We start from the raw sequence: 113,887 nt of genomic DNA, 5'->3' as shown, positions 1-113,887 counted from the left end.
GGTGCACGCCCACCCGCGTTCGGTCAGCGTAATGAGCTTGGCCCGCGCATCGGAGGGGTGCGGATTGCGTTGGGCGTAACCCTTTTTCACCAGTTCCTCGACCAACTGGCTGGCGGCCTGCTTGGTCACGCCCAGATGGTCGGCGATCTCGACGACCGTCGCGCCCGCGGGGGCCATGCGCACGAAGGCGAATCCGTGGCTGGGCCGGATATCGGTGAATCCGGCCGCCACGCAGCCCCGATGGATGGCGTCGGTCACCTCCGCGGCGGCCGCGAGGAGGAGCAGCGGCAAGTCCTGTGCGTATCCGGGCATGCCAGGAATCTTGGCACTTGACAGAAAAGTCAACAAGCTTGACCATATAGTCAAGCTGCTTGACCAAAGGAGAAGGCAATGCCAGTAATCCACGCCGCCGACACTCAGGCCCACGACATGCACGGCGCCCGTTTCATCCCGCTGGTCCGGCCCAGCGTGGGCAGCGTCGACCTGTGCGTGTGGCGGGTCGAGGTCGCGCCCGGCACCGAGGGTGTCGCGCACCGCATTCACCGGGAGGAGGCCTTCGTCGTGCTCGAGGGCGGGATCACCCTGACCATCGAGGGCGAGACCGCGGAGCTGGCCGCCGGTGACGCGGCCCTGGCTCCGGCCGGATCCATCATCCGGCTGGACAATCCGGCCGCGAGCCGAGCCGTCGTGCTCGTCAACGCGCCCGTCGGGTTCACCGGCGAGCTGCTCGACGGGACCGTGGTCAACCCGCCCTGGGTGAACTGACCGATTCTGCAACTTGTTCTAATCTAGGAAGATCATCATCCTGGCAGGGGAGGCAGTATGGCCGCGTTCTTCACCCACGAGGACGGTCGCTACCACGCGACCCCGATGGCCGTCAGTGCCTGGTCGCAAGGCCAATTGGCGGGGACGGCCGTCTGCGGCCTGCTGGCTCACCGGCTCGAAACCCACAGTCCCGGGCCCGTTTTCCTCCCCGCGCGATTCACCGCCGACCTGTTCCGCCCGGTGCTCGACGAACCCATCGAACTGCGCAGCTCGATTGTCCGCGACGGCAATCGGATTCGCGCCGTCGACGCCTCGATCGTCCAGCGCGACGAGGTCCGCGCCCGCGCCACCGTGCTGTTCCTGGCCATGGCCGACGAACCGCCGGGTGAGGTCTGGCAGCCCGCCCAGGACCTTCCGGTCCCCGAGCGGCGTCTCGACGGACCGGAAGGTGCTCCGCCGCTGTTCAAGTCCGGGGCGGGGGACTGGACCCACGATTTCGCCTCGGGTGTCAATTCGTTCCGGAAGTCGGCGTGGAACAACGTCCCGGCCATTGTCGAGGGGCGGGCCGTGACGCCGTTCGAGCGCGCCGCGTTCGTCAGCGATACCGCCAATCTGGTCTGCAATTGGGGCACGCAGGGGGTCGGCCACATCAATACCGATGTCGCCCTCGCCCTCGTGCGCCTGCCCGAAGGCCCCGAACTCGGCATCGTGGCCCAGAACCGGGTCGCCGCGAACGGTATCGCCGTCGCCACCACCACCCTCTACGACCGCATCGGTCCGGTGGGCACCTGCACCATCACCGCCCTGTCCAATGCGATGCGGCAGGTCGACATGGCCGAATTCGCGGCCGCCCGGGGCATTCCGGTACCGCGCTGACCTGGGCGGTCGACATCCCCCGGGGAAGCGGGTATGCGGGAGGCATGGACACCGCATCATCGATCGACTGGAAGGGCTTGTGGCGGAACGAGTACGGTTCCCGCCTCACCATTACCGACGACACCGGCGGCAAGCTGGCCGGTACCTTCGAAACCGCATTGGGCGACAGCGCTTTCGCGGGCAACGAGGTGCCGATCATCGGCCTGCACACCGGCCCGTGCGCGCAATTCTCGTTCGTCGCACCCGGATCCATTCCCAGCATCTGCTCGTTCACCGGTCTGCTGCGCGACGGCGATCTGCACGCGGCCTGGCATGTCGTCTCGGACCGGGCGATCAAGCCGCCGCGGCCGGGCGCACCGCCGGAGCTGATCGAGCTGCCGTGGGCGCACGCGGTGCTGGCCAATAGCGACACGTTCACTCGCGTGCGGTAACGATTTGATCATTCGACCTACTGGTCGGGAGGTCATCTCGTACCGTCGGTGGCTATTCGTCAGAGCCCCACCGCGAGGAACCCCTATCGTGAAACTGAAGCACTGCCTGTCCACTATTGCGATCGTGGCCGCCGGATCACTGGTCGGCCTCGCTCCCGCCCACGCCGACGGCCCGAAGTACGTGGCCATGGGCGATTCGTACGCGGCGGGCGTCAAGATCTCGAACATTGTCGACCAGGCCTGCTCCCGCTCCGATCGCAACTACGCCCACTTGTTCGCGGCCGCACGCGGGTACACCCTCACCGACGTCACCTGCGGCGGCGCGACCACCGATTCGGTGACCAGCACCCAGCTCTCCGCGGTCACCTCCGACACCGCCCTGGTCACTTTGGGCGTGGGCGGCAATGACATCGGCTTCACCGACATCGTCACGGACTGCGTGAAGGCGGGAACGCTCGGCACCGGCTCGGGGACCGGCAGCGCGGTACTCCAGAACCTCGGGACGGGAATTGCCAGCGGCAGTGCGGAACTGCTGCTGGGCTGCAAGAACAAATACGACGCCTCGATGCCGACCCGGCTCTCGCAGACCACGGCCAAGCTCGCGAAACTGATCTCCGACATCAAGACTCGCGCCCCGCAGGCCCGCGTCGTCCTGGTCGGCTACCCGCACATCCTGCCCGACAACGCGGCCCTGTGCGCGGGCCGTCAGCCGCTGCTGCCCGGCGACGTGGACTGGGCGCGCGACACCGTCATCGGCGGCCTGAACGCCATGCTGCGCACCCAGCCCGGCACCGAGTACTTCAGCACCTACGAGATCTACAACGGCCACGACGTCTGCGAGGCCATCCCGGACCGCTGGGTCAACGGCACCTCGGTCGACAATGGCGAAGGCGCGCAATTCCATCCGAACCAGTACGGCCACGCCGCCACCGCACAAAAGATGATCGCCACCCTCTGACGGCACATCCGGCCGGACGTTCTGCCGAGCTCGATCGCGCGATCGCGCCCTCGGCATTCCGGCATGCTCCGGGCCGGGATCCATACGATGCGGCAGCACAACCGGTTTCGGTGGATTCCGGCCAAAGCATGTCGGAATGGCAGGGTGGAGAAGACATTTCGCCCGGTGGATCAGGAATCCGGCCGGGCGCTCTCGCGGTGGGCGAGGCAGCTGCGGACGAAATCCTGGATGACCGGGTCGGTGTCCTGGGCGGGGCGCCAGGCGACGCCGACTCGGGTGGGGGTGACGCCGGTGACCGGGCGGTGGACGATGCCGGGGCGGGCGAAGTAGCGTGCCGCGGATTCGGGTGCGAGGGCGATGCCGTAGCCGTTGGCGATGGCGACCAGCCAGTCGTCGGGCCGGTCGGTGACCGCGCCGATGCGGATCGGGTGCCCCTCGCGTTCGTCGGCCGCGAGCCAATAGTCCCGCCACGCACCGGTTTCCGGCGGTGCGGCGATGAACGGCTCGTCCCAGAGCTCACGGAATTCGATCACCTCGCGGGCTGCCAAGGGATGGGCGGCGGGGAGTACGACGCAGCGCGGCTCGGTCAACAGCCACTCCACCCGCAACTCGCGCTGACCCTGGAACGGCAATCGCAGCAACGCCACATCGACATCGCCCTCGACCAGCCCGGCCGTCTGATTCGACCAGGTCGGGGCCTGCCGCATCTCCACCCGCCATTCGGGCCTGCGCCGCCCGAACTCGGCGATGATCAACTGCGTGGCCTCGTTCGCCGCGCTGGCCACGAACCCGACCCGCAGCACCCGCGCCGCCCGGCTGGCCACGCTCTTGGTTTCGGTCAGCGCCTCGTCCCAGCTGCCCAGCACCGCGGGCACCCGCTCGGCGAGAGCCCGCCCCGGTTCGGTCAGAGCCATACCGGCTCTTGACCGCGTGAACAAGGCCACGCCCAGCAGACTCTCCAGCTGCTTGATCTGCTTGGTCAGCGCGGGCTGTGAGACGAACAGCCGCTCGGCGGCGCGACTGAGATTCCCCTCCTCCGCCACCGCGGCGAAATAGCGCAGCAACCGGGTGTCCACATCCATGCCATCAGGTTATAGACGCAGGTATTGGACGCGCGAACCTCGTTGCACCAGGCTCGAATTCGTCCCCGATTCCGTCTGGAGAAGGCAATGTTCATCGCCTACCTGGTCATTACCGCGATCACCATCGTCATCAATGGCGGCATGGCCGTCGCCGACCTGGCCCGTGCGGAATTCGTCCGCGCCAACTCGGCCGCGGTGCGATTCCCCGAATCCCTCATCCCCACGGCCGGTGTCCTCAAGGCCGCGGGCGCGATCGGCCTGCTCCTGGGCCTCTTCGGGTTCCGCATCATCGGCATTGCCGCCGCCATCGGCCTGCTGGTCTACTTCGTCCTCGCCCTGGCCGTTCACGTGCGCGAGCGCGTGTTCGGCAATATCGCCTTCCCGGGTGCCTACTTCGCCTTCGCCGCCGCGTCCCTGGCCATGGCTCTCGCCCAGTAACCGCAGGTCGAAAATGCTTGGCGACGGCCGGGCCGGAGCTGTTAGTGTCATCGCCGCGACGCGGGGAAGCTCCTGGATCTATAGCTGGGGGCCGAGTTGAGTTCCCCGGCGTCGTCCAAACTCCCAGCGGTGCGCGGCTATTTGTAGCCCGCCTGCACCACCGTGCCAGCTTGATCATGGCTCGTCGACAAGTCGCCGGGGCAGGGCATGGTTTTGGGGGTGATCGCGCCCATTTCTCCGGTGAGTTTGCCCTCGTTGGCGGAGGGGTTTCCGAATGTCACGCGGTAGAAGGGGTAGTACTGCGCATCGCAGGTGCTCTTGTCCCGATAGGCCGCGTTGTTCATGAGGTAGTTCTCCACCCAGCTCAATTCGGAGGGAGCCAGGGTGCCCGCGTCCGCACCGACCGTCCATTCGCCAATGGTCTCGGTATGGCCGCTTTTGGTATCGGTGACCGTACCGGTCACCGATCCGCCGCTTTCGACGACCCGGAGTTGGAAGTCCACGCCGAGCTCACCAGGAATGATGGTTTTGCATGAGACGCCCTTGCCGCCGTCCGCGCCGCTGTGGCAATTCGGGTTACTCGGCGTCGAATCCGCGCGAAAGCTACTGAATATCGCACGGAACCGGCGGGATCCATCGCTGGCGTTGTCGGTCGGTTGCAACCCGATATAGCCGATGCCGTTTCCGCCCGTGAAGGCGAACTGATTGGCGAAGTAATAGTGATCGACGGTGGGCGCCTCTTCCACGGTGATATGAAATGTCAACTCGTTGATCGCGTCCGAGTGATTGTCGATCCGCCACGTCGTCGAGATCGGTGATGCCGACGCGTTGGGCAAGGCCAGCGCCATCAGCGCGAGGGTACAGACGGTCGTGGCGGCGAGGGCGAGAGAACGCGGAACCATACGAACCACACTCCTTACCTTCTGCGAACAACGAGTTGTCGAGCCAGGTCAGTGCAGTACGAGCCGGGTTCACGGTATCGCCCGCAGGCGACCAGCAATTCTCGGGCATCGACAAGTCAACCGAACCGCAGGGATTTCGCGTCTAATCCGCGGGTTGGCCGGGGTGGTTGGGAAATCCGCTGCGGAATCGAGGGGCGTCGGCTCGAAGTGATCGGGGCCACTCGCTGGCACTTCGGTCGGCCGCTGCGGAATTCTCGGCGGCGGCTTGCGAGCTGCGGCGAGGCCCGAGTTCGGCCGAAGTGGCGTTGATCGTCCCGATTGCCGATCCGCACCCTGATGTGCGCCGGATCGGCAAGCCCGAAATGGGCCGAGGGAAGGAAGAACCCATGAGCATCACCAAGTTGAAGCTGGCCACTCTCGTCATGTTCGCCGCGGCCATCCCGGTGGCGGTCGGTGCCGCCACCGCCCCGGCGGCGAGTGCCGCACCGATTGCGGCCCTGGTGCAACCGGCCGCCGCGGCCGTCCCGGATCCGACCCAGGATCTGCGGAACGACGCCAAGACCAAGCCGCCGACCATGTCGAACGCCGCCAATGCCGGTGCGGCCCGCGGCGCCGCTGTCGGCGGCACCGTCGGCGCGGTGGTGGGCGGCGCGGCGGGCACGCTGCCCGGTGCCATTGTCGGCAGCGGTGCGGTCGGCCTGGTGGGTATGGCCGCCGGTGGCCTGGCCGGAGCCGCGATCGGCGCGGGCGTCGGCTGTCTGGTTGGTCTGCCCTTCTTCCTGGTGGGCTGCCCGGTCGGCGTGGTCATCGGTGCCACGCTCGGATTCCCGGTGGGTCTGGCCATCGGCGGCACCACGGGCGCGGTGCTCGGTGCGGCGACCGGTGCGGCCGCGAGTGCTCCCGTGGCCTTCCCGCTCGGTGCGCTCGTCGGTGCCGCGGTGGGAGCCGGGGTGGGCGCGCTCGCCGGTTCGGCGCTGGGCGCCGCCGACTTCTTCGGCAACGAGGAGATGACCCCGAAGGATGACGCCGTACCGGCGTCCGCCCCGGTGAACCAGGTCGCGGCCCCGATGTCGGCCGATCCGATCGCGGCCGGTGTCCAGCAGATCACCGAGGCGGGCAACCAGCTCGCCGCCGCCTTCGGCATCGAACTGCCCGCGCTCTGACGCCACCGGGAGGCGGGTTCGGTCCGCCCGGGCCGAACCCGCCCTTCGCTGTCCGCCGCAGGGCGATCCGATCGTTGTCTGAAAATTAGCTGGAGGTGCGGTCGTGGCTGCTAGCGTCGGTGGCGAACCAGAATTGCCCCTACTGTTCGACACTGAGCCGCCGTTCGACACTGAGTCGCCGGACTTCGGAGGAGCCCCCGGGTTGGGAGCAGTTGGTGCGCGCAAGCGCTTCGCCGATCGCCTCGGCGCGCTGTTCGACGCCGCGGGCGCGCCGACCATCAAATCGATTGTGCGGCGGGCGAATGCGCGCGGCGTCCCGGGCAGCACGCCGGTCACGGTCCAACGCGTGAGCGACTGGCGTCGAGGCAACCGGGTGCCCGCCACCTGGGAGTCGGTCCTGCCGGTGGTGGCCGTGCTCATCGGCGACGCCAAGGCGCGGGAGCTGCCCGAGGACTTCGACGGCGGGCTGCTGGAACTCCAGCGCTGGCGGGTCGCCTGGCAGCAGGCCAGGAATGATCAGGGCGATCTGGCCCTGCGCGTGCGCGAGCCCGGCCATCCGCCCTATCGCGGCCTGTCGCCGTACCGTGCCGCCGACGCGGATCTGTTCTTCGGCCGGGAGAGCGTCCGCGAGGCCGTGCTCGACGCGATCGCGGCCCTCGAGGAGGACGACTACGCACCCCGGCTGGTGCTGCTGGTCGGCGTCTCCGGTGCGGGCAAGTCGTCCCTGCTGGCGGCGGGCCTGCAGGCGCGGCCGGAAGGCCATGCGCCCGTGCTGTTCACGCCCGGCCCGCACCCGGCCGCCGCCCTGCGCGCGGCGCTGTCGGGGCTGTCCGGGGCGTCGGCGGACGCTGAGGTGCTGCTGCTCATCGACCAGGCCGAGGAGCTGTTCACCCTGTGCGGCAACGACTTCGAGCGCCGGGAGTTCGTCGACGAGCTGATGCGACTGACCGACGCCTCGGCCACCCGCCGGGTCACCGCCGTCATGGCGCTGCGCTCCGACTTCTTCAACGACATCATCCAGTTCCCGGCCCTGGCGCAGGCGATGCACGAGAGCTCGGTGATCGTCGGCGCGATGAGCGAGGCGGAACTGCGCGAAGCCATCACCGGACCCGCGGTGGCCTGCGGCCTCAAGGTCGAGCCCGCGCTCGTGGACGTCATCCTGAGCGATCTCGACGCCGCCACCTCCGAGGACGGCAAAGCCGCACTGCTGCCGCTGCTTTCGCACGTGCTCGAGGCGACGTGGGCCGGTCGCGGCGGCCGTACCCTCACCCTGGACGCCTATCGCGCGGCGGGCGGCATGGCGGGCTCGGTCGCGCGGGCCGCCGAACGGATGTGGTCCGAACTCGCCCCGGAGGAACAGCGCACCGCCCGGTCGGTGCTGCTGGCCCTGACCATTATCGGCCCGCGGTCGGTCTCGCGGAATCGACTGTCGCGCAAGGTGCTCGTGACCGAATCCGAGGATCCCGCCGCGACCGAGGCGGTGATCGGCAGGCTGGTCGATGCCCGGCTGGCGATCGTGCACGACGACGAGATCGAACTGCTGCACGACGCGGTGCCCAGGGTCTGGCCGCGCATGGCCGAATGGGTCGCGGAGGAAAAGGAATTCGCGCCCGCCCGCCATCGGATCGAGGAGGACGCCCGCGTCTGGTACGCGCAGGGACGGCCGGATGCGCAGCTGTACGGGTCCAAGCGGCTGGAGCAGGCGCACCTGGCGCTCGAGGGCGGCGGCACGGTCAATCGGGTCGCGCAGGACTTCATCGCCCGCTCGCGCCGACGGCGGCACGAGACCGTCCGGCGGCGCAGGATGGTGCGTGCCGGGGCGGTGCTGCTGGTGGTCGGCGCGCTGGTCGCCGCGGTGCTCGCGGGCGCGCAGCGCCGCGCCCTGGTCCGGGAGCAGAGCGATGCCCGGATCGCCGCGCTGGTGGCCGAATCACGGCGCGCGGTGGACTTCGATCCGGCGGAGTCGACGCGAATGGCCTTGGCGGCCTACCGGCTTCGGCCCGACGATGCCGAGGCCCGGGCGCGACTGCTGGCCACGCAGTCCACCTCGATCATCAATGCCTCGTCCGAGCGTCATGCCGGACGGGTGAACGCGATCGCCTACCAGCCCGGTGCCCGGCTGATCGCCAGCGCGGGTGACGATACCCGGATTCGCCTGTGGGCCACCGACGGTGGCCGTCGGCCCATCGCGCAGGGAATCGAGCTGCCGGGGCATTCCCGGGCGGCGGCCGCGGTGGCCTTCGCCCCGGCCGGTGGTGTGCTGGCCAGCGGCGGATATGACGGCACCATGCGGTTGTGGGACGTTCGAGATCCGAAAAAGGCACGGGCACTGGGTGTTTTGGATCTCGGATCGCCCGTGCTGGCACTGGTGTTCACTGCGGACGGCCGGTCGGTGGTGGCCTCGGACGAGAAGGGCGGGCTGTCCTTTGTCGATGTCACCGATCCATCGGTACCGAGGCTGCGCAAAACCATTGCCGCACATGATGGTTCGATACTTGCGCTGGCGTTGAGCACGGACGGGAGGCTGCTCGTGAGCGGCGGCGACGACCGGACGATCCGGCTGTGGGAAATCACCGATCCCGCCGATCCGGTGCCGCTCGGCGCGCCTCTCGCCACCCCGAACAGCGGCGTGCGCGCGCTCGCCGTCGATCCGGACGGGTTGCTGGCCGCCGGGCTGGAGGACGGATCGGTGCGGCTGTGGTCGCTCGCCGACCGGAATGCGCCGCGCGAGTTCGGCATTCCGCAGACCCTGCACGACGGACCCGTGGACGCACTCGTGTTCGGCCCGGGCCAGTTGAGTTCGGGCGGCTCCGACGGGGCCGTCGTGCTGTGGCAGCTCACCCCGACCGGGTTCCAGCCCGTGGGTCACCCGGTTCGCGGCAATCGCGGTCCGATCTCGGCCCTGGGGCTGACCGCGGACAACAATCTGATCTCCGCCGGGGGCGACGGCCGGATTCGAGTGTGGTCGCTGCCGCCCGCCGATATTCCGGTCCTCACCGATTCGCCGTTCACCTCCTTCGATATGGACGCCACGGGCGCTCACCTGGTGACCGGCGGCGACGACGGACAGTTCCAGCTGTGGTCCGTCGACCACGAGGACCGGGTGTCGTTCGCCGGTGCCGCCCGCGCCGAGGTCGGTCGCTTCCACGGTGTGTGGGTGAGCCTGCGGCCGGACGGAAAGGCCGTCGTGGCCTCGGATTCCGGCGGCGGCGGGTTCCAGCTCTGGGATGTGGCCGATCCGGCCCGGCCCACCGCGCTGGGATCCGTGCAGCCCCTGCGCACGCGATACTTCACCGATGCCGTGTTCGGCCCGGACGGCAGGTTCCTGGTCACCGGGGACGATGACACGTCGCTGCGCGTCTGGGATGTCAGCGATCCGGCGCGCCCGATTCCGCTCGGCACCGCGCAGGCGGACACCACGAGATCGTTTCGGTCCCTGGCGATTTCGCCGGACGGTCAACTGGCCGCGACGGGGTCGGGTGATGCGGTCATCTATCTGTGGGACATCGGCGATCGCCGCCATCCCGTCTTGCGCGCCCGCCTGACCGGCCATGAGGGCCCGGTCGCCACCCTCGTGTTCGCCAAGGACGGCCGTCACCTGTTCAGCGGCGGGGACGACGAGTCGATCCGATCCTGGGACATCAGCGATCCCGCCTCGCCCCGCGAGGCCGGAAGGACGCCCGCCCACACCGCTCCGGTCGCGGGGCTGTCGCTCGACAACACCGGAAAGCGCCTGGTGTCGTCGGGCACCGACCAAACCGTTCGCCTGTGGGATATCGCCGACCCGTCCGAGATCCGCCCGCTGGGAAGTTCGCTGTCCGCCGAGTTCGGCTGGCGCTGGTTCGTCGGCTTCGACCGCAAGCACGACAACCGCGTGTTCGGCATCGGCGATTCGGTCTCGGAACTGTGGCGGACCGATCCCGCCGAGGTGGCCGCGAATCTCTGTGCCCTAGGCGTCGGCGATATCGGCGACGACGGCGGCCAAAGCGAGCGCCTGGACGGAATCACCCTGTGCCCCGGTAACTCCTAGACTCGAACGCCACCTGGAGCTGTGGCGTGATCGCTATGACGGGTGGGCGGCCAGCCAGGTGGAGTAGGGGGTGTGGAAGTCGTCGGTGTTCTGGCGGGCGTATTCGTAGAAGGACGGGATGAAGGGTTGGGCCGCCTGGTCGGTGGCGAGATCGGCTCCGCCGATGAGGTGTTGGCGGGCGATGATGTCGTCCAGGCTCACCTGCTTCGCGTTCCGCATCATGTCGTACATCGCCATGAAGGTGGTTGTGCGGCCGTGGCCCTCGCGGCAGTGGAAGTGCAACCAGGCGTCGGCGGGCAGTGAGCGGGTGAAGGCGAGGAATTCGTCGACGGTCTGCGGGGATGGCATGTGGCCGTCGGGAACCGGCAGATATTCGTAGGTGAAGCCGAGCGGCGTGACGACCTGCTGCTCGGTGTCGACGGTCCGTGGGCCGGTCAGCGGGTTCATGGGCGGTGTCGCCGATTTGCCCGGGAGGATGCCGAAGGTGATGTCGCGGGCATCGGTCAGCTCCTTGACCCGTCGCGCTTGCAGATCGAGAACCTGCTGGGTGGTCATGCCCATATTCGCGTCGTCGCGCTCGCCGTACCAGCTCACCACCATGCCGTCGACGTAGAGGTGGGTCTCCTGGCGCAGGTCGATGTCGTAGCGGGTCCCCGGCGGCAGAGCATCGGCAATGGACTGCCAGCCGTCGCGCGACGGATCGGTGCTGCCCGACTCGCGCAGGGAATCGAATCCGACCAGGCTCGGCGGGGTCGCGGCCGTGGGCGCGAGCGGCGAGGCGGTGGTGCGGAAGTGCTCGGGCAGACCGGGCGTGTTCAGAAAGTCCACGATCAGTGTCGCGGGAGCGGGAGTCGTTGGGCCGGAAGCGGATTCGTGCTCGCTCCCGCAACCGCCGACACCGACCGCCGCGATGGCAGCGCACAGGCACGCCGTCAGCCGGTAGCCACCACGCACCATCATGGCCTCTCCTGTTCTCGGGTGAGCGGTGTCATTTGGTGAGTTCAGCGAACAACGTCTTGGTGGGTGATCCCAAACCGGTTGCCGTGCTGTACTTTTGGCCGGGTTTGACACCGGCCGCAGCGTATTGGCCCGAGAGCACCAGCACCGCCGGGCCCGCCGGGTCCAGCGTGGCGAACGCCGGAGGGTGATCGGTGCCGGGCATCGATTCCGAGATCCGGTGGTAGGCATCGCCGCCCGCCAATCGGTACAGCGCGGGGTTGGCGAACCCGAGCGGACGGCCCCGCTGTTGGAGGACATCGGCGATCATCCCCGCGAACAGGGGTGAGGCGAGACTGGTTCCGCCGACCGGGGCGATGCGATAGTTCCCGTCGACGGTGAGCCCCACCGGAATACCGGTGTGCTCGTCCGCGTCGGCGGCGACGTCGGGGTAGGTCCGCATCGGGGTGCCCGAACCCGTCCTCGACAGCGCGGAATCCACGACATCGCGCTGGTACCAGGGCTGCGGTGTGTTCGCGATGCCGCCGCCCCCGCCGCCGACGAATTGCCCCGGCGGCGATTCCCAGCCGGTCTTCTGGGGATCGAGCACCGTTTGCGTGTTCTCCCAACCGGTTTCGCCGCGGTAGCCGCCGTCGGCGGTCACCGCGAGCGTGGTGCCGCCGACCGCGGTCACCCAGGGATCGGCGTCGGGGAAATTGGCGTCGCCGTTGTTACTCCCGAAGTCACTGGAGGCCTTGAGAATGGTGATGCCCTCGATCGCGGCCTGCTGGAAGATGTTCTCGTACGCGGCGACCACCCCCGGTGACTGGAAGCTCTCCGGTCCGGAAGCGATGGAGCTGGTGATGATGTCGGCGAGCCCAAAGTCGACGACTGTCGTATATCCCGCCAGGGTCGAATCCTGTTGTGCCCCCGTGCTGTCACCTTGGACATAGAGGAGATTGGCCGCAGGGGCCATGAAGTGCACGGCCTCGATGTCCATCGCACCTTCGACGGATGGTTCGGCGGGTGCGTTCTCTGTAGCCATGATTCGCAACTGGTCCGGAGCGAGGGACGCCACGCCGGTCGAGGCGAAAACCCCGTCGACGTCCGACTCCAGCGACGGCCAGACTCCCGACCCGATAATGGCGACGGTCTGGCCCTGGCCGGTCAGCTCGGCGGGCACACCGTACGCGCCACGCAACTGCGCCGAGGAGTAACCGCACCCGTGAACCATTGGGGGCGAACCGTTTACGGGAGGAAGGTCATTCATTGTTCGCTCGCCGTAGTACCGCGAGCAGGGAGTCGGTGCGGCCGGTTTCTGTGCCGGGTTCGAATTGCGTTTCTGTGGCACCTTGATCTGAAGTTGCTCTTCGTGGGACGCGCCGGTGAGGTCGACCGATTGCACCGCGCCGGTCAGGGAGCTCGGAATGGTGAGCGGGCTCGAGGGTGCGGGCGCGGTGCCCGTGTAGGTCCGCGCCACCGCGGTGATCGGCGCCACCGTGTACTGATGCAGCGTCGTCCGGAATGCCCGATTCACCGTCTCGGCTGTTCCGGTGAAGTCGATGAGGTGGGAGTCGCTCGCGCCGACGGTCAGTCCCGCATTCCGCAGCCACGCCTCGATGTTCGCAGTCTGTTCGGGCGTCGGCCCGAATCGGGACCGGTAGTCCGGAGGGCTCAGATACTTGCCGTACGTGTCGGAGTCCGGTGTCGAGACCTCGCGCGCGTAGGCGGCCCGACCGGGTGCGTCCTTGCCCGCCAAGACAATTCGGCCGTGGATCGGCTCCGTGGGCGCGGTGGGGCCGCCGTCGGTGGCATGGCCGATCCAACTCGGCACGGGCACGGTGGACTCGGTCTTCCCGGCATCGGCCGCGCATCCGACGCAGGTCGCGGCGATCGCCAGGATCGCCGATCCCACCAGCCCGGATCGGCGGCCGCGCGGCCGCGGCGACGCGGCAGCCGGGCGCTGGTTGTGAAGGACCCACACGACCGGCGATGTTAGCTACAAAGTTGCCTGATTACGCGGATTGGACCGGGTGTCGGGGCTCGGGTCACCGAGTGATGTTGGATTGCTGCTCGGTCCAGTTCGGGTTCGGTGCGAACAGTTCACCGGTTCCCGAGACGAAGGCGTCGTGGGCGCGTCGATCACCGCGCAGGCGATCCATGAGCCAGGCGGTCGGGAATCCGAGGAACCCGTCGACGCCGTTGACGCAGGCGCTGGCCACGGAGTCGCAATCGGGCTGGCCCTGGATGTCGTTGTGGTTCGGGCCGATCAGGGTGGCGCGGGCCTTGTCGAGGGTGTCGGGAGTCGCGTCGTAGTAGGACCGCGCCGATTGCAGCCCCGCGATCTCTGCCGAAATCGGTTGTGTGGACGGCGAGATCGGGCTGTTGGAACCATTCACGTAGAAGATCGAACCGGAGGTCAGCTGGCGCGGGTCCGCGCACGAGAACGGTGCCTCGCCCTCGGTGGCAACCGGGATGGCCGGGCAGATCAACTGGGCGACCAGTTCGATGGTCACCGCCGTCTTGATCCGCCCACCCGACTGCGCCAAGGCATTGACCGCACCGATGGCACCCTGCGAATGCCCCATCGCGCCAATGGAATCGGTATCGAGCTTGCCGTGGAAAGGGCTGGCCGGATCATCGTTCTGGCCGATCAGGTAATCGACCGCGTCGAGCATCTCCCGCCCCGATCCGGTATTGCTGTTGTCGGGCGCGATCACCACGAAACCCCACGAGGCCAGATGCGACAGCAGATACGCGTATTGCCCGGGATGCGCCCACGTGCCGTCCCCCCACGTGATGATCGGATGCTTGAACCCACCCTTGCCGAGGTCGGCCGGATACCAAATGTCGAACGCATGCCCGGAACTGTCGCAGCATCCGAAACCTTGCTGCGACACCACAGCCCACGGACCCGGCTGAAAATACGCCGTCTCGACCGGCCCAACCGGCCGATTGTCCGGCGCCGCACCCGCCGTCGCCACCCCACCACCCACGACGAGTGCCATCGCCAACCCGGCCACAGCCCTCGCGCAACCTCTCCTCATGCGGCGAATGCTAACGACTGTACCGAGCGGTCGGTAAGGTAAGTTACCTTCTTGTTATATTTGAGGCCTGTCGATTCAGCGCTCAGTGGCCGAGTTCGGCACGTCGCCAACGGAGTTCGCGCTCCATTTTGCGCATCGGCGATCCTGAGAACGGCAGGGTGGCGTAATCGACCGCCGCGGCCGCTCGGAGTGCGACAGTGCGCGCCGAGACCGCGGCCCGCTCGGTGAGTCCGATTTCCGCTGCGAACGCGGCCCAGTCGCGGGAGCGCAACTTGCGAGTCCGGCCCGAGATCGGCAGCGCCATCGAATCGTCTCCGTAGACCAAGGTGCACGGTATGTCGAATATCGGTGCGATATCCCATTCCCACCGGGCCCCTCGACCACGCCGACGTTCTTCGCGTGTAGGTCACCGTTTCCGGTGAGCCAGGCAAAGAGAAACTGCAAGTAAAGGTTTCGACGGGCCACCGTCGGAGCCTCGGCTATCTGCGCCAGTGCGTTGACCACGGTGACGGCATCGGGCTGATACTTCGACGCAGGGGGTAGACCCAGCACCTGTGTCGCATCCTCGAACGCCAAACGTCGCCACGTCCGTCCCTCGTGCACGCGATCGAACCGCCGCACCAGCAGACCGGTCTCGCCAATGCGGTCGGTAACCAGATTCGCCTCGGCTACAGGGATTTTCATCAACCTCGCGGCTTTCAGGTGCGCCGCTTCGTTCTCCACCACGTGGGGGTACTCCGGTTGCGAGAGCTCGAGAATGAACCGGCCATACCGAGCCGAGAACGGCACACTGATCAGCAGAATATTGCCGATTTTGCGAAAATCTCTCACGCCTCAGCGTCGCAGGGGAAGAAACCGGCAGGATATTGCCGACGAAGGTGTTCCGGCGCTCAATGGCCGAGTTCGGCACGTCGCCAGCGCGGTTCGCGCTCCATTGTGCGCATGGGCGATCCTGAGACGGCAGGCTGGCGTAATCGACGCTCGAGGACGAGGAGCAACGCTTGGAACGGCTGCGGCGCTGGCACCGCGACATCAAGGCCCGTGACGTGTTCGGCGCCTCCGCCGCGGCTGAGACCGGGCAGCAACTCGAGCATTGCGCCGACCGCGTTCTGATCGGCAACTTGGGCGCTGAACCCGATGTCGCGCAGGAGGACTCACGATGACCAGCGGGGCGGGCGTCGGAACAGGGCTGGGGCGTCGACCGTTGTTTCCGCTGTATGCGGCCGGGTTCGTGACCGCGTTCGGTGCGCACAGCATTGCGGCCAGTCTCGCGGGATTCACCGGGCAGGAGCATGCGAGTCTGCTCACCCTGGGCTTGCTGCTGGCCGTGTACGACGGCGCGGAGGTGCTGCTCAAACCCGTGTTCGGGACGCTGTCCGACCGCATTGGCGCCCGGCCGGTGCTGCTCGGCGGATTGGCGGCGTTCACGCTCGCGTCCGCGTTGTTCGTACTCGTCGACAACCCCGGACTGCTCGGGATCGCGCGCTTCGGTCAGGGCGCTGCCGCTGCCGCGTTCTCCCCGGCCGCCGCGGCGATGGTCGCGCGGCTCACCCCTGCCACCGGACACGGGCGCGCGTTCGGTAGCTACGGCGCGTGGAAAGGCTTGGGCTACACCCTCGGTCCGCTGCTGGGCGGTGTCCTCGTCGCCATCGGCGGCTACCCGGTGTTGTTCACCGCCCTCGCGGTGCTCGCCGCGGGCGTCGCGGTGTGGGCGGCGATCGTGGTGCCCACGGTCGAGGTGTTGCCGAAAACCCGTCAGACAGTGGTGGATCTGGCGCGCCGTCTCACCAGCGCGGCGTTCCTGCGCCCGACCGCGGCCCTGGCCGGGGCGACGGCCGCCCTCGCGGTCGGGGTCGGATTCCTTCCCGCGCTCGGGTCCCGTCACGGGCTGGGACCCCTGGCCACCGGCGCGATCGTGTCGCTGCTCGCCGCCACCGCCGCACTGGTGCAGCCGCGCGCCGGACGCGCCCGCGACGCCGGTCGACTGCGTGATCACTCCGGTATGGGTGCCGGGCTCCTGCTCACCGCGCTCGGGATCGCCGTCGCGACGATCCTGCCCGGGATCGCGGGCCTAGTGTGCGCGGCCGTGATTATCGGTGCCGGTACCGGACTGATCACGCCCCTGGGATTCGCGCACTTGGCAGCCACCAGCCCACCCGACCGCCTCGGCCAGACCATGGGCGCCGCCGAACTCGGCCGCGAACTCGGCGACGCGGGCGGCCCACTCCTCGTCGGCATCACCGCCACCGCCGCAACCCTCGACACCGGATTGCTCACCCTAGCCGCACTTCTCACGGCTCTCGCGCTGACAACCACTCTCACCCAACGACGAACGACCACCCCCACCGTCGGCACCTAGCCGTTACGAGGGTTGGAGTAGGCCCAGGGCATAGAGGTTGGAGCCGATGATCTGGTGTGCGCGGCTGAGGATTGTGGTGCGCCATCAGGGACTCGAACCCCGAACCCGCTGATTAAGAGTCAGCTGCTCTGCCAATTGAGCTAATGGCGCGTGGCACCTCGTGGGTGCGGAGAAGAAGATAGCAGGGGTGGGGGTGGGAAACCGAATCGGTGGACTCACCAGGTGTGCCAGGGGTGCGGACCGTGCGTGCCGAAGTCGGGAGCGGTGGGGGCGGGGGGTTCGTGGGTGTAGCAGAATGGTTGCCGCCGGTGCGGATTCGTTGCCGGACTGTTCTGTTCGACGCAGCGCACCGCACGCGCACCACGATGCGCCACGGTGTCGCGGGTGGGTCTGCTGCGACCAATCCATGCGGAAGGTTGATACGTGCGCAAGCACCTGATCACGGTGGCGACCATTGCACTCCTGGCGGGAACGGTTGCCGCCTGCGGCGATCATCGCAGTGCCCCTTTGACTCCGCCCGCGCCGACGTCGTCGGTGCCGTTCCTCGGCGGCGGTCAGATCCCCGAAACGATCGACGTACCGACCACGACCCCCGCCACCACCTCCACGACCAAATCCCGCTAGCGGCCACCGAATTCGCCGACGGGCTGGCGCTTCAGCAGGGCCAGGGCGCGGGCGGTGTGCCGGTGGACGCGCAGGACCGGGATGCCCAGGGCCACAGCGGTTTCGGTGGGGGACAGGCCGACCGCCACGCGCAGGGTGAGAAGGTCGCGCTGACCGTCGGACAGCTGGGCGAAGAGGGAGGGGCGGGAGTGCTCGTAGCGGCACAGGCGGACCGCACGGCGGATCGTGGTGTGCGCGAATTCGAGGAAGTCTCGGCGCGCGGTGCGGGCGGTGGGCCAGCCGGTGATGATCGCGGTCGTCACCTGGTCGGCCAGGCGGTCGGAGACGACGTTCGCGCCCAACTCCGCGCGGCAGCACGCGGTGGCGAAATAATGCGTGTAGGTGAGCAATTCGGCGAGCGCGACGCGGCGACCCGAGGCCGCGGCGGCCAGGGTGGCGGAACTGGGAACCGCTGCCCGCGACGGCGTCGCAGCGGTCATCGATGTCACGGCGGTCGTGGGCGTCGCCGCGCGGGCGACGGGCTGGGTCGCGTGGACGGCGGGTGAGGCCACGCGGGGCAGGGAGGCGGTATCGACGGTCATGGGAGGTCCTCGAGTCAGCCGGGCATCCGCCCGGTTATCGGATCTCCCCCTCTGTCATGGGACCTGAGAGCTTCGCCGCATGCGCGACTTGCACCGTAGGTGAGGCGCTCCATACGCCTGACTTTCCAGAGTGGCCTGGTCGAAACGGTATCTGTGCCTGAGAGATTCCGGGGAGGTTGCTCCTTCGGCACCCCGGATCCGGGGTTTCTCCCGCCACGACTCATAGCGGCCGGGTATTCGATTGTTCGAGCCAGCCTAGCCGATGCACGGGGTCGCCCACACCGGCTGGCAACCCCATGGCATCCGAATTGTGGCCGATCTCACCGGGGATCGCTGAGCAGCCACTGCTCGCGCGGGGTGCGGCGGCGCTCGCGGCGACTGCCGACGCGCGCCCGCGCGGCATACGCGAGCGTGCTCTCCTCCGCGGTCAGCTGATGCCAGCCGCTGCCGCCGCTGATGTCGAACGCGCCGATATAGCCGCCGGGCAACAACTGGAACGGCTCGGTGATGTGCTTGCCGTAATCGAACTGGGTGCTCCCGGGCTTGCGGAAGTTCTCGAACCAGGCCGGAAACACGAAGTCCGACACCAGCACACCGTCGATCTGATAGCCGTACTGATCGGCCTCGCACGCGTCGGCGACCTCGTAGGCGTAGAGGCGTCCGGTGGTCCCCGTGGTGAACACGTAGGCGGCCAGGTTGATGTCGGGATCGCCGAGCATCTCGAGCAGTTCGTGGCTCGCGGTCACCGTCCACTGCAGTCCGGCATTGGTGTCGCTGCGCGCGAACACCTTGCCCAGCGGCAGACCCTCGTTGGTGAGGTCGTGGTAGCCGAGCGCCCCGGCCTGATCCGAATCGTCGGCGATCACCACCCACCACGCGCCCGGCTCCGGCTGCTGACCGCTGCCCACGAAGCTCAGCTCGGCGTCACTTCCCCAGACCGGCGCCCAATCCCGGTGCACCTGCGTCTGCAGCGCCGGGACGACGGCGGAAACCTGGGCGTCGGTCAGTACGGTACTGCGGTTCAACACGGCAATATGTATGGCAGACATGGCGATTCTCTCGTCGTTGTGGCTGAAGCGTGGTAAGCGCGGCGTCATTCGATCTTGCTGGCCGTCATCATCTCGCGAAAACCCTAGGGAGGCAGGCCAAAAGTGCGCATTATCGATCTTTCGGTCCCGATTCGGTCCGGTATGCCGGTGTATCCCGGCGATCCGGAGGTCACCATCCGGCCCGCGTTGACCGTAGCCGCCGACGGGGTCAATGTGCTGCATCTGGACCTGGGCTCGCAGACCGGCACGCATGTGGACGCGCCGAGCCATATCGACGACTCGTTGCCCACCCTGGACGAATTGCCGCTGGAACGATTCACCGGCCCCGGTGTCGTGATCGATGCCCGCGGGGTCGGTGCCGGTGGCGCGATCGGGCGGGAATTGTTCGAGGGTCGCGTCGCCCCGGGGCAGATCGTGCTGATCGCGACCGGTTGGTCCGAGCATTGGGGCACACACGCCTACCTGAACCATCCGCATCTGACGGTCGAGGCGGCCGAGTACCTCGTCGCCACCGGGGTGCGCACCCTCGGCATCGACGCGCTGTCGGTCGATCCGACTCCCGCCGAGGAGATTCCGGTGCACCGGATCCTGTGCGGCGCGCACGCCGTCATCGCCGAGAACCTGACCGGACTGGCCCAGCTGCTCACCCCCGAAAACGCTGGTCAGCCCATGGAAGTATCGCTGTTCCCGCTGAGTCTGCCCGGCGCTGACGGGGCTCCGGTGCGCGCCGTCGCCCGCCTCGGGGCATGACGGTGACCCCGGGAAACCGTGACAGAAACACCAGTGTGTCGCATTTTGCGGCGCGGCTCACTCGATCTTCGTAGACTGCTCTGGATTACCGGGGGCGTCGGGGCCCCCGACCCACGCCCGATCCGAAGGAATCCGCAGTGAACCGTTGTGCCGTAACCACTTTGCTAGCCGTTGCGGCTATCCTCCCCGTCGCGCCCATCGCCTCGGCGGAGATCGTCCTCACCGACGCCTCCTCGACAACGGCCACCGCGCCCGGCGCCACCGCGACCACGCCGGGCACCGCGGCCCCCAGCCCCGGCACCGGCGTCCCCGGTGAGAAGGACGACCCGAACAACCCCATCGAGTCCGATGTCGAACTCGGATCCTCGGCCTTCAAGCTCGGTGGCGCGCTCGGCTCGGCGACCACGGGCTCCTCGGGTCAGAAGGGCCTGTGCACGGTCCTCGGCACCGCCTCCTCGCTCGGCGGCCTCGCGGCCCTGGGCTGCGGCAACCTCAATGGCGGCGGCGGCATCGGCCCCGGCACCATCAAGTAGTCATTCAGCCGCGGTCGGCGCGGCGTTCAGCCGCGGTCGGCGTTACCCGCCTTCCACTGCTCCCACGGAATGTTCCAGTCGCCCAGCCCGTCCACGCCCGACAGCGTCCCGCCGACCGTGTTCTTCACAATGGTGATGTCACCGCGCTTGACGTTGTCGTAGACCCACTTCGCGTCGGACGGGCTCAGATTGAGGCAGCCGTGGCTGGTGTTGACCGAGCCCTGCGCGCCCACCGACCACGGGGCCGAGTGGAAGAAGATGCCGGAGTAGGAGATTCGCGTCGCCCAGTCGATCGGCGTCTTGTAGCCGTTGGGCGAGTTCACCGGGACGCCGTAGGTGGAGGAGTCCATGATGATGCGGTCGAACTTGTCGCCGACGATGTAGACGCCATTGTCGGTCGGGGTGGAGTCCTTGCCCATCGAGGTCGGCATGGTCTTGATGACCTGGCCGTTGCGCTCGACGGTCACGATCTTGGTGTTGTCGTCGGCGGTGAAGATGGTGGCGTCGCCGACGGTGAAGCTGGAGTGGATGTCGCTGTCGCCGACCAGGCCATTGCCCAGGTCGTGTCCATAGGCGTTGACCGCGATGTCGACCTTGGTGCCCGGGGCCCAGAAGTTCTGCGGCCGCCAGCGCACCTCACGGTTGTTGACCCAGTAGAACGCGCCCTCGACCGCCGGGGTGGTGGTGATCTTGATCGCGTCCTGGGCGGCCTTGCGGTCCGGAATGTTCTCGTCGAACTGCACGGCCACCGGCTGCCCGATGCCGACCACCTCGTTCTCGGCCGGAAGCAGGTACGGGTGGGTGCGGTTGTTCGGGGAGATCGTGGTGAAACTCATAGTCGTGGTGGCCGCCCCGCCCAGGCCGATGGCATCCACGCTCAGCTTGTAGGTGCGCCCGAATCCCAACTGCTCGGCCAGCTTCCACGAGCGGCCGTCCTGCGCCAGCTCACCCGGCACCGCCTTGCCGTCCGGGCTGGTGAGCACCACATTGGTGAGCGTGCCGTCCTCGACCTTCAGCGTCAGCTCCCCGGGCGACACGCCCTTGTCGCCGTCCTTGATCGGGGCGATCAGCTTCGGCTTCATCAGCTCGCCGATCGGGTTGGAATCGATTGCCACCGTGGCGGATTGGTGCTTCCCGGACGAACAGCCGACCAGCGCCAAGGTCAGTACGGACAGCACCGCCCCGACTCCCAGCAGCTTCCCGGTACGTCGTCGACCCTTCGCATCAGTCATCGCAACCCCACTCCCACGTCTCGGCGCACCCGGTCCCACAGCGCTCGCTCCAAACATCCGTGATCACCCCCTGCGCGTTAACAACTCTCGACATGCTCGCAAACGCGCAGCTCAGGGGGGCGATTTCACTTTCGGAGCCGAAGCCTGTTAATGTTCTTTCCGCACCGCAGAGCGGCCGGAGCGAAAGCCAAGGCCCCCGGCGGAGTAATCCGCGCCATTAGCTCAATTGGCAGAGCAGCTGACTCTTAATCAGCGGGTTCGGGGTTCGAGTCCCTGATGGCGCACCACAAGAAGCTCCCGACCGGATATTTCGGTCGGGGGCTTCTTGCGTTCCAGGGGTTCCACCCCGTCGCCGTCGGTGATGACAAAGGTATTGCCGCCCAGATGTTTTGCGCGATACATGGCGGAGTCGGCCCGGTGCAGCAGGCGGCGGAGGCTGGACTCGGTCCATTCCGCGTCCGGTTGCGAGGCATCGATGAGGGCGACGCCGACACTGGCCGTGATGGTGACCGGCAGGCCCGGTGTGGTCTCGACGGCGGCCCGCAGTCCCTCCGCCACGGCCGCGGGGTTCTCGCGCAGATAGCCGACGACGACGAATTCCTCACCGCCGGTCCGGGCGACCAGGGCGTCCGATTCGACGGTGTCGCGCAGACGCTGCGCGGCGAGCACCAGCACCTCGTCGCCGAACGGGTGCCCGAAGGTGTCGTTGATGGTCTTGAACCGGTCCAGATCCACCGAGGCGACATAGAGGGACCGGCGGTCGCAGCGGCCGACGCGGGCGGCCAGATAGGAGTCGAGGCCGCGGCGATTGAGCAGCTTGGTGAGCGGATCCGACAGGGCGTCCACCCGCACGATCCAATGGCACAGCTGCACGAACGGCAGGATGACGCCGACCACGACCACCATCACCAGAATGATGTCGAGGCCCAGGGCCAGATCCTGGAAGCGGCCCCCGGTGTGTGATTCGCCGCGCCCGGTGGCCGGAAGGTAGCCCAAAGCGATCAACGTGGCCAACATCACGGCCACCAGCATCGACCACCCGACATGCAGGGCCAGAATGCGCGGACCGTGGAACACGGTCACGTATCCACCCATCGCCATCAGCAGCACGATGCCCAGGACCGCGATGACCCGGTCGCGCGCCAGCAGATCGTTGGCGGCGGTATCGAGGTCGAAAAGCGCTATCCAGACCAAGGATTCGGCTTCGCGCGGCCACGGCAGCAGCCACCAGCGCAGCGTCCACAGCCCGGCGACCGTGGCCTCCAGCGCCCCCTGCCAACCCAGGGGCCCCGACACATCGCCCTGCGCGAGGGCGGCCAGCACCGCGATCAGGAGCATGACGATCCCACCCGCGCCCAGCATGATCTTGAACCCACGCAGCGCCGAGTGTGATTGGAGGGTGTCGACCAGCCATCGATAATCGACCCGGTCTCGCCACCAGGTTCGATACAGCGATCGAGCGTCGGTCATGGAACCGCCTCGCAGCGTCAGGAGATCCAGTGTTCGGCTGAATTATCGAGACTCTTTGCGCAGGTTATGGCGATTTCGCGGGTTCCGCAATGTTAGTTTGCCGACCGCGACCCCGGTCGGCGTGGAGGATGACTCAGTCGGCACGGAAGATCACGTCGTGCCAGGGCTTGTGCGCGGCGGCGGTGATATCGGACATGACGTGTTTGATATTGGTGTACTCGTCGAAGGCATAGGCGGACATGTCTTTTCCGAATCCGGAGGCCTTGTACCCGCCGTGCGGCATTTCGCTGATGATCGGAATGTGGTCGTTGATCCACACGCACCCGGCCTGGATCTCGCGGCTCGCGCGCTGGGTGCGGAAGACATTGGTGGACCAGGCCGAGGCCGCCAGACCGTAGACGGTGTCGTTCGCGAGCGCGATGGCCTCGTCATCGGTATCGAAGGGCAGCACCACCAGGACGGGGCCGAAGATCTCCTGCTGCACGATCTCGGAATCCTGCGTCGCGCCGGTGATCAGGGTCGGTTCGTAGTACGCGCCGCCGGGATGGGTGTGCTCGGGAATGCGCCCGCCGCGAACGACTTTGGCCCCGGCCGCGCGGGCGCGCTCGACCATGCCGCTCACCTTGTCCCGATGCGCCGGTGAAATGAGCGGCCCCATATCGGTTTCCGCGTCCTCCACCGGACCGAGGCTCACGCGATCCATGAGATCGGCCACGCGCCCGACGAATTCGTCGAACAGCGGCCGCTGCACGTAGGCCCGGGTGGCGGCCGTGCAGTCCTGGCCGACATTGATCAGGGCACCGGCGACCGCACCGCGCGCGGCCGCCTCGAGGTCGGCATCGTCGAACACGACGAAGGGAGCCTTGCCGCCGAGTTCCAGATGCACGCGCTTGACCGATCCGGCGGCGGTCGCGGCCACCCGACGCCCGACCACGGTCGATCCGGTGAACGAGACCATGGCGATATCGGGATGCTCCACCAGCGCCTGCCCCGCCACCGGGCCGACGCCGACGACCACATTGATCACCCCGGCCGGTATCCCGGCCTCGGTCGCCGCCTCGGCGAACAGCAGCGAGCTGAGCGGGGTCAGCTCGGAGGGCTTGAGCACCACCGTGTTTCCGGCCGCCACGGCGGGCAGGATCTTCCACGCCGCCATTTGCAGCGGGTAGTTCCACGGCGCGATGGAACCGATCACGCCGAGCGGTTCGCGACGGATGGACGAGGTGTGGTCGCCGGAGTATTCGGCCGTCGCCTTGCCCTCGAGCTGGCGGGCGGCCCCGGCGAAGAAGGCGGTGTTGTCGATCGTGCCGGGCACATCGAACTCCCGCGCCAGGCGAATCGGCTTACCGGCATTGCGGCTTTCGACGGCGGCCAGTTCTTCCGCGCGCTCGCGCAGGACCCGCACCCAGGCGTGCATGAGGTCGGACCGCTCGCCGGGAGTCCGCCCGGCCCACTCCGGGAACGCGGCCTTGGCCGCGGCCACCGCGGCGTCGACATCGGCCGCGCTCGCACCGGCTCCCGCGGCAATGACCGCACCGGTGGCGGGTGCGGTAATCGACAGTGGCGCACCGGATCCGGTCCGCCGCGCACCGCCGATGAACTGCAATTCCTGCTCAGTCACTGTGCTCCCTGTCGGCTGGCCGCGTGCGCGGGGTGGCGGTGTCCAGACTCACTCTGCACCGTTTTCGCCGGGGAGCAACTCGACGATCTGTCAGCGATTCCGGAATTCGTCTGACGGTTCGTCGCTCTCAGGTCGGATTCGGGGCGTGGCCGGTGAGCATCCAGCAGGCGGCCGTGAAGCGAACCTCGTCGCCGTGGATGTACGGGTCGAAGGCCGGACGGATCGCCGCGATCACCTCGGCGCGGGTGGCGTCGTCGACCTCGACCAGGGCCAGCCCGACCGGGCCCAGCCGGGAGATGTAGGGCGTCAGGTCCCGCTCGGGCATGGTGCACTCGACATCGAGGGGACGGATGTCGACATCGACCCACCCGCTGCGCGTGAGGATCTCGGTCACGTATTCGCGGTCGGCCAGGGCGAATTGGCCCGGCGACCCGGACACCCGGGGCGGCAGGTTCGGCAGCAGCGGGGCGGCCGCGCGCTCGGCGGCGGTGAAGTACGGGTTTTCGTCCGTGCCGCGCCAGACGATGCAGCCGAGGCTGCCGCCGGGGCGGGTGGCGCGGCGCAGATTGGCGAAGGCCGCGACGGGGTCGGCAAAGAACATCACGCCGAAGCGCGACATGACCAGGTCGAAGGTGCCAGGTTCGAAGGGGTGGGTTTGGGCGTCGGCGCGAACGAAATCCACCGGGAGGGAATCGTTTTCGGCATTCGCTCGGGCCGCGGCGATCATCGGCTCGGAGATATCCACACCGACGCACTGCGCGCCGAGCGCACGAGCGACGGCGAATGTGGTGCTGCCCGTACCGCATCCGACATCCAGCACCCGACGGGCGTGGGCCGCGCGGGCCGTGTCTACGAGGATGTCCTCGAACGGCCGCATGATCCGGGTGACGAGGTCCTGGGCCTCGACCCAGGCGATGCCGGAAGCGCCGTTCCAGCGGGCGGATTGGTCATTGTCGGTGGGTGTCGTCATGGGAGCTCTCCCGGGTCGGGTGGACGGGCGGAGAACTACACTGTTTCAATTCAAGTCGACTTGAGGTCAAGGGTCGGAAGCATGCCATGAGCAGCCTGGATATCGCCGAAGTCGTGCGCCGATCCGGTGTGCCCGCCTCGACGCTGCGCTACTACGAGGAGCGCGGACTCATCACCTCGACCGGACGGCGCGGACTGCGTCGCCAGTTCGACGGCTCGGTGCTCGAGCAACTGGCCCTCATCGGGATCGGTCGCCTCGCCGGATTCTCGCTCGACGACATCGTGCGCGTCTTCGGCCCCCAGGGCGAACTGCGCGTGGACCGCGCGCTGCTGACCGACAAGGCCGACGAATTGGACCGCACCATCACGCAATTGGCCGCCGTGCGCGACGGTCTGCGCCACGCCGCCGCCTGCCCGGCCCCGAGTCACGCGGAATGCCCGACCTTCCGGCACCTGCTGCGCGCGGCCATGAACGGCGACATCACCGTGCACGAGGCCTTGACCGCGACGAATTCGGCGGGCCGTCACACCGACTTGTAACCCGGATGCACGCCCGGCATCAGCCCCTGGTCGGCGGCGATCCGGACGAGTAGCTCGGACAGCTGCTTGTGCTCCTCCGCGCTGAGCGACCGGCACAGGTGCTCCTCGGCTTCGCGTGCCACACCGGCCAATTCGACCAGGGTGGTCCGCCCCTTCTCGGTCAGGTACAGGGCGTGCTGGCGGCGGTCGTCCGGATTGCGCTTGCGTTCGATGAGGCCGCGATCCTCGAGCTTGTCGGCGAACTGCACGAATCGGCTGGGCGGCATGCCCAGTTCATCGGCGAGCTCGCGCTGGCTGCGGCCGGGCTGGGCAATGAGCAGGCGCAGCAGTCCGGCCTGCGGCGGGGTCAGGTCCAGGGCGGCCGTGCGCTCGGCGAATCGGTTCGCGGCGTAGGCCCCGACCTGCGCCAACAGGAACCCGACGGCCGTCAGGGCGCGCTGCGGCGCGAACTCGTCTTTCGCATCCATGCGGCAATAGTAGCAGTGGCAAAATAATAGACGATTGACAATCGTTACAGCGTGTAATCATTATTTGAGGTGTACGGATCGCCCCGAGACTGAGGACCACCGCGATGACCGCCACCACCACCGTTCGCACCAGCCCCGCCGTGCTCGCCCCGGTCGCCGCGTTCGCGGCGCTCACCATCGCCTATGTCGCCACCAATGCGCGCACCCCGCACCCGGACGCCAGCGGCCAGGACGTGCTCGCCTACACGACCTCGCACGTCGGGCCCATCAATGCCGGGGCGGTGCTGATCGTGCTGTCGGCCGCACCGCTGGCCATTGCCGCCGGGCTGATGCAGCGCATTCTGCGCGGCCCGTCCCTCACCACCGTCGGCGCGGCGCTGGCCGCGGGCGGGCTCACCTTCAGCGGCCTGTTCGCCTGGGCCGGTGCACGATTGACCGATTCCGCCGATCCGGTGCTGGCGCGGACCCTGGCCGATCTCGGCTACCTGTCGGGTGGTCCGGCCTACGTGGCGGGGTTCGGGCTGCTGGCCGTCGGCATCGTGATGTCGGCTCTGCTGGAACGGAATCTGCCGAACTGGCTGATCTGGTGCGGTGTCGCCCTCGCCGCGGTCGCCGCGCTTTCGACACTGGCGCTGGTGGTCTCCGGGTTCGGATTCCTGCTGCCGGTGGTCCGCTTCGGCGGGCTGCTGTGGCTGATCGGCGTGGCCGTCATGCTGTCCCGGCGCTGATTCACCCCTGGCTCCACACCAATTCACACCTGCTGGGCTGAAGGCCCGGCCATCTCGCTCCATCGATCGAAAGGCTCACTCCCATGCTCAGCACCTACTCCGACCTCGCCGGAAAGACCGCCGTCATCACCGGTGGCTCGCGCGGTATCGGGGCCGAGACCGCCCGCCGCTTCGCCGCCCAGCAGACCAATGTCTGTGTGGTCGGACGGGACAAGCGGGCGCTGGATTCCGTTGTCGCCGAGATCCTCGCGGCGGGCGGCACCGCGGTCGCCGCGGTCGCGGACGTCACCTCGGCCGCCGCGCTGGCCGATGTCCGCACCCTGGTCGAGGGCGAATTCGGCCGGGTGGACATTCTGGGTGTCTTCGCGGGCGGCATGGGTCAGCCGACCCCGAGTTCGGAACTGTCGGAGGAACTCTGGTGGCAGGCTCTGGACGCCAATCTGACCTCGGCCTTCCTGACCGTGCGCACCTTCCTGCCGATGCTGCTGGCGCAGGGGTCGGGCAGCATCATCACCATGTCGTCGTCGGCGGGCCGCCAGCCCAGCCAGGCCAATCTCGCCTACGGGGTGGCCAATGCCGGGGTCATCATGCTGACCCGCCACCTCGCGGCCGAACTGGGGCCACGCGGGATTCGGGTGAATGCCATTGCGCCGTCCTCGATTCGGACCGAGAAGGTGGCCGCGAACATGCCCGAGCCGGTGCAGGAGCAGGTGGCGGCGATGCATCCGCTGCGGCGCATGGGTGTGCCGGGGGATGTCGCGGAGACGGCGTTGTTCCTGGCCTCGGACGCCTCCTCGTATTTGAGCGGCATCACCATCGATGTGGCGGGCGGGCGGATCACCAACTGACGCTGTCTCTTCGGCGGTGGCCCACCGGGTCACCGCCGATTCCCGTGTGCGGGATCGGTAACTTTCCGCGGGCGCGTCTCGTCATATCTATATGAGCACCGAGGAGCGCCCGGACCGATTCGGCGGAGCCTGGCGGCGGCATCGCGCCTATGTGGTGGATCTGGCCTTCCGGCTGTTGGGCGATATCGGCGACGCCGAGGACGCTGCCCAGGAGGCCTTCGCGCGGTTGGCCCGGACGGGGCCCGGGGAGGTGGAGGACGAGCGCGCCTGGCTGACCGTGGTGACCAGCCGGTTGTGTCTGGACGAATTGCGCAGTGCGCGAGCGCGTCGCGAGCGGGCCGACGATCCGGCGGAGTGGCAGAGCGCGGTACCGGTCGCGCACGCCGTGCCCGTGGATCCGGTGGACCGGATCACCCTGGACGAAGAGGTGCAGCTGGCCCTGTATCGCATGCTGCAACGGCTCGCGCCCGCCGAGCGGGTGGTGTTGATCCTGCACGATGTGTTCGCGGTGCCGTTCGAGACGGTGGCGGAAACCGTGGGTCGGCCGACGGGGACGTGTCGGCAGTTGGCGCGGCGGGCGCGAATCAAGATGGCGGAGGCGAGTCGACCGGAAGGTCCGGTCGCACCGGCCGAACATCGGGCCGTGACCGAGAGATTCATAGCCGCCTGCGCCGGTGGGGATTTGGCGGAACTGCTGGCCGTGCTGGATCCGCGGGTGTGGGGTGTGGCCACCTTCCGGCCGGACTCGCCCATTGTCGCGCCGACCAGTCGGGGGCCGGAGAGGGTGGCGGCCAATATGATCGCCTTCTTCGGGCCGAGGGTCACCCTGGTGACGCATTCGGCCTTCGGGCGGCCCGCGCTGCTCGCCTATCGGGAGCGGGAGCTGTTCGGGGTGCTGGTGCTGACGATTTCGGGGGATCGGATCGTCAGTGTCGAGGCCACCGTGGATGCGTAACTTTCCGGCGCGGCATCTCGTCGTAACTGTATGACTCACAACAGCATTCGTGTGCACTACGGAAAACGTGTCGTCGCCGCGCTGTTCGGCCTGGCGGTGGCCTGGGGTACCCCGGTGGCCCTCGCCGAGCCGGTGGACGCCGCGAATCAGTATCTGGGCGTGTGGAATTACGATCAGCCGGATCGCGCGGACGCCACCGATATCGCGACCGTCGGACAGTTCGGCATCAACCCGCTGACGTTCCCCCAGGTCGGGACGATCGAGTTCACCAGGGGCCGTGACGGGGAGATCATCGGACACACCGATCAGGGCTGCACCTGGCATTTTCGGGTTAATGGCGACGCATTGGACCTGACAAGCACCGACCAGTACTGCTTCAACAATGTCATCGGGTCCGGCTACAACACCTACTCCTGGCATGTCACCGTGCGCGACGGTCGAGAACAGGAAGTGGTGCGGGCCAATAGCTATCTCGGCTACGGCACCTTCGACTTCGAGCTCACCAATGGCAAGCGCACCCGTGCCGATGCCGCCGGACCGGGCGACGCGGCGCGCTTGTTCACTGGAACCTGGATGTTCGATCCGACGAATCCGGCGTACCTGAACAACCTCACGTCTCCGGGGTATCAGCCGAAAACCGGTGCGGTACGGATCGATTCGAATGGCACCGGACTGATCGCTCGCACCGACGACGGGTGTACGTGGACCTTGGATGCGCGCGGCAATACCGCCGAACTCGCGCCCGCCGGGCAGACCTGTGCGCGCTCGGACGGCACGGTCACCATGGCGTTCTGGTCGATGTCCAGCGACGGCACGCACGTGTACACCGTGTTGAACAGCACCGACCCGCAACTGGGTTCGTATTTCATCGGCAGCGGCAGCCTGACACGGCAGCCGTGAGGCGGACCGTCAGTGCCGGGCGAAGGCCTCCTGGAGCCACCAGGAACCGCCGTCGCTGGTGATCTTCGCGTCGAGCAGGAGCGGGGTGTTCCGGTGGCCCGCCAGCCATTTCGGGACGATGTCGAGGTCGGCGACGGTTCGGACGACGGCGGCCTCGCAGCCCGCGCCCCGGGCCAGGGCGGCGATATCGGTGTCGGGGAAGGTCACCGCGCCGAGGTCGGCCGGGCCGAAGTGGTGGACCTCGGCACCGTAGGCGTGGTCGTCGTAGATGACGATGAGCATGGGAATGCCCAGGCGCACCACGGTTTCCAGCTCGGCGATGCCCATGAGCGCACCACCGTCGCCCAGCGCGGCGACCGGCAGGCGGTAGGGGTGGGCGAGCGCGGAGCCGATGGCCGTCGCCAGGCCCAGGCCGATCGATTGGAAAGCCTGGGTGAAACAGAAGCCGTACTGGTCGGGGACGTCGAAATAGGCGCTGGGGTAACCCATGAAGTTGCCGGAATCGACGGCGATGATGCGCTCGGGCGGCAGGAGATCATCGAGCGCGATGCTGAGCGTGCGGGGGTCGATGCACTCGGCGGTCGAGCGATCCTCGAACGACACATCGCGCCATCGCGCGGTCGCCAAACGCCGTGCCACCTCGGGCGTCCGATAGCCGACCCGGGGAGCGCTGTCCCCGAGCCGCGAGGAGGCCAGCAGCACGTCACGCGCGGTCTCACCGACATCGCCGTGCACGCCGAGGTCGACCGGACGGTGCGCGCCCAGGGCCGAATGCTCCGAATCCACCTGAACCACCGTGGTATTCGGGCCGATGAGCATGCCGTGACGCATGGTCCACATGTTCAACGCGCAGCCCCAGCCGATGATCAGATCGGCCTCGGTGATCAGTTCGGCCGCCGTGAGCGAGGCGAATCCGCCCGAAATGCCCAGCGACCACCGATCACCGCTGAACAGTCCGTGCGCGACCGCCGACGTGGTGAGCAGCGCCCCGACGGATTCGGCCAAGGCCCGCAGCTCCGAGCCGTAGCCGCGCGCCCCACGTCCGGCCACGAACACCGGTCGGCTCGACTCCGCCAGCAATGTCACCAGTTTCGAAACCGCCTGCTGGCCCGGGCGAACCGCGTCCGGGGCCATCGGCGCGGTAACCGCCTCCGGTGCGGCGATCTCGGCGGCCTGGATGTCCAGCGGGAGGTTGAGCACCACGCAGCGGCGCTGGTCGCGGGCGGTGCGGAAGGCGCGCACGGTGTCGGCCACCGCGCTGTGCGGGGTGTGGATGCGTTCCGCGGCCGCGCCGACGGCGGTGGCGAGGGCATCCTGATCCACCCGGAAGTTCGACAGCACCGAGGCGGCGGGGGTGTCGGCGGCCAGAATGAGCAGGGGCGTCCGGCTTTTCGCGGCCTCGGCAATGCCGGTGAGGGCATTGGTCAGACCGCAGCCCTGATGGAGGGAGACCGCCGCGACGGTGTCGGTCATGCGGGCATAGGCATCGGCCATGACGGTCGCACCGCATTCGTGGCGGGCGGCGACATAGCGAACACCATTGGCGCGCAAGGCATTCGTCAGATCGAAATTGCCGCTGCCCACTACGCCGAACACCTGGGAGACCCCCAGTTCGGCGAGGACGCGGCCCACGACCTCGCTCACCGGTGGCATGGCGCTACCGGTCGACGAGGGCGAGAACCCGTGCGGGACTGCCGGTTCCGCCCTTGATGGGGAGCGGGCTCACGATCAGTCCGGCACCGGTGACCGGCAGTCGCGCCAGATTGCGCAGCTGCGTCAGGCCGCATTTGCCCGCGCCGAGCAGGAAGTGGTGGCAGGGGAACGGCGGTTCGAACCCGTGTGCCGCGCCCGCGTCGGTGCCGACGGTTTCCACGCCGAGGCCGAAGATCGTTTGCTGCGAGAGCCATTCGGCGCAGTCGGCCGACAGCCCGGGGGAGTGCGGGCCGGTCGGGTCGGCATTGAGGAAGCGGTCGGGGTCCTCGGCGTAGGCATCCCAGCCGGTGCGCAGCAGCACCCAGCCGCCGTCGGGCAGCGGGCCGTGCTGCTTCTGCCAGGCCAGCACATCGTCGACCTCGAGCAGGAAGTCCGGGTTGCCCGCCACCCGTTCGGAGACGTCGACGACGACCGCGGGGGCGATCAGACCGCGCAAAGGCATACCCGCCACATCGAATCCGCCCTGCCCGGTGACCCAGTGGATCGGCACATCCAGGTGGGTCCCGGTGTGTTCGCCGGTGTGGATATTGTTCCAGTACCAGCCCGGACCCCGATCGTCGTAGTGACTGATCTCCTCCAGCCCGAACGGGATGGTGTTCGAAAACGGCGGTGGCAGTTGGAGAATCGGGGTGCCGGAATGCAGCGGCGCGGTGAGATCGATGAGCTCGGTGGATCCGTCGGCGAGCGCGGCCAACAGTGCGGTGACAGCCGTCATGGCCATACCTCTGGCTCTCGAGGGGCACGATTCGAGGCTGTCAGCATAACGCTAGCGGAGCTTGCCCACGGCCTCCTTGGCGACCGCGGCCACCAGCGGATTATCGCCCGCCGCAGCCTGATCCGGCTTGGTGGTCAGGACCGCGATCACCAGGGGAGCGCCGCCTCCGGAGGGCCAGGTGACGGCGATGTCATTGGCGGTGCCGTAGTCGCCGGTGCCGGTCTTGTCGCCGGTCTTCCAGTCCTTGGGCAGGCCCGCCCGAATGCGGGTGTCGCCGGTGGTGTTGGCGAGCAGCCAGGCGGTGAGCCGGGCGCGTTCGGGTTCGGCGAGGACGTCTCCGACGACGAGCTTGCGGTAGTCCTCGGCGATGGCCGCCGGGGTGGTGGTGTCGCGTTCATCGCCGGGGATGTTCGTATTGATGTCGGGCTCCCAGCGGTCCATGCGGGTCGTCTGGTCGCCGATCGAACGCAGGAAGTCGGTGACGGCGCTCGGGCCGCCGAGCAGTTTCAGCACCTGATTGCCCGCGGTGTTATCACTGCGGGTGATGGCCGCGTCGCAGAGTTCGGTCACCGTCATGCCGGTGTCGACCTTCGTGCTGGTGACCGGCGAATAGGTCACCAGGTCGGCGGCGGTGAAATGCACGACCTGGTCGAAGAATCCGGTCCCGAGCGGATGCGCGTGCAGCAGCGCACCGCAGGCGAGGGCCTTGAAGGTGGAGTCGAAGGCGAAGCGTTCGTCCTGGCGGTAGCCGAGGGTCTTGCCGCTGCCGGTATCGATCGCCACCACGCCGACACGGGCGCCGTGCTCCTGTTCGAGAGCGCGCAGTGCGGCGTCGGCGGTGGCGATACTGACGGTCGTGGTGCTGCTCTGTGTCACAGCGCTTTTCGCGTCGGTGCCGCACGCCGCCAGCGGTGCGAGGAGGAGCAGTGACGCCAGGGCGCGGTATTTCAGGGTCGACAAAACAAGCCTCTCTGTGGAGTGCGTTGAATGAATTCGGCTCGCGCCGTGTGAAATTGGTCGGTGGGATCAGTGCTGAGCGCGCAGCATGCGGCCCGCGGCCTGCACGGCCGGTTCGGAACTGCCCGCGTCGCTGATGAATACCGCGAACGCCAGATCGCCGTCGATGCCGACGAACCAGCCGTGCGCGTGCTTGTCGTCGATGTACTCGGCGGTGCCGGTCTTGCCGAGCAGGCCCGGAATATCGCGCAGCGCGGTCGCGGTGCCGCCCGTAATCGTTTCGCGCATCATGGATTTCACCTGATCGGCGATACCGGCCGGGAGCGCGGGCGGCTGCTTGTCGGCGGTGCCGGGCTGTCCCTGCACCACCATGGGCGGCTTGACCGCGCCCTGGGCGAGCGCGGCGGCCACCAGCGCCATACCAAACGGTGAGGCGGTCACCTTGCCCTGGCCGATGCCTTCTTCTACGCGCAGCGCGGGGGTGTCGGCGGTCGGCGCCTTGCCGGTCACGGTGGTCAGGCCGGGGGTCACGTAGTCGATGCCGAGCCCGAGCTGGGCGGCGGCGGTGGTCAGTCCGTCCGGTGCGAGCTGGACGGCCAGGCGGCCCATGGTGGTGTTGCAGGACTTGGCGAAGGCGGTGTGCAGCGGCACCTGGCCGAGGTCGAAGTTGTTGTCGTTGGGGATCTCTCGGCCCTCGATGTTCTCCTTGCCGGGGCAGGCGACCATGGAATCGGGGGTGACCTCACCGGCCTGCAGGGCGGCGGACACGGTGACCGTCTTGAAGGTCGAACCCGGCGGGTACAGGCCGGTCAATCCGATCGGGCCCTGCGCGTCACCGGCGGCGTTCTGGGCCATGGCCAGCACGGCACCGGTCGACGGTTGCAGGGCGACAATGGCCGCCGGGGTCGTGATGGGAGTCAGGGCGGCCTCGGCGGCGCGCTGCAAGCCGATATCGAGGGTGGTGCGAATATCGGTGACCGGCTTGGGATTCGGGCCACCGACCCGCTGCGTGCCATCGGTGCCCTGGGCGCGGACCGCCCAACCCGCGGCCGCGTCGGCCTGCTGCTGCCAGAGGTCGGACAGGCCCGAGAAGGTCGGGGAGGCAAGGGATTTGTCGACGGTCAGCAGGCGGGTCTGCTGGGCCAGGGTGACATTCGGCAGGTTGGTGAGCGCTGCCTGGACCGTGGCGTAGTCGGAGTCCCGCAGGGTGACCGCCGTAATCGGTTTACCCTGGGCCGCGGCGAGGTCGGATTGCAGGCTCGCCGCGGTCACATCCGGCGCGACCGGCTGCAGGGCCGCCGCGACGGCCGCGAGATCCGCGCCCGGTGCGACATTCACCAGCGTCACCACCTGTTGGGTGAGCAGCGGGCTGCCCGCGCTGTCGAGGATCTTGGCCGGATCCGGGTAGTCGACGGAATACGACAGGGGTCCGACGTTCAATCCCGGTGCGACGGTGGCGGGATCCCACGCGATCTTCCAGTCACTCCCGGACCGATTCGCCCGGCCCGTTGTCGTGTAGGTCCACTCGTCCTTGCCGTCTTTGCCCAGCTTCCAGGTGGCAGTGAGGGTGAAAGTGCCGCCGCTGTCGTTCTTCTCGACCTTGCTGGCGCTGAAATGCACCTGCTTGCCCAGGTTCTCGTACAGCGTGCCCAGCGTGGTGGCGGCCGTGGCCGGATCGCTGGTGGCCTGTGCGGCGGCGGGCACGTCATCGCGGTTCAGGGCGTCCGCGAAGCCGTCGACGGTCTTGGACAGTCCGGATGTGGAATCCGATGAGCATGCCGTCGCCGTCACGAGCATTGCCGCGGCGCAGACACCGGTGAGTGCCCTCCTGCTGAACTCTGCCATGACTGCCACCCCAACACGGATGAGCGGTGGCTGTCCAAGACCAACACGGCTGGAAACCGATAATCGGATCATTATCGTTCCTGTTCATTACGGTTTTCTCGGTGCCTGTCGCGGGCGGTTGACGACCGGATCCGAGCACCCGGAATGCTGGGGGAGTGGACGAGATCTTCCGAACGGTCGGTGTCGAGGGACGGGTGCATGCCCGCTGCTTCGACTGCGACGGCGAATTCGGCCTGGGTGCCGACGAACCGGTGGTGCTGTCCTCGGTGGTGAAGGTGCCGCTGGTACTGGAGTTCGCGCGGCAGGTGGCGGCGGGCCAGCTCGACGCCACCGATCGGGTGCGGGCGACGGCGGCGGATCGACTCGGCGGCGTGGGGACCGCCGGATGTCTCGACGATGTCGAGTACAGCCTGCGCGACGCCGCCTATTTCGCGCTCACCATGAGCGACAACACCGCCGCGGATCTGCTGTTCGATCGGGTCGGGGTGGAGAACGTGCGCTCGCTGGTGCGCGAGCTCGGGCTCACGCGGACCCGCGTGCTCGGGTCGCTCAAGGACATCCTCTACAGCATGGCCGAGGATATCGGGGCGCGTGACCTGCAGGAATTCGCTCGCAGGTATCCGGAATCGAGTGCGGCGGAGGTGTTCGGGTCGCGGGCCGTGGATCCGCTGCGGACCACCGCGAGTACGCCGCGCGAGATGACTCGGCTGCTGCTGATGATCGGGCGTGACGAGGCCGCGGTGCCGGAGGCCTGCGGGTGGGTGCGAGATCTCATGCGGCAGCAGGTGTTCGGGCATCGGCTGCCCTCGGGCTTCCCGCCGGGCACCGACATCTGGTCCAAGACCGGGACGCTGCCCGGCATTCGCAATGAGATCGGGGTGGTCGGCTATCCCGACGGAAGTCGTTACGCGGTAGCGGTTTTCACGGTGTCACACCGGCTGGCCGGGCGGCAGCCCGCGGTGGATCGGGCCATCGGCGAGGCGGCGCGCGTGGCCGTCGAATCCATCGCTCACGACCGTCCCGCCACCACGTCCCAGGGTCGGCGCTGCGGCATCTGTTGAGGCGGGGCCGGTCGGGACGCGCCATCGCCCTGCATCACGGTGACGATGAGTTCCGCGAGCTCGCGCACCAGCGGATGCGGGGCGGCGGCGGGCCAGGTCAGGGCCAGACGCCAGCTCAGCGTGCCTTCGGGCAGCGGCCGCCACACCACGCGCGGCTCCTTCTGCGCGACCAGTCCCTGGTCGAAGGCGACGCCGCGCCCGGAAAGCACCATGCCGAGCACGAATTCGGGATTGCGGGCGTGCTGCACCGAGGTGGGGCGGAAGCCGTGCTCCCAACAGGTGCGCAGGGTCGCGTCGTAGAGGCCGGGTGCGGCGGCGCGCGGGAAGATCACCAGTCCGTGTCCCGCCAGATCGGCCAGGGTCAGCGTGGCGCGGGCGGCCAAGGGGGAGTCGCGCGGCAGCACCACGCCGAGCGGGGTCTCCACCGCCGGACCGGACTCGAGCCCGACCACATCGACCGGATACTGCAGCAGCCCCGCGTCCAACTGTCGATCCGCCAGCAGCCGCACCTGTTCCGCGGTGGTCAACTCCTGCAGATCCACCCGGACCTCCCGGCTCTCGAACGCGGTCACCAGCGCCGCGAGCACCCGCCCCGCCAACTCGGGCGGCACCCCCACCCGCAGCGCGTCGATCTCCCCCCGATGCGCCTTCCCGACCAACGACGTCGCCCGCTCCCACCGCGCGATCAAATCCCGCGCCTCCACCAGCAGAATCTGCCCCGCCTCGGTCAACTCCACCCGCCGAGAGTCCCGCTCGAGCAGTCGCGCCCCCAGCTCCCCCTCCAACTTCCGAATCCGCTGACTCAACGCAGGCTGCGCAATCCGCAACCGCTCCGCCGCCCGCCCGAAGTGCAACTCTTCGGCCACGGCGATGAAGTAACGCAACTGACGCAGCGGATCCATCCCCCGACGATATAGCTTTCCTTATCGCCGGGCTCAGCGAAGGTTCCGCTACGTCCGTGCCGACTCCTTGGGCGACGCGGGGAGCTCCATTGCCCCCCGCGTTCCCCGCCGCCGGAATCGATTGAACCTCGCTCGATCCCGATTTCTTTTCAGCCCCTTTCGCGGGCGGCAACGGCGGTGGTGCCGGTTGGGTGCCGCCTCGGTGGGCATCACGACGCTAACCGGGAAATCCCGGACATTTCTGGCAAGGTGGTGACTTTTTTTGGCAACAAGAGTGCGTTATCCGAGCAGCCGCTCGCGCATCTGCTGCGGGCTCAGCTCGAACCGACGCTGAAACGCCAAGGTGAATCCGCGGACCGTCGAGTATCCCGCCGCCTCGGCAATCCGGACCATCGAGATGGCCCCGGGGTGGGACAGTCGCTCACGCGCCCGCCCGAGACGGACATCTCGCAGTAGCGCGGCGGGGGTGACACCGTGAGTTTTCGTCAGGGCGTTGTAGAGCGTTTTTCTCGAGACTCCACATATCCGGGCAACCGCGTCCGGGGTCAATTCGAGGTCGTCGGCGAGGCCTTCCATCGCCTCCCTGGCTCGGGCTGCGATCAACGCGTACCCGTGACCGGGAAGGGTCTCGGGGCGATCGAGCAGCCCATCGAGCAGGGTGAGCGTGCTGCGATACGCGACACGGAAGTCGTGCGCGTTCCACAGGGCGTGGTTGGCGTGAAGTTGATGGATCTGGTGCACCAGCATCCGGAGCAATGGGCGGTTGGGATCCAATGCGAGAGGGGCATTGTCGGCAAGGTCGCCATTGACCAAGTGCCTTGGCACGGTCATGATCAACGATTCCAGCGGCTCATCCTGTCGCATGACCAAGGGCAAATCCCAGCGGAAAAAGGCGACGGTCCCGGGTCCGAGAATCTCGGCTTGATCGCCCTGGCCCAGCTTGAACTCGCCGCGGACCGGCACCATGATGCGATAGCCGTCGTCGCCGTCGCTCTTGGTATCGCGGGCCGTGCGGCGGTAATGCACTGAGCCGGAAGAGAACCGCACGAGTTGCAGGTCGCCGACTGCCTGGGCGAGCGTCTTCCAACCGAAGTCGCGACCGGCCTCTCGTGCGCTGAAAGCCAGGCCGACGCTGCCTTGTCGACGCTGCAGATAATCGCGCCAGTGGTCCCTGCGCTCGGCGGGAGTCTCGGACTCCGCCGGTGACTCCTCATCCCACCAATAGTCGGTATCCACGGGTGTTCATTCCTTGTTCCCCACGCCTGCAAAGCCCTCACAACGTAGCAATCGGCTGTGCGCCGCGCACCGCGCAGCGGAATGGTCGTGCGCGGCATCGAATCTCGCGGGGGCCGCCAACCGCGGTTGTGGGTATGATCTGGCGGCATGCAGCCTGGTGGGGATTCCGGTCCCGACATCCTCGATCGAATCCCGGTGCCGCTGTACGCACCGGAATTCGCCGCCAACCCGCACTCCTTCTACGCCGCGATGCGCGAGAAGTTCGGTTCTGTTGTCCCGGTGGAGCTTTCGCCGGGCATCGCGGCCACCCTGGTGATCGGCTACCGGACCGCGGTCGCGATCAACAATGATGCCGAGCGTTTCCGGGCCGATCCCCGCGTTTGGGAGCAGGACATTCCGGCCGACTGCCCGATTCTGCCGATGCTGCAGTACCGGCCGAACGCGTTGCGTAGCGCGGGCGCCGAGCACGCCCGCTATCGCAAGGCCAGTGTCGACAGTATCGACGGGATCAATCTTTACGAGGTCGATCGGGTCATCGAAGAGATCGTGGTCGGTCAGGTCAACACGTTCTGCGGGGATGGCGAGGCCGATCTGATCAGCCAGTACGCCTTCCCGGTCACGTTCGCCTACCTCAACACCATGGTCGGGTGCCCGGCCGATATCGGTCAGCAGGTCGCGCGGGGCATGGCGATGATGTTCGAGGGCAACTCGGCCGAGGAGGGCAACGCGCTGTTCGTGGCCGCGCTCGGCGACCTGGTGAACCTCAAGCGGCAGGAGCCGGGCGCGGACGTCACAACCCGGCTGCTGGAGCACTCGGTGGAACTGACCGATGAGGAGTTGGTGCACCAGCTGGTGACGATCTACGGCGCCGGTATCGAGCCGCTGACCAACCTGATCGCCAACACGCTGTTGCTGATGCTGACCGACGAACGGTACTCCGGCGTGGCCGCGCTGACCACGCGGGATGCGTTGTCGGAGTTGCTGTTCACCGACCCGCCGCTGGCGAACTTCTCCATCACCTACCCGCCCCAGCCGGTCATGGTGGACTCGATGTGGCTGCCCGCGAATCAGCCGGTGGTCACCAGCCTGGCGGCCTGCAACAACGACCCCGAGATCGTGGGCCCCTACACCGGGAACAGCGCGCATCTCGGCTGGGGCACCGGCCCGCACGCCTGCCCGGCCCAAGATGTCGCGTACTTGGTCGCGCAGACCGCCATCGATCAGCTCTTCGACCGGCTGCCCGAACTGCGGCTGGCCTGCCCCGCCGACCAACTCCACTGGCGGCCAGGTCCTTTCCACCGCTCGCTGGCGAGCCTGCCGGTGGTTTTCCCGCCCGTCCGCACCAGGTTCTGACCACGTCTCGGGATGCCGCGCCGACGGCATCCCGAGCATGTTCCCGGTCGTGCGCGGTCGGGTGTCAGCCGACCCGCAGCGCGTTCGCGCACTGCTCGATGTAGCTGTTCGAGTCGTACACGGTGCGCAGCGAACCGGTTTCGAGTTCGAACGCCGCGACCAACTCGGTCAGGAGCGGGGCCAGCATCCGATGCAACTGGACCCGCATGTCCCGCAATGACTCTCGTGTCTTGGGCAGAGGGCCGTCGGGTAGCAGGTCCGCGCTGTGGGCCAGGCACTGCCGCACGGCGAAGAGGGTGAGCACGTTTTCCATCACCCGCCGGGCATCCGATGGCAGGTCGACGGCACGCTCGGCCAGCCGGACCGCGGCCCGATGCGCGGTGTGCGCATCGGCGGCGGCCAGCGCCAGGTCATAGACCGCGTCCCACCGTGTCTGTCGGTCGCCGCTGGTGTTCGCGTAGGCCTCGAGCGTGCGGTGCTGCAGGAAGGCGGCGCGGGCGCCCAACCACCTCACCCAGCTCTCCGGGGTGTCCAGATCGCAGGGCTCGAGCTCGTCCCAATTCTCCTGGGTCCACTCATCGGGACCGAACAATCTGCGGTAGCCCGCCAGGAGGGCTATCACGTAGCTGTCGCCCTCGGCCGTGGCGGCGGCATCGCGCAGGGCCCGATACTCCACGATCTTGTTGTGGGCGAACACGCCCTGGGCGCCGAGCCGGTCGCGGACCTCGCCGCACACGCGCATCGCGGTGGAGGTGGCGAAGTATTTGGTCAGCGACACCAGGTCGGTCAGTTCCGGACTCTGCTCGTCGTCTCCGGCGTCGATGACGGCGGCGAAACCGTCGACGGCGATCTCGACCGCGGAAGTGGCGAGATAGGTGTCGACCACCGCTTCCACCAAGGGCGCATAGTGTGCTGGCACCTGCGACAGCGGCACGCGTCCGCCCGCCATGCTCGCGATATCGCGTTGCGTGGACTGGCGTACGGCGATCGACACCGCGGCCCGCGATACCGCCGCGGCCATCCCCGAAATGCACAGGCGGCCCACCCGCACCCGGCTGATGGCACGCCACACCTGGTTGTCGCGCGGGATCGGCGAAACCAGCTCACCGTCGGCCTCGACGCGGGTTCCGGTGTGCGACAACAAGCATTCGCGCGAGACCCGGACATTGTCGAAGCGGGTCATGGCGTTGTCCATTCCCAGCCCGGGCTTCTCGGGCATACGGCGGATCGTCAGACCGGGGCACAGCTGGCCGTCGGCATCGCACATCCACACCAGGAACGGGTACACACCGTGCGCCGTGTCGCCGATGACCAACCGTGCGAACACGATTCCGAACCGCGCGATGCCCGCTACCGGCGGTGCGGCGGTGGTGGGCATGAACTTGATCGCCGCGTCGGTCGGGGTGTTCAGCACGAAGCCGCCGCCGTCGGCCGGGTCGTACACCGCGGTCGTCTCGAGATTGTTCAGATCGCTACCGTGGCCGACCTCGGTGAGCACATACGCACCGACCGCGCGCCCGGCCAGCAGCTCGGTCAGCGCCCTCTCCACTTCGCCTGTGCGCGAATGCTGTTCGAGCAAGGTGCCCAACACCAGATTCACCTGCACGGTCAGCAGGGCACCCAGGTGCGGATCCACGACGGTGGACTGCTCGTGCAAGGTCAGGCACTCGCGCAGATCCGACACCGTCTCCACCGCCGACAAACTCGGCAACAATCGCAGGTATCGCTCGTAGGCACGGGCGCCCGGGTCTTTGGTCGCCGCCCACCAGTCCTGGTCGAATCCTTCCTCGCTGAACAGCCGGTTGTAGCGCTGCGCGGCGGCACGACGGTCACCGAACAAGAGGTCCGCGAACCTGTCCACATTCTCGTGAGAGACCATGACTTTTGCCTTCTCTTCCACTCGATACAGATTCCAAGCGATTTGTCGTGCGTCGCTTGGCATTACGCATGACCCGGTGGCCGGGGTATCCGGCTACCGAGGGTCAGCGGAAGCTGCCGGTCGATCGGGATCAGCGGCCCGATGAAACGACCTGTCGTGGGTTCAATCCATCGCCCGCCTTCGGGCGCCATCGCCTATCGACCAGTCACCGAGGAAAGTCGTCCGCACCAGCACGCACCGCGTCGACTCCCAAGGAGGCACAGTGCTGCGACAAAACGGACAAGACACGAAACTCAGTGTGACACAGAATCGTTCAAAATGAGTCACGCAAGCGCCGGTTCGCGGCTACGTTCACCGTTTTCGATCGCTCGCAAGGCATTGCCGATCCGTGATGTCGAGGGCTCAGGCGCGCGCTCGCACCTCGAGAATCTGCATGCAGCGGCCGATTGGTCCCTGTTCGTCGTGGAGGACGGTGGAGCACAGGCCGATGCCGTCCGGGCCGATGGTGGTTTCGACCGCGAGGCCGATCCATTCGCCGAGGGGGAGGCGGTACAGGTCGATGGTCAGGTCGGTGTTGAGGAAGGTCCAGTGGGACGGGTCCAGTTGTGCGCCAACACCGTTGGCGACGTCGGCGACCGAGAAGACTCGGACCAGGGGGGAGATGGGCTCGCTCTCGACCACCTCGACCAGGGGGCGGACCCAGACCCGGCGGGTGATCGCGTCGCTCTCGACGGCCCGGATCTCGACCGAGCGGACGTAGCCCACATCCCAGCCGTCCGGTACGCCCCAGCCGATCTCCGCGGATTCGGGCAGGGCGGGTAGGGCCGGATCCGCGTAGTGGGTCACCGACGAGCTGTCGGAGGTGGCGATCCGCCAGGCCGACGCCTTGGCCACCACTCGGCCGCTGCCGTCGGGTTGCGGCGCAACCAATTCCGCGGCCACCAGTTCGACCCGCTTGCCCGGCCGTTCCACCCAGGCCCGCACGCCGATCTCACCCACCGGTACCGGCCCCAGGATCTCCATCGTGAACCGCGCCACCCGCGTCCCCTCGCGCGGTGCGCACCGCTCCACGGCCCGGGCCAGCAGTGCCGACGGAGGCGCGCCGTGCTGCATGGTTGCCGCCCACACGCTCACGGTCGACTCGCTCGCCGAATAGCGCTCGTAGCCGTCCTCTCCCAGGCCCCGCGAAACGTAGTACGCGGGCAGAGCGGCCGCATCGGCCGTCGCGGGCTCATTGGCTGCAGTTACGTCGACTCGGGTCACCAGGGCAACGTATCAGCCCACGTCCGACGCCCTAGACGCCGTACGACACAAGCGGATCCGCAGTGTGCCGTCCATCACAGCCGCTTGAACCTCCACCCGGGTGGAGCTCCTAGCGTGCTGGGCACCAACGAGAAAGGCAGAACCATGGTTGCCACGCAAGACGAAATCGTCGCCGGTATCGCATCGATCATCGAGGAGGTGACCGGCATCGACCCCTCGGAAGTCACCATCGAAAAGTCCTTCGTCACCGACCTCGACATCGACTCCCTGTCCCTGGTCGAAATCGCCGTCCAACTCGAGGACACCTACAAGGTGAAGGTGCCCGACGAGGACCTGGCGAGCCTACGCACCGTAGGCGACGCGGTCGCCTACGTTCAGAAGATGAGCGCCGACAAGCCCGACCTCGCCGCTGAGTTGGAAGCGAAATTCACCGACCCCAACGGCGAGGCCCCCACCGGGACCGAGTAAGTGATAGCCGACGCGGGCAGAGACCCCGCCACCGTCGAACTCGGCACCTTCCTCCCCCAACCTCCCGCCACGGTCTGGCACTTCCTGACCGACCCGGACCTCCTCGCGCGATGGCTGTTGCGCCCGAAGGGATTTGCCGCATCGGTGGGTACGCGATTCACCCGCAAGGCCGCGGCACCCGATTCCTGGTAACCCAAACAGGTTTCGACATCACCCACCGCCGCCACAAAATGGCCCGCAATGCCGTGGAACGCAGCTGGACCCGAGCCCTACCCCGCCTCGACCGAGCTCTTCATCACCTCACCTGACTCCGTCGCGGATGGGCGGTGGGAGGCGGAGGTGTACCAGTAGGTGGCGCCTACGAGGAAGCCGCCGCCGAGGATGTTGCCGGGGATTGTGTAGAGGAGGTTGTGGAGGAGGGCGGGGAAAGTGGTTTGGCCTTCGAGGATTCCGAGGGTGTAGAGGGACATGTTGGCTATGCAGTGTTCGAAGCCGACGGCGACGAAGACCAGGACGGGGAGCCAGAGGAGGGCTAGTTTGGCTCCGGGGGTGCGGACTCGGGTGAACATCCAGACCGCCAGGCAGACGAGCAGGTTGCAGAGGACCGCGCGCCAGAAGAGTTGGCCGCCGTGCAGGGCGTTCTTCGCCGAAAGGAGTTCGGCGAGCATGGATTTGGCGGTGGGGGAGGACATGACGCCGGAGGCGTGGGTCATGGCGGCGAAGAGCAGGGTGCCGAGGAAGTTGCCGATCAGGGTGGCCGCCCAGGCGGCGAGCATGGGTTTCACACCGGTGCGGCCGGACAGGACGCCGACGAGCATGATCATCACCGTCGAGGTGAAAAGTTGGGCTCCGGCGAACATCACCAGGGTCAAGGCGATGGGGAAGACCGCGCCCTCGAGGAGTTTCACGGCGGGGGAGTGCTCGGCCACGAACGGTGAGATGGCGACGAGCAGGAGCACCTCGCCGACGGCGATGTAGACACCGGCGAGCATGGCCGACACCAGAAAACGTCCCGGACTCCGCAACTCCTCGGCCTTGTGCACGGCCTGCTCGACGGTGTCGGCGATGGTGTCGGGAACGGTATTCACCAACTCGACTTTAGAAACCGCTGACCTCGATGGATACGGACGAATGTCCCGACCGCCGAATCGGTGTGCGAGCGGGTGAGCGTCACTTGATCACGACATCGTTCGGGGGTGGGAGGGTGGTGCCGTCGCGTAGGAGGATGGGGCCGACGGGGTTGGGGGTGGTGACCGGTGGGGGCGGTGGCGGTGTGGGGGTTGGGGTGGGGTGGGGCGGGGGTGGTTGGAGGATGGTTGTGCCGAATGCGGGTGGGGCGGGCATCAGGGGGAGCGGGGCATCTGGGCGTTGGTCGACCAGGTCGGCGAGGCCTGGGTCGTTGTCCACGCGGGGTACGCCCAGGGGTGGCAAACCCAGTAGTTGGAGAACGGTTTTGGTGATGCTGGTGTGGCCGCACCAGCGGTGGTCGATGCCGGGGCGCACGCGGCCGCCGAACATGAGTAGCGGTAGGCGGGAGCCGTAGGCGAGCTGATGGCCGGATAGGTCGGATTCGATGTGGGGCGGGACGACGTGATCGTCGTAGCCGCCCCAGTCGTCCCAGGTGAGCAGGAAGACGGTCGAATTCCACAGTCCTGCGGCCACAATCGCGCTGACCGTCTGCCAGATGGCGTTGTGGCCGAGGGTGACGTCGGCGGCCGGATGCTCGTCGCGGGGCGAATCGTGCCAGAGCATCGAGAGCGCCGGAAGCGCGCCCGCGGCGGCGTCGGCGGCGAGTTGATCGCTGCGGACGATATTCGGCGAGCCCTGCAGCTGGCGGTAGAACTCGACGGGGTAACCCGAACTTCCGGTGTAGGCGCGCCAGGAGAACCCGTGATCTCCGGCGTGGCCGGGCAGGCTCGGCATATCCCAAACCGGTTGCGGCCCTTTCCGAGACGGATTCTTCAACGTCGGCGTCTGCCCACCGACGATCAACAGATGGTTCGGCGTGGAATTGGTTCCGAACCCACTGCAGTGGTTTTCCAGCAGCGCCCCGCTCGCCGCCAGCCACGCGTAGAACGGCATCACCGCGGCGGTATCGAATTGCACATGCGCCCCGGTGATCTTCCGCTCCAACCATCGAACCCAGGTGGCGCGATCATGCGGTTGATCCGATGCGGGTGGATTCGCCGCGGTCGGCCAACCCGTGGCAACGTTCGCGCCGTAGGCCGCCGCGGACCGCAAGTAATTGTCGGTGGTGTGATTCTCCTGCACCATCACTACGACGTGCTCGATGGGCCCCGGCGTTCGGCTGTGTGCCATACCCCGCACGCTATCGCTGAGTATTTGCCAAACCGTGGATGGCACGCCGACCCCGCCAACCTATCGGGAATCGCCTGTGGGCCGCTGTGTTCCGACCGACCATTATGTCGGAGGTTGCCATGTATCAGCAGATTCTCGATCCGGTCGCCCATTCCCTCGCGTGGAGTTCGCTCGTCGCGGCCCTGCCCCTACTGACCTTGTTCGTCCTCCTGGGCGTGCTGCGGTGGGCCGCGTGGATCGCCGCCCTGGTGGCGCTCGCGGTCGCCCTGATCGTCGCGGTCTGGGCCTACGGCATGCCGGTCGGGCAGGCCGTGCTGGCCGGATCGGAGGGGGCAGCCTTCGGGTTCTTCCCGATCCTGTGGATCGTCATCAATGCCATCTGGGTCTACAACATGACCGTCGCGACAGGCCATTTCGACGTGCTGCGGCGCTCGTTCGCGAGCGTCAGCGACGACCAGCGCATTCAAGCCATGCTCATCGCCTTCTGCTTCGGCGCGCTGATGGAGGCGCTGGCCGGATTCGGGACACCGGTCGCGGTGACCGCGGTCATGCTCATCGCCCTGGGATTCGCGCCCTTGAAGGCGGCGGTGCTGGCGCTGGCGGCGAATACCGCGCCGGTCGCCTTCGGCGCGATGGCCACGCCCATCATCACGCTGGGCTCGGTCACCGGGCATTCCTCGGACACCCTCGGCGCGATGGTGGGCCGTCAGACTCCCATTCTGGCGCTGTTCGTTCCGCTGGTGCTGGTGCTGATCGTGGACCGCAAGAACGGAATTCGCGAGACCTGGCCCGCGATCGTAGTCTGTGGAGCATCTTTCGCCGTGGCCCAGTACGTGACGTCGAACTTCATCTCGGTGCCGCTGGCCGACGTGGTGGCGGCGCTGGTCTCGGCCGCCGCCGTCATGGCGCTGGTTCGCTTCTGGCGGCCCGCCCGGGTCTACACGGAAGCGGTTGTGACGCCGGTCATGTCGGGTGCACCGGGAGACGAACGGTCCGGTGAGGCTCCGGAGGAGACCCGCGACCTACCTCACGACCCGCCCCGCGAGATCGCCCGCGCCTACGCCCCGTACCTGATCATCATCGCCGTCTTCGTGCTCGGCCAGATCGGCCCCATCAAATCCTGGCTCAACCGCGCCACCCACCAATTCGCCTGGCCCGGACTGCATCTGCTGAACGCCAAGGGCGGCAAGGTCGGCTCGGTGACCTTCACCCTCAATATCGCGACCACGCCCGGCACCCAGATGCTGGTGGCGGGCGTGGTCACGATGGCGGTATTGGGTATCTCGATTCCCAAGGCGCTGAAGGCCTACGGCGCGACGCTGTTCCAATTGCGCTGGGCCATTCTCACCGTGATGACGGTGCTGGCCCTGGCGTATGTCATGAACGCCTCGGGCCAGACCATCACGCTGGGCACCTGGATGGCCGCGGCGGGCGGGTTGTTCGCCCTGCTGTCCCCACTGCTGGGTTGGCTGGGCACCGCCGTCACCGGCTCGGACACCTCGTCGAACTCGCTGTTCGGCGCCCTGCAGGTGACCGCCGCCGGAAAGGCCGGACTCTCGCAGACCCTGATGGCCGCGTCCAACAGTTCCGGCGGCGTGCTGGGCAAGATGATCTCACCGCAGAACTTGGCCATCGCGGCGGCCGCCGTCGGCCTGCACGGCCGTGAGGGCGACATCTTCCGCCGCGTGCTGGGTTGGAGCGTGCTGTTCCTGCTCGGCATGTGCCTGCTGGTGTACCTGCAGTCCACCGTCGTGCTGTCCTGGATGGTTCCGTGACAGCGCGCCCAGCACCGAATGCCGACGGCTGTAACCGAAGTAGATCACGATGCCGATCGCCATCCAGATGACGAACCGCAGCCAGGTTTCGATGGACAGGTTCAGCATGAGCCACAGGCAGGCCAGGGCCGCGAGGATCGGAATCACCGGAACGAACGGGACGCGGAAGCCGCGCTTCAGGTCCGGTCGGGTGCGGCGCAGGATCGGAACGCCCAGGGAGACAAGGACGAACGCCACCAGCGTGCCGATATTGACCATTTCTTCGAGGGTGCCGAAGTCCACGAATCCGGCCAGCAGCGCGCACACGACGCCGACGATGACGGTCAGCCGGACCGGCGTCCCGTGCTTGCCGGTGTGGGCGAGGCCGCGCGGGAGCAGCCCGTCGCGCGCCATGGCGAACAGCACGCGGGTCTGGCCCAGGAACATCACCATGACCACGGTCGAGAGCCCGGCCAGCGCCCCGATGGAGATGATGTTCTTCACCCAGGTCGCCCCGTGCAGCGCGAAAGCCGTTGCCAGGGTGGCGTTTCCGCTGGCGAGCTCGGTGTAGGGCACCATGCCGGTCAGCACCAGCGACACCGCGACATAGAGCACGGTCACAATGGCCAGCGACCCGAAGATGCCGCGCGGCACATCACGCTGCGGATTGCGGGTCTCCTCCGCGGTGGTGGCGACCACGTCGAATCCGACGAAGGCGAAGAACACCAGCGAGGCCGCGGCCAGCAGCCCGTACCACCCGAAATTCGTTCCGCCGGAACCGGTCAGGAAGGAGAACAGCGACTGATGCGCGCCGCCCGCCTGCGCCGAGGGCTGCGACGGCGGAATGTAGGGGCTCAGGTTGGAGGCCTTGAAGTAGGTCGCGCCGACCACCAGCACCAGCGCGATCACGGCCAGCTTGATGGCGACCGCGACCGCCGAGACCCGCGAGGACAGCTTGGTGCCCGTGGCCAGCAGCACGCCGACGATCGCGATGATCAACACCGCGCCCCAGTCGAAGGAGACCGACCCGACGTGCGCGACCGGATTCACCACATGCCCGAGTACCTCGCCGAGATACTGCGACCACCCCTTGGCGACCACTGAGACGGCAAGCGCGAACTCGAGAATCAGGTCCCACCCGATGATCCAGGCGATGACCTCGCCGAAAGTGGCGTACGCGAAGGTGTACGCACTGCCCGCCACCGGCACCGTCGAGGCGAATTCGGCGTAGCACAACGCCGTCAACCCGCAGGCGATGGCCGCGAAGACGAAGGCCAGCGAGACCGAGGGCCCCGCGACCGTGCCCGCGGTCCGGGCGGTGAGCGTGAAGATGCCCGCCCCGATCACCACCGCGACACCGAAGATGGTCAGATCCCGCGCCGTGAGATCCTTGCGTAGCTTGGAATCCGGTTCATCGGTATCCCTGATCGATTGCTCGACCGACTTGGTGCGGAACATTCCGCTCGCGAACGCCACTTGTCGTCTCCTCCTTGAAACCAAGGCGCGGTTCAGAGGGCCCGCGGAATGGCGTCCAGACGCCGCTCCGCGAACCTGTTCGCCGCCGCACCGGTGCCGATTCCCTCGGCCTTACTTTCCGCGATGATGTCGCGGCAACGGTCGAAGATGCCCCTCACCGCGTCTTCGACCTCGGCCGATGCCGCCTTGCGCAGCTCACCGGCCACCTGAATGAGCCCACCGGCATTGGCCACGAAGTCCGGGACCCAGGTGATGCCGCGCTCGTTCAGGGCGTATTCCACCGCGGGCGTGGCCAACTGGTTGTTGGCGGCGCCGCAGACGAGTTTCGCCTCGATGGCCTCGGCGCTGGACGCGGTGAGCGTGCCGCCGAGGGCGCAGGGGGCGTAGACGTCGACCGGAGCGGTGGAGACACTGCTCAACAGTCGAACCGAGGGATGAGTCTTCGAAAGGCGGTCCAGCGCCGCCTGATTCACGTCGGTGGCGCAGACCTCCGCGCCGTCGGCGAGCAGCAGCGCGATGAGTTCGCTGCCGACCTTGCCGACGCCCTCGACACCGACCGTGCGACCGGCCAGGGTCGGTGCGCCCCAGACGGATTCGGCACCCGCGCGCATGGCGTTGAAGACACCCAGCGCGGTCAGCCGGGCGCTGTCACCGGAGCCGCCCGCGGCCTTGCTGCGGCCGGTCACGAAACCGGTGTAGCGGCCGATGGTGTCCAGATCGTCGGTGTTGGTGCCGACATCACCCGCCGTGATGTACCGGCCGCCAAGGGATTCCACGAATCGCGCGTACGCCGCGAAGAGCTCCTCGCTCTTGTCCACCGCCGGATCGCCGATGATGACGGCCTTGCCGCCACCCAGATCGCAGCCCGCGGCCGCCGCCTTGTAGGTCATGCCCCACGACAGGCGCAGCACATCGTCCAGCGCGTCGGACTCCGAGGCGTACGGGTACATCCGCGTCCCGCCCAGCGCCGGACCCAGCGTGGTCGAGTGAATGGCGATGATCGCCTTGAGCCCGCTCTTGTCGTCCTCGCAGAACACCACCTGCTCGTGGCGTCGGCCACTGAGCTCGTGCGAGCGGCCGAAAACCCCTGTGTCGGTGTGCATTGCGGTCACAATCGATTCCTTTCGTGGACGCCGCTTGTGGCGGCTGTGTGGTGGCCGCGTGGTGGGCGGCCGGGGGTGTGCCGATGGCACGGCACGGACCATCGCGGTACGGCGGCGCGGATTCGGTGCCGCCGTGGCGCGTTGGAGTGGTGTGGAATTTGGGGTGGGCGATTACCGCTCAGTCGAGGCCGAGTTCGCGCAGGCGCGCTCGGTAGAGCTCGACATTGCCGAGCTTGACGTCCTCGTAGCCGCGGACCAGGTCGGGCAGACCGGCGGCCTCGGCGGCCGTGGCGTAGGTCTGGTCGGTGAGTCCGGCGGCGAGGCGGTGGACCATTTGGGTGTAGTGGGACAGCAGCTCCCGCTCCACCTTGCGGACGTGCGCGTAGCCGAACGGGTCCAGCTTCGTGCCGCGCAGCGCCTTGCCCTTGGCGAGCACCTTCAGGGCCACATGGGTTTTGGGAGTCAGGCCGATCTTCTTCTTGCGACCCATGGCCCGCAGCATCGGGGGATGCAGCTTGTAGGTGAGCTTCTCGCCGCCGGGGACCTGGGCCCGCACATCGGCCAGGAAGTCGGGATCCACCAGCAGCCGCGCGACCTCGTACTCGTCCTTGTAGGCGGTGAACTTGTACAGCCCGCGCGCGACCGCCTCGCTGAACTCGGTGCGGTCGGTGACCGCCCGCTCGGCCGTCCAGGCGGCCTGCACGGTCTCGATGTAGCGGCGCGCGACCTTCGCGTTCTGGAAGTCGATCAGTTCGGCGGCGCGCAGCTCGACCAACCGGCGAACCTCACCGTCGAAGTCGGTGCCCGCCAACAGTTCCGCGGGTACCGCGCGCTTGGCCCGCCGAGCCGAGGCCGGTTCGGTCGCCACGGCGAAGGCATCCGGATCGGCAATGGCCACCCGGCCCCAGCGGAAGGCCGCGATATTGGCCGCCACCGCGACACCGTTGATGGTGATCGCCTCTTCGATGGCCGCCGCGGGCAGCCGCAGCCCACCGGTCTGGAAGGCCGCGCCGACCATGAGGAAATTGGCGGCGGCGGTATTCCCGAACAGCTGCTGCGCGGCCGCGAGCGCATCGAAGTGGAACAGCGAATCCGACACGCCCGCAAGGCGATCCAGCAGCGGCTGGGTCTCGGGATACTGCACCGACTTGTCGTAGACCATGTCCCCGGTCGGCGTCTGGCTGGTCGAAGCGACCACGACGGTGCTCTCCGGGTTGCCGTACTGCAGATTCTTGGGATCGGCGGCCCCCAGCAGATCGATGGCCATGATGCAGTCCGCGCTGCCCGGTGTGAGCCGGTTGGACGGCTCCAATTCCGTTGCGGAGAACCGCAAGTGCGACAGCACCGGCCCGGCCTTCTGGCTCAGCCCGATCTGGTCGAGGCTCTCGACCGCGTACCCGGCCCGCAGCGCCGCGGTGGCCAGCACCTGGTTCACCGTCACGATGCCGGTACCGCCGATGCCCGCGATGAGCACGTTCTGCGTCCCCAGCGGAGCACTCAGCCCCGGATCGGCCACGGCGGGCGGCTCGACGCTCGTGCGCTTGGTGGCCTTGCGCCCCTTGGCGTCCGGGTTCAGCTCCACGGTCACGAACGACGGGCAATCCCCGTCCAGGCAGCTGTAGTCGGTATTGCACGAGGTCTGATCGATGCGCGTCTTGCGCCCGAACTCCGTCTCCACCGGCTGCACCGACAGACAGTTCGACTTGGTGCCGCAGTCGCCGCACCCCTCGCACACCGCCTCATTGATCACCACGCGGGTATTGCGCACCGGCAGCGTCCCCCGCTTGCGCTGGCGACGCGCGTCGGCGGCGCAGTGCTGGTCGTAGATCAGCACGGTCACGCCCTTGATCTCCCGCAGCATCCGCTGTGCCTCGTCGAGCCGATCGCGATGCCACAGCAGCGTGCCCTTGGCGAGCTGCTTCTTGTTGTGCCGCTTGGGATCATCGGCGCAGATGATGATCTGCTTGACGCCCTCGGTGGTCAGCTTGTGGGTCAGCTTCGCGACCGTGAGCCCGCCCTCGACGTCCTGCGCGCCGGTCATGGCGACGACCTCGTTGTAGAGCAGCTTGTAGGTGATGTTCACCCCGGCCGCCACGCACGCCTGCACCGCCAGCTGCCCGGAGTGGAAGAACGTGCCGTCGCCAATGTTCTGGAACAGGTGCGGCACATCGGTGAACGGCGCCTGCCCGATCCACTGGCTGCCCTCACCACCCATCTGGGTCAGCCCGGTCACCGCGCTGTCCTTGCGGCCCGACAGCGTCACCAGCGTGTGGCAGCCGATACCGCCGCCGCCGATCGATCCCTCCGGAATCGCGGTGGAGCGATTGTGCGGGCAGCCGCTGCAGAAGTACGGGGTGCGTTTGGCCGACAGCACCTCCAGCGAAAGCGCGGGCGGCGGAGCCTTTTTCAGCTCGACGTGATCGCGCAGTACCCGCCGCAGCGGAGCCAGCAGGCGACCCGCGGTGAGCTCACCGTCGAACGGCATGAGCGGCATACCCTGGGCGTCCAGCTTGCCGATGATGCGCGGGGCATCCGCCGTGCCGTACAGGATCTCCCGGATCTGGGTCTCGATGAACGCGGTCTTGTCCTCGACCACGATGATCTGCTCGAGCCCGTGCGCGAACTCCATGACCTTCTGCGCCCCAACGGGATACGGCATGCCGATGCGCAGCAGCCGGATTCCGGCGCGGTGCATGGCCGCCTCGTCCACGCCGAGATCCACCAGCGCCTGCCGGACCGCGTCGAAAGTGGTGCCGGTGGCGGCGATTCCGATGCGCGCGGCGACCGGATCCACCTCGATGACATCGAGATCGTTGGCCGCCCCGAAGGCCCGCACCGTGGCCCAGCGCGGCCCGTACAGGTCCGCCTCGGCGAGCACGCTGTCGGCGGGAGCCGCCATCGGCCGCTGCCGATAGGTGAAAGTCTTGCCCTCCCACTGGATCTCGGGCACCTCGATAGGGAGCTCCGCGACCGAGGAGTCCACGGTCCACGCGCCGTCGGCGACATCGGCCACGATCTTCATGGCCACAATGCAGCCCGAGGCCCGCGACAGTGCCACACCCTGCATGCCCATGGTGATGATCTCGCGGGCATTGCGCGGGAACAGCACCGGCACGCCCATGGCCGCCAGCGACCGTTCGCTCACCGCGGGCACGGTCGAGGACTTGGAGGCCGGATCGTCACCCACCAGCAGCAGCACGCCGCCCCGCGGATTCACCCCGTACATATTGGCGTGCCGAATGGCATCGGTGGCCCGGTCCACGCCCGGCCCCTTGCCGTACCAGACGCCGACCACGCCATCGTGGGTCGCCGTGCCCGCGGGCAGATCGGCCTGACTGCCCCACACCGAGGTGGCCGCCAGCTCCTCGTTGAAACCCGGAACGAAGGTGATGTCGTGCTCGGACAGCACATTCGGCATGCCCAGCAACATCTTGTCGACGCCGCCCAGCGGGCTGCCCTGATAGCCGGAGACGAAGGTCGCGACCCGATGCCCGGCGCGCATATCGCGCACGTGCTGCTCGACCAACAGTCTGGCAATGGCCTGCACACCGGTGAGAAGCACCGGACCCGCACCGGATCGGTAGCGATCGGCGAGGTCGTAGGGGGTAGCTGGTTCGGCCTGCCGGACAGGCGCCCAGGCAACGTCGGTCATTGACAGTCACCACACTCTCCACAGCCTCGTGAGCTGCATAGGAAGGGATCAAGCGATCGGTGCAGCGAAATCTGCCGTGATGTGTGATGTGTGTCAACTTAGGCGCGAAAAGTTGATCAGATTGCTCAAAGGTGATCTGGAACACTGTGACGCGCGCATCATTTTGCTCAGGCGCTCATTCGCTGACCGAATGACGTGTCAAATGCTCGACGAGCGGGAGCGAGCGGTACTCGACCGGAGTCGCCAGGGCGAGCATGGTTTCGGTGTGCTTGACCCCCGGGATGGAGTGCACGCGCTGAATGATCGCCAGCAGATCCGGCTGCGACCGCGCGGCAATCCGCACCAGCAGATCCCCGCGCCCGGTCGTCGCGTGCACCTCGAGCACGTTCGGGAACTCCCGCAGCGCCTCGACGATGTCGTTCATCTTGTTCTGATTCAGCTCGATCCCGAGGAACGCGTGCACCGCGAACCCGATGGCCTCCAGATCCACATCCGGCGGATAGCCCCGTACCACGCCCGACGCCTCGAGCCGTTTCATCCTGGCCTGCACCGTGTTCCGTGCGATCCCCAGCCGCTGCGCCAACTCCAGGATCGGCGCGCGCGGATCGGCCGCCAACTCCGCCAGCAGCGCGGAATCCAGGCCATCGATCTTGATGCTCATAACGCATTCTCGCATTCCGCTACATTTCCAACGCGCACCTCGTCGGGTTCGCAGCGGGGGATAACGCGATTTCCCGCGAGCCCGATCATCATGTCGTGAAGCGAGACCGGAGGGGATTCATGAAGGCCAGGTCAATGGCGGTGGCGGCACTGGCGGCGGGCGTGGTGCTCGCCGTCGGCGGATGTGGGGGCGGGTCAACGTCGGGGGGTTCGACGACGGAACCCGTTGCCGCACAGCAGCCCGCGGCACCGGCGGGCAGTGGGCACGGGCTGTGCTTCGACGTGAATTCCGATCTCGCTAAGCAGGCCATGGCCCGGCTGTCGCCGCCGCCGGGGGGCAAGTGGCAGGTGGGGCAGGCCAGTGATGATCAGCTCTCGGCGGGCTGCGACGGCGTGCTGTCGTGGATGGAGGTGGCCTCGACCTTGAATCACCCGTACACGCACATGCTGTTCTTCACCAATGGGACCTATCTGGGCACGGCGACCTCGGATCCCTACATGTACACGAAGATCACCGGGCATACCCGGACGAGCCTGACGCTGACCTATCACTGGATCAAGGGCGACGAGCCCATGTGCTGCCCGCAGGGTGGGCCGAGCGTGGTGACGTTCACCTTGAATGGCACCAAGGTCACGGCCGACGGGCAGTTTCCGCCGCATTCATAGGCGTTCGATTTATAGACAGTGACACTATCGGATAGTTACGCTATCCAGTATGAGTGTTGTTGCTGTCTCGCCTGTTTCCGTTCGAGAGCGTTGGCATCCGCCGCTGGTGTGGCTGGCGGTCGCGATGTTCGCGCTGGTGCTGTTCGCCGCCGGGGGAATGGTGATCGACCATCGGGTCATCACCGGCCTCCCGGCGTGGGACAAACCCGCCAAATTCGCCCTGTCGGTACTGATTTACGCGATCACCTGGGCCTGGCTCATCCCGCAGCTGTCCAAGGGGCGGCGGCTGGCCGAGCGGGCCGGGACCGTGGCCGCCGCACTGCTGGCCGTGGAGATGGTCGTCATCGTGGTGCAGGTGGCGCGGGGGACGACCAGTCACTTCAACGTGAGTTCGCCGCTGAACAGCGCACTCTGGTACACCATGGGCGCGTCGATCGCGGTCGTCTGGGTGGCCACCGCGGTGATCAGCGCGGTGCTGTTCCGCAATCCCGGGCCGGATCGGGCGCGCAGCCTCGGCATTCGATACGGCAGCCTGCTCTCGCTGCTCGGGATGGCGTTGGGATTCCTCATGGTCGGGCCCAAGACGGGCCAACACGACCTGCCGCGCACCATTTCCGGCGCGCACACCGTGGGCCTACCCGATGGCGGCCCGGGATTGCCGCTGCTCGGGTGGAGCACGGTGGGCGGGGACCTGCGGATTCCGCACTTCGTGGGAATCCATGCGCTGCAGCTGATTCCACTGGTGGTGATCGCGCTCGAGCTGCTCTCGAGCCGGGTCGGGGTGCTGCGGGACGGCTCGACCCGAGCCACCCTGGTCACCATCGCCACCGCGGCCTACACGGCCTTGCTCGGGGTGGTCACCTGGCAGGCGCTGCGCGGTGAATCGGTGGTGCATCCCCAAGCCCTGACGCTGGTGTCCCTCGCGGCGGTCGCCGCGGCGAGCGCCGGTGCGGTCACCTGGGTGGTGGCGCGCCGATGACCACCACCCTGTTCTCCCTCGTCTTCTGGCTCGCCGCCCCGTTCTGGGCCGCCATGATCCTTGCCCCGCACCGGGTGTGGACCCGCCGCCTGGTCGCGTCGCCCTGGATCGTGCTGCCCCCGCTGCTGGTCTATCTGGCGCTCATGCTCCCGCACTTCCCGCAGTTCTTCGCCGCCATGCTCCGCCCCGATCTGGCGACCCTGCGCGAAATCCTCGGCGACGACTGGGGCGCGGCCGCGATCTGGGCCCACCTGATCGCCTTCGACCTGTTCATCGGCCGCTGGATCTACCTCGACAGCCGGGCCCGGTCCGTCTCGCCACTGCTCGTCTCGCCGATCCTGTTCGTCACCATCCTGCTCTCCCCGATCGGCCTGCTCTCCTATTTGGCCGTGCGCGAACTGATGTCGATCACGACGCGCGGTTCAGCGCGGCTGGACGGTGTGGCTGTAGACCTCGGCGGCGACGGCGGTATCGCCGCGCGGAGTCGGATGGAAGGGCAGACCGACCAGGCCCACTTTGGGGTCCAGGACGGCCAGTAGCCAGGGGTCGGCGGCGCAAAGGCCGTGGCCCGCGGTGACGGGGCGCGCGTCGACGAAATCGATCGAGAGCAGCTGTGCCGCTTCTCGTTCGGCATTGTCGACGCGATTCCAGAACTCGTTGATGGCCCGGGCTCGCGGCTGGACGTAGCGGAACACGCCCAGCACGTCGAGGCACCAGACCGACGAATTCTCCGGTGCCAGTTCGGGATAGCCGACGAGTTCGATCCTGGCGTTCGGGGCGTAGTACTTCACGTAGTCCACGACCTTGCGAATGCGGTCGGCGTAGGCGGCCCCGGTGACCGCGTTCAGGTCGGGCCAGCGGCCCTGGGTCACCGCATCGGTGTCGCAGCCGTCGGCGAGGTTGAACGCGCAGGTCAGCTGGGCGGGAGCGTCGGCGGTGGTGGCCGAGTCGCGCGGCCACTCGTCATTGGCGCCCAGCTGGATGGCCACCACCTGCGTGCGTGGGCCGAAGGCGCCGTTCCCGGCGGCCTTGATGGCCAACTGCGCCAGGGTGTATCCGTCGCGGCCGGGGACCTGCTGGCCGGTCGAGGTCACCGGGCCGCTGTCGATGGAGGCGTTGGTGCAGGTGGCGTTCTCGAAGTCGGCGGTGCCCGCGACACCCATGAGCGCGCTCAACTGGACGGGCCAGGAGGTGTCGCGGTGCAGGCATTCGTGCGCGGAGGTGTCGTTGTTGCCGTCGCACTTCACCAGCACCCCGTCGCACGGCGGGTTCGCGGCGAACGAATCACCCAGCACCACAAGCGTTTTGCCCGGGGACGGTGTCGGTTGGTCGGCCGCGGCGGTACCGATCGACCCTGCGGTACCGATCGACCCTGCGGCGGCGAGCACCGCGACCGTGGCGGCCAGCCGGAGCGGCAACACGCGGCCCGTGAAGGCCTTGAAACTCGTCATGCAAATCCTCGACAACCAAGTAGTGATGCCCCGACAGTGTTGCTCACTAAGCCGGTGGAACGATCATGTAGGTCAAACTCGGCCACGCGACCGACAACGGAATCCGCGGTTCGCGACAGATCCAGATGGTCACGTGGTGGTTCTGCCCGCCGATGCCGAGTGGATTGTCCATCCGCAATGCCGGTGTGGTGTGGGCGAATTCGGCCAGGAATGCGCGGACCTGGGGGCCGTCGTTGTAGCCGACGTAGAGCACGGTTCCGGCCGAGTCCGGTGGTGCGCCGAATTCCGCGAAGCCGCGATTGGGGCTGTAGACCGGCGGAATCCATTGGGAGCGACGGTAATGGTCGAGCGCGCCCGCCTGGTTGTAGGCCTCGGTCACGACCACGGTATCGGCTCGGTCCTCGGCGGGCAGGCCGATCGCGACCCGGTGCACGGCGTCGGCCAGATCCGCCCAGTCGTCATTGCCGTAGTGCTGCAGGAAACCCCAGTATCCGTTGTCCGGGACCTTGATCCAGCTGCGCGGGTAGGGGAGGGCAGCCAGGGCGGCGGCCAGCACCGCGGACGCGACGGTCAACACGGTGAACAGCCGTCGCAAATGTGAACGGGCGTCGGGGGGTTCGAGCAACCCGGACAGGATCGCAGCACCGCTGCCGAAGATCGCGGGGACAATTCCGGCCACGTAGTACGACCGGCCGTGTCCGGCGACAACCAGGACGATCATCAGCAGGGCCGCGAGGAGAACGAACCGGTAGGGCCGCAGCCGCGGCGTCCGGGCCAGGCCGTACAGGCCCAGCAAACCCAGTCCGCCGCCGAGGAATCCGGTGGTCACCATGATCGCCACGATCGTGCCCCACTGGCCGCCGTCACTGCCCGCCGTCTCCTGGGCAATGGCCGCATTGGTGGCCAGCTGCGGCCAATCGCGGGCGGCCTGCCACAGCAGGGCCGGGATCATGGCAACCGCGAAGATCAACAGCCCCAACCACAGTGCGGGACGACGCAGAATCTCGCGCGGTCCGACCGCGAGCATGGCGAGACCGACGCAGGCCGCCAGCATCAGCACCAGCCATTTGTCCTGGACATCGATGGCCGCGGCCACGCCGACGCCCAGCAGCAGCCGGTCGTCGCGCACGCGCACCCAGCGCACCAGCAGCCACAGGATCAACGCCTGACAGGCCACGTCGAAGGCGACGCTGTCCAGCACGGTGAAGGCCACGACGAACGGCGACAGCGCGTAGGCCGCCGCCGCGAGCTTTTGATACCGCGGCCGTGCGCCGCATTCGAAGGCCACCGCGGCGGCCAGCACCGATACCGCGAACAGCAGGAGCAGTCCCGGAATACGCAGGGCGAGCACCGATCCGGGCGCGAGCAGATCGCACAGCCTGGCGATCAGCGGAATCACCGGGCCGTTGTCCACGTAGTCGACGGCCAGCCGTCGCCCGCACGCCAGGTAGTACAGCTCGTCGCCCGCGAGTTGGAAGCGCGCCGCGGAGACCGACCAGGCGAGCGTGATCAGGCCGGAGACCAGCACGACGCCTCGCCACGCGAAGCGCGGTGGCGCGACGGACGATTCGGATTCAGAGGTGTAGGTGAGCGTCATTGCTTCTCCGGGGGCTGCCACGCGGTACTCGATCGCGGGGGTGCTGTCAGTTGGGCCGCGTGACGTGGCCGTAGACGGTGGCGGCCACGGCGGCGTCCCCGCGTGCGGAGGGGTGCAGCGGCAGGCCCGAGCGGTCCGGGCGCGGATCCAGGAAGCCGTTGAACCAGGGATCGTTCGAGCACAGGCCGTGGCCCGCGGTCGCGGGCCGCACATCGACGAAGTCGATGCCGAGCAGCTGAGCCGCTTCGCGTTCGGCCGTCTGCAGTCGGTCCCAGAACTCGACCATGGCCCGGGCGCGGGGCTGCACCCAGGTGCCGAGCCCGAAAAGGTCGAAGCACCACACCGAATCGCCTTCCGGCGCGACCTCGGGGTAGCCGACGAGTTCGATCCTCGCGTTCGGGGCGTAGTACTTGATGTAGTCGACGACCTTGCGAATCCGCTCGGCGTAGGCGGGGCCGGTGATGGCGTCGACATCGGGCCAGCGGCCCTGGGCCACCGCGTTTTCGTCGCAGCCCTCGAGAATGTCGAAGACGCAGGTGACGACGCGGGACGCGTCGGCGGTGACCGTGGAGTCCCGGGGCCAGGCGTCGTTGAAGCCCAGTTGGATCGCCACCACCCGGGTGCGCGGGCCGAGGGCTCCGTCCTGCGCGGCGGCGAGGGTCTCCTGTGCCAGTGTGTAGCCGCCCCGGCCCGGCACCTCCTGCCCGGTCGAGGTCACCGGACCGGTGTCGATGGTCGCGCTCGAGCACGAATTGTTCTCGACGTCCTCGGGTTCGAGGGCCATGAGCGTGCCCAATTGGGCTGGCCAGGAGGTCGGTCCGTGCAGGCAGGCCCGGGGGCCGGTGCCATCGGTGTCCACGCATTTCACCAACAGCCCGTCGCAGGGTGGGTTCGCGGTGTATGAATCACCCAGGATGACGAGTGACCGACCGGTCGGTGCGGCCTCGGCGTGGGCGCTGCCCGCCACCGCGGGGCCCACCGAGACCCCCGCGGCGAGCACGCCGACCGCGGCCAGCCGAATCAGGGACACGGCCGGGCCCGTTGTCCCTGTTGTCCAGGAGCTGGTCAATACACAATCCTCATCAAGCCACACACACCATGACGCAGGTCACAGTCATTGACAGTCAAAGCAAAATAGCGTTATTTCACATAGTTGACAAGCAAACGATCGGTACGGACCGCGTGCCGTCGCGATCGGGTCGCCACGCGCGCGTCTCTGGCGGAATTGGATTGCCGCGCAATCGAATTCGCCACCGAAGCCGGGGCGGCCCGGCTACAGTGGGCGTCCGGATTGATAAGAGGTACACGGCCAGTGAAGAGATCGGCTCGGCTGCGGATGCGCGCGGCGTCAGCGGTCTGCGGCACCGTGGCGGTCATTGCCATGGCGGCACCCAACGCGACCGCGGCGGACACACCCGAGGGCAAGGCCCTCGTGGTGATCGGCGATTCCTTCTCCGCGAACGGGCGGATCCTCGACCTGCTGAACTCGGGCGGGGATCCGGATTGCAAGCACGTGCCGACCTCGTGGCCGCTGCAGCTGACCCAGCGTCTCGGCCTGTCCGACAACGATGTCGAGAACACCTCGTGCCAGGGCGGCTCCATCGACACCTCGGGCTGGACGCTGGCGCATCAGGTGAAGCGGGCGATGTCCGACGGTGCGCTCGGCACCCGCACCCGGGCCGTCACGATTCAGCTCGGCATGAATGACGCCTGGGGCACCGACAATCCGGTCGCCCTGTCCCGTGCCTTCTCGTGTCTGACCGATCTGATCAATGGTTGCGGTCCGGAAGCTGCGGCGCAGGGACGCGCCCCCGATCCCGACACCATCACCGGCCGGGCCTACGCGGACCGGGTCCGTCAGGCGGTGGTGTACCTGCGCTACTACGCCCCGAACGCGCGGATCGTTTTCGTGGGTTATCCGGAGATTCACTCACCCGGAGGCGATTCCGCGTGCGCGGGCATCCTCGGCGTCGATGTGGTCCAGCCTCGGGCCGGTGCGATCACCGGGTTCCTGGACCGGATCGACACGGCCCAGCGCGCGGCCGCCGCCCTGCTGAACGCGGATTTTCTCGACGCCCGCGCGGTCACCGCCGGGCACGGCGCGTGCGCCGCGGACGCCTGGGTCGACGGCGCCTTCGACCCGCGCGTCGAGCCGCTGGGCTTCCCCTGGCATCCCACCGCGCGCGGTGACTCCGCGCTCGCAATCGCCTTGCAACAGTTGATCACTCAGGGCTGAAACAGCCCTTCCGCGCGGCTGTTCGCACGACAAAGTTTGTCGGTGGGTCGCCGTAGAGTTGCGGTCATGAGGATTTCGATGTGTCGGCGTGCGGGACGGCATGAATTCAGTTGCGCGGCCGGTGGTTCGGATAACACTCTGTTCGGCGTAAGCGATTCACGAGATGGGTCATGGGGAGTGACCCTCCGGGGGAAGGAATGAATGCCATGAACGGCAACATGATTCGCGGGGCTCATCGCGGCCCCAGGTTCGCCAAGAGCAGTTTCAGCTATGGCGGCGGCGATTGCGTCGAGGTCGCGTACCACGAAGGCCAGATCGCAGTGCGTGATTCCAAGGATCGGCACAGCCCGACCCTATGGTTCACCAAATCCGAGTGGCGAGCGTTCACTTCGGGCGTGCGCGCGGGCGAATTCGATTTCGCCGACTGACGTGCTGGTGGTGTCGCAGCGAATTCGCTGCGACACCACCACCCCCACGTGCGGCCGACCCCTCGACGGCCGCTGGAAAATGGTCATTGGGTTGTGATGCGGTGGATTTCGTCCCGAAGTCCGGTGAGAAACTCATGGGCATCGGTGCCGAACATGGCCATTCGAGTCAAGGCGTCCCAGCGGCGGCGGTGGGCGTCGACGAGATCGGGGCCGCGGGTGACCATGCTGCCCGGGATCGGTTCCGCGGACGCGAGGGCGTGATCCTCGTTCTCGTAGATGACGAAACCGTGCGGGATGGTGGTGCTGGCCTCGATGTCCTGCGCGATCACCCCGATGGTGACCGTATCGAGGGTCTCGATCGAGATGATCCGGTCCAGTTGGGCGAGCAGGACGCGATGCGGTCCGGGCCGAAAGCGCAGGGCCGCTTCGGTAATCAGGAATTCGAAGCGCTTCGTCGGGTCGTACAGGACCCGTTGGCGTTCCAGGCGCGCGGCGAGCGCGGCAGCCGCGGCATCGGGAGTGTAGGGCGGGTCGAAGGTGGCGAACACCCGGCGGGCGTAGTCGGCGGTCTGTAGTAGGCCCGGTATCAGCGAGGGCTGGAAGTTGCGCACCACCTGCGCGTCTTCCTCGAAGGCCCGGACGTCGTCTTGTAGGTGCGGCCGGTCCGCGAGCGAGGAGGCCCAGTCGTGCACCTCGGGTGTGTGGGCCACCTCGGTGAGCGCGCGCAGCGAATGCTGGCAATCCGCGTCCGCCCCAACCGCTTTCGCCCAGTCGAGCACCTGCGGTAGCGGGGGCACCACATGCCCGGCCTCGATCCGGGACAGGGTCGATTGGCTGATTCCGACCCGCTTGGCCAGCTCCCGGCCGGAGATTCCGGCCATGTCCCGCAACCGGCGCAGCTCCACGCCCAACTGCTGGCGTGGGTGCGACTGGCGCGCAACCGCATTCGCGGCGAGTGCTGCCGCCGCGGTCGCGCGCTCTGTCGGTTGATTCGCTGAAACCATGATGATTCAGATCGAATCACCTTGATTCACAAGAGTCAAGACTCGGCCGGTCAGAACCTGAATCATGCGTGAATCACATGGCCGATCGGACCGGTGCGCGCCGCGTTGCCGGGCCGGGCCCGCTGCGCGCGGGATCGACCCTCTGTACGCTGAACCGGCTGGCAGGACGAGTGCGGCTGGGACAGTTGAGCAATGGCGGGGAGGTTGCGTGCCGGAAGAACCGGAGAATCCCGATGTGCGGCCCGAATGGGCGCCGCTGACGGTCGATCTCGACCGACCCAGCGCGGCCCGGGTGTGGGACTACTACCTCGGCGGCTCACACAACTTCCAGGTCGATCGCGCCCTGGCCCGTCAAGTCATGGAGCGGATGCCGGAAGCACCGCTCATCGCGCGCGCCACTCGCGCCTTCCTGCACCGGGCCATGCGCTTCCTGACCGACCAGGGCATCGACCAGTTCATCGATGTCGGCTCCGGCATCCCGACGGTCGCCCCGGTGCACGAGGTGGCGCGGGAGGCCCGCCCCGGCACGCGTGTTGTCTACGCCGACAACGATCCGGTCGCCGTCACGCACAGTCGAGCCCTGTTGTCCGGCGATTCCGAAACTCTGGTCCTGGAAGCCGATCTGCGTCGTCCCGACGAACTCTTCGGCCCGGACGGCGCGGGTGGGCACCTCGACTTCACCCGCCCCGTGGCCGTACTCCTGATCGCGGTCCTGCACTTCATCCCCGACTCCGACGATCCGGCCGCGATCCTCGCGAACATTCGCGCGCGCCTGGCCCCCGGCAGCTACCTGGTCATCGTGCACGGCAGTGTCTCGGCCGAAGTTCACCAGGAAACCGCCGACCTCTACCGGCGCACCCCCAACCCGCTCACCCTGCGCCCCTACGACGAGATCCTCCACTTCTTCGACGGATTCGACCTGGTCCCACCGGGATTGGTCCCGCCAACCTCATGGCGGCCCGAACTCTCGCCACCGGGTACCCAACTCGCCATTCATTCCCCCGGATTCGCCGGTGTGGGTCGCCTGCGCTGACCGGGACGGATTGCGCGGCGGCCGTGCGCTCGTCAGTCGAGCAGGTGCAGCAGGTCGTATTCGAGTTCGGCGATGCGGCGGGCGATGGCGGCGGCTTCCAGGCCGCGGTCCTCGCCCCCGAGGTAGGCGCGGGTGCGTTCGAGGAAGACCCCGGCGGCCACCAGGTTGCACAGCACCTCGCTGAAGCGGACCCGGTCGGGGTCCACGGGCTCGCCCCCGGCGGCCTCGTAGGCCGCGAAGAATTCGGCGCGCGAGCCGATTCCGGTGAACTCGCGGTCGTCGGCTCCGAATCGCCAGGCGCGCATGCAGGCGTAGCCGAGGTCGGTGACCGGGTCGCCGATATGGCTGAACTCCCAATCGAACACTGCGCGTAGCCCTTCCGGCCCGGCGGCGTAGTTGGAGGTGCGGAAGTCGCCGTGCACCAGTCGGAGTGGACGATTCGCCGGGGCGACGGCCCCAAGGCGGTCGTGGCACCAGCGCAGTGCCGCTTCCAGTGCGGGGCGGGTGATTCCGGAGTGGTCGAGCAGTCGCCGGATGAGCTCGAGTTGATCGTCGAGGGTGCGCTGGGGCATGAAGGGCAGATCGGTGGCGGTGAAGGAGTGGACGCGGGCCAGGGTCGCGGCCAATTGCCGCACCAATTGCGGTCGCACGGAGTCGAATTCGTGCGCGCGGATGATCACCCAGGGGCGGGTCTCGCCGTCGACGCGTTCCATGAGATAGCAGTCGGCGAGCGCGTCCCCGGACTCCGGCGCGGCGATCGGCCGGGGCACCGGCAGCCCGGCCGCGTGTAGGGTCCGCAGCAGGGTGTACTCACCCGCCCGGTCCAGGGCGTCCTTGCGGCCGATGATCAGATCGGGACTCTGGGTGCGGCCGTCGGTGAAATCGCGGCGCAGGATGAGCGGATGGCGCGCACCGGTGGCATCCAGGGCGTCGAAGGACCAGGTCTCCCGGGACGCGCCACCCGAGAGCCGCCGCATGCCCTCGATCGTGATGGGCGCGGGCAATGCTCGGCCGACCATGGTCGTCAGCGCCGCGGCGAGTTCGGTTTCCGCGTCGATGGTTCGCCCTCGGGCGTCGTTACCCGCCATTTCGCACCTCGGGGTGGGCGTAGTCGGGATTGGCGATGCGTAAGTGGCGGACGGCGCTGGCTCGCAAGAAGGCCAGCATCCTCGACCATTCCTCGCCCGTGAGTGGCGCGGGATCGTGCAGGCGTTCGACGAGTGCCGCATCGAGCTGCTCGTAAGTGCCGGTGCGGTCGAGCAATTCGCCCAGAGCGGTCCGGTCCTCGGCCCGAATCCGTTCGCCCAGTTCGTATTCACGTTTGGCGATCATGAGCAGGTTCGCCGCGATGAGCGCCTCGAAGGCAGCGAAGCCGCGCAGGGACGAACGCACCCGCTCGGACAGATACAGCGCGCCCATGGGCAGCGCGACCGAGCGGATGACGGGCAGTCCGGCGGTCGTGCGCAGCAGTCGGGCCACGGTCTGCGCCTCGACGACCTTCGGTCCGCCCATGGCGTGGGCGGCCTTGCCCGCGAGATGCTGGACCGCGGTGGCGACGAGGTCGTCCGCAGCGGGAAAGTCCTGCGGCACAATGACTCCTAGCGGGGTGCGGGGACTCCTAGCGGGTGAGGGGACTCCTAGCGGGGTGCGGGCCAGGCGCGCGGATCGCGGCGGGTCGCGTCGCCACGGACGCTGCCGAAGAGTTCCTTGGCGATCTCCTTCAGCTGCAACTCATCCGCGCCCTCGGTAATGCGGTAGCGGCGGTGGCGTCGGTAGATGTGCTCGAACGGCATGTGCCGCGAATAGCCGACCCCGCCGCAGGTCTGCATGGCCTGATCGGCTGCGGCACAGGCCAATCGGTTGGCGCGGTAGTTGCACATGGCGACCAGGTGGCTGAGCTTGTGCGCGTCCGTGGAGTCGAGTTGTGCGGCCACATCGCGGATGAGGCCGCGCACCATGGCCGCCTCGGTGTGCAGTTCGGCCAGCGCGAAACGGATCGCCTGCTTACGCGACAGCGGTTTCCCGTGCAGCAGACGGGCATTGGCGTAGTCGACCGCCTCGTTGATGCAGTACTGCGCCGCGCCCAGACTCTGCGCGGCCTGGCGCATGCGCTGATCGTGGACGAACGTGAGCAGCGGCAGCAGGCCCAGATTCTCCTGCCCGAGCATGGCCGAGTGCGGCACCCGCACCTGGTTCAGGGTGATCTCGGCGTGGTCGCTGGGCATGTTCATGGTCCACCAGAAGAACTCGGTGTCGAAGCCGGGCGCGTCGGTGGGGACGATGAACGCCGTAATGCCCAGGGGCTCACCGGGATTGCCCGCGGTGCGGGCGAAGACCAGGTTGTGGGTGGCCACATCCATGCCGGACTGCCAGCGTTTGACGCCGTCGATGATCCAGTCGTCGCCGTCGCGGATCGCGGTGGTTTCCATGCGCAGCAGATCCGAGCCGACATTCGGTTCGGTGAGGCCCATGGCGACCCGGCGTTCGCCGACGATCATGGCCTCGAGCCACTCTCGCTTCTGCTCCTCGGTCGCGGCCGCGTGGAAGGCCAGTTGCACCGGGAAGTTCCCGACCACCGCCGACTCGTAGAGCGGGTCGTCGTGGAGTCCGATGCCGCGCAGGCCCAGATGTTCACGGATGTAGGCCATTTCGAGGTTGGACGCGCCCCGTCCGCCCAGCTCCTTCGGCAGCCCGTAGCGGAACCACCCGGCCGCCTCCGCGCGTCGCCGCATCTCCACGATCAACGCGACCCACTCCGCGCGGGGGCGGCCGTCATTGTCGAAGTCGGTTCGCGCGTATTCGCGGCGGTGATCGAAGAATTGCGGATTGGCCTGTTCCAGCGGCTGAATCTCCGCCGCCAAGAAGGCGTCCAGCGCGTCCAGTGTGGCTTGGATTTCGGCCGGAGTCTCATACATGGTCGTGGCCTCCTCGAGCTGAAATTAACAGACGTGTAGGCGAGCGGCAATGGTCAATTTGACACTGTTGTATGTATGGTGGGGTTGGGGTGCAGGTCGACGGGGGGAACGACCGTGCGGATCTGTGACCCGATGCCGTCTCATTCGTTGGAAGCGAGAAAATCCCAGTGTCGGAACAGAATCCGCTGCTCGCGGAGTTGAAAGAGCCCCGCGAGATTCTCGAGCGACTCACCCCGGAGGAATCCGCGCGGCTGCTGACCCTGCTGCGTCGGGCGCAACGGGATCAGCAGCGCAGCCTGGACGCCGCCATCGACGGCAGTCTCGAGGTGCTGCCGCGCTTGATCCGCATTCCCGCCCGCAAGATCCTCTTCGGAAAGTGAATCACCGTGACCGACATGATGACCCGGGCCCAGTTGACGATTCTGGCCCAGACGCTCGGTGCCGATCCGGCGGATCTCGCCTTCCTCGAACGCCTGGGCGCACATGACATCCGGGCTCTCGGCGAGGCTCTCTCCGACGCCCTGTTCGACTCTCTCGCACCGACATTCGCGCGCCTTAGCAAGCTGGCCCCGCTGGTGCCCAATGCGCTCGTGATCACCGTGGCGCAGAAGGCGATCCCGCCCGAGGTGGGTGGTCGCGCCGGGGGAGCCATCGGCATGGACCATCCCGACCGCGCCCCCGCTATTCTCGGCGGACTGTCGCCGACCTACCTGGCCGACGCCGCTCCCTTCGTCGATCCGCGCGTCATCCCCATCTTCGCCCCGCGACTGGCCGCCGAGTTGCTCATCCCGTCGGCGAACGAATTGCTCCGCCGCCGCGACTATTTGACGGCCTCCCGCTTCGTGGAGCACGCCACCGAACAACTCGTCCGCGAATTCGAACGCGGCATCGACGACGACGAGGGTCTCATCCGAACGGCGGCCCTGGTCTCCTCGACCGACCGCCTCACCGACATCTTCCGTGTGGTCACCCCCGCCCGCCGCGAACGCATAGCGGCCACCGCCCTCGCGGGCTCACCCGACACCGTCCTCGCCCTGCTCTCGGTCCTCGCCCGCGTCGATTCCGACATCGCCGCACCCCTGTGCAACCAGGTCTTCGGCGGTGCCGACGTCGCCCGCACCCTCGAAATCGCCACCACTCGAGGCGCTTCGACCGAATTCCTCGACATTGTCGACCACCTGACCGACGAGACCCTCGCCGCGGTGGTCGACTCGTCCTACTTCACCGACGAAGCGCGACTAGGCGTCCTCGAACAGGCCGCCACCACCGATCAGCGCCGCCGAGCCTGGCGCCGCCTCGCCCACGCGACCTCCCCCGCTCCGCCGACGGCCACCAGCGCCGCCGGATGATGTCGGGGGAGACATCCGGCGGCGCTGGCGTCCGGTACCACCCCGAGTGACAGTGGGGTGATCTACGAGCCGCGAAGGGGTGGGCTCGTAGCTTGGCCACCGACCAGCGGATATCGGGGCGCCCGGAGATGACTTCGGCCGAGATCCGTTGGTGCGGCAACGATTTCGACGGTAGATCAAGATCGTCGAAATGTCTGTATTCGGCCGCCGAATTAGGGCACTGTGCCCGCAGTATTAGGGGCTTGTGCAAACGACCGGTCTGTATTCCACCTCGGTTGGGTTACGGAGTGCCGGGGTGACCGGGGTGGCCTCATGATTGATCTTCGAGGACACGGGTTCTCAGGTGGTTGGGTCCCTGGCGGTGGTGTCGTAATCCTTAATATGACACTGTTGTTTAGGCTAGGGGACGACATGGATCGCGCTAGGCGGATCGGTAGGGGGCGGCGGTTCCGGGCCTGGTCGAAGGGGCTGGGTGTGGCCCTCGCGGTGGGGCTGATCGGGTACGGCTCACCGGCTGCGGCGGAACCGATTGCGGCGGTGCAGCCGCCGGACCCGACCTACCCCTTCACCGAATTGGGCATTCTGGCCAGTGGCCCGCTGCATGATTTGCAGACGCCGGGAATGCTCGACTTCTGGGTGCGGGCCGGGGTGCTCGACAATCTCGGGCATGTGAGTGGTGAGTTCAAGGATTTGCTGGATCCGGCCACGTATCTGGCTCCGGACGCGCGGCAACGGCAGCTCGCGGCGGCGCAAAAAATTTGGGACGCCTTCACGCACAACACTCCGTTCGGGCTTTCGACGCCGCCGCATCCGGATCTGCTGCCGAACTGGAGTCACGACGGGAACTTCACCGACAATGTCGCCGACGCGCAACTCGATGACGATTACGACAATCCCGCAGCGCGGGAGGCGCAGTTCCGGCTGCCGTGCGTAAACCCGGACGGCACGGTGTTCTTCGAGAACACCGATGGGTTGTGCGTGGCGGGTGACACCGCGACCACATTTCGGATGGGCACCGTCAAGAAGTTCGAAGTCATTGATTCCCTGGGTATTCCGCTGATCGCGAAGGTCTGGTTCCCCGAGGGAGCGGAGACGTCCGGGCAGAAGTATCCGGTGACCGTCATGGCACCCGGCGCGACCTCTCCGCAGCATGCGCAGGCGATGGAGTTGATGGAGGCCGCACGCGCGGGCTTCATCTCGATCAGCTTCGATCAGGCCGGTAATGCCACCAACCCGAACGGCAATGTCGGCGACATGTTCCTGCCGCTGCTGGGTGATCCGCACTGCGCGACGCCCGGTGGCTGCCACGACGTGCAGGACATGGTGCGCTGGGTCAATCGCATGGAGATCACGCCTGTCGCGGATCCGAACAATGAGATCGGGAATGTGCTGCGCGGCATGAATCCGCGTCTGGTGCGGGCGAATCCGGCGTTCGCGCCGACGGGGGACAATATCGAGAATCCCTGGGCCGATCTGATGGATCTCGATCACGTCAATCTGTGGGGGCAGTCCTACGGTTCCGTCGGCGTCACCACCTATCCCTATTACCAGAGCATCGGCGTCGGCATGGACGGCCGCCCGCTACCCAAGGTGAGCTCGATCGTCGGCCTGTCCGGATTCAGCTACGGCCCCGCGGTGATTCCCATGCAGCTGCAGACGGCCGACTTCGATATTCCGGTGCCCGCCGGATTCGCGATCACACACACCCCGAACGGGATCCTGGACGCCACCGACGGCGCGATCGGCACCAAGGAGCTCTACGACACCCTGCGACGCGACCACCGCGGTGATGCCCCACTGCAATTCATCAATATCGAGGGCGGCACCCACGGTGAGGCGGTGAACTGGCCGTTCATTCCGCGCAATGTGGCGTCGAAGTATCTGTCGAATCACTACGCCATCAGCTGGTTCCAGTGCTACGGCCGCGCGGACGCCGACGAAAACGCCTGTGCCGCACTGAAAGAGCCGCAAGCTGGACTGTCACGAGCCGTGCCGTCCGAATACTCGCCGGAGGGCCCGGCGGGACCGAGCCTGTGCCTGAACATCCCGGACCGCGCCACCCTGGCCCAGGCGGTCTTCCGCCCCGACGACTTCCTCCAGGCCAACTGGGGAACGCCCCGCTACGACTGCACCCCGCAGCAGTAATCGGCGCTCGAATCGACCGACTCGAAGGGATATTCATGTTCACGCGTGTCATGCTGGCGCTCGTCGCGCTGCTGATCGGGTCCGCGCTGATATCGCCGCTGGCCGCACCCGGCCCGGCCCAGGCGGCGGTACCCGGCTGTTCGACCGCGCCCACCGAGGGCATTTTCGGCCTGACCCGTCAGGTGGCTCCCAGCGGCCGCGGCTACACGCTGTACGTTCCGCCGGGTGTCTCCGACCACGCGAGCCTCGTCCTCGACCTCGCGGGTGCGGCGGTGCCCACGCTCGCCGAACTCGCCACCGACGGCTGGCGGCAGTTCGCCGACGGCAAGGACCTGATCGTGGCCTGGCCGGACGCCTCCGGTGTTGGCAGCCTGTTCTGGAACTACGCCGAGAACTCGAACGATGTTGCGGCACTGCGGGATGTGGTCTCCGACATCTCGGCCAAGCACTGCGTGGACGCGCGCCACGTCCATGCGTGGGGCTGGTCCAATGGCGCGATGATGGCCCATCGGCTCGCCTGCGACGCCGGTGACGTGTTCGCCTCCGTCGCCGCCTACGAGGCACCGTGGTTCCCGACCGGCGTCAATCTGGCCGGTCCCATGGACGGGGACTTCCGGCTGTTCACCGGATGCGCGCCCAAGCGCCCGATATCGGTGGGCGTCTTCGAGGCGGCCCTGGACTTCAACTACTGGCTCAACCCGTCCATGCACACCGAGTGGGTGAACCGAAACCACTGCGGCCCCAACCGGATTCCGGACACCGGTGCCCAGCCGACCACCGAGGGCACGCGCTGGACCGACTGCGACGGCGGCACGGAGGTGCTGTGGCGGGTCTACGTCCTCGGGATCCATCAGCCGCCGTTCTGGCTGGCCCCGGACATGCTCGACCGCACCTGGCAGCTGTTCCGCGACAACCCGTTGCCCGCGTGAGGAATTCAGGAGAAGCGATGCGTGGCGTCCTGCTACCGGTGCTCGTCGGCGCGCTCATCGCGGGCACGGCCGTCATCGCCACGGCTCGCGCCGAGGCCGCCGACGCGGAGATTCTCTCGGTGATCGACGGTATCGAGGTGAGTCATGTGCGGCTGCACGATCCGCTGCCCGCGTCGACCGGGCCGCATCCCGCGGCGTGCGATGACATCGAGTATCTGCGGTATCGGCTCGCCGACGGTCCCGATGATCCACAGCGGGCGGACGCGGTCTTGGTGGCCCAGCCCGCCGCGTTCATGGGCGCGTTCTCCATGGATCGGGTGGCGCGCAATGTTTTGACTGAAATGCGTGGTCGCGGTGAACATTCCGAGTGGTGGTCGCTGCCGCAGCGCAGCGGCTGCGCCTTCGATACCACCGGACTGGCGACCGGCGACGCCGACGCGGCCTTCGGCTACTACTACGAGGGCGCGGAGGTCGACGGTCGTCGGTTCGACGGCTTTCATCCGCCTGCCTTCCTCGCCGACATCGGCCTGAAGCAGATGGCCCACGACGAGTACACGGTGCTGACCACACGGTTGCCGTCCGCCGAATTCCGTTCCAGCCGAGTGTTCTGCGGCGGTCACGCCGACGGGGCGCTGGCGACGGCGGCGTTCGGCGCATGGGATTTCGACGGCAGCCCCGGCTCCAGTCTGTGCGCCGGATTCTTCGGGCTGGATGGCCTGATCAACACCGACTGGCTGGGCATGGGCTCGAATCCACTGGTGCAGTTGGCATCCGGTGCGATCGGCGGTCGCGGCTATCTGGCCGCGGTGCAAGCCATGCGCTCGGGTGCCGCGCCGGTGACCTTCGCGGGCATACCGGGCGTCGCCGCGCAGGCGGTGACCATGCTGCCGATCGCGGGGCTCGGTGCCGGGCCGGGGGAGACGGATCTGAACCGCCGCATGGCGTCGAATGCCGCGTTGGCATCCCTCGCGCGACCCCTGTACGCGGGCTCGTATCCGGAAATGCTCACCGGCGCTGGCGGACTCGGGGATGACAGGCTCACCGGTGACGCGTTCCTGGGCGCGCTGTTCGGGAATACCAGCGCCAACCTGAGCATCCTGCAAACCAGCATCGGTGACTTCGACGGCCCGGTCGCCCCCAAGACCTTCCCGCTGCCGAGCCGCGCGAACGGCCCGGCGTCGGGTCTGCTCGGCACCGCCGCCCGCATGACGCCCACCGACCCGAACCACCTGTACGGCTGGCGAAGTGGCGGCACCGTCGACATCCACGACCTGAGCCGTCAACTCGGCCTGGTCAGCGGCGATCTCGCCTATGTCAACCCCTACTACACCACCCGCTTCTTCCTCGATCTCCTCGCGGCCTTCGGCGGAGACCGCTCTCCCGCAGCCGATCTCGGTTCTCTGCGATACGAAGCGGAACTGCGATCGAAGCCGACCCTGACCGTAATCGGCGACGCCAGTCTGCAAATGGACCTGTACCCGAAACTGGGACTGCTCCCCGCCGACACGGTCTACGCCCACGGCTACACCCACCAGGACGTGGTGACCGGCGCGACGCCCGACGACGGTACGGAACCGGTCGCCGCGGCCGTCGCGACCTTCCTCACCGCCCGGCTGCCCGCCCGGTAGTGACCCACCCGGTCAGGCGGGCTGGTTCATCTCCGTGGGCAGCCAGGCTTGCAGGTTGATTGGGTTGATCGGAACCGAGATGTGTTCGTGGGTGATGAGCCACTGGCCGTTCGTGCGGCGGAGGCAAGTGGTTTCGCGGACCCAGATGGCGCTCTGGAGGCCGCCTTTTCGGGTTCCCGAGTCGAGGTGCAGCATGTTGGCGAAGGCGGTGTCGCCCTCGGTGACGACGGTCAGTTCGTGCGTGTCCAGGCTGATGGGTCCCTCGTAGCCGTCGAACCAGCGCAGGAAGTTGGCGCGGACCTCGGCGGTGCCGGTGAAGCGCAGTGGGGGAACGACGTCGTAGTAGACGATGTCGGGGGGGTAGTGGCGCATCAGCGCGTCGATGTCCTTCGACTGCTGGGCCTCGGCGCGGGTCTTCAGGAACGTCTCGAGCGCGAAATCGTTGGCGGTCATCGCATCCTCCATTCGGTAGGCCCGGCGGCGGCGGCCTTCTCGGGTGCCGCCGAGGTGGTTTCACTGCTTCGACGACGCAGCTCTCGCGAATGTGAGGTGGCGCTGGTCCCGGTATCGCGCTCGACGCGGGAGGCGATGGCGGCCACCGACCAATAGTCGGATGTGGCTGCGGGATGGTGGCGGGGGTTCAGCGATATCAGCCAGGTTGCGGCGATGCCGGTGGTCAGGCCGATGAGGAAGGGCAGCCAGAGGGTGATCATGGGGTGCCTCCGTCGGTGGGATGCTCAAAACTGTTGGTGTTGAAGGTCTTCGGGGTGGGTGGTGATGAAGTCGGGGATGCGGCGGGTGCGGGCGGCCAGGTCGTGGGAGAGTTCGGCGTAGGCCAGTGAGAGTTCGGCCAGGCGGGTCCAGGCCCGGTGAAGGCCGCATCCGGAATCGCCGGTGTCGAGCGCGGTATGAGCGTCGACCGAGAAACGGGCCAGACGGTCGACGACCATGCCGAGGGTCTCGGTGTGCAGTGCGGCGGCGGCGAACGGGCGCGGCAGCTCGTGCGCCGTCCAGCGGTCGATATCGCGGATCAATCGCACACGCGCGCAATCGATCTCGTACATCGCATCCGGTGCGGCGGCATCGCGCGCCTCATGCAAGCTGGCCAGCTCGTATGCGGCCCGCAAGACCGGATGGGCCGAGTCGACGCTACCCGCGCACGCCTCCAGGAGCAGATCCTTCGACGGCAGGAATGTGGTCATTGCGTGCTCCCCTCGGCTTTTCACGTTCAGGAGTTCAGTAGACACCTGCGGCAATAGAATTGGGAATGTCCAGCTAGGTTTGTGCAGAAAATGATTGGCGTTCCAGCTAGAGCATTCCAGGATGGAGTCACCCAGATAGCGAGGCAAACGAAATGGTCGGATCATCGCTTCCCAGAAGAGCTCTCGGCCGAAGGCTTCGTAGTTATCGAGAACAAGCAAATAAGAGCCAATTGGCGGCCGGTCTGCATATCGATCTTTCGCCGCAGAGCATCGGTCGGATCGAAGACGGGCAGAAGGTCAAACTCTCCACCGGCCAGATCCGAGATCTACTCGATCTCTATGGGGTGCCGGTCGACGGCGCGGAGCGCGAGGAAGTGCTGGGACTGTGGCAGGAGGTCAAGGATCAGGCTCAAGCGGCGAAACTGGCTGGCACGACCAAGGGTTGGTGGCAGGCATATACCGACCAGTACGCGCCGCACTTCGACCATTACCTCGGACTCGAGGCCGTAGCGACCCATTTGACCACCCATCAGGTCGTCTTGTTGCCCGGACTGCTGCAGACGGCCGGATATCGACGGGCGGTCAGTGAGATTGCCTATCCGGACCATTCCGCGTCCGATATGGACCGGCGGCTGGAATTGGCGTCGCACCGGCAGGTTCGTTTGTCGGACAGTAACTTTCGCGTCGATGTCCTGCTATCGGAGGGGGTTCTGCGGCATACGCCCGGCGGCCCGTCCGTCATGGCCGACCAGTTGAACCATCTCCTCCAGATGACCGACACCCGACCGAACGTATCTATTCGGGTCGTGCCATTGAACTCCGGAAGCCATCTGGGATTGCTCGTCCAGTCGTTCACCCTGTTGGAATTTCCACCCCTGGCGAACCATCTCGTCGAGCCGCCCATCGTCTACGTGGAGGGCTACGAGGGTGGGCTGTATCTGGAGCGACCCGACATGATCGAACGTCATCGCCGGGCGATCAGCGACATTCAACGAGTAGCGTTGAGCGAGGATGACACCAAGCAGTTGGTGCACCAGCTTGCGAAGGAGTACGTGGCGTGACTTCAGATCTGTCCAATGCCCGCTGGTTCAAGAGCACCCGCAGCCAGCCGAACGCGGATTGCGTCGAGATCGCCCATCTTTCGGCAGGCGGGGTTGGCGTCCGCGACTCGAAGGATCCGAACGGCCCCGCCCTGGTGTTCTCCGGCGACCAGTGGGACAGCTTCCTCGCCAGCGAAATCTGGCGCGGCTGAACTACATCGGACGCGAATTCAGCATGTGCGGCCCGGGTCAGTCGCGGACGGTGATCGTGAGGCGGGGCTTGTCAGCATCCGGGGATTCGGTGACGCGCTCCCAGACCGCGTCGATCATCGGGGCCAGGAGTAGTTCGCCGAATTGGCTCACCAGGACGTCGACGATCTGTGTCGATTCGCGGCGGGTGGTGGAGGCCAGGCCCGCTTCGCGGAGGATGCCGACCTCGCGGCGGGTTAGCTCGATGAGGGATTCGAGCAGGCGCATTTGGGTTTCCGCGGGTTCCAGGACCGCGCGGCGGACGTAGTTCACGACGGCGGGGTTGTCGCGCAGCATTTTTCGCACGGCTTCGTTGCGGGCGGCGGCGTTCTCGCCGGGGGTTCCGGCCAGCGGCACCGAGGAGACCGCGGCGGCGAAGTAGTCGACGACCAGCTGGTCCACCGCGTCGATGAGGCCCGCCTTGGTCTTGAAGTGGTGCTGCACCAGGCCCAGGGTGACGCCCGCCTCGGCGGCGACCGCGCGCAGCGAGACCCGCGATTCGCCGTACTGGGCGAACAGGTCCATGGCGGCATTGCGAATGCGCGCCTTGGCGGTGAGGTCGTCGTTGGTGGCCCTGGGATTCAGCATCTGCCCTCGTTCGTCGGAATGCAGTGATTCTACGGGCGGTAGTAGGCAGTGGGTCGCAAGTAATGAATCCGCTACCATTGACCGGCCGACTATACAACCGTATCGTTCCTGCAATGTCCGAACTTTTCCCCGACTACCGGCCCACCTGGGAAACCGACGAGCACCGCGAGCTGCGCAAGCATGCCGCGGAGTTCTTCCGCAAGGAGGCCGTGCCCCATCGCGAGCGCTGGACCGGGCAGCGCATGGTCGACCGCGAATTCTGGAACAAGGCGGGCGACGCCGGTCTGCTCGGCCTGGATCTGCCCGAGGAATTCGGCGGTGCGGCAGGTGATTTCGGTATGCAGGCCGTCGTGCAGGAAGAGCTGGTCTACGCGCACGACAACGGTTTCGGGTTCTCCGTGCACTCACCGATCGTGTCGCACTACCTCTACAAATACGGCAATGAGGAACAGCGCGCGAAGTGGCTGCCGGGCATCATCAGTGGTGATCTGGTGCTGGCCATCGCCATGACCGAGCCGGGCACCGGATCGGACCTGCAGTCGGTGCGCACCACCGCCATTCGCGAGGGCGACCACTACGTCATCAATGGCTCGAAGACGTTCATTTCCAACGGCACCCACTGCGATCTGCTGGTGATCGTGGCCAAGACCGACCCGTCCCAGGGTGCGGCGGGTGTGTCGCTCATCGTGGCCGAGACCAAGGACCTGCCGGGCTTCGAGCGCGGGCGGGTGCTGGAGAAAATGGGCCAGCACGCCCAGGACACCCGCGAGCTGTTCTTCTCCGACATGCGGGTCCCGGTCGCCAATCTCCTTGGCGCGCAGGAAGGTCTGGGCTTCTACCAACTCATGGAGCAGCTGGCGCGGGAGCGGCTGATCATCGCCAGCCTGTGCTCGGCGCTGGCCGAGGCCGCGGTGCTCGAGGCGCTGAAGTACTCGCGGGAGCGGGAGGCGTTCGGACGCCCGATCGGCAAGTTCCAGCACAACGCGTTCACCCTCGCCGAGGTCAAGACCGAGGCGCTGGCCATAAAGACGTTGGTGGACTACGCGATTCAGCAGTACATCGACGGCAAGAACGATCCCGCCACCGCCTCCATGGCCAAACTGTTCGCCGCCGAGACCTGCGACAAGATCGTCGACCGTTGCCTGCAGCTCTTCGGCGGCTACGGCTACATGATGGAGTACCCGATCGCGAACATGTACACGGGTTCGCGCGTGAACCGAATCTACGGCGGCACCAGCGAAATCATGAAGGAGATCATCTCCCGCTCACTCTGAGCCCCGCCGGATTCACAGGCAGACGACCGAGCGCAGGACTTCGCGGCGACGCAGTTTCGACAGCGCTTGTTCGACCTCGCTCGGCCAGCATAAACGCGGCTACCGACAGCCTCCGGCTTCAGCCGTGGTGCAGCCGATAGGTAGCGGCGCGAACCTCACGCGGTTCGTTCGGTGCCGAGCAGGCGCTCGAGCATGGTGGTGACCTCGGTGACGTCGGGTGGGTCGGGGGTGGTCATGCCCTGGATGGTGATGCCCATGGCGAGGGCGGCGGCGGTGCGGGCGGTGAGGGGGTCGGTGTAGCGGGCGATCGCGGCCGCGGTGGCGCGGGTGAGCTGGTCGGCGATCGGGCGCAGCTCCGGGCGACGCATGGCGGCGAAGAGGAGGTCGCATTCCATGGCGGTGAGATCGCGCCCGGCGGTGTAGGACTCGACCAGCGCCTGGGCGAGGGCGGGGACGAAGTCGCCGAGGCCGGTGAATTCTCCGGCCTCGTGGAACGCGTCGAGGTAGGCCGCGAAGCGGTCGGCGACGCGTTGCAGCACGGCCCGCATGATGTCGTCGAGGGTCTTGAAGTAGTAGGTCGTCGCGCCCAGGGTGACGCCGGTCTTCTCGGCGACGGCCCGGTGGGTCAGGCCCGCGACGCCACGTTCGAGTAACACCTCCTCGGCGGCGCTCAGGATCTCCTCGCGTCGGCGTTCCGGGTCGCGACGCCGTCTTTTCGGTGCCTGATCGGCCATGAAGACAACCTTCCGCAAATTGGTGGCTACCGGTTGTCGGTTACCGGTACTACACTGGGCGACTATTGGTACAAATGTACCTTTACATCTGTAACAGTCGCTGCGTGCCGCACCGGGAAGCATCTCAACTCACGAAGGGAGATTCGTCATGCCGTTCATTCCGTGTCTGGGCGTCGCCGACACCTCGGCGAGCATCGCCTTCTATCAGCGCCTCGGCTTCGAGGTGGATTCGAGCACCGCACGCCCCGGCGACGATTTGCACATGCTGTCGTATCGCGGGCAGTTCTGCGGAATGCTCTACAGCAATGCCGATCTGAAGAACTGGCTGCCGGTACTGGCCGGGCAGTCCATCGGCTTCACCGGCATGTTTTACCTGGGCGTCGACGACTTCGAGCGGACGTTCGAGGAGTTCTCCGAGCACGCCGAGATCGTGAAACCCGTTGTCTCCGACCACAATGGCCAGCGCGAGTTCTATTTCCGCGATCCCGACGGCTATGTCATCGGCATCAACGACAATGCCGCGCTGCGGTCCAGCGATCTCGGCAAGAAGTACGCCTGATGGACCCGGGCGCGAAAAGCGCGCACCGCTTCGGTTCGCGCTTTTCGCATCGGGCGGGTGGCGGTGGCCGCCACCTCGAGGTCGGCCGTTGCTCAGGAGCGGATGAAGGCGAGCAGGTCGGCGTTGATGGTGGCGGCCTCGGTGGTCGGCATGCCGTGGGGGAAGCCCGGGTAGGTCTTGAGCGTGCTGTTGGGCAGTAGTTCCGCCGAGCGGACGCCGGTGTTGTCGATCGGGACCACCTGGTCGTCCTCGCCGTGCATGACGAGGGTGGGGATGGTGATCTTGGTGAGTTCCTCGGTGAAGTCGGTCTGGGAGAACGCGACGACGCCGTCGTAGTGCGCCTTGGCGCCGCCGTTCATGCCCTGCCGCCACCAGTTGGCGATCACGCCCTCCGACGGCTGCGCCCCGGGTCGGTTGTAGCCGTAGAACGGTCCTTCGGCGAAGGTCCGGAAGAAGTCCGAGCGGCGGGTGGCGACCTGCTGCTGAATGTCGTCGAAGACCGACTTGTCCAGTCCGCCCGGATTATTGGCGGTCTTGACCATGATCGGCGGCACGGCACTGATCAACACGGCCTTGGCCGCACGATCCTGGCCGTGGCGGGTCAGGTAGCGCACGACCTCCCCGCCGCCGGTGGAGTGACCGACATGCACCGCATCGGTCAAATCGAGATGGTTGACGACCGCCGCCAGATCATCGGCGTAGTGATCCATATCGTGCCCGTCGGCAACCTGAGCCGACCGACCATGCCCGCGCCGATCGTGCGCAACCACCCGAAACCCATGGTTCACGAAGAACATCAGCTGCGCGTCCCAGTCGTCCGAGGACAACGGCCAACCATGACTGAACACAATGGGTTGCCCAGTACCCCAATCCTTGTAATAGATCTCCACACCGTCGGCCGTGGTGATGATAGGCATTCGGGACTCCTTCGAGTTGATGATCGACGCCGAATCATCGTGCGGCATCCCAGGTTTCGCGCGCCCCGCCTAACGAGCCACGAAAACCGCATTTTCGGCCAAGGAGTCCTATCCGTCAGCGGGAATCGCCGAAAAGCTCGGTTGTCGACGTGGCCTCGAGTGATCGGGCTCGCCACCGGAGCAGCTGTTCCCGGTCGGCGCAGGATGTGATTCGGGTCCGGTCTTCGTCACCCACCGGGATCCCGCGCTGTTCGAGAATGAACAAAATCGTGTCCGACAGCGTTTCGGCCTCAGCGGCCGCCCGTCCTTCCTCGCGCCCTTCTGCGCGCAGGCGCTGGGCGGTCTCCGATCGGAAGAATGACAGCTCCACGGTCATCAACTTCCTCCACTGGTCGGCAGCCGGGGTGCTGCCCAGGCTGAGTTCGGTGTATTCGGCGAAGACCCAGCGGGCATCCTCTTTCTCCAGGGTCTTCAGCGCTGTGGACAGCGCCTTCAGTATCGCACCGATCTGGGGATCGGTGGCGTGCGTCGCCGCCGACAAGGCTGCCAGCGGGATATCGGCCGCCGCGGTGTCGACGTCGGTGACCACGGGAACGTTGTGTGGGCCGAGGACCAGTGGGCGGGTGGTCAGGCTGGGCCAGAACGGCAGGCCGACATCGGGTAACGAGCTGGCCCACCGCGCCGTCGCGCGATCATGGCACACGACGAGAAGGATGACCGGGAGGTCGTACTTCGCGGACAAATGGGCAATGTAGTAGGTCCACGCGGATGGCTTGCCCGCGTCGCTGTGGCCCTGCGCCTCGACGATCAGCAGAAACTCGCCCTGCCCGGTAGCGATGCGCAGGAGGGTATCGACACGGCGTTCGAGCGGTCGGTGTTCGGTGAGATCTGTGGTCAGCACCGTGACCTCGGTGGGATCTGGGAACGGTAGCGCCAGGGCGCGGAACGCGCGTGCGAACATGGCCGGGTCGTGCTGAAAGATCCGATGCATTGCCTCGTGCCGGGCACTCACCATGGGTGAGAAGGCTATCGGCGCAATCGAATTGGCGGGCGAGCTGTTTGAATGTTGTCCGTATTGTCCGAGAGTCGTTGTGGAACACGCGAATTCAGTTACGGCACAACCTCGAGTGGGGTGAAGGTCCAGGGGCCGCCGCCGGTGATTTCGAGGCGGTGGTTGTGGTGGCGGTCTACTGTGCTGCGGTGGGCGACGCTGACTAGGACGGTGTTTGGGGCTTCGGTGCGGACCAGGTTGTAGAGGGTGTATTCGAGGCCCTCGTCTACGGCGGAGGTGGCCTCGTCGAGGAAGGCTAGTTTGGGTTGCAGCAAGAGGATTCGGGCGAATCCGATGCGCTGCTGTTCGCCGGGGGAGAGGGTAGAGCCCCAGTTGTCGTCCTCGTCCAGGCGGTCCACCAGGTGGCCCAGGTTGACCTTGATGAGGATTTCGCGCAGGGCCGTGTCGTCGACCGCGTCGGGGGCGGCCGGGTAGGTGATGGCTTCGCGTAGGTTCCCGAGCGGCAGATACGGGCGCTGGGACAGGAACAGGGTGTCGTTGCCGGGTGGGCGTCGTACGGATCCCGCTGTGTAGGGCCACAATTCGCCGATGCTGCGCAGGAGTGTGGTCTTGCCGACGCCGGAATCGCCCTTCACGACCAAGGCGTCCCCGGGCCCGAGGCGCAGGGACAGGTCGGTGATCAACGGTGTGCCGTCCGGCTTGCTGACATTCACCTCCGCCAGTTCGAGTCCCTCGGGCAGATCGCCGCTGCCGATGGTCGGCAGTTCCCGCGCCTTCTCGTCGGCGTCGCGCAGTCCGTCGAGACGAACGAGGGTGGCACGGGTGTAGGTGAACGCGTCATAGGAGTTCTGCGGCATGGACACCGCGGTTTGCAGGCTGGTGAAGGCGCTGGCCGCCTGCTGAAGATTGCCGAGCGTGGTGAGGCCCTGCAAAACCTGTGGGCCCATGATTATTGCGATGAAGATCTGTGACGTCTGGTTGGTCAGTTGGTTCCAGCCGTAGAACTTGACCAGCCGATACACCCGCTCCCACGTATTGGCGATGACGCCGTCGAACCGGGCGTCGAGACCGCTGCGTTCCTGGCTCTCACCGTGGTAGAAGGCGACGTTCTCCGCATTCTCACGCAGCCGAACCAGCCCGAAACGGTAATCGGCGGTGCGGCGTTGGAATAGGAAGTTCAATCGGATCAATGGGTGGCCGATCCAGAACGCGACGACAGTGGCGAGCAGGGTGAAGATGATCACCGAGAAGGTCAGCGCTCGGGGAAATTGGTGGCCGAACAGCTCCAGCGGGAGCGACAATCCCCAGAGAATCGGCGTGAACGAAACAACGGTGAGTCCGCTGCCCACCACCCCGCCACCGGGCACCGTGTACGGGCCGATATTGCCGCCGAAAGACAGCGCGAAGATGCCGTTCACGAAATCCTGGACATCCTGCTGAATACGCTGGTCGGCATTGTCGATGGTCTGGTCGATGAAACGGTTGCGGTAGTACGCCTTTCCCGCCATCCAATCGTCGAGATAGCGCTTGTTGAGCCACTTCCACCAATGGATCTGGAAGGCGTAGTTCAACCAGTAGATGGCCATGGTCATGACTACGGAGATGGCGGCGAGAATGGCGAAGACCACCACACTCCGCCAGAACAGTGTTTCGGCATGATCCTGTGCGGCCGCATCGTGCTCGGCCAGCGCCTGCACCCCGAGCTGAAGCGAGGAATACATGTCGTTGTAGTAGTAGGTGAACAGTACATTGATGCGCACCGAATAGACCGCCAGCACGATCACGATCGCCAACAGTCCCCAGCCGGGCCAGTTGTCGCGGCTCTTGAAATACCCGCCGGTGATCCGCCAGAACATCCGCCCCCAACCGGTGAACCTGATCAATCCAGCGGTGACCGCAAGGAAAACAGCCGAGGTGATCACAAAACCCTTCGCGATCCACCAGAGGCTGTGGAAAAGCTCATGACCCCAGTCGAGTCCGGATGCGCCGATCATGCGCGGCAGAATAACGGCCTTCGCTGGGAATATCGTGTCAACTCGATGCGGACGGAAAGCCGCGCCTCAGTGGGGGAGTTCGTAGGTGCGGTCCGGGGCCGGGATCCGGTGGTAATCGCTGACGTCGAAGGTGGGGACCCTGGCGTGGTCGCGGGTGGCGCTGCCGGGTTCGACGGTGCCTTGGATTTCGAGCCAGGTGTCGTCGGGGATGGGTTCGTGGATGCCGGAGAGGTGGACGTAGATGTAGGTCGCGTCGGCTACGCAGCAGGTGATGAGCATGCGGGCGAGGTCGATGGTGGAACCGGCCTGGCGCGGTTGGCCGTCGGAGCCGAGGCCGACGATGAAGCCGCTGATGGTGACCTGGCGGCCGTCGAGGGAGTGGGTGGAGTCGAACAGGGCGCGCTGCACGAGGTTGTAGATGGTGAGGGAGGGTGCGGGGTCGTTCGGGAGGGATGGGAAGGCCATCATGTTGGGGTCGCCGGTCGGGCCGGTCGAATTCACCTGCGCGGGAGCCGAACTCGTGATCGCCCCCGCGCCGAGCGCCGGGGGTGCGATGAGCAGCAGGGCGGCGACGGGAGCAAGCAGTGCCCAGTGCGCGCGGCCGGTGCCGTGCTCGTGTGCGTCGGGGGGATAGCCGCGGCGGACATCGCGCACGATCGACACGAGCCCCAACAGGAGGAATCCGACGCCGCTGATCACCAGGAAGGGGAACAGCCCGGGCTTCACATAGCGCAGGTAGCCGCCGTCGAGCGCGGTCCACAGCACCGCGCCACCAATGAACAGCAGCAACACATTCTGGGTCTCCCGATTCACCGCGCACCTCCGAGGAAGACGTATCCCGCGACCGTGCCGCACCCTATCGCCACCGCGAAGGTCAACGGCGAGAAGCGAATCGCGAAGCGGCGGCCGAAACTGCCCGCCTGCATGGCGAACAGCTTCACATCGACGGCCGGGCCCACGACCAGGAACACCAGTCGGGGCAGCAGCGGCAGGGTCGACATGCTGGACGCGACGAAGGCGTCGGCCTCCGAGCACAGCGCGAGCACGATGGCCAGCACCGCCATCACCGCGATCGCCAACACCATCTGCCCGCCCAGCCGCTGGTACCACGCGGGCGGCACCAGCACACGCAGGGCGGCCGCGGCTCCCGCGCCGAACACCAGAAAGGCGCTGGCCTGCAATAGATCATGGCGTGCGGCCTCGGTGAAGACCTCCCACCGGGTACGTCCGGTGGCGCAGTGCTCGTGGGCGTCGGCCCGGGGCAGCATCCATTCCGGGCGACCGATCCGCGACCACAGCATTCCCATGACCAGCGCGGTGCCCAGGGATCCGGCGAATCGGGCGGCGACCATTCCGGGTTCGCCGGGGAACGCGACCGCGGTCGCCACCAACACCACCGGATTGATCGCCGGGGCCGACAGCAGAAAGGCCAGTGCCACCGAACTCGGCGCACCCTGCTCGATCAACCGCCGCGCCACCGGCACCACACCGCATTCGCATCCCGGCAGCGCCATCCCGGCCAGCCCCGCCACGCCGATCGCGGCGGTCTCGTTGCGCGGCAACGCCTTACGCAGCAGCGCGGGCGAAACGAAGGCGGCGATGACGCCGCTGACCAGCACGCCCAGCACCAGGAACGGCACGGCCTGAACGAACACGCCCACGAATACGGTTGTCGCGGTCTGCAATCGTGGCAGCGCACCGACGGCCGCCGCCAGCCAGGTCTGCCCGATCATCCCGACGGCTACCAGCACGGCCAACACATACGTCGAGGACACCTGGACGCGTTTTCCGCGCCGCGTGAGCTGATCGACCATCGCTCCATCGTGACAGGGCACGAGGCCGTGTGCCGTGGGACCTCACAGGGGTACTCTATTGGAAATTGTTTTCAATAAGGAGATGGCCGTTGCCGCGGCGAATGTCGTTGCCGCAGCGGCCGTCCGCCGATGGATGGAGCATGTATGTCCACTACCACTTCGGGTGAGGATCGCAGCCGACTCGCATTGACGCCGGTGGAGGAGACGCTGGTGATCCCGCTCTACGGGCGCGCGGTCGAGACCCGCAAGCCGCGGGGCCTGCTGCGCGACGACAGCGCCGTCCGCATCGTCGACGGAATCGACTACGACTTCGGCAAATTCGACGGCGGCCCCAGCCTGATCGGCACGGTGGTGCGCACCTGCATCTTCGACGCCTGGGCTCGCGAGTTCCTCACCGCACACCCCGCCGCCACCGTCATCGAACTGGGCGCGGGCCTGAGCAGCAGATTCGATCGCCTCGACAATGGTTCCTGCCACTGGTTCGATCTGGATCTGCCCGAGGTGATCGAACTGCGCCGCCGCTACTTCGCCGAGAGCGACCGCTCTCGGATGATCGCCGCATCGGTGCTCGACCCGGCCTGGTTCGACGAGATCGCGCAAGCCCCCGGGCCGTATCTGTTTCTCGCCGAAGGCATGCTGATGTACCTCGAGGAGGCCCAGGTCCTGGAAGTGCTCTCGGCTCTGGTCGAGCGCTTCCCCGGCAGCTCGATCGCCTTCGACACCTGCGGCCGGAAAATGATCGACACGCAGGATCGGCACGATTCGCTGAGCAAGATGACCGCGCGAATGCGCTGGGCCTGTGACGATCCCGCCACCCTGAACGCGATCGGCCTGACCCTGCGCGACTCCCGCACTCTCGCCCGGCCGCAGGCGGACATCCGCCGGGCCCTGCCCCGGCGGCAGCGCTGGATGATGGATCTCGCCGCCCGCCTCAATCTGCGCGACTTCGCGAACTACCGCGTCAACCTCTTCGAAATCACGCGAACCGCCGGGGAATCCCGATAGCTGGAACGAACCGGCCGCTCACCCGCGATGTGTGGGCGAGCGGCCGGTGCCGTCCCGCCGTTCGTATCGAACCGCGGGGCAGGCGAAGTCAGTGCTCGTCGTAGTGACCCTCGTGCGCCGCGTGCCGGTGGCCGTCGTGGATGTAGTCGACGTGATCGCCGTGCGGAACCGCGACGTGTCCGCAGCCCTCGCCGTGGCGGTGGTCGTGGCCGTCGTGGGCGCTGTGCCCGGTCGGCTCGCATTCGTCGTAATGGCCGTCGTGTGCCCGATGCAAATGTCCGTCGTGCACGTAGTCGACGTGGTCGGCATGCGGTACAGCAACGTGCCCGCAATTGGGCCCGTGCGCGTGATCGTGATCGGTGTGCAGGGTGTGGCTTGCCGTGGACATCGCTTCCCTTCGTTCGCTCCGAATCGATCGATTTCATTGCCACATTAGTACGTTCGCATCTATTTGCGCAGGTGTGGCTGTCATTCCGCGAGTTGACGTTCGCCCGATTTTTCCAATCGGAAGCATGGGATCTCGGCTGGAAATCATGTTGTCAAACCTGCTACTTTCATGACAACGATTTTCAGTTCCAAGTTTGATGAGGGAAGCACGATGGCTCGACCGAGTATCAGCAAACGCGTGATGGTGGCGGCGATGTGCGCCGCGGCGCTCGTCACGGTCGTGACGGCATGCAGCACGTCCTCCAAGTCCTCCGACTCGTCCGGCGGCAAGCTCGAGGTGGTCGCGACCATCAACGCGTGGGGCAGCATCGCGGCCCAGCTCGGCGGCGACAAGGTGCACGAGACCAGCATCATCAGCAATCCGGACACCGATCCGCACGACTACGAGGCGACGCCCGCCGACGCCCGCACGGTGGCGGGCGCGAAGGTGTTCATCGCCAATGGCATCGGCTACGACGCCTGGGCCGACAAGCTGCTGGCCGCGAACCCGGGCAAGGATCGCACCGAGCTGAACATCGGCAAGCAGCTGGGCGTGGCCGAGGACGGCAACCCGCACCAGTGGTACTCGCCGGACTCGGTGGCCAAGGTCGTGGACGCCATCACCGACGACTACAAGAAGGCCGACCCGGCCGACGCGGCGTATTTCGACCAGCAGCGGACCACCTTCAACACGGTCACGCTGGCGAAGTACAAGGGCCTGGTCTCCGATATCAAGTCCAAGTACGCGGGCACCCCGGTGGGCGCGAGCGAGTCGATCTTCTCGCCGCTCTCGGATGCGTTGGGGCTCAAGCTGATCACGCCCGATACCTTCCTCCGGGCCATCAGCGAGGGCACCGATCCCGCGCCCGCCGACAAGGCGGCGATCGATCAGCAGATCGCGACCAAGGCCATCAAGGTCTACGTCTTCAACAGCCAGAACAGCACCCCGGATGTGCAGGCGCAGGTGGACGCGGTCAAGAAGCAGGGCATCGAGGTCTCCACGGTGACCGAGACCCTCGCCCCGGCCGACGCGACATTCCAGGATTGGCAGTCGGCCCAGTTGCAGTCGTTGGAAGACGCGCTGCACAAGGCGACCGGCAAGTAGGTGACCGACATGGACACCAGGGCCGCGATGGACGACATCGCGGCCCCGTCGCCGGTTCCGGCTCCCTCGTCCGTGGTCCGTATGAGGGGGACCGCGGCCGTGGTCGGTGGGAAGCGCATCTGGTCGGATGTGTCCCTCGACGTGGAGCCCGGGCAGTTCGTCGCCGTGCTCGGTCCGAACGGGGCCGGGAAATCCACACTGCTGAAGGCGGTGCTGGGGTTGACCCCGACCGTGGCGGGCACGGTCGAGGTGCTGGGCGGCAAGCCGGGCCGCCGCAATGCGGGCATCGGTTACCTGCCGCAGCGGCGGGCCTTCGACGCGAGTGTGCACATTCGCGGCATCGACATCGTGCGGCTCGGTCTCGACGGGACCCGCTGGGGTACGCCGATCCCCTGGCTGTCGAGACTGCTTGCGCCACAGCGGTTCAAGGCGCAGCAGGCGCGGCTGCGCGAGGTCATCGAACTGGTCGGCGCGAGCGCCTACGCGCATCGGCCCATCGGGTCGTGCTCCGGCGGTGAGCAGCAGCGACTGCTGATCGCCCAGGCGCTGGTGCGTCATCCGCGCCTGCTGCTGCTCGACGAACCGCTCGACAGCCTCGACGTGCCCAGTCAGGCCGGAATCAGCGCCCTGATTCGCGATATCTGCCGACGCGAACAGGTCACGGTGATGATGGTCGCCCACGATGTGAACCCGATCCTGCCCTACCTCGACCGCCTCGTATACGTCGCGCGCGGAACGGTTTTGAGCGGAACGCCGGAAGAGGTCATCAGCGGCGAGCGGCTCAGCGCGCTCTACGGCATCCCGATCGAGGTGCTGCGCGACAGCACCGGCCGCCTGGTGGTGGTCGGTCAACCGGATGTCCCGCCGGGGCACGGGCTCACGGATCCTGTGGTAAGGCCGGAACTATGAATCCGGTGGCCACCTGGAATGTGGTGCAGGACTGGACGGAAATGCTGTCGTACCCGTTCATGGTCAACGCGGTGCGGGCGGGTTCCATCGTCGCGGTCGTGGCGGGAGCGGTCGGCTGGGTCATGGTGCTGCGCCGGGAAAGTTTCGCCGGACACACCCTCGCCGTGGTCGGGTTCCCCGGCGCGGCGGCGGCCACCTGGCTCGGATTGTCCGCCGGGGCAGGGTATTTCGCGGCCTGTATCGGTGCGGCCGTGGTCATCGCCGCGCTGCCGCGCGCGACCCGATCCCGCGGCGGTGAGCAGTCGGCGGTCATCGGCATCGTGCAGGCCTTCGCGCTGGCGGCCGGGATGCTGTTCGTCAGCCTGTACAAGGGTTTTCTGTCGGGCCTGACGAACCTGTTGTTCGGCACCATCGCCGGTGTCACCGACACGCAGGTCATCGCGCTGCTCATCGCGGCCGTGCCGTGCCTGATCGTCCTGGCGCTGCTGGGCAGGCCGCTGCTGTGGGCCTCGATCGACTCGGAAACCTCTGCCGCCCACGGTATTCCGGTGCGGCTGCTGGGGACGGCGTTCCTGTTGCTGCTCGGCGTCGCGGCCGCGGGCACCAGTCAGGTGACCGGCAGTCTGCTGGTCTTCGCGCTGCTCGTGGCTCCGGCCGCCGCGGCGCACCAGCTCACCGGTCATCCCGGTCTGGGCGTGGCGGTCGCGATCGGGATCGCCCTGGTGGTCACCTGGGCGGGCATGGCCTTCGCGTTCTACTCCCCGTATCCGATCGGATTCTGGGTCAGCACTTTCGCTTTCGGCTGCTATCTGCTGTGCGCCGGGGTACGGCGCTGGCTCGATCGGCGACAGCAGCACGTCGCGGCGGCACCCGCCGGTGCGGTTGTGGAGGCCGCGGCATGAGCGCTGTCACCACCATGTTCTCGCACCCGTTCATCGATCATGCGCTGCTCGCGGGCACCGCCGTGGCGGTCCTGTGCGGGCTGGCGGGCTATTTCGTCGTGCAGCGCGGCGAGGTTTTCGCCGGGGACGCGCTCGGCCATGTCGCCTACGCGGGCGCGATGGCGGCACTGGCCGCCGGAATCAGTCCGCGCGCAGGGCTTTTCCTAGCGACCATGGCCGCCGGTCTGGCGCTCGGGTTCGGCGGCGCGCGCGGCGGCGCCGACGATGTGGCGATCGGCTCGTTCTTCTCGTGGGTGCTGGGCCTGGGCGTGCTGTTCCTGACCTACTACACCACCCACCGCAGCGGCGGCAATGGCAATGCGAACGTGAATGTCTTGTTCGGCAGCATCTTCGGCATCAGTGCCGCGGCGGCGGCACAGGCCGCGCTCATCGCGCTGGGGGCCATCGCGGTGCTGCTGGCGATCGCGCGGCCACTGCTGTTCGCCACCATCGACCCCGCGGTCGCCCGGGCATCGGGTGTCCCCGTGCGGGTCCTGGGCGCGGTGTTCCTGGCCCTGGTCGGCGCGACGGTCGCCGAGGCCACCCAATTGGTCGGTGCGGTGGTGGTTTTGGGACTGCTCGCCGCGCCACCGGCCACCGCCGCGCGGCTCACCAACCGTCCCTGGTCGGCGTTCTGGCTGTCCGCCGCGCTGGCCACCGTGGCGGTGTGGGCGGGCATCGCGCTGTCCTACGCCATTCCGGCGGCACCGGCCAGTTTCACCATCACGGCCGTCGCCACCTCCTGCTACCTCGCAGCCCTCCTGTTCGACCGACTCCGACGATACCGAGTTCGAGCCCATGTCATACCAGGACCGTCGATCCCCTGACCCGCTGCGCCGTCGTCGGCGCACGACCCCACGCCAGCGCGCGCTGCTGGAATTATTGAAGCGCGACAACCACTTTCGCAGCGCCCAACAGTGGCACGCCGAATTGCGTACCACCGTGGGCGTCGGACTGACCAGCGTGTATCGCATCCTGCACCAGTTCGCCGAACAGCATGTGGTCGAGACCCAGCGCGCCGAGGACGGCGAGCTGCTCTACCGCCTGCGCGACACCGCCGAGCACTACCACAACCTGCTGTGCCGAATCTGCGGGCGCGCAGAGCGATTCACCCTCGACGCCCTCGAACACCACACCGAACACGTCGCGCGTCAATACCGCTACGCCGACGTCAACCACCACCTCGACCTCTACGGCACCTGTCCCGACTGCGCCGGTGTGGCGCAACAGGAGTGATCGGATACGGAGAGTTCGGGTGTTGTGGCGCAGCAGGTGTCGCCGCGGCGGGCGGCGAGACCCTCCTTGATCGCGATCCCGGCGATGGCGAGGGCCGCCGCCGGGTCGGCCCAGGACCAGCCGAGCAGGCTGTTGAGCAGCAGGCCGACCAGGAGGACCGCCGACAGGTACGTGCACAGCAGGGTTTGTTTGGAATCCGCGACCGCGGAGCCGGACCCGAGCTCCCGCCCGGCCCGGCGCTGCGCCCAGGACAGGACCGGCATGACGACCAGACTGAGTGCCGCCAAGCCGATTCCGACCGGCGAGGGCCGGGCCTCGTTCCAGCCCAGCAGGGACGCCGTGGAGTCGACCGTCAGATAGGCGGCCAGCGCGAAGAACGAGAACGCGATGATCCGCAGCGCGGTCTTCTCCCGGGCCTCCGGATCGCGACCCGCGAATTGCCAGGCCACCGCGGCGGCGGAGGACACCTCGATCGCCGAGTCCAGGCCGAACCCGATCAGCGCGGCCGAGGAGGCCCGCGTTCCCGCGCCGAGCGCCACGATCGCCTCGATCACGTTGTAGGAGATGGTCGCCGCCACGAGCCAGCGGATCCGGCGGGCGAGTTGCGCGCGCCGGTGCGGTGCGGGCGAGACGTCGGGGCGTGGTGCGGGCATCCCCAGCAGGTGCGACATCAGCAGCACCCCTGGGCGTCGCTGTCGGCGCAGCAGGCCGGATCCACCGCGAGCACCAGGCCCAGCAGATCCTCGAGCGCCCGCGCGATCCGCGCATCGGCCAGCTCGTAGCGGCTGCGCCGCCCCTCGGGCACGGCGACGACCAGTCCGCAACCCCGCAGGCAGGCAAGGTGATTCGACAGGATCTGCCGAGACACGCCGATCTCCTCGGCCAGCCCCGACGGATATCCGGGCGCGTTCCGAAGGCTCAGCAGGATGCGGGTGCGCGTCGGATCGGACAGGGCGTGACCGAACCGGGCGAGCGCGTCGAAGTGCAGTGCTGTCTCCACCCGTGAGACAGTACAGCAATATCTGTATTCAGAAAATCATGTACTAATGATTGCGGTGGCGTGATGGAAGGCTGCCTGGTCCTGTGCGTGGGCGGTGAGATCGACCGTCGCGGTGCCCTGGCTGTCGACCGCGCGGACCCGGGCCGCGTACCGCAATCGGGCGGGTTGTGCTTCACGAATGTGAACCGGGCTGGCGAACTGGACCGCGTATGTCCGTGCCCAGTCGGGTGTTCCGAACGTGGCGGTCAGATAGGACGCGCCGAGGCCCATGGTGAGCATGCCGTGGGCGACCACGCCGGGCAGGCCCGCGGCGCGGGCGACGGTGTCGTTCCAATGGATGGGGTTGTTGTCTCCGGAGACGCCCGCGTAGTTGACGAGGTCGCCGCGGGCCAGGCGAAAGGTCCGTTGCGGCAGGTGTTGTTCGGCGAGAAGCGTTGTGCCAGAGCGCGGCGTGGGCTGGGCATCGGATTTGGCCGAGGCCGGGAGGCTTGACGCCGTGGGAGCCGAAAGTTCCTCCATGGCAAGGGCTTCGGCGGAGCCGTCGAGTTCGGCGGCAGGGCGATCGAGGAGGGTGGTGTGCACCGTCTGTACCGGGCCCGCATCGCGCTCGCTGATGGTGGTGGTGACCACCAACAGGTCGCCGGTGCCGGTCGGGTGGACCGAGTCCAGGGTGACCTCCCAGTACAGCCGGTCCCCGGCGAGGGTCGGGCGGTGGACTCGTAATTCCTGCTCCACGTACAGCAGTCGGTTCGGCGCACGGTCGGCCAGTAGGTCTCGCAGCATGGAGCGCTGGGCGAGCGTGCCGGTCGAGGACGCGAAGGTCACCGGCGCGACCAAGGCTGGGTAGCCGAGGGCGCGGGCGGCATCCTCGTCCCAGTGCGCCGGATGGAAATCCTGTACGGCCCTGGCGAATTGGCGAATGTTCTCGCGGCCGACCGCGTAGTAGTCGTCGGTGTGGCGGCGGTTCACGTCCGGGTCACCGTCCACCCGGGCGGGTGCGATCGGCCTTGCGGGCCACGAACAGCCGCTGACCGTGCGCGGCCAGCGGATGATCGGCCGGGGGCAAGGTGGGCAGCGGTGTGAGCCCGGCGGCGGTGAGTTCGGTCAGCCATTCGTTCTCGTGCAGGAAGATTCGGTCGGTGCCCGCCCGGACGTCGTGCTGTCCCGGCTGGGTGCCGCCCGGTCGCGCCGACATGAGGAAGTGCATGGACACCAGGAGTTGGCAGTGCTCGCGGCAGGATTCGACGAAGATCAGGTACCCGCCGGGGTTCAGCAGCTCGTGCAGCGCGGTCAGCAATTCCCCGGAATTCTGGGCGTTGTGCAGCACATTGGCGGCCAGCACGATATCGCAGGGCGGTTGATCGGGCAGGTCGCGATTGAGGTCGAGGATGCCGTAGCGCATCCAGGGGTAGTCGGTGAAGCGGTCGCGCGCCGCGGCGAGGAAGAAGTTCGACAGGTCGGTGAAGTGGTAGTCGACCGGATCGTGCGCCAGGGCCGCCACGATATCGGCGGTGGTGCCGCCGACCCCGGCCCCGAGTTCGAGAATCCGGACCGGGGCGTGGTCGGCGGCCAGTTCCCGCACGGCACGCGAGACGAATTCGCGGACCGCGACATTGAGGTAGCCGTTGACCGGGTTGGTCCGGTAGGCGGCCTCGGCGGTCAGGAAATCCCCGTCGGGGAAGAGCAGTTCCTGTGCCAGCACCCGGTCGCGCAGCAGCAGCGGCAGCCGGTCGGCGGACTGCGCGAAGAAGCGGGCGAGTTGCGGTGAGAAGCCCAGCTCGGCGCACACCTCGCGCAGCTCGCGCCGCACCGGGGCGGGCGGGTCGCGCAGGATGCCGTAGCCGTCGTCCGGGGTGACCTCGAGGAGGCCGCGGGCGGTCAGCTCGCGCAGCCAGCGGCGCAGCAGCCAGCGGTGCCGGGGCGCGACCCGCAAGCGCTCGGCGATCTCGTCCTCGGTTTGCGTGGTGTTGTAGTGCAAGGCGGTTCGCACCACGCGGACGATGGCGGCGAGCCCGTGTCGGTCGAGATCCTCGAGGGCGTCGGCGCAGTGTCGGCCGTCGGTGGTGGGCACGGAATCGGCGGCGAGCCGGGCGATTTCGGAGAGGTCGGTGCTCACCGGGCCCCCTCGGAGGATTCGTCGGACAACGGAGCGATATTGTGGTTGCAGCGGAACAGATTGCCCGGGTCGTACTGCGCCTTGACGCGGGCCAGTCGCCGATAGCCGTCCAGCCCGTAGGCATTGCGCACCCGTTCCGGGGACGCGGTGCCGTCGAGAATGCCGATGTACGGTCCACCGGCGGAACAGTTCTGGACCGTCTCGGTAATCCGGGCGATCCAGCGCCGCGAGGGTGCCAGGTCCTGCCCGGTCGGGCCGCCGGAGAACACGACCAGGTGATAGGCGGCATCGTGATAGGCGAATGCCGTTGCGCCGGTCGGCATCCGGCGAATGGCCCCGCCCAGCTGGTGGATGGAGATCAGCGAATGCCGGGTCGGCATGTCCGCGCCCAGCGTCACCAGGCCGTCGATGGTGCGGTCGTCGAGCTCGCGCAGCCATTCGGTGCCGGTCGCGGTGGCGTGCCCAGTATGGAACGCCTGCTCCGTATTGCGTTGCAGCTCCGGATAACTCAGCGGGCGCAGCAGGTCCAATTCCGGCTCGCCGATCCGCCGCAACCGGTCCAGCACCGAACGGGCCTCCTCGGCCGATCCCAGGTAGGACGCCGTGATGGCGGCCATCGGCGGCCCTTCGGGCGCGGTGGGCGGCCAGTGGATGAGGGTGGCGCGCAGCGAGAGCTCGGCCGGGGCGTCGGCGGTGAATGCCCGGAATCCGGTCAGCACCGCCCGGGCGTCCGCGTACCGGTAGAGCAGCGTGCCCGCGTAGACCCGGCCGATCGGATGCAGTTGCAGCTCGAGTGAGGTGACAATGCCGAAATTGCCGCCGCCACCACGCAAGGCCCACAGCAGGTCGGTGTGGTGTTCGGCGTCCGCGGTCACCACTCGGCCGTCGGCGGTCACCACCTGTGCCGCAATGACATTGTCGCAGGTGAAGCCGAAAGCCCTTTGCAGCCAGCCGGTTCCGCCCGAGAGTGCGGTGCCGATCACCCCGACCGTCGAGACGTCGGCCCCGGTGACCGCGAGCCCGTGTTCGGCGCAGGCGCGGTCGAATTCGACCCAGGTCACGCCGGGCGCGACGGTGGCCCGCCGGGTGACCGGATCGATGGTGACGGCCTTCAGCCCGGAGAGGTCGAGCATGACCGAACCGGCGACCTCGGCGTGTTCGGCCACGTCGTGTCCGCCCGCGTGCAGCGAGATCGCCAGGCCGCGCCGCCGCGCGAAGTCCACGGCGGCGGCGATATCGGCGGTGCCCGCGCAGCGCACGATCGCCGCGGGCCGGTGATCCACGGCGGCGCTCCAGGTGTGGCGGGCGGCGTCGTAGCCGTGGTCGCCGGGCAGCAGCACTGCGCCGGAGCAGACGGCGCGCAGGTCGTCGATCTGATCCAGGGGGAGGGTGGTCGTCATGGCTGGTCGGGCTCCTCGGTAACCACGATGCGGGGTATCGGTGCGGCGGGCAGCTGCCGGGTGAGGTGGTCGGTGAGGACCTCCGGCAGCCGTCGCCGCACGAACCGGGCGAAGGGGTCGTTGCAAACCGCCGGTGTACCGCTGTCGGACAAGAGGGTTCGGGTCGAATGCTCCGGCGCGCATACGGCCAGGCGGCTGCCGTCGGCCGAGTCGAACTGCACCGACCATCCGATCGGCGCGGCGGCGGCCAGCCGTGCGGGCGTGACCGCGTCGGCGGAGCCGGAATCGGTCGTTGAGAGCAGAGCATTCGGGATGCCGGTCACGTGGGTGGTCCCCTCCGGCAGCGTGTCGAGGCGATGCTCGACGGACCCGGTCAGGTCCGCCCACGCGACGGTCCGGCTCGGTGGTGTCGGGGGAGCCTCGACGGTGTATACGACGTCGTAGCGGTAGCGGGTGAGTTCGGTGTCCGTCCGGAACGGCTTGGCATGCACCGCGATCCGCACATCTCGGCGATGGTCCTCGCCGATGCGCGCGAAAGCCTCCGGCGCGCAGAGCAGTTCCTCATCGGTCGCGAGCCGACGTTCGACCCGGGCCGCCAGGTCGGTCGAGGAAAGTCCGGGATTCCGGGTGGATTCGAGCCAATGGGCGAATGCGGGTGCGCTGGCGAGGTTTCGGATATCGCCGACTACTACCGTGCCGCCCGCGGCCACCAGGTCCAGCGCGTCGCCGACGACGGCGGCCAGATACCGCTGGTCCGGAAAGCACTGGGTGACGCTATTGAGCACCACGCAGTCCGGGGCCGCGCGGTCGGGATCGACGGCACGCAGCGCGGCCAGTACGGGCGGTGTGGCGAGTTCGTGCGCGGCCGCCCGCAACACCGCGGTGCCCGGTCCGAGCTGTGCGCGCAGTCGCTCGACCACCGGCGCGGCCACATCGAGCCCGATGTAGGCGTCTGTGTGCGGTTGGATGCGGTGCGCCAGCAGGCCACTGCCGCAGCCGATTTCGAGCACGACGCGAGGCTTGCTCCGCAGGACCAGGCCCACGGCGTGGCCGATCCATTCGAGCATGTGCTCGCGGGGAAATGGTTCACCGGTGTCGGAGGCCCGCCAGCCGGACAGGTCGAGGTCGTCTCCGTGGCGGTCCCGATCGGAGGAGTACACGAACTCGTACACGTGCTGCCAGTGCTCGAGATGTTCGGCCAGCAGCGGTCCGGGGGTGGGCCGCAGCGCGACCGCGGCGGCGGCCGGGCGCACCGTAATGGCGGTGCGGTCCGGATTCCATCGCGCGTCGCCGACCCACGGGTGTCGATTCAGCAGCGACAGCGTCTCCTCGGTCACCGGCCCTGTCCCTTCTCGCCAGAGGGGGCCGGATTCGCCACCGGCGGAGTCAATTCGGCGGTGCCGAACATCCGGTACGCCCGCTCGGGATCATTGGCCGCGTGCGCCCGGCCCGCGTGGGCGTCGCGCCAGAACCGCTGCAGCGCGGTATCGGAGCGCAGCGCGCGGCCGCCGGAGTTCTCGAACAGCCGGTCCAGGGCGAAGATCGACCGCTCGGTGCCGCGCACCTGATCGCGCCGGGTCCGCGCGCGGTCGAGCATGGGAATGGGCCGATGCTGACGCGCGAGGTCGAGCAGTGCGTTCGTGTTCCGGGTCAGTTGCAGCCAGGCCGCGTCGATCTCGCTGGCGGCCTGGGCGATTCGCTCCAAAGTCGCGGTGTCCTGAGCGAAGGGTGTTCCGGCGAAACCGGTTTCCTTGCGGGCGTCACCGGGCAGCGCCACCCGCACCCGGCCGCGCTGATGGGCGAGATGGGTCTCGTACCCGCCCTGGGCCATGCCGATGACGGCCGCGGTGATCGAGTTGGGGTGGATCGCGCCGAAGGGAATCCGGTACAGCGCCGCGTCATTGACCTCCTGACCGGGGGTGACGCATTTGGTGACCGCCTCGGAGTTCAGGACCCGATGGTCGGGCACGAACGCGTCCTCGACCAGGATGTCGTTGCTGCCCGTGCCGCGCAGGCCGACCGCATGCCACACGTCCTCGATCGCGAAGTCGCGCAACGGCACCAGGAAGGTGCACGACTCCACCGCCACACCGTCGTCGATCACTTTGCCGCCCAGCAGCGCCCACGAGGTGTGGTCGCACCCGGAGGCGAAACCCCAACGGCCGCTGAGCCGATACCCTCCGGGCACCGGAGTCGCGGTGCCGGTCAGGGCATAGGACGAGCAGATGCGGGCGTCCGGGTCCTCGTCCCAGACGTCGGTCTGGGCGCGGGGATCGAACAGCGCGAGGTTCCACTGCGGAACGCCGAGCACCGACGCCACCCAGCCGGTGGAGCCGCAGGCGCTCGCCAGCTGCCGTACGGCGGTGTAGAACGTCATCGGATCGGCCTCGTGGCCGCCGAATCGGCTGGGCTGCAACAGCTTGAAGAAGCCGATCTCCTGCAACGCCTTGATCGAGGCGACGGGGATGCGGCGGGCGTCCTCGGCCTCCTGCGCCCGTTCGCGCAGGACCGGCAGCAGGTCCTCGACGGCCGACAGCACGGCGTCGGCGGCCTTCTCGGCGGTGGTCATCGTGCAAGCCTTTCCTTGGTGAATCGCAGCAGGCCGGTGTCGGCGTCGGTGGAGACGAGCCGCAGGCCCACGGTGTCGGCCTCGGCCGCGAGCCGTTCCGCGTCGGCGGGCCAGACCCGGTGCTCGGTGACCGCCTGCTGCAGTAGGCGGTCGTCGTGATAGGTGCGATAGGTCATGCGCCACACCAGGGATTCGGCGTCCACCGGGTCGGCCCGGCTCCAGCCCTCGTAGTGCAGCGCGCCCGCCCGGGCGCGGGTGTAGCGGCGCTCGGGCACCGTCACCACCCGCCCCGGCCGCTGGATCTCGACGACGGCATCGCCGCCCGGTGCGAGTGCCCCGGCGATCGTCGACCACACCCGGGGCCGGGCGGTGGGATCGAAATGGCCGATGACCCCGAGCGCGACCACCGCCGCGCAGCGGCGCGGCAGGTCGGTGTCCAGAAAACCCGTGGGCAGCACGGTGATTCGCTCGCGCAGATCCTTGCGGGCGGCGAGCCGTGACAGCAGCACCGCCCGCATGGCCGACGCGGGCTCGACCGCCACGATCTCCGCGTCGGGCAGCGCGTCGGCGACCATGATCGTCGACAGGCCGGTGCCCGCGCCGATGTCGACGACGGGACCGGCGACAGTGTCGACCTCGGCCAGCAGCGTGGCGAGCACCGGTTCGACCTGTGCCACATACGGAGTCGCCATCAGGTCGTAGAACTCCGCGGCCGCGGCGTACGCGTCCACGCCGGTGACAGCCTCACTCATGGCCCGCCGCCACTTCCGCGCCAGCCAGCGCACGCGAGACCAGGAACGCCACCGCGTCGACGGCCGGTTCGGTGAGCAGGGCGTAGTGGTGCGCCGGTACCGAGTGGAGGTCGACGCGGCCGTCGGTGTGCGCGCCCCAGCCTAGATCGGGCAGGTCCGCGCAGTCGTCCACGCCCATCCCGATTCCGGAGTTGCGCGGCGCGGCCACGGCGGCGCGGACGACGAGGGTTTCGAGATCGTCGCCGTCGAGTCGACCGGTGCGGTGCGTTGCCAGTGCCCGCAGATGCCTGCGGAAGGTGTCCTCGCGCAGCCGCAGGGTGCCGGAGTCCGGACGTCCGGCCAGCCCGGCGTCGGTCAGCCGCCGGTCCGCCTCCGCACGCCGCTCGGGCTCGGACAGGGACCCGAATCGCTCGGTGGCGGCGGCAGATTCGAGATCGACCTCCAAGAACGCCTCGAGCGAGCCGAGATAGCGCGACCAGAAGGCGAGATCGTCGGTGTCCCCGATGCGGTCGGCGATATTGGCGTCGATCAGGACCAGGTTCGACACCGCGTCACCGGCGGCACGGAGCCGACGGGCGACCTCGTGGGCGATGATCCCGCCCATCGACCAGCCGCCGAGGACATAGGGTCCCGAAGGCTGCTGCGACCGGATCGCGGTGTCGTAGAGCCGCGCCAGTTCCTCGACGCTCTCCGGGCCGGTCGCGCCGGACAGGGCCGGATCCTGGATGCCGATCACCGGCCGGGTGGTGTCCAGCTTGCGCGCCAGATCCACGTAGCAGAGCACATCACCGCCGGTGGGGTGGATCAGGAACAGCGGATCGCCGGTGCCTTCCCGCAGTGTGACAAGGCAATCCGCGGGCAGGGGCGCACGCGGTGCCGCCGCCGTCGCGGCCAGCGTGGGATCGGCCAGGAACTCGCGCGGCGTGACCTGCAGGCCGAGCTCGGTCCGCAGCCGGTTCAGCATGCGGATCGCCAGCACCGAATCACCGCCGACGGTGAAGAAGTCGGTCGAGCGGCGCACCTCGGCGGGGTCGAGGTCCAGCATGCGGGCCCACACCGCGGCGACCGCGCGCTCGGTGTCGGTGGCGGCGGGACCGCTCACCGCCGTCGCCGTGCGCACCTGCCGGTCCTCCTCGGCTCGACCGGCGGACGGCAATTCCACCGGCGCGGACCAGGATTCGGGCCGCTCCACCAGCGCGGTGAGCTCCGCGCCGACGGCATCGAAGAGGCCGTCGAGCACTCCCGGCGCGAACAGTTCGGCGACCGCGTCCAGGTTGACCACCACCGCGTCGTCCCAATCCCATTGGAACACCTGCATATCCAGCGCCACCTGCGGTGTGCGCACGCGCTGGTAGAAGTCCCGCAATCGAATCGAGTCGGGGGTGCCGCCCGGCGGGTGCAGGCCGAGGGTGCTGTGGAAGACGACCGGCGCCTGCGGCGCGGTGTCGCGACGGCGGCGTCCGAGTTCCCGCGCGATCTCCACGCCGGTGACCTGTCCGTGGTCGAGCATGCGGGCGGTGGCGTCCTGCATGTGCCGGGCGAGGGTCACGAAACCGGCGTCGGCGGGCAGGTCCACATCCAGCAGCACGGTCCCGGCGTACGGGCCGATGGCGTGGTCGAGGTCGCGGGGTAGGTGCAACCGGTTGAGGTAGAGCACATTCAGCAGGAACCGGCGGTGCCCGGCCAGCCGCGCGAGGGCGATGGCGTAGCAGGTGGCGAAGACCGTGGTGGGGGTGATGCCGTATTCGGCGCACCGCTCCCGCAGGACCGCCATCCGTTCTCCGGAGACCCAGAGCTCGCGGCGTTCCAGATTGTCCGGACGCGCCTGCTCGACCGGCATGGTGAAGGGCAGGCGCGGCGCGGTGGGCAGGTCGTCGAGTCGGTCCCACCACCAGTCGCGCTGGGCCAGCCACTCCGGTTCGGCGCGCTGCCGGTCGATGGTCTCCACGTAGTCGCCGAAATGCGCTGTGAGGGGCGGCAAGACGGTGTTGGGGTCATCGAGGTGGGTGAACAGCTCGGTGAACATCAACTGCACCGACCAGCCGTCGGCCACCAGCAGGCTGCTGACGATGTGCAGGCTCAGCTCCCCGCCCGGCAGCCGCAGCGCGGTCACCCGGAACGGCCAGGGGTCCATGGCGGGTCCGGTGCGCTGCATCTCGGCGCGGATCTCGGCCCGCATGGCGTCGATCTCCGCGACGGAGGCGGTGCGCAGGTCGATCTCGGTCAGGGGCAGCCGGGCCAGGCGCGGGTCGTCGGCCGCGAGCACCTGCTGCGTGCCGTCGGGCAGGAAGATCGCCCGCAGCATGGGCTGCCGATTCACCTGCCAGCGCACCGAATCCGCCACCGTGCTCGGATCGGCTCCGGCCAGGCGGAAGTCGACGTAGTTGTGGGCGGAGTCGTAGCTGAGCGCCCAGCCGTGCTGCTGACCCACCCAGTACGCCTGCTGCAGCGGGGTGAGGGGGAACGGTGCGTCGGGGTCGGCCTGCCGCACCAGTTCGATGCTCGCGACCGTGCCGTCGGTGCGCCGCTCGGCAATGTGGGCCACCAGTTCCGCGAGGGTCTGGTCGCCGACCAGGTCGACCACCGGGACGGCCACGCCGAGCCGACCGCGCACCAGGGTGGCCATCCGCACCGCCAGCACCGAGTCGCCGCCCAGGCCGACGAAGGTGGAATCGGCGGTGACACTGGAGGATTCGATACCCAGAACTTGGGTCCAGATCTCCGCCACAGTCTCGGCCACGTCCGTGGCGGGCCCGGCCAGGCTGGGCCCGGTGTCCGGGGTGTTCCAGCTGCCCGGATCGTCGACCAGCCTGCGCAGCCAGCCGAGGTACGCGCCGAACGCGGTGTCGGCGGAGTCGGCGTCGAGCACCGTTTCCAGGACGTCCCACTGCAATTGCAGTGCGCCCGCCTGCACGAACGCCTGATGGTCGAGCCAAACCTGGGGAGTCTGGCTGACGCCGTGCACGATTCGACCCGCCCACTCCAAATCGGAGTCGCCGCCGACCAGCTCGCCCACATCCAGGGCGCTGGTGAACACCACCGGAAGCAACTGCCGCTCACCGGTTTTCGTCGACTTCTCGGCGAGGAAATCCAGGGCCGACCAGCCCCGGTGATCGATGTCGTCGAACAGCCGCCCCTGGGTGCGGGCGACCCGCTCGGCGAAGGACTCGCCCGCGGTGCGCTCGACCTCGTGTGCGAGCAGGGTGGTGAAATCACCGACGGCGGAGCCGATTCCGGGCAGGGCCACCGGCCGATCGACCAGGGTCAGCATGAGCGCGAAACGCTCGTCGCCGGACCAGGCCGCCAGCACATCGGCGTAGGCGGTGAGCAGTACCGCCGATGGCGTCACGCCGTGCTCGGCACACCGTTCGCGCAGGGCGGTCCATTCGGTGGGGGACAACTGCCCGCCGCGGCGGGCGAACCAGGGGCGCGCTTGGGTCCGGGTGCGGGTCGGCAGGGCGGGCGGCCCCGGGATGGTGTCCATTCGCTCGCGCCAATAGTCCACCGCCCGTTGCTGTTCGGGCGTGCCCTCGCGGGTGGCCAGGTGCGCGATGTAGTCGGCGAATCCGGTCTCGATCGGCGGCAGTGCCGCGTTCGGGTCGTCGTAGAGGGCGCGCAGGTCGCGATCGAGCACCAGGAAGCTGGCGGCGTCGCAGATCAACGCGTCGATGCCGAAGCAGACGCGGGTCGTGGCGTCGTCGACGCGGGCCGCACGGACATCGAACAGCGGCCACCGATCCGGCCGATGCACCCGGTGCGAGAGCTGTCTGCGCAAGTCCGCCAGCGTGCCCTCCCGATCTTCCTCCGGCAGCTCGGTGAGATCGTGCCTGCGAATCCGATACTCGGGCACCTCATCGAGTACCCGATTGAACCCGTCCTCGGTGATCACCGCGCGCAACATGTCGTGCCGGGCGATGAGCCGGTTCCATGCCTCCTGATACCGGTCGAGATCGAGGTCGCGGCAGTCGTATTCGAGATAGATATGACAACCGACATCGCTGAGCCCGAACGCCCCCGACCGACCGATCCAGTAGGCGTGCTGCACCCGGGTCAACGGGAACGGCTCGCTGCTGCGTGTGCTCTGCTCCTCGGGCACTGACTCGGGCTGTTCCGCAACGGAAGTCGCGGCTTCCGGCGCTGCGGCCCCGGGCGTGCGACGCCCGGCGAGCAGTTCCGCGAAGGCCGCGACCGTCGAGTGGGTCAGCAGCTCGCGCAGCCGGATATCGGCCTGCTCGCGCTCATTGAGCCGGTCCAGCATGCGGGTGGCGAGCATCGAATTCCCGCCGAGGGCGAAGAAATCCGCGTCCGGCGTCGTCACCGGCAGTCCGAGCAGCTCGGCCCACAGCTCGGCGACGAGTCCTTCACCTGCGGTGAGCGTCCCGGTGGCTACGACACCTTGTTCGTCTGCCACAGGGGATCCGGCCATGTCGCCAGACTCCGCATGCTCCGAGATGGAGCCGGTGTTCTCCGTTTCGGTGGCAACAGGGACGCTGGTCGGTGCGGGGGATTCAGCGACCTCGGGTGGGTCGATCCAGAGTCGTCGGCGCTCGAACGGGTAGCCGGGGAGGCGGACTCGCTGCCGTTGGCGGTGGAGTGTCTCGGCATCGAAATCGACACCCGCGCACCAGAGTTGGCCGACGGCGGTGAGCAGGGCGGCGCGGTCGGATTCGCCCGCGCCGGATTCGTCGGCACCGGGGAGGGTCGTCAGTGCCGCGGTCAGGCCGCCGGGGGCGTTGCGGCGGGCGAGGGCGGCGAGGGTGGCTCCCGGGCCGACCTGGACCAGGATGGTGGGGTCGGTGCCCGCGGCGGCCCGGATGGCCGTGCGGAACTGGACGGGTTCGCAGAGGTGGCGCACCCAGTGCTCGGCGTCGGCGAAACGGATCGGTGCGCCGGTGAGGGTGCTGTAGAGGGGGAGCCGGGAGGTGGTCGCGGAGATTCGACCGGCCGCCTCGCGCAGTGCCGGAGCGGCCGCCGCCACGGCGGGGGAGTGCAGGGCGGCGTCGACCGGGAGCCTGGTGGTGTGAATTCCGGTGCGTGTCAACACGAGTGCGAGATCGTCGATGGCGGCCACGGGGCCGGACACCACGCACGCATCGGCGGCATTGACGGCGGCCACCGCGACGCGCGGGTGGTCGGTCAAGACGTCCCGCAGATCGGACTCGGCCAGCGCCACGGCGAGCATCGCGCCCGGGGCGTCCTTTGCCACGGCCACTGAGCGGACCGCGACCAACCGCGCCGCGTCGGCGACCTCGAGCGTGCCCGCCAGCACGGCGGCGGCGTATTCACCGAGGCTGTGGCCCAATACCGCGTCCGGCTCGATCCCGAAGCCGCGCAGGGCCGTCGCCGTGGCGAGCGACACCGCGAACAGTGCGGGCTGTCCGTATCGGACGTCGTCCGCCTCGTGCTGCGGCGCGATGCCGGTCACGATGTCGCGAATGTCATAGTCCAGCAATGGTTTCAGGATGTCGGCGCATTCGTCGATCACCGCTGCGAAGGCGGGCTCGTCCCGATACAGCCCGGCCCCCATGCCCGAATACTGCGCGCCCGCACCGGGGAAGGCGAAAACGATGCGCGGGCGCGGCGACGGCACCTGCCGCAGCGCGACTCGGTCGGGCTCGCCGGACCGTTTCGTCCACACCGCCGCGGCACGCCATCCACGGTCGGCGTGCCTGCCGCTGGCCAGGGTGTACGCGTAGTCGGCGGGGGCCTCCCGCATGTCCGCGGCCTGCTCCAGCTGTGCCCGGCAGCTCGACTCGGACGTGCCGGACACCACGAGCAGCTGGGCGCGGTCGTCCGGCTCGCCTGGCTCGGTTAGGGGTGACTCCTCCAGCACCACATGGCAATTGGTCCCGCCGATGCCGAACGAGCTCACCCCGGCGAGGCGGGATTGCTGCCGTTCGGGCCAGTCGCGGGCCTGCCCGGCGACCTCGAACAAACCCTGATAGCGAGCCAGTTCCGGATGGATGGGGTCGGCGTGCAGGGTGGCGGGGATGCGCCGATGTTCCAGCGCGAGCGTGGTTTTGATCAATGCCGCGATGCCCGCGGCCGAATTGGTGTGCCCGATATTGCTCTTGACCGAGCCGATGGCGATCGGTTCCCGCGCCGTCTGGTCGGCGAAAACCGCGGCCAGCGCGGCCAATTCGATCTGATCGCCCAGCGCGGTCGCGGTGCCGTGCGCCTCGATGAGGTCGATGTCGTCGGCCCCGACGCCCGCGGCCGCCAGCGCCTCGGCGATCACGTGGGCCTGACCGGTGGCCGACGGCGCGGTGAAGCCCGCCTTGCCCGCCCCGTCGTGGTTGACCGCGCTGCCGCGCAGCACGGCGTAGATGGGATCGCCGTCGGCCAGCGCCTCGTCCAGGCGGCGCAGCAGCACGACGCCGACGCCTTGGCTGTGCACCATGCCCGACGCGTCCGCGCCGAAGGTCCGGGTGTGGCCGTCGGCGGCGAAGATCGAATCCGGCACGTGCAGATAGCCCTGCCCCTGCGGCACGATGAGCGACACCCCACCGGCGAGCGCGGCGTCGCATTCCCCCGCGAGCAGTGATTGGGCCGCCATGTGCACGGCCACCAGCGAGGTGGCGCAGGTGGCCTGCACCGCGACGGCGGGACCGGTGAGATTCAATCGGTAGGCCAGCTGCTGCGGGAAATAGTCGGTGAGCGTGCCGGTTTGGGCCTGGAGCAGCCCCATCGGATCCTGTGCCGCCGCGCGCCGATACGCGGCCAGGTTCGACTCCAAATACTGGCTCTGCGACGCGCCGGTGAACACACCCACCGACCCGAGCTCGCCGCCACCGGCGTGCCCGGCATCGCCGAGCGCGTTCCACGCGCATTCCAGCAGCAGCCGCAGCTGCGGGTCGAACAGCGCCCCGTCGGCGGGGGTGAGCCCGAAATGGCCGGGGTCGAAGCGATCCTGGTCGGCGATGACGCCGCCGACCGGCACATAGTTGCGGTGCCCGCGCAGGGACTCCGGCACACCGGCCGCGGCCAGTTCCGCATCGCTGAAGCGCCGCAAACCCTCACGGCCCGAGGCGATCAGCTCCCAGTACGCCGCCAGATCGGGAGCGCCGGGGAAGCGGCAGGCCATGCCGATAATGGCGATGGCGGTGCTGTCGGTCAGTTCCTCGGTCACGAGTCGATCTCCAATTCCGAAACCACGGTGGTCTTTCCCTGCGTCAGCGCCAGCACCGGACACGACTGCTCGACGAGCAGTTGCAGTTCCCGGTAGCGCTCGGGCGCGTCGGGCCCGCTCACCCGCGCGCGCATGCGGATCTCGCCGGGCGCGGGTGTGGCGTCGAACCCGAAGACCGGGCCCATGTCCAGCAGGCCCTCGACCTCGATGGCGAGCGCGCCGATGTCCACACCCAGTCGGGCGGCGTGGAAGCGATAGGTGACGAGCTGGCAGGTGCCCAGGGCCGCGAGCGCCAGACCGATCGGATCCGGTCCGGTATCGGTGCCACCGGCGGCGGTCGGCTCGTCGACCCGGAGGCTGTGGCCGTTGATGCGCACGTCCACCTGGGTGGGCGTGCCCGTGCGGTGCTCCGCGCGGGCGGCGAACCGCTGGCGGCGATCCGCGCGGCGGTGCAGGGCCGTCCGGATGCGATGCACGGCGTCAGTGAGCGACATACGAGCTCGGCCTCGCTTTCGATTGATGGGTGCGACGGCGACGTCCGCGCGCGTCGGCGGCGGTGAGATCTATTCCGGCGCGGAAGGATTCGGCGCGATCGGGGAGCCGCGCGGGATCGCGGTCGGTGGACTGCCGGGCGATCCAGACCGCCAGCCGGTGTATCGAGCCGAGCCGGAAGATGTCCGGAACCGTCAGTGCCGGAGCGAGACCGCGCAGTCGCCGATGCGCGCGCACCAGGGTCAGCGACGTCGCGCCGAGGTCGTAGAAGGGGACGGTGGCGGTGACCGTGGGGCCGAGGAGCTCGGTGAACACGGCGAGGACCGCCCGTTCGATGTCGGCGACCCCTTCGACCTGTTCCTCCGCGGCTCCAGCGGTGGGCCGCAGCTCCACGAGACCGCCTGTGTGGCCGGGAGTTTCGGCGATTTCCAGCTCGGGAGCTCCGGCGCGCAGTGCGCGCGCCCATTCGCCCGCTGCGGCGAGCGCCTCCGTGCCCTGCACGGCTCCGGCCTCGAATCGCACCGTGAGGGTCAGTCCGAAGTCGCGGGCCTGGCGTGCGGCCTCGGCCAGCCAGCTCGCGTCGATGTCCGGGTGTGCGGTCTCGACGGGTGTGGCCGGCTCCGCGTGAGCGGCCGGAGCGGACCCATTGGACGGCGCGGAGCCATTGCGGCGGAAGGGATTCGGCAGGCTCGCGACATCGACCTTGCCGTTCGGGGTGAGCGGGATGGCGTCGAGCGGGATCCATTGGCTCGGCACCATGTAGTGCGGCAGGTGCGCGGCCGCGTAGGCGCTCAGCTCCCGCGCATCCGGCTGCCGGGATTCGGCGACCAGGTAGGCGACCAGTCGCGGTCGCTCGTCGGGTCCGGGCACGGCGGCCGCCACACAGCGGCGGATGCCGGGGAAGCGGGTGAGCGCGGACTCGATCTCGCCGAGTTCGATGCGGTGTCCGCGAATCTTGACCTGGCGGTCGGTGCGGCCGAGGAATTCGATGGTGCCGTCGATGCGCCAGCGGCCGAGATCGCCGGTTCGGTAAAGACGTTGGCCGAGAACGGGATCGCGGACGAAGCGCCGTGCGGTCTGCTCCGCGTCGCCGACGTAGCATCGGGCCAGGCCCGCGCCGCCGATGTGCAGCTCACCCGGTTCGCCGATCGGACACGGGCGGCCGTCCTCGTCGAGGATCAGGAAGAACTGATCGCGCAGGGCGCGCCCGTAGGGGATGCTCGTCCATTCCGGCGCGACCCGCTCGATCGGATAGCAGATCGACCAGATCGACGCCTCCGTCGCGCCGCCGAGACTGATCACGCGGAGGCCGGGGATCAGCGCGCGCAGCCGGTCCGGCAGGGAGATCGGAATCCAGTCGCCGGACAGCAGCATGACCCGCAGCGAGCGCAAGCCCGCCGCCGCGGCCGGATCGGCCTCGGCGTATTCGACGAGCATCTCGGCCACGGCCGGGGCCGTGTTCCACACCGTGACGCCGTGCGCGGCAATGAGTTCGCACCAGTGGCCCGGATCGCGCTGTCGATCGGCCTCGGGCAGGACCAGTGCCCCGCCCGCGCCGAGCACGCCGAACAGGTCGTAGATGGACAGGTCGAAACTCAGTGCCGACAGCGCCAGCACACGGTCGCCGGGTCCGATGCCGAAGCGGGCGTTGATGTCGTCGATCGTGGTGCGCGCGGCGCGATGCTCGATGGCGACGCCCTTCGGCTCGCCGGTCGACCCCGAGGTGAAGATGATGTAGGCCAGGTCATCCGGTACGCCGGGCACCGATTCCACTGTGGCGCAGGGTGAGTCGTTCACGAGGTGCGATGTCACGTCGTGCGGCATTCGCGCGGCGGTCCCGGTGGTCGTCAGTGCGTGTGCGATCTCCGCGCGGCGGCAGACCGATTCGATGCGCGCTGTCGGCCAATCCGGCTCGATCGGCACGAATGTCGCACCGGCCCACAGTGTTCCGAACACCGCGACGACCTGGTCGAGGGATTTCGGCGCGACCACCGCGACCCGGTCACCGGGCCGCACACCCGCGGCGGTCAGGCGGGCCGCAACCACGCGGGCTCGGCTCAGCAGGTCGGCGTGCGTCGTCGCCCCGTGCGTTCCCAGGACGGCGGGCGCGTCCGGTCGCTCGTCCGCGCCGCGCCGTTGCGGATCCATGATCAGCGGCCCGGAGAGGGTATCCGGCACCGGTTCGGCCATTGGTTCGAAGCTCGGAACCCAGCCCAGATCGACACTCTCCCAGGCCATCTCGTCCGCCGCCAGCCGACGCAACAGCTGCGTATAGGCGGCCAGCATCCCGGCGACGAATCCGTCCGGGAACACCTCCTCGACCGCGTCCCAGGCGATCCGCAATCCGCCCGCCTCATCCCAGACGATGTGATCGAGCACCACCTGCGGCGTCTGCGACACCCCGAACACCTCGGTGCCGAGCCAGCCCGCCGCCGGGCCGTCGGCTTGGCCGAGCCCGACACCGCTGGTGAACACCACCGGATAGCGCGGCGCGAGATCCCCGGCCTGTGCGCGCTGCACCTCGACGCCGCTGTAGGAGCGGTGTTCCAAATCGGCCCAAAAACGGGCATTGACCCGCGTGGCGAAGTCGGCGAAACCCTGCCAGGAGCGCAGATCCGGCGCGGGCAGTCCGACCAGCGCCGTGGTGCTGAAATCGCCGACAACGGTGTGCTCGCCCGGATCCGGGCGATCGAAGAGGGTGGTGTTCAGGCAGAACGGCTCGCTTGCGCCCCAGCGGGTGAGGGTCAGCCCGAACGCGGCCAGCAGCACGGCGGTGGGGCTCAGCCCGTACGCCGCCGCGCGGGCGGTCAGCGCAGACCATTTCCCGGCGTCCAGCGCGGCCGGATGCCGTCGGAAGCTGGGACATCGAACCTGTTCGGGCGCAACCGCGTACGGTAGTCGCGGCCCGGCGGGCAGGTCGGCCGCGCGCTCGCGCCAGTAGTCGCGATCGCGCTCGCGGCGTGCTGCCTCGGAACGGCCACGCTCGCGCAGGATGCGCAGGAACGATGCGGTGGCGGGCAGGGTGTGCTCCGGGTCGGCGACCAGGTCACCCCACTGGCGCATGAGCAGGATCCAGCTCGCCATGTCCAGCACGATGATGTCGAAACCCACGAACAGCCGCAGGTCGCCGCCGGGCAGTACAGCGGCGTGAATGTCGAACAGCGGCCAGACCGTCGTATCGCGCACCTGGTGGGACTTGTCCCGGCGCAGCTCGGCGAGCACCCGGGTGACGTCGGCGGGTCGATCGCGAAGGTCGGTCACGCCGAGGCGGTAGACCTTGCCGGGCGGGTCGACGCGTTGGCGGCCGTCGTCGGTGACCGTGGCCCGCAGCATCTCGTGGTGGGCCACCAGCCGATTCCACGCGGTTTCCAGGGCCGCGATTTCCGCCAGGGGGTCGGAGGTGACGAAATCGCCGGTGGCCCGGTCGAATTCGAAGTAGTAGTGGGTGGCCACGCCGCCGAGCGGCATGTCCGCGTCTCGGCCGACCCAGTAGGACGCCTGAATCGGGGTCAGTTCCGCCTCGATCGGCCCGGTGTCACCGGGGAGCTCTGTCGGCGGAATCTCGTCGCGCCCGTCGCTGGCTCGTACCGGCCGAGTCGCCTCGTCCCGCTTCTCGACCTCCGCGGTCAGCGAGTCGAGGGTGGCCCCGACGAACGACTCCAGCGGCACCCGAACGCCCAGCCGCTCACCCAATCGCAAATGCAGGCGCACGGCCAGGAACGAGTCCATGCCGAGCTCCTGCAGCCGTTGTGTCGGTGGGATTTCCTGTGGATCGATGTCGAGCACCGTTGCCGCGCACCGCCGCACTTCCTCTGCTGCCGTCACCATCTCCAGCCCTTGCTCGATGAACCCATCGGGCCTAGATTAATGAAAATGAGTTTCATTAGCAATGGCAATTCTGGTGCGGGCCGTTGTGACTGATCCGCACCGGAGGGGACGAAATATGTTGGTGCAACCGGGATCCCGGCGGATCGTGGGGACGGTTCCGGGGTCGGCGGACCGGCCGACCGAGCTGGACCACTACCGGCTGCTGGGCCGGTCGGGCCTGCGGGTTTCGCCGCTGGCGCTGGGGACGATGACCTTCGGCACCGAATGGGGTTGGGGCGCGGCCAAAGACGAGGCGCGTCGCATCTTCGACGGTTACACCCGGCGCGGCGGCAACTTCATCGACACCGCCAATCAGTACACGGGCGGCACCGCGGAGGAGTGGGTCGGCGAATTCGCCGCGTCCGAGCGCGAAAGCCTGGTGCTGGCAACCAAATACAGCGCACTGCGGCGGCTCACCGACCCGAACTCCGGCGGCAACCACCGCAAGAGCATGATGGCCTCGGTCGAGGCCAGCCTGCGCCGTTTGCGCACCGACTACATCGACCTGCTGTACCTGCACCTGTGGGACGGGCTCACCCCGGTCGAGGAGATCATGCGCGGCCTCGACGATCTGGTGCGGTCGGGAAAGGTTCTCTACCTGGGTATTTCCAATACTCCGGCCTGGCAGGTGGCGCGCATGCAGACGATCGCGGACCTGCGCGGCTGGTCTCCGTTGGCCGCCCTGCAGATCGAATACAACCTCATCGAGCGGACCGGGGAGCGGGAACTCGTGCCCATGGCCGAGGAGTTGGGGTTGGGTGTGGTCGCCTGGTCGCCGCTGGCCGGTGGCGTGCTGACCGGCAAATACCGGGCCGCCGACCTCGATGCCACGGATATCGCGGGTGGCTCGCGCAAGAGCATCGCCGCGGCGAACGATTCACTTACCGAACGCGGTCTGGCACTGGCCGATTCGGTGCGCGGTGTCGCCGCTGAATTGGGGCGCACGCCCGCGCAGGTGGCGTTGGCCTGGGTGCTGCGAAATCCGTCGGTGACCGCTCCCATCCTCGGTGCGCGCACCCTCGCTCAACTCGACGACAATCTGGCCGCGTTCGGCATCGACTTCGACGATCACCAGTTGCGTCGGCTCGACGCCGCCTCCGCCATCGATCCCGGCTTCCCGCACAACTTCCTCGCCCGGCCGCTGGCCCGCCGCACCGTCTTCGGCGATCTGCGGATCGCACGCTGACCACCCCCGCCACGAAAAGAGGTAATCCAATGCCCGCCATCGCCGACATCTTCACCGACCGCATTCTGAAGAACCCGCGCGGACTCGTCGCCCGATTCTGGTGGCGCGACATGAAGGCCCACCACGATATCTTCCGTGAGACGCTGCAGGCCCTCGCGCTCACCGCCGAGGACAACCTCATCGAAATCGGATGTGGCGGCGGAACGTTCATCAACTGGGCGCTGGAGTCCGGCTGCCGCGCGACCGCGGTCGACCACAGCGCCGACATGGTGGCGCTCACCGAGAAGAACAATGCCGAAGCCCTGCGACAGGGTCGCCTCGAGGTGGTGCGGGCCGCCGCCGAGGCGCTCCCGCTGCCCGATGCCACCTATACCGCCGCGGCCCTGATGAACGTCCTGTTCTTCCTCGATGCGCCGCGCGCTCTGGCCGAAGTACATCGCGTCCTGGCACCGGGCGGTCGACTGGTCGTGCACTCGGTGGCTCCCAACCCGCCCTCGAAGATCGCGCCCGCCCCCGTGGCCCGCCGCATGCGGCTGTACACGGACGAGGAGATCCGAACCCTCCTCGAGGCCGCCGGATTCTCCGAGGTGCGAATCACGCGGACAAATGGCGTATTTCAACTTGCCACCGCGCTGCGCCCGGCGACGGCGGAGCAGCAGTCGGAGAGCGCGGACGCCGTGTCCGGGTCGGAATCGGATCGACCCTGACCCGAGGTGGGCCGCCGCGAAGGGGCGGCCCACCTCGAATTCACGACGTCGCGGAAGCCAGGTTCGGCCGGGGCGCGGAGTTCGTATCGGGGTACGGTACGAAGTCCGGATCGACCTGTGCGACAAGGTCTTCCCCGGCCCATGCCTTCGCGTTGCGGACATGGAATTCGACCGCTTGGCGCTGGTAGGCGACCGGGTCGCGGGTGATCGAGTCCAGGGTGGAGCGGATTGTCGCCAGGGCGTGGGTGTTGTCGGGTTCGAGGTCGGCGATCGGGCGGATGTCGCCGCGTTCGGCCGCGCGGACATGGGTGGAGCGTCCGACCCAGCACAGCAGGTTGTCACCGACCTGTTCACGCAGGAACGACAGGTCGTCGTCATCGCAGATCTTATTGCCGATCACGGCGATGCGGATGCCGAAATCCTTGGCGTAGTCGCGGTATTGGCGATAGACGCCGACACTGCGCAGCGTCGGCTCGCAGACCAGCGCGGTCAGATCGAAGCGGGTGAACAATCCGGAGGCGAACGAGTCGGCTCCGGCGGTCATGTCGACCACCACGTACTCGCCGGGTCTGTCGACCATGTGGTTGAGCAGGATTTCGGCGGCTCCCACTTTGGAGTGGTAGCAGGACACCCCGAGATCCTCCTCGGCGAACGGGCCGGTCACCATGAGCCGCGCGCCACCGACCTCGCGCACGCACGCGGCGTAGATCGGGTTGTCCTCCACCACCTTCAGCAGTCGCGAACCGGCCCCCGGCGGCGTCGTTTTGATCATCGCCGCCGCCGACGCGATCCGCGGATTGTCCCCGCGCAGATACTCCTTGATCAGTGGCAGACTCTCGCTGAGCGTCGGCAGCGTCACCGCCTCTTCCTCGCTCGCCCCCAGCGCCGTCGCCAGGTGCTGGTTGATATCCGCATCGATCGCCAGGGTGGGCAGCCCCTGTTCGGTGAGATGTCGAATGAACAAGGACGACAACGTCGTCTTACCGCTGCCACCCTTGCCAACGAACGCGATCTTCACCGGCGCTCCTCTCTTATCGGTAACGCCTTTCATGTGCAGTATGGGCGGGGCCACTGTAGCCGATCGCGGATCAGCTCGGGCAAGCAGAAGGCCCAGGCGAGAGAAAGTTCCTCCGGCCTGGGCCTGGTGGCTGAACGCCTGGATCAGAAGTGGACGCGTCCCGGGTCGGCCAGCGCCATGCTCACCATCGGATTGGCCAGCACGAGGGTGATCGCCACGCCAAGGACGAGCATGAACAGCGACAAATAGCGGGTGAGGGACGACATGTCTGTCTCCTTCGAGTTCGATCTCACGAACCAATTCGGTTCCGATAACAATCGTTTGCGCTGCCGCCAGCCCGGTCAAGAGCTCCGATCGGCTCCAATTCGGTTGCTGTGCAAGACAATCGCCCCGTTCGGCGGCAGCGCATGCTTGCACGAGTCAATATCGCCGCACGACGACGCCCGTCCGCCACCGAACCAGAACCGTTTCATCGGTAGACGACCAGTTGCTACCCGTATATCGCCGCCATCAACTCATCGGCGTGGCGCACCGCGACGCGCCGGGCGGATCGGATTGGGGCGCAGGTCGATCGACTGTTCGGCGGGGTGGTTACTACCCCTGTCGAGGCGGATCCGATGCCGACGACCGGCCGCCACACCGCTTCGGTGAGTCCGCTGCTATGAACCGGGTGCCGTTGCGCTGGTGCCTTTCGGCCGGTAGCGCAGAACGACAACATCATCGAGCACTGATGCGTCGAGGAATTCCAACCGGCGTCGCGAGCCGCCGGGAAATTCGGCCGGGCCGACGAATCTTGGAGCTTCTGCTTGGCCGATCAGGAGGGGCGCGACCGCGTATCGGAGTTCGTCGGCTAGTCCGGATGCCAGGAACGCGGTGTGGATGTGTGTGCCGCCTTCGACGATGAGGCGTGCGATACCTCTGCGGCCGAGGTCGTCGAGTAGCGCACCCCAGAAGTCGGGGTCCGTGACAGTGATGACCTCGGCCACTGTGTCGAGGCGGTCACCGATCTTCGCGGCACCTTCGAAGGTGGTATAGACGAGGGGCTTTCCGGCCTCGACGTGATGGTGGAACATGCGCGCGGCCGGGTCGATATCGCCCGAGCGGGTGACCGTCACCTTGAGAAGGTTCTCGGGTTTGCCAGCGGTAGCGCGAGCGGCCCGACGCTCTTCACTGCGCAGCCACAGGCGTGGATTGTCTCGACGGACGGTTTCCGCGCCAATGAGAATGGCGTCGCACTCGGCGCGCAACGCGTCCACCCCGTCGAAGTCCCGATCGTTGGACAGGTAGAGGCGCTCCGGGACCATGTCGTCGATATAGCCGTCGAGGCTGACGGCCACGGAGAGCACTACATACGGTCGGGGCAAGTCTCTGACTCCCAGGCGGTGAAGGCGTCGCGGAACTCGGCGACTCCGGTTTGCGTACTGGCAGGATCGATCATGCCCGACAGCTGGCGGACCTTGTGAAGGATGCGGGCCGACCTCGTTGCTATACCGATCCGCAAAGCCTGACTCCCGGCGGACACGGCCGACTCGATCTCTCCCGCTGCCATGTGGGCGACGGCTGCCCGCGCGAGGTATACGCCCTTCTCCCGTGGGAAATCCGGCTGCATCTGAGCCATGGCATCTGCGAACTGCGCTGTCGCGGTGGCATATTCACCGATTGCTGTTCGGGTGTAT

At 67.8% G+C, this 113,887-nt stretch carries 105 protein-coding genes, 2 tRNA genes, 3 pseudogenes and 2 riboswitches (2 of these 112 cut by a window edge); of the genes and pseudogenes, 47 read left to right on the top strand and 63 right to left on the bottom strand.

Annotated elements, in window-relative coordinates:
- A protein-coding gene (locus VMT40_RS13870) for a MarR family winged helix-turn-helix transcriptional regulator (protein ID WP_326358384.1) crosses the window boundary here: on the bottom strand, positions 1-312 show its 5' portion. Its footprint begins 135 nt before the window's first position; the window shows 312 of its 447 coding nt (coding positions 1-312); its start codon is at positions 310-312; its stop codon lies beyond the left edge, outside the window.
- 78 nt (positions 313-390) lie between these two features.
- Here VMT40_RS13870 and VMT40_RS13865 point away from each other — a divergent pair, with 78 nt between their 5' ends.
- From VMT40_RS13865 to VMT40_RS13850, 4 genes are all read left to right on the top strand, one after another.
- Positions 391-765 (top strand): cupin domain-containing protein, encoded by a 375-nt coding sequence (locus tag VMT40_RS13865; protein ID WP_326358383.1) that lies wholly within the window; start codon positions 391-393, stop codon positions 763-765.
- 57 nt (positions 766-822) lie between these two features.
- The gene (locus tag VMT40_RS13860; RefSeq protein ID WP_326358382.1) at positions 823-1,641 is read left to right on the top strand and encodes a thioesterase family protein; all 819 of its coding nucleotides are present in this window, start codon (positions 823-825) and stop codon (positions 1,639-1,641) included.
- Between the two features lie 44 nt (positions 1,642-1,685).
- Positions 1,686-2,072, top strand: a complete 387-nt coding sequence (locus VMT40_RS13855; RefSeq protein ID WP_326358381.1) for an avidin/streptavidin family protein — start codon at positions 1,686-1,688, stop codon at positions 2,070-2,072.
- Positions 2,073-2,160: 88 nt separating this feature from the next.
- Positions 2,161-3,030 carry an SGNH/GDSL hydrolase family protein gene (locus VMT40_RS13850; protein ID WP_326358380.1) on the top strand — a complete coding sequence of 290 codons (870 nt, stop codon included), beginning with the start codon at positions 2,161-2,163 and terminating at the stop codon, positions 3,028-3,030.
- 170 nt (positions 3,031-3,200) lie between these two features.
- Here the strand turns inward: VMT40_RS13850 and VMT40_RS13845 are convergent, their stop codons facing one another.
- Complete coding sequence (locus VMT40_RS13845) at positions 3,201-4,112, bottom strand: LysR family transcriptional regulator (protein ID WP_326358379.1); 912 nt, start codon at positions 4,110-4,112, stop codon at positions 3,201-3,203.
- Positions 4,113-4,199: 87 nt separating this feature from the next.
- Between VMT40_RS13845 and VMT40_RS13840 the strand changes: the two genes are divergently transcribed.
- Positions 4,200-4,550: a DoxX family protein gene (locus VMT40_RS13840; protein WP_326358378.1), complete on the top strand. Its 351-nt coding sequence runs from the start codon at positions 4,200-4,202 to the stop codon at positions 4,548-4,550.
- Between the two features lie 137 nt (positions 4,551-4,687).
- Here the strand turns inward: VMT40_RS13840 and VMT40_RS13835 are convergent, their stop codons facing one another.
- Positions 4,688-5,398 carry a hypothetical protein gene (locus VMT40_RS13835; RefSeq protein WP_326358377.1) on the bottom strand — a complete coding sequence of 237 codons (711 nt, stop codon included), beginning with the start codon at positions 5,396-5,398 and terminating at the stop codon, positions 4,688-4,690.
- Between the two features lie 440 nt (positions 5,399-5,838).
- On the opposite strand from VMT40_RS13835, the gene VMT40_RS13830 reads away from it, so the two are divergent.
- A complete protein-coding gene (locus VMT40_RS13830; protein WP_326358376.1) occupies positions 5,839-6,615 on the top strand; it encodes a hypothetical protein in 777 nt (258 codons plus the stop codon).
- 202 nt (positions 6,616-6,817) lie between these two features.
- Complete coding sequence (locus tag VMT40_RS13825; RefSeq protein WP_326358375.1) at positions 6,818-10,645, top strand: WD40 repeat domain-containing protein; 3,828 nt, start codon at positions 6,818-6,820, stop codon at positions 10,643-10,645.
- A gap of 33 nt (positions 10,646-10,678) precedes the next feature.
- Here VMT40_RS13825 and VMT40_RS13820 read toward each other — a convergent pair whose 3' ends face one another.
- The 5 genes and pseudogenes from VMT40_RS13820 to VMT40_RS39365 all read right to left on the bottom strand — a co-directional run.
- Complete coding sequence (locus tag VMT40_RS13820) at positions 10,679-11,605, bottom strand: phosphatase domain-containing putative toxin (protein WP_326358374.1); 927 nt, start codon at positions 11,603-11,605, stop codon at positions 10,679-10,681.
- Positions 11,606-11,633: 28 nt separating this feature from the next.
- Entirely contained in the window at positions 11,634-13,565 is a 1,932-nt protein-coding gene (locus VMT40_RS13815) for a S53 family peptidase (RefSeq protein WP_326358373.1), read from the bottom strand.
- Positions 13,566-13,629: 64 nt separating this feature from the next.
- Positions 13,630-14,628 (bottom strand): poly(ethylene terephthalate) hydrolase family protein, encoded by a 999-nt coding sequence (locus VMT40_RS13810; protein WP_326358372.1) that lies wholly within the window; start codon positions 14,626-14,628, stop codon positions 13,630-13,632.
- A gap of 82 nt (positions 14,629-14,710) precedes the next feature.
- Positions 14,711-14,932 (bottom strand): hypothetical protein, encoded by a 222-nt coding sequence (locus VMT40_RS13805; protein WP_326358371.1) that lies wholly within the window; start codon positions 14,930-14,932, stop codon positions 14,711-14,713.
- A gap of 77 nt (positions 14,933-15,009) precedes the next feature.
- Positions 15,010-15,417 (bottom strand): annotated as a pseudogene (locus tag VMT40_RS39365) (HipA domain-containing protein); the annotation flags it as partial.
- Positions 15,418-15,620: 203 nt separating this feature from the next.
- Between VMT40_RS39365 and VMT40_RS13800 the strand changes: the two are divergent.
- Both VMT40_RS13800 and VMT40_RS13795 read left to right on the top strand, forming a co-directional pair.
- Positions 15,621-15,791, top strand: a pseudogene (locus VMT40_RS13800) (Chromate resistance protein ChrB); the annotation flags it as partial.
- Positions 15,788-16,987: an MFS transporter gene (locus VMT40_RS13795; RefSeq protein ID WP_326358370.1), complete on the top strand. Its 1,200-nt coding sequence runs from the start codon at positions 15,788-15,790 to the stop codon at positions 16,985-16,987. The pseudogene VMT40_RS13800 and the gene VMT40_RS13795, both read left to right, overlap by 4 nt.
- A gap of 74 nt (positions 16,988-17,061) precedes the next feature.
- On the opposite strand, the gene VMT40_RS13790 is transcribed toward VMT40_RS13795, so the two are convergent.
- Positions 17,062-17,137, bottom strand: a tRNA-Lys gene (locus VMT40_RS13790).
- 273 nt (positions 17,138-17,410) lie between these two features.
- Between VMT40_RS13790 and VMT40_RS13785 the strand changes: the two genes are divergently transcribed.
- Positions 17,411-17,611, top strand: coding sequence for a hypothetical protein (locus tag VMT40_RS13785; RefSeq protein ID WP_326358369.1), 201 nt, complete (start codon positions 17,411-17,413; stop codon positions 17,609-17,611).
- On the opposite strand, the gene VMT40_RS13780 is transcribed toward VMT40_RS13785, so the two are convergent.
- Positions 17,608-18,192, bottom strand: coding sequence for a sigma factor-like helix-turn-helix DNA-binding protein (locus VMT40_RS13780; RefSeq protein ID WP_326358368.1), 585 nt, complete (start codon positions 18,190-18,192; stop codon positions 17,608-17,610). The two genes, VMT40_RS13785 and VMT40_RS13780, sit on opposite strands and share 4 nt — an antisense overlap.
- 41 nt (positions 18,193-18,233) lie before the next feature.
- A riboswitch (glycine riboswitch) is annotated at positions 18,234-18,327 on the bottom strand.
- Positions 18,328-18,415: riboswitch (glycine riboswitch) on the bottom strand.
- 97 nt (positions 18,416-18,512) lie between these two features.
- Positions 18,513-19,220, bottom strand: coding sequence for a hypothetical protein (locus VMT40_RS13775; RefSeq protein ID WP_326358367.1), 708 nt, complete (start codon positions 19,218-19,220; stop codon positions 18,513-18,515).
- 123 nt (positions 19,221-19,343) lie between these two features.
- Between VMT40_RS13775 and VMT40_RS13770 the strand changes: the two genes are divergently transcribed.
- Together VMT40_RS13770 and VMT40_RS13765 are read left to right on the top strand one after the other, a co-directional pair.
- Entirely contained in the window at positions 19,344-19,991 is a 648-nt protein-coding gene (locus VMT40_RS13770; protein WP_326358366.1) for a cyclase family protein, read from the top strand.
- A gap of 137 nt (positions 19,992-20,128) precedes the next feature.
- Positions 20,129-20,524, top strand: a complete 396-nt coding sequence (locus VMT40_RS13765; RefSeq protein WP_326358365.1) for a hypothetical protein — start codon at positions 20,129-20,131, stop codon at positions 20,522-20,524.
- Between the two features lie 26 nt (positions 20,525-20,550).
- Here the strand turns inward: VMT40_RS13765 and VMT40_RS13760 are convergent, their stop codons facing one another.
- Complete coding sequence (locus tag VMT40_RS13760; RefSeq protein WP_326358364.1) at positions 20,551-21,756, bottom strand: L,D-transpeptidase; 1,206 nt, start codon at positions 21,754-21,756, stop codon at positions 20,551-20,553.
- Between the two features lie 211 nt (positions 21,757-21,967).
- Between VMT40_RS13760 and VMT40_RS13755 the strand changes: the two genes are divergently transcribed.
- A tRNA-Lys gene (locus tag VMT40_RS13755) sits at positions 21,968-22,043 on the top strand.
- Here VMT40_RS13755 and VMT40_RS13750 read toward each other — a convergent pair.
- Positions 22,006-22,662, bottom strand: coding sequence for a GGDEF domain-containing protein (locus VMT40_RS13750; RefSeq protein WP_326358615.1), 657 nt, complete (start codon positions 22,660-22,662; stop codon positions 22,006-22,008). The two genes, VMT40_RS13755 and VMT40_RS13750, sit on opposite strands and share 38 nt — an antisense overlap.
- A gap of 138 nt (positions 22,663-22,800) precedes the next feature.
- Here VMT40_RS13750 and VMT40_RS13745 point away from each other — a divergent pair, with 138 nt between their 5' ends.
- Positions 22,801-23,148, top strand: a complete 348-nt coding sequence (locus tag VMT40_RS13745; protein WP_326358363.1) for a hypothetical protein — start codon at positions 22,801-22,803, stop codon at positions 23,146-23,148.
- A gap of 211 nt (positions 23,149-23,359) precedes the next feature.
- Here VMT40_RS13745 and VMT40_RS13740 read toward each other — a convergent pair whose 3' ends face one another.
- Positions 23,360-24,847 (bottom strand): aminobutyraldehyde dehydrogenase, encoded by a 1,488-nt coding sequence (locus VMT40_RS13740; RefSeq protein ID WP_442789960.1) that lies wholly within the window; start codon positions 24,845-24,847, stop codon positions 23,360-23,362.
- A 127-nt stretch (positions 24,848-24,974) separates the two neighbouring features.
- Positions 24,975-25,817, bottom strand: coding sequence for a class I SAM-dependent methyltransferase (locus tag VMT40_RS13735; protein WP_326358362.1), 843 nt, complete (start codon positions 25,815-25,817; stop codon positions 24,975-24,977).
- An 86-nt stretch (positions 25,818-25,903) separates the two neighbouring features.
- On the opposite strand from VMT40_RS13735, the gene VMT40_RS13730 reads away from it, so the two are divergent.
- The gene (locus tag VMT40_RS13730) at positions 25,904-26,356 is read left to right on the top strand and encodes a helix-turn-helix domain-containing protein (protein WP_326358361.1); all 453 of its coding nucleotides are present in this window, start codon (positions 25,904-25,906) and stop codon (positions 26,354-26,356) included.
- Here VMT40_RS13730 and VMT40_RS13725 read toward each other — a convergent pair.
- A complete protein-coding gene (locus VMT40_RS13725; RefSeq protein ID WP_326311571.1) occupies positions 26,341-26,823 on the bottom strand; it encodes a MarR family winged helix-turn-helix transcriptional regulator in 483 nt (160 codons plus the stop codon). The two genes, VMT40_RS13730 and VMT40_RS13725, sit on opposite strands and share 16 nt — an antisense overlap.
- A 104-nt stretch (positions 26,824-26,927) precedes the next feature.
- On the opposite strand from VMT40_RS13725, the gene VMT40_RS13720 reads away from it, so the two are divergent.
- The 4 genes from VMT40_RS13720 (at position 26,928) to VMT40_RS13705 (ending at position 30,254) form a co-directional block, all read left to right on the top strand.
- Positions 26,928-27,551 carry a DUF4386 domain-containing protein gene (locus tag VMT40_RS13720; RefSeq protein ID WP_326358360.1) on the top strand — a complete coding sequence of 208 codons (624 nt, stop codon included), beginning with the start codon at positions 26,928-26,930 and terminating at the stop codon, positions 27,549-27,551.
- Between the two features lie 83 nt (positions 27,552-27,634).
- Positions 27,635-28,399, top strand: a complete 765-nt coding sequence (locus VMT40_RS13715) for an SDR family NAD(P)-dependent oxidoreductase (protein WP_326358359.1) — start codon at positions 27,635-27,637, stop codon at positions 28,397-28,399.
- A 91-nt stretch (positions 28,400-28,490) separates the two neighbouring features.
- Positions 28,491-29,354, top strand: coding sequence for an RNA polymerase sigma factor SigI (sigI, locus tag VMT40_RS13710; protein WP_326358358.1), 864 nt, complete (start codon positions 28,491-28,493; stop codon positions 29,352-29,354).
- Positions 29,355-29,384: 30 nt separating this feature from the next.
- A complete protein-coding gene (locus VMT40_RS13705) occupies positions 29,385-30,254 on the top strand; it encodes a hypothetical protein (protein ID WP_326358357.1) in 870 nt (289 codons plus the stop codon).
- Between the two features lie 9 nt (positions 30,255-30,263).
- Here VMT40_RS13705 and VMT40_RS13700 read toward each other — a convergent pair whose 3' ends face one another.
- The 4 genes from VMT40_RS13700 to VMT40_RS13685 form a co-directional block, all read right to left on the bottom strand.
- Positions 30,264-31,907: a thiamine pyrophosphate-binding protein gene (locus tag VMT40_RS13700; protein WP_326358356.1), complete on the bottom strand. Its 1,644-nt coding sequence runs from the start codon at positions 31,905-31,907 to the stop codon at positions 30,264-30,266.
- 4 nt (positions 31,908-31,911) lie between these two features.
- Complete coding sequence (locus VMT40_RS13695) at positions 31,912-32,682, bottom strand: cyclase family protein (RefSeq protein WP_326358355.1); 771 nt, start codon at positions 32,680-32,682, stop codon at positions 31,912-31,914.
- A 51-nt stretch (positions 32,683-32,733) separates the two neighbouring features.
- Positions 32,734-33,591 (bottom strand): class A beta-lactamase, encoded by an 858-nt coding sequence (bla, locus tag VMT40_RS13690; RefSeq protein WP_442789982.1) that lies wholly within the window; start codon positions 33,589-33,591, stop codon positions 32,734-32,736.
- Positions 33,592-33,708: 117 nt separating this feature from the next.
- On the bottom strand, positions 33,709-35,484 hold the full coding sequence (locus VMT40_RS13685; protein ID WP_442789959.1) for a penicillin-binding transpeptidase domain-containing protein: 1,776 nt from the start codon (positions 35,482-35,484) through the stop codon (positions 33,709-33,711).
- Between the two features lie 155 nt (positions 35,485-35,639).
- Here VMT40_RS13685 and VMT40_RS13680 point away from each other — a divergent pair, with 155 nt between their 5' ends.
- Positions 35,640-36,545, top strand: a complete 906-nt coding sequence (locus VMT40_RS13680; RefSeq protein ID WP_326358353.1) for a serine hydrolase — start codon at positions 35,640-35,642, stop codon at positions 36,543-36,545.
- On the opposite strand, the gene VMT40_RS13675 is transcribed toward VMT40_RS13680, so the two are convergent.
- Both VMT40_RS13675 and VMT40_RS13670 read right to left on the bottom strand, forming a co-directional pair.
- Positions 36,494-37,447, bottom strand: coding sequence for a LysR family transcriptional regulator (locus VMT40_RS13675; RefSeq protein ID WP_326358352.1), 954 nt, complete (start codon positions 37,445-37,447; stop codon positions 36,494-36,496). The genes VMT40_RS13680 and VMT40_RS13675 overlap by 52 nt on opposite strands.
- Before the next feature lie 279 nt (positions 37,448-37,726).
- Positions 37,727-38,683 carry an AraC family transcriptional regulator gene (locus VMT40_RS13670; protein WP_326358351.1) on the bottom strand — a complete coding sequence of 319 codons (957 nt, stop codon included), beginning with the start codon at positions 38,681-38,683 and terminating at the stop codon, positions 37,727-37,729.
- A 147-nt stretch (positions 38,684-38,830) separates the two neighbouring features.
- Between VMT40_RS13670 and VMT40_RS13665 the strand changes: the two genes are divergently transcribed.
- Complete coding sequence (locus VMT40_RS13665) at positions 38,831-40,036, top strand: cytochrome P450 (RefSeq protein WP_326358350.1); 1,206 nt, start codon at positions 38,831-38,833, stop codon at positions 40,034-40,036.
- 64 nt (positions 40,037-40,100) lie between these two features.
- Here the strand turns inward: VMT40_RS13665 and VMT40_RS13660 are convergent, their stop codons facing one another.
- Positions 40,101-41,915, bottom strand: a complete 1,815-nt coding sequence (locus tag VMT40_RS13660) for an acyl-CoA dehydrogenase family protein (protein ID WP_326358349.1) — start codon at positions 41,913-41,915, stop codon at positions 40,101-40,103.
- Between the two features lie 402 nt (positions 41,916-42,317).
- On the bottom strand, positions 42,318-43,178 hold the full coding sequence (locus VMT40_RS13655; protein ID WP_326358348.1) for a thioesterase family protein: 861 nt from the start codon (positions 43,176-43,178) through the stop codon (positions 42,318-42,320).
- A 144-nt stretch (positions 43,179-43,322) separates the two neighbouring features.
- Between VMT40_RS13655 and acpM the strand changes: the two genes are divergently transcribed.
- Positions 43,323-43,646: a meromycolate extension acyl carrier protein AcpM gene (gene acpM, locus VMT40_RS13650; protein ID WP_326358347.1), complete on the top strand. Its 324-nt coding sequence runs from the start codon at positions 43,323-43,325 to the stop codon at positions 43,644-43,646.
- Complete coding sequence (locus VMT40_RS13645) at positions 43,647-43,838, top strand: SRPBCC family protein (protein ID WP_326358346.1); 192 nt, start codon at positions 43,647-43,649, stop codon at positions 43,836-43,838.
- A 77-nt stretch (positions 43,839-43,915) separates the two neighbouring features.
- On the opposite strand, the gene VMT40_RS13640 is transcribed toward VMT40_RS13645, so the two are convergent.
- Positions 43,916-44,734 carry a formate/nitrite transporter family protein gene (locus tag VMT40_RS13640; RefSeq protein WP_326358345.1) on the bottom strand — a complete coding sequence of 273 codons (819 nt, stop codon included), beginning with the start codon at positions 44,732-44,734 and terminating at the stop codon, positions 43,916-43,918.
- 82 nt (positions 44,735-44,816) lie between these two features.
- Positions 44,817-45,965, bottom strand: a complete 1,149-nt coding sequence (locus tag VMT40_RS13635; RefSeq protein ID WP_326358344.1) for an alkaline phosphatase family protein — start codon at positions 45,963-45,965, stop codon at positions 44,817-44,819.
- Positions 45,966-46,003: 38 nt separating this feature from the next.
- On the opposite strand from VMT40_RS13635, the pseudogene VMT40_RS13630 reads away from it, so the two are divergent.
- Positions 46,004-47,647 (top strand): annotated as a pseudogene (locus tag VMT40_RS13630) (L-lactate permease); the annotation flags it as partial.
- Here the strand turns inward: VMT40_RS13630 and VMT40_RS13625 are convergent.
- The 4 genes from VMT40_RS13625 to VMT40_RS13610 form a co-directional block, all read right to left on the bottom strand.
- Entirely contained in the window at positions 47,579-49,177 is a 1,599-nt protein-coding gene (locus tag VMT40_RS13625; RefSeq protein WP_326358612.1) for an amino acid permease, read from the bottom strand. The pseudogene VMT40_RS13630 and the gene VMT40_RS13625 overlap by 69 nt on opposite strands.
- A gap of 50 nt (positions 49,178-49,227) precedes the next feature.
- Positions 49,228-50,298 (bottom strand): Glu/Leu/Phe/Val family dehydrogenase, encoded by a 1,071-nt coding sequence (locus VMT40_RS13620; RefSeq protein WP_326358610.1) that lies wholly within the window; start codon positions 50,296-50,298, stop codon positions 49,228-49,230.
- Between the two features lie 178 nt (positions 50,299-50,476).
- A complete protein-coding gene (locus tag VMT40_RS13615) occupies positions 50,477-53,950 on the bottom strand; it encodes an indolepyruvate ferredoxin oxidoreductase family protein (RefSeq protein WP_326358343.1) in 3,474 nt (1,157 codons plus the stop codon).
- A 175-nt stretch (positions 53,951-54,125) separates the two neighbouring features.
- On the bottom strand, positions 54,126-54,611 hold the full coding sequence (locus VMT40_RS13610; RefSeq protein WP_326358342.1) for an Lrp/AsnC family transcriptional regulator: 486 nt from the start codon (positions 54,609-54,611) through the stop codon (positions 54,126-54,128).
- A gap of 119 nt (positions 54,612-54,730) precedes the next feature.
- Here VMT40_RS13610 and VMT40_RS13605 point away from each other — a divergent pair, with 119 nt between their 5' ends.
- The 3 genes from VMT40_RS13605 to VMT40_RS13595 are packed head-to-tail and all read left to right on the top strand — an operon-like array spanning position 54,731 to position 56,794.
- Positions 54,731-55,276, top strand: a complete 546-nt coding sequence (locus VMT40_RS13605) for an LppP/LprE family lipoprotein (protein WP_326358341.1) — start codon at positions 54,731-54,733, stop codon at positions 55,274-55,276.
- A 49-nt stretch (positions 55,277-55,325) separates the two neighbouring features.
- On the top strand, positions 55,326-56,255 hold the full coding sequence (locus VMT40_RS13600) for a hypothetical protein (RefSeq protein WP_326358340.1): 930 nt from the start codon (positions 55,326-55,328) through the stop codon (positions 56,253-56,255).
- A complete protein-coding gene (locus VMT40_RS13595; protein ID WP_326358339.1) occupies positions 56,252-56,794 on the top strand; it encodes an ABA4-like family protein in 543 nt (180 codons plus the stop codon). The genes VMT40_RS13600 and VMT40_RS13595 overlap by 4 nt, the downstream gene beginning before the upstream one ends.
- Here VMT40_RS13595 and VMT40_RS13590 read toward each other — a convergent pair.
- Genes VMT40_RS13590 through VMT40_RS13580 form a run of 3 tightly spaced genes read right to left on the bottom strand, consistent with a single transcriptional unit; the run spans position 56,678 to position 60,372 of the window.
- Positions 56,678-57,706, bottom strand: coding sequence for an SGNH/GDSL hydrolase family protein (locus VMT40_RS13590; protein ID WP_326358338.1), 1,029 nt, complete (start codon positions 57,704-57,706; stop codon positions 56,678-56,680). The genes VMT40_RS13595 and VMT40_RS13590 overlap by 117 nt on opposite strands.
- Positions 57,707-57,752: 46 nt before the next feature.
- Entirely contained in the window at positions 57,753-59,303 is a 1,551-nt protein-coding gene (locus tag VMT40_RS13585) for an ArnT family glycosyltransferase (RefSeq protein ID WP_326358337.1), read from the bottom strand.
- 46 nt (positions 59,304-59,349) lie between these two features.
- On the bottom strand, positions 59,350-60,372 hold the full coding sequence (locus VMT40_RS13580; protein ID WP_326358336.1) for an SGNH/GDSL hydrolase family protein: 1,023 nt from the start codon (positions 60,370-60,372) through the stop codon (positions 59,350-59,352).
- Between the two features lie 243 nt (positions 60,373-60,615).
- On the opposite strand from VMT40_RS13580, the gene VMT40_RS13575 reads away from it, so the two are divergent.
- On the top strand, positions 60,616-61,539 hold the full coding sequence (locus tag VMT40_RS13575; protein ID WP_326358335.1) for an SGNH/GDSL hydrolase family protein: 924 nt from the start codon (positions 60,616-60,618) through the stop codon (positions 61,537-61,539).
- Positions 61,540-61,745: 206 nt separating this feature from the next.
- Positions 61,746-61,967, top strand: coding sequence for a DUF397 domain-containing protein (locus VMT40_RS13570; RefSeq protein ID WP_326358334.1), 222 nt, complete (start codon positions 61,746-61,748; stop codon positions 61,965-61,967).
- 83 nt (positions 61,968-62,050) lie between these two features.
- Here the strand turns inward: VMT40_RS13570 and VMT40_RS13565 are convergent, their stop codons facing one another.
- Positions 62,051-62,971: a helix-turn-helix domain-containing protein gene (locus VMT40_RS13565; RefSeq protein ID WP_326358333.1), complete on the bottom strand. Its 921-nt coding sequence runs from the start codon at positions 62,969-62,971 to the stop codon at positions 62,051-62,053.
- A 208-nt stretch (positions 62,972-63,179) separates the two neighbouring features.
- Between VMT40_RS13565 and VMT40_RS13560 the strand changes: the two genes are divergently transcribed.
- Positions 63,180-64,004, top strand: coding sequence for an SAM-dependent methyltransferase (locus VMT40_RS13560; RefSeq protein ID WP_326358332.1), 825 nt, complete (start codon positions 63,180-63,182; stop codon positions 64,002-64,004).
- 32 nt (positions 64,005-64,036) lie between these two features.
- Here VMT40_RS13560 and VMT40_RS13555 read toward each other — a convergent pair whose 3' ends face one another.
- The 3 genes from VMT40_RS13555 to VMT40_RS13545 are packed head-to-tail and all read right to left on the bottom strand — an operon-like array spanning position 64,037 to position 66,919.
- Positions 64,037-65,092 carry a phosphotransferase family protein gene (locus VMT40_RS13555; RefSeq protein WP_326358331.1) on the bottom strand — a complete coding sequence of 352 codons (1,056 nt, stop codon included), beginning with the start codon at positions 65,090-65,092 and terminating at the stop codon, positions 64,037-64,039.
- Complete coding sequence (locus VMT40_RS13550) at positions 65,082-65,594, bottom strand: DUF6285 domain-containing protein (protein ID WP_326358330.1); 513 nt, start codon at positions 65,592-65,594, stop codon at positions 65,082-65,084. Before VMT40_RS13550 ends, VMT40_RS13555 begins: the two co-directional genes overlap by 11 nt.
- Before the next feature lie 47 nt (positions 65,595-65,641).
- On the bottom strand, positions 65,642-66,919 hold the full coding sequence (locus tag VMT40_RS13545; RefSeq protein ID WP_326358329.1) for an acyl-CoA dehydrogenase family protein: 1,278 nt from the start codon (positions 66,917-66,919) through the stop codon (positions 65,642-65,644).
- A gap of 167 nt (positions 66,920-67,086) precedes the next feature.
- On the opposite strand from VMT40_RS13545, the gene VMT40_RS13540 reads away from it, so the two are divergent.
- The 5 genes from VMT40_RS13540 to VMT40_RS13520 all read left to right on the top strand — a co-directional run bounded on the left by VMT40_RS13540 (position 67,087) and on the right by VMT40_RS13520 (position 72,970).
- On the top strand, positions 67,087-67,299 hold the full coding sequence (locus VMT40_RS13540; protein ID WP_326358328.1) for a hypothetical protein: 213 nt from the start codon (positions 67,087-67,089) through the stop codon (positions 67,297-67,299).
- A 6-nt stretch (positions 67,300-67,305) separates the two neighbouring features.
- Positions 67,306-68,268, top strand: coding sequence for a hypothetical protein (locus tag VMT40_RS13535; protein WP_326358327.1), 963 nt, complete (start codon positions 67,306-67,308; stop codon positions 68,266-68,268).
- 411 nt (positions 68,269-68,679) lie between these two features.
- Entirely contained in the window at positions 68,680-70,413 is a 1,734-nt protein-coding gene (locus VMT40_RS13530) for a hypothetical protein (RefSeq protein WP_326358326.1), read from the top strand.
- A 35-nt stretch (positions 70,414-70,448) separates the two neighbouring features.
- Positions 70,449-71,342 carry an alpha/beta hydrolase family esterase gene (locus tag VMT40_RS13525; RefSeq protein ID WP_326358325.1) on the top strand — a complete coding sequence of 298 codons (894 nt, stop codon included), beginning with the start codon at positions 70,449-70,451 and terminating at the stop codon, positions 71,340-71,342.
- 17 nt (positions 71,343-71,359) lie between these two features.
- On the top strand, positions 71,360-72,970 hold the full coding sequence (locus VMT40_RS13520; RefSeq protein WP_326358324.1) for a hypothetical protein: 1,611 nt from the start codon (positions 71,360-71,362) through the stop codon (positions 72,968-72,970).
- Between the two features lie 12 nt (positions 72,971-72,982).
- Here the strand turns inward: VMT40_RS13520 and VMT40_RS13515 are convergent, their stop codons facing one another.
- From VMT40_RS13515 to VMT40_RS13505, 3 genes are read right to left on the bottom strand one after another with little or no spacing between them, the layout of a single operon-like run.
- Positions 72,983-73,423: a YybH family protein gene (locus VMT40_RS13515; protein ID WP_326358323.1), complete on the bottom strand. Its 441-nt coding sequence runs from the start codon at positions 73,421-73,423 to the stop codon at positions 72,983-72,985.
- Positions 73,420-73,683 (bottom strand): hypothetical protein, encoded by a 264-nt coding sequence (locus tag VMT40_RS13510; protein ID WP_326358322.1) that lies wholly within the window; start codon positions 73,681-73,683, stop codon positions 73,420-73,422. The genes VMT40_RS13515 and VMT40_RS13510 overlap by 4 nt, the downstream gene beginning before the upstream one ends.
- 24 nt (positions 73,684-73,707) lie before the next feature.
- Positions 73,708-74,172 carry a DUF4254 domain-containing protein gene (locus tag VMT40_RS13505; RefSeq protein ID WP_326358321.1) on the bottom strand — a complete coding sequence of 155 codons (465 nt, stop codon included), beginning with the start codon at positions 74,170-74,172 and terminating at the stop codon, positions 73,708-73,710.
- Between the two features lie 152 nt (positions 74,173-74,324).
- Between VMT40_RS13505 and VMT40_RS13500 the strand changes: the two genes are divergently transcribed.
- Together VMT40_RS13500 and VMT40_RS13495 are read left to right on the top strand one after the other, a co-directional pair.
- Positions 74,325-75,233: a helix-turn-helix domain-containing protein gene (locus VMT40_RS13500; protein ID WP_326358320.1), complete on the top strand. Its 909-nt coding sequence runs from the start codon at positions 74,325-74,327 to the stop codon at positions 75,231-75,233.
- On the top strand, positions 75,230-75,424 hold the full coding sequence (locus tag VMT40_RS13495; RefSeq protein WP_326358319.1) for a DUF397 domain-containing protein: 195 nt from the start codon (positions 75,230-75,232) through the stop codon (positions 75,422-75,424). Before VMT40_RS13500 ends, VMT40_RS13495 begins: the two co-directional genes overlap by 4 nt.
- A 37-nt stretch (positions 75,425-75,461) precedes the next feature.
- Here VMT40_RS13495 and VMT40_RS13490 read toward each other — a convergent pair whose 3' ends face one another.
- Entirely contained in the window at positions 75,462-76,049 is a 588-nt protein-coding gene (locus tag VMT40_RS13490; RefSeq protein ID WP_326358318.1) for a TetR/AcrR family transcriptional regulator, read from the bottom strand.
- A gap of 113 nt (positions 76,050-76,162) precedes the next feature.
- On the opposite strand from VMT40_RS13490, the gene VMT40_RS13485 reads away from it, so the two are divergent.
- Complete coding sequence (locus tag VMT40_RS13485) at positions 76,163-77,323, top strand: acyl-CoA dehydrogenase family protein (RefSeq protein WP_326358317.1); 1,161 nt, start codon at positions 76,163-76,165, stop codon at positions 77,321-77,323.
- A 155-nt stretch (positions 77,324-77,478) separates the two neighbouring features.
- Here VMT40_RS13485 and VMT40_RS13480 read toward each other — a convergent pair whose 3' ends face one another.
- On the bottom strand, positions 77,479-78,057 hold the full coding sequence (locus tag VMT40_RS13480) for a TetR/AcrR family transcriptional regulator (protein ID WP_326358316.1): 579 nt from the start codon (positions 78,055-78,057) through the stop codon (positions 77,479-77,481).
- Between the two features lie 148 nt (positions 78,058-78,205).
- Here VMT40_RS13480 and VMT40_RS13475 point away from each other — a divergent pair, with 148 nt between their 5' ends.
- A complete protein-coding gene (locus tag VMT40_RS13475; protein ID WP_326358315.1) occupies positions 78,206-78,616 on the top strand; it encodes a VOC family protein in 411 nt (136 codons plus the stop codon).
- Positions 78,617-78,708: 92 nt separating this feature from the next.
- Here VMT40_RS13475 and VMT40_RS13470 read toward each other — a convergent pair whose 3' ends face one another.
- The 5 genes from VMT40_RS13470 to VMT40_RS13450 form a co-directional block, all read right to left on the bottom strand.
- Positions 78,709-79,533 carry an alpha/beta fold hydrolase gene (locus VMT40_RS13470; protein ID WP_326358314.1) on the bottom strand — a complete coding sequence of 275 codons (825 nt, stop codon included), beginning with the start codon at positions 79,531-79,533 and terminating at the stop codon, positions 78,709-78,711.
- A 115-nt stretch (positions 79,534-79,648) separates the two neighbouring features.
- Positions 79,649-80,548, bottom strand: a complete 900-nt coding sequence (locus tag VMT40_RS13465; RefSeq protein WP_326358313.1) for a hypothetical protein — start codon at positions 80,546-80,548, stop codon at positions 79,649-79,651.
- Positions 80,549-80,643: 95 nt separating this feature from the next.
- Complete coding sequence (locus VMT40_RS13460) at positions 80,644-82,539, bottom strand: ABC transporter ATP-binding protein/permease (protein WP_326358312.1); 1,896 nt, start codon at positions 82,537-82,539, stop codon at positions 80,644-80,646.
- A 66-nt stretch (positions 82,540-82,605) separates the two neighbouring features.
- Complete coding sequence (locus VMT40_RS13455; protein WP_326358311.1) at positions 82,606-83,352, bottom strand: TIGR03943 family putative permease subunit; 747 nt, start codon at positions 83,350-83,352, stop codon at positions 82,606-82,608.
- Positions 83,349-84,353: a permease gene (locus VMT40_RS13450; RefSeq protein ID WP_326358310.1), complete on the bottom strand. Its 1,005-nt coding sequence runs from the start codon at positions 84,351-84,353 to the stop codon at positions 83,349-83,351. Before VMT40_RS13450 ends, VMT40_RS13455 begins: the two co-directional genes overlap by 4 nt.
- A 144-nt stretch (positions 84,354-84,497) precedes the next feature.
- On the opposite strand from VMT40_RS13450, the gene VMT40_RS13445 reads away from it, so the two are divergent.
- Positions 84,498-85,358: a class I SAM-dependent methyltransferase gene (locus VMT40_RS13445; RefSeq protein WP_326358309.1), complete on the top strand. Its 861-nt coding sequence runs from the start codon at positions 84,498-84,500 to the stop codon at positions 85,356-85,358.
- An 88-nt stretch (positions 85,359-85,446) separates the two neighbouring features.
- Here VMT40_RS13445 and VMT40_RS13440 read toward each other — a convergent pair whose 3' ends face one another.
- Complete coding sequence (locus VMT40_RS13440; RefSeq protein ID WP_326358308.1) at positions 85,447-85,746, bottom strand: hypothetical protein; 300 nt, start codon at positions 85,744-85,746, stop codon at positions 85,447-85,449.
- 210 nt (positions 85,747-85,956) lie between these two features.
- On the opposite strand from VMT40_RS13440, the gene VMT40_RS13435 reads away from it, so the two are divergent.
- The 5 genes from VMT40_RS13435 to VMT40_RS13415 are packed head-to-tail and all read left to right on the top strand — an operon-like array spanning position 85,957 to position 89,975.
- Positions 85,957-86,889 (top strand): metal ABC transporter solute-binding protein, Zn/Mn family, encoded by a 933-nt coding sequence (locus tag VMT40_RS13435; RefSeq protein ID WP_326358307.1) that lies wholly within the window; start codon positions 85,957-85,959, stop codon positions 86,887-86,889.
- Positions 86,890-86,898: 9 nt separating this feature from the next.
- The gene (locus VMT40_RS13430; RefSeq protein WP_326358306.1) at positions 86,899-87,798 is read left to right on the top strand and encodes a metal ABC transporter ATP-binding protein; all 900 of its coding nucleotides are present in this window, start codon (positions 86,899-86,901) and stop codon (positions 87,796-87,798) included.
- Positions 87,795-88,700, top strand: a complete 906-nt coding sequence (locus tag VMT40_RS13425) for a metal ABC transporter permease (protein ID WP_326358305.1) — start codon at positions 87,795-87,797, stop codon at positions 88,698-88,700. The genes VMT40_RS13430 and VMT40_RS13425 overlap by 4 nt, the downstream gene beginning before the upstream one ends.
- The gene (locus VMT40_RS13420; protein WP_326358304.1) at positions 88,697-89,566 is read left to right on the top strand and encodes a metal ABC transporter permease; all 870 of its coding nucleotides are present in this window, start codon (positions 88,697-88,699) and stop codon (positions 89,564-89,566) included. The genes VMT40_RS13425 and VMT40_RS13420 overlap by 4 nt, the downstream gene beginning before the upstream one ends.
- Entirely contained in the window at positions 89,538-89,975 is a 438-nt protein-coding gene (locus VMT40_RS13415; RefSeq protein WP_326358303.1) for a Fur family transcriptional regulator, read from the top strand. The genes VMT40_RS13420 and VMT40_RS13415 overlap by 29 nt, the downstream gene beginning before the upstream one ends.
- Here VMT40_RS13415 and VMT40_RS13410 read toward each other — a convergent pair.
- The 11 genes from VMT40_RS13410 to VMT40_RS13360 are packed head-to-tail and all read right to left on the bottom strand — an operon-like array spanning position 89,930 to position 109,261.
- Complete coding sequence (locus VMT40_RS13410) at positions 89,930-90,646, bottom strand: cation transporter (protein WP_326358302.1); 717 nt, start codon at positions 90,644-90,646, stop codon at positions 89,930-89,932. The genes VMT40_RS13415 and VMT40_RS13410 overlap by 46 nt on opposite strands.
- On the bottom strand, positions 90,646-90,975 hold the full coding sequence (locus VMT40_RS13405) for an ArsR/SmtB family transcription factor (RefSeq protein ID WP_326358301.1): 330 nt from the start codon (positions 90,973-90,975) through the stop codon (positions 90,646-90,648). Before VMT40_RS13405 ends, VMT40_RS13410 begins: the two co-directional genes overlap by 1 nt.
- 36 nt (positions 90,976-91,011) lie before the next feature.
- On the bottom strand, positions 91,012-91,944 hold the full coding sequence (locus tag VMT40_RS13400; protein ID WP_326358300.1) for an FAS1-like dehydratase domain-containing protein: 933 nt from the start codon (positions 91,942-91,944) through the stop codon (positions 91,012-91,014).
- Between the two features lie 7 nt (positions 91,945-91,951).
- A complete protein-coding gene (locus VMT40_RS13395) occupies positions 91,952-93,091 on the bottom strand; it encodes a class I SAM-dependent methyltransferase (RefSeq protein ID WP_326358299.1) in 1,140 nt (379 codons plus the stop codon).
- Entirely contained in the window at positions 93,088-94,491 is a 1,404-nt protein-coding gene (locus VMT40_RS13390) for an FAD-binding oxidoreductase (RefSeq protein WP_326358298.1), read from the bottom strand. The genes VMT40_RS13395 and VMT40_RS13390 overlap by 4 nt, the downstream gene beginning before the upstream one ends.
- Positions 94,488-95,828, bottom strand: a complete 1,341-nt coding sequence (locus VMT40_RS13385; protein WP_326358297.1) for a class I SAM-dependent methyltransferase — start codon at positions 95,826-95,828, stop codon at positions 94,488-94,490. Before VMT40_RS13385 ends, VMT40_RS13390 begins: the two co-directional genes overlap by 4 nt.
- Positions 95,825-97,060 carry a 3-hydroxy-9,10-secoandrosta-1,3,5(10)-triene-9,17-dione monooxygenase oxygenase subunit gene (gene hsaA / locus VMT40_RS13380; protein ID WP_326358296.1) on the bottom strand — a complete coding sequence of 412 codons (1,236 nt, stop codon included), beginning with the start codon at positions 97,058-97,060 and terminating at the stop codon, positions 95,825-95,827. Before hsaA ends, VMT40_RS13385 begins: the two co-directional genes overlap by 4 nt.
- Positions 97,057-97,812 (bottom strand): class I SAM-dependent methyltransferase, encoded by a 756-nt coding sequence (locus tag VMT40_RS13375; protein ID WP_326358295.1) that lies wholly within the window; start codon positions 97,810-97,812, stop codon positions 97,057-97,059. Before VMT40_RS13375 ends, hsaA begins: the two co-directional genes overlap by 4 nt.
- Positions 97,805-104,941, bottom strand: a complete 7,137-nt coding sequence (locus VMT40_RS13370) for a polyketide synthase (RefSeq protein WP_326358294.1) — start codon at positions 104,939-104,941, stop codon at positions 97,805-97,807. Before VMT40_RS13370 ends, VMT40_RS13375 begins: the two co-directional genes overlap by 8 nt.
- Complete coding sequence (locus VMT40_RS13365; protein ID WP_326358293.1) at positions 104,938-105,435, bottom strand: OsmC family protein; 498 nt, start codon at positions 105,433-105,435, stop codon at positions 104,938-104,940. Before VMT40_RS13365 ends, VMT40_RS13370 begins: the two co-directional genes overlap by 4 nt.
- Positions 105,422-109,261: a non-ribosomal peptide synthetase gene (locus VMT40_RS13360; RefSeq protein ID WP_326358292.1), complete on the bottom strand. Its 3,840-nt coding sequence runs from the start codon at positions 109,259-109,261 to the stop codon at positions 105,422-105,424. Before VMT40_RS13360 ends, VMT40_RS13365 begins: the two co-directional genes overlap by 14 nt.
- A 115-nt stretch (positions 109,262-109,376) precedes the next feature.
- Here VMT40_RS13360 and VMT40_RS13355 point away from each other — a divergent pair, with 115 nt between their 5' ends.
- Both VMT40_RS13355 and VMT40_RS13350 read left to right on the top strand, forming a co-directional pair.
- A complete protein-coding gene (locus VMT40_RS13355; RefSeq protein ID WP_326358291.1) occupies positions 109,377-110,486 on the top strand; it encodes an aldo/keto reductase in 1,110 nt (369 codons plus the stop codon).
- Between the two features lie 29 nt (positions 110,487-110,515).
- Complete coding sequence (locus VMT40_RS13350; protein ID WP_326358290.1) at positions 110,516-111,193, top strand: class I SAM-dependent methyltransferase; 678 nt, start codon at positions 110,516-110,518, stop codon at positions 111,191-111,193.
- 40 nt (positions 111,194-111,233) lie between these two features.
- On the opposite strand, the gene VMT40_RS13345 is transcribed toward VMT40_RS13350, so the two are convergent.
- From VMT40_RS13345 to VMT40_RS13330, 4 genes are all read right to left on the bottom strand, one after another.
- Entirely contained in the window at positions 111,234-112,211 is a 978-nt protein-coding gene (locus VMT40_RS13345) for an ATP-binding protein (protein ID WP_326358289.1), read from the bottom strand.
- Between the two features lie 143 nt (positions 112,212-112,354).
- Positions 112,355-112,477: a hypothetical protein gene (locus VMT40_RS13340; RefSeq protein ID WP_326358288.1), complete on the bottom strand. Its 123-nt coding sequence runs from the start codon at positions 112,475-112,477 to the stop codon at positions 112,355-112,357.
- A gap of 393 nt (positions 112,478-112,870) precedes the next feature.
- Positions 112,871-113,548, bottom strand: a complete 678-nt coding sequence (locus VMT40_RS13335) for a RibD family protein (protein WP_326358287.1) — start codon at positions 113,546-113,548, stop codon at positions 112,871-112,873.
- 8 nt (positions 113,549-113,556) lie between these two features.
- Positions 113,557-113,887 carry the 3' end of a hypothetical protein gene (locus VMT40_RS13330; RefSeq protein WP_326358286.1) on the bottom strand. The gene runs 401 nt beyond the window's last position, so the window shows 331 of its 732 coding nt (coding positions 402-732); its start codon lies beyond the right edge, outside the window — the gene reads right to left on this strand; it ends in the stop codon at positions 113,557-113,559.

The sequence above is a fragment of the Nocardia sp. CDC160 genome (genome assembly GCF_035818795.1).
In the GTDB taxonomy this organism is placed as follows: domain Bacteria; phylum Actinomycetota; class Actinomycetes; order Mycobacteriales; family Mycobacteriaceae; genus Nocardia.
This window is presented reverse-complemented; position numbering and strand designations above follow the sequence as displayed.

Excerpts from the sequence above, each read along its gene's own strand:
- VMT40_RS13865 (WP_326358383.1), top strand. The coding sequence starts at position 391 with ATGCCAGTAATCCACGCCGCCGACACTCAGGCCCACGACATGCACGGC.
- VMT40_RS13860 (WP_326358382.1), top strand. The coding sequence starts at position 823 with ATGGCCGCGTTCTTCACCCACGAGGACGGTCGCTACCACGCGACCCCG.
- VMT40_RS13855 (WP_326358381.1), top strand. The coding sequence starts at position 1,686 with ATGGACACCGCATCATCGATCGACTGGAAGGGCTTGTGGCGGAACGAG.
- VMT40_RS13845 (WP_326358379.1), bottom strand. The coding sequence starts at position 4,112 with ATGGATGTGGACACCCGGTTGCTGCGCTATTTCGCCGCGGTGGCGGAG.
- VMT40_RS13840 (WP_326358378.1), top strand. The coding sequence starts at position 4,200 with ATGTTCATCGCCTACCTGGTCATTACCGCGATCACCATCGTCATCAAT.
- VMT40_RS13835 (WP_326358377.1), bottom strand. The coding sequence starts at position 5,398 with ATGGCGCTGGCCTTGCCCAACGCGTCGGCATCACCGATCTCGACGACG.
- VMT40_RS13830 (WP_326358376.1), top strand. The coding sequence starts at position 5,839 with ATGAGCATCACCAAGTTGAAGCTGGCCACTCTCGTCATGTTCGCCGCG.
- VMT40_RS13820 (WP_326358374.1), bottom strand. The coding sequence starts at position 11,605 with ATGATGGTGCGTGGTGGCTACCGGCTGACGGCGTGCCTGTGCGCTGCC.
- VMT40_RS13810 (WP_326358372.1), bottom strand. The coding sequence starts at position 14,628 with ATGAGGAGAGGTTGCGCGAGGGCTGTGGCCGGGTTGGCGATGGCACTC.
- VMT40_RS13805 (WP_326358371.1), bottom strand. The coding sequence starts at position 14,932 with ATGGCGCTGCCGATCTCGGGCCGGACTCGCAAGTTGCGCTCCCGCGAC.
- VMT40_RS13795 (WP_326358370.1), top strand. The coding sequence starts at position 15,788 with ATGACCAGCGGGGCGGGCGTCGGAACAGGGCTGGGGCGTCGACCGTTG.
- VMT40_RS13780 (WP_326358368.1), bottom strand. The coding sequence starts at position 18,192 with ATGACCGTCGATACCGCCTCCCTGCCCCGCGTGGCCTCACCCGCCGTC.
- VMT40_RS13760 (WP_326358364.1), bottom strand. The coding sequence starts at position 21,756 with ATGACTGATGCGAAGGGTCGACGACGTACCGGGAAGCTGCTGGGAGTC.
- VMT40_RS13750 (WP_326358615.1), bottom strand. The coding sequence starts at position 22,662 with ATGGTGGTCGTGGTCGGCGTCATCCTGCCGTTCGTGCAGCTGTGCCAT.
- VMT40_RS13745 (WP_326358363.1), top strand. The coding sequence starts at position 22,801 with ATGCAGGGCCAGAATGCGCGGACCGTGGAACACGGTCACGTATCCACC.
- VMT40_RS13735 (WP_326358362.1), bottom strand. The coding sequence starts at position 25,817 with ATGACGACACCCACCGACAATGACCAATCCGCCCGCTGGAACGGCGCT.
- VMT40_RS13730 (WP_326358361.1), top strand. The coding sequence starts at position 25,904 with ATGAGCAGCCTGGATATCGCCGAAGTCGTGCGCCGATCCGGTGTGCCC.
- VMT40_RS13725 (WP_326311571.1), bottom strand. The coding sequence starts at position 26,823 with ATGGATGCGAAAGACGAGTTCGCGCCGCAGCGCGCCCTGACGGCCGTC.
- VMT40_RS13720 (WP_326358360.1), top strand. The coding sequence starts at position 26,928 with ATGACCGCCACCACCACCGTTCGCACCAGCCCCGCCGTGCTCGCCCCG.
- VMT40_RS13715 (WP_326358359.1), top strand. The coding sequence starts at position 27,635 with ATGCTCAGCACCTACTCCGACCTCGCCGGAAAGACCGCCGTCATCACC.
- sigI (WP_326358358.1), top strand. The coding sequence starts at position 28,491 with ATGAGCACCGAGGAGCGCCCGGACCGATTCGGCGGAGCCTGGCGGCGG.
- VMT40_RS13705 (WP_326358357.1), top strand. The coding sequence starts at position 29,385 with ATGACTCACAACAGCATTCGTGTGCACTACGGAAAACGTGTCGTCGCC.
- VMT40_RS13700 (WP_326358356.1), bottom strand. The coding sequence starts at position 31,907 with ATGCCACCGGTGAGCGAGGTCGTGGGCCGCGTCCTCGCCGAACTGGGG.
- VMT40_RS13695 (WP_326358355.1), bottom strand. The coding sequence starts at position 32,682 with ATGACGGCTGTCACCGCACTGTTGGCCGCGCTCGCCGACGGATCCACC.
- VMT40_RS13685 (WP_442789959.1), bottom strand. The coding sequence starts at position 35,484 with ATGGCAGAGTTCAGCAGGAGGGCACTCACCGGTGTCTGCGCCGCGGCA.
- VMT40_RS13675 (WP_326358352.1), bottom strand. The coding sequence starts at position 37,447 with ATGGATCCGCTGCGTCAGTTGCGTTACTTCATCGCCGTGGCCGAAGAG.
- VMT40_RS13665 (WP_326358350.1), top strand. The coding sequence starts at position 38,831 with ATGCAGCCTGGTGGGGATTCCGGTCCCGACATCCTCGATCGAATCCCG.
- VMT40_RS13660 (WP_326358349.1), bottom strand. The coding sequence starts at position 41,915 with ATGGTCTCTCACGAGAATGTGGACAGGTTCGCGGACCTCTTGTTCGGT.
- acpM (WP_326358347.1), top strand. The coding sequence starts at position 43,323 with ATGGTTGCCACGCAAGACGAAATCGTCGCCGGTATCGCATCGATCATC.
- VMT40_RS13635 (WP_326358344.1), bottom strand. The coding sequence starts at position 45,965 with ATGGCACACAGCCGAACGCCGGGGCCCATCGAGCACGTCGTAGTGATG.
- VMT40_RS13625 (WP_326358612.1), bottom strand. The coding sequence starts at position 49,177 with ATGTTCCGCACCAAGTCGGTCGAGCAATCGATCAGGGATACCGATGAA.
- VMT40_RS13620 (WP_326358610.1), bottom strand. The coding sequence starts at position 50,298 with ATGCACACCGACACAGGGGTTTTCGGCCGCTCGCACGAGCTCAGTGGC.
- VMT40_RS13615 (WP_326358343.1), bottom strand. The coding sequence starts at position 53,950 with ATGACCGACGTTGCCTGGGCGCCTGTCCGGCAGGCCGAACCAGCTACC.
- VMT40_RS13610 (WP_326358342.1), bottom strand. The coding sequence starts at position 54,611 with ATGAGCATCAAGATCGATGGCCTGGATTCCGCGCTGCTGGCGGAGTTG.
- VMT40_RS13605 (WP_326358341.1), top strand. The coding sequence starts at position 54,731 with ATGAAGGCCAGGTCAATGGCGGTGGCGGCACTGGCGGCGGGCGTGGTG.
- VMT40_RS13600 (WP_326358340.1), top strand. The coding sequence starts at position 55,326 with ATGAGTGTTGTTGCTGTCTCGCCTGTTTCCGTTCGAGAGCGTTGGCAT.
- VMT40_RS13595 (WP_326358339.1), top strand. The coding sequence starts at position 56,252 with ATGACCACCACCCTGTTCTCCCTCGTCTTCTGGCTCGCCGCCCCGTTC.
- VMT40_RS13590 (WP_326358338.1), bottom strand. The coding sequence starts at position 57,706 with ATGACGAGTTTCAAGGCCTTCACGGGCCGCGTGTTGCCGCTCCGGCTG.
- VMT40_RS13585 (WP_326358337.1), bottom strand. The coding sequence starts at position 59,303 with ATGACGCTCACCTACACCTCTGAATCCGAATCGTCCGTCGCGCCACCG.
- VMT40_RS13570 (WP_326358334.1), top strand. The coding sequence starts at position 61,746 with ATGAACGGCAACATGATTCGCGGGGCTCATCGCGGCCCCAGGTTCGCC.
- VMT40_RS13565 (WP_326358333.1), bottom strand. The coding sequence starts at position 62,971 with ATGGTTTCAGCGAATCAACCGACAGAGCGCGCGACCGCGGCGGCAGCA.
- VMT40_RS13555 (WP_326358331.1), bottom strand. The coding sequence starts at position 65,092 with ATGGCGGGTAACGACGCCCGAGGGCGAACCATCGACGCGGAAACCGAA.
- VMT40_RS13545 (WP_326358329.1), bottom strand. The coding sequence starts at position 66,919 with ATGTATGAGACTCCGGCCGAAATCCAAGCCACACTGGACGCGCTGGAC.
- VMT40_RS13530 (WP_326358326.1), top strand. The coding sequence starts at position 68,680 with ATGGATCGCGCTAGGCGGATCGGTAGGGGGCGGCGGTTCCGGGCCTGG.
- VMT40_RS13525 (WP_326358325.1), top strand. The coding sequence starts at position 70,449 with ATGTTCACGCGTGTCATGCTGGCGCTCGTCGCGCTGCTGATCGGGTCC.
- VMT40_RS13520 (WP_326358324.1), top strand. The coding sequence starts at position 71,360 with ATGCGTGGCGTCCTGCTACCGGTGCTCGTCGGCGCGCTCATCGCGGGC.
- VMT40_RS13515 (WP_326358323.1), bottom strand. The coding sequence starts at position 73,423 with ATGACCGCCAACGATTTCGCGCTCGAGACGTTCCTGAAGACCCGCGCC.
- VMT40_RS13510 (WP_326358322.1), bottom strand. The coding sequence starts at position 73,683 with ATGATCACCCTCTGGCTGCCCTTCCTCATCGGCCTGACCACCGGCATC.
- VMT40_RS13505 (WP_326358321.1), bottom strand. The coding sequence starts at position 74,172 with ATGACCACATTCCTGCCGTCGAAGGATCTGCTCCTGGAGGCGTGCGCG.
- VMT40_RS13500 (WP_326358320.1), top strand. The coding sequence starts at position 74,325 with ATGGTCGGATCATCGCTTCCCAGAAGAGCTCTCGGCCGAAGGCTTCGT.
- VMT40_RS13490 (WP_326358318.1), bottom strand. The coding sequence starts at position 76,049 with ATGCTGAATCCCAGGGCCACCAACGACGACCTCACCGCCAAGGCGCGC.
- VMT40_RS13485 (WP_326358317.1), top strand. The coding sequence starts at position 76,163 with ATGTCCGAACTTTTCCCCGACTACCGGCCCACCTGGGAAACCGACGAG.
- VMT40_RS13480 (WP_326358316.1), bottom strand. The coding sequence starts at position 78,057 with ATGGCCGATCAGGCACCGAAAAGACGGCGTCGCGACCCGGAACGCCGA.
- VMT40_RS13475 (WP_326358315.1), top strand. The coding sequence starts at position 78,206 with ATGCCGTTCATTCCGTGTCTGGGCGTCGCCGACACCTCGGCGAGCATC.
- VMT40_RS13470 (WP_326358314.1), bottom strand. The coding sequence starts at position 79,533 with ATGCCTATCATCACCACGGCCGACGGTGTGGAGATCTATTACAAGGAT.
- VMT40_RS13465 (WP_326358313.1), bottom strand. The coding sequence starts at position 80,548 with ATGGTGAGTGCCCGGCACGAGGCAATGCATCGGATCTTTCAGCACGAC.
- VMT40_RS13460 (WP_326358312.1), bottom strand. The coding sequence starts at position 82,539 with ATGATCGGCGCATCCGGACTCGACTGGGGTCATGAGCTTTTCCACAGC.
- VMT40_RS13450 (WP_326358310.1), bottom strand. The coding sequence starts at position 84,353 with ATGGTCGATCAGCTCACGCGGCGCGGAAAACGCGTCCAGGTGTCCTCG.
- VMT40_RS13445 (WP_326358309.1), top strand. The coding sequence starts at position 84,498 with ATGTCCACTACCACTTCGGGTGAGGATCGCAGCCGACTCGCATTGACG.
- VMT40_RS13440 (WP_326358308.1), bottom strand. The coding sequence starts at position 85,746 with ATGTCCACGGCAAGCCACACCCTGCACACCGATCACGATCACGCGCAC.
- VMT40_RS13435 (WP_326358307.1), top strand. The coding sequence starts at position 85,957 with ATGGCTCGACCGAGTATCAGCAAACGCGTGATGGTGGCGGCGATGTGC.
- VMT40_RS13430 (WP_326358306.1), top strand. The coding sequence starts at position 86,899 with ATGGACACCAGGGCCGCGATGGACGACATCGCGGCCCCGTCGCCGGTT.
- VMT40_RS13425 (WP_326358305.1), top strand. The coding sequence starts at position 87,795 with ATGAATCCGGTGGCCACCTGGAATGTGGTGCAGGACTGGACGGAAATG.
- VMT40_RS13420 (WP_326358304.1), top strand. The coding sequence starts at position 88,697 with ATGAGCGCTGTCACCACCATGTTCTCGCACCCGTTCATCGATCATGCG.
- VMT40_RS13415 (WP_326358303.1), top strand. The coding sequence starts at position 89,538 with ATGTCATACCAGGACCGTCGATCCCCTGACCCGCTGCGCCGTCGTCGG.
- VMT40_RS13410 (WP_326358302.1), bottom strand. The coding sequence starts at position 90,646 with ATGTCGCACCTGCTGGGGATGCCCGCACCACGCCCCGACGTCTCGCCC.
- VMT40_RS13390 (WP_326358298.1), bottom strand. The coding sequence starts at position 94,491 with ATGACGACCACCCTCCCCCTGGATCAGATCGACGACCTGCGCGCCGTC.
- hsaA (WP_326358296.1), bottom strand. The coding sequence starts at position 97,060 with ATGACCACCGCCGAGAAGGCCGCCGACGCCGTGCTGTCGGCCGTCGAG.
- VMT40_RS13375 (WP_326358295.1), bottom strand. The coding sequence starts at position 97,812 with ATGAGTGAGGCTGTCACCGGCGTGGACGCGTACGCCGCGGCCGCGGAG.
- VMT40_RS13365 (WP_326358293.1), bottom strand. The coding sequence starts at position 105,435 with ATGTCGCTCACTGACGCCGTGCATCGCATCCGGACGGCCCTGCACCGC.
- VMT40_RS13360 (WP_326358292.1), bottom strand. The coding sequence starts at position 109,261 with ATGGTGACGGCAGCAGAGGAAGTGCGGCGGTGCGCGGCAACGGTGCTC.
- VMT40_RS13355 (WP_326358291.1), top strand. The coding sequence starts at position 109,377 with ATGTTGGTGCAACCGGGATCCCGGCGGATCGTGGGGACGGTTCCGGGG.
- VMT40_RS13350 (WP_326358290.1), top strand. The coding sequence starts at position 110,516 with ATGCCCGCCATCGCCGACATCTTCACCGACCGCATTCTGAAGAACCCG.
- VMT40_RS13340 (WP_326358288.1), bottom strand. The coding sequence starts at position 112,477 with ATGTCGTCCCTCACCCGCTATTTGTCGCTGTTCATGCTCGTCCTTGGC.